This is a genomic window from Cupriavidus sp. 86D6 (genome assembly GCF_057815095.1).
Map to the genome: position 1 here is coordinate 343690 of NZ_JBYPSB010000003.1, position 112702 is coordinate 456391.

At 66.0% G+C, this 112702-nt stretch carries 110 protein-coding genes (2 of these 110 running past the window's edge); 65 read left to right on the forward strand and 45 right to left on the reverse strand.

Annotated features, from left to right (window positions below):
* The 4 genes in view from AC3G88_RS10480 to AC3G88_RS10495 are tightly spaced (at most 14 nt apart) and all read left to right on the forward strand, a layout consistent with a single transcriptional unit that may run on beyond the window.
* Positions 1-193: the end of a PAAR domain-containing protein gene (locus AC3G88_RS10480; protein ID WP_488772572.1), read on the forward strand. It extends 404 nt beyond the left edge of the window; only the last 193 of its 597 coding nucleotides appear in the window; its start codon lies beyond the left edge, outside the window; its stop codon occupies positions 191-193.
* Position 194: 1 nt separating this feature from the next.
* The gene (locus AC3G88_RS10485) at positions 195-1073 is read left to right on the forward strand and encodes a glycine zipper family protein (protein ID WP_488893381.1); all 879 of its coding nucleotides are present in this window, start codon (positions 195-197) and stop codon (positions 1071-1073) included.
* Positions 1070-1792: a hypothetical protein gene (locus AC3G88_RS10490; RefSeq protein WP_488772570.1), complete on the forward strand. Its 723-nt coding sequence runs from the start codon at positions 1070-1072 to the stop codon at positions 1790-1792. Before AC3G88_RS10485 ends, AC3G88_RS10490 begins: the two co-directional genes overlap by 4 nt.
* 14 nt (positions 1793-1806) lie before the next feature.
* Positions 1807-2529 (forward strand): hypothetical protein, encoded by a 723-nt coding sequence (locus AC3G88_RS10495; protein ID WP_488893382.1) that lies wholly within the window; start codon positions 1807-1809, stop codon positions 2527-2529.
* Between the two features lie 75 nt (positions 2530-2604).
* On the opposite strand, the gene lpdA is transcribed toward AC3G88_RS10495, so the two are convergent.
* The 5 genes from lpdA to AC3G88_RS10520 all read right to left on the reverse strand — a co-directional run bounded on the left by lpdA (position 2605) and on the right by AC3G88_RS10520 (position 8441).
* On the reverse strand, positions 2605-4416 hold the full coding sequence (lpdA, locus tag AC3G88_RS10500; protein WP_488772568.1) for a dihydrolipoyl dehydrogenase: 1812 nt from the start codon (positions 4414-4416) through the stop codon (positions 2605-2607).
* 168 nt (positions 4417-4584) lie between these two features.
* Entirely contained in the window at positions 4585-5313 is a 729-nt protein-coding gene (locus tag AC3G88_RS10505; protein WP_153948598.1) for an SDR family NAD(P)-dependent oxidoreductase, read from the reverse strand.
* A gap of 285 nt (positions 5314-5598) precedes the next feature.
* Positions 5599-6771, reverse strand: a complete 1173-nt coding sequence (locus tag AC3G88_RS10510; protein ID WP_488893383.1) for a YbfB/YjiJ family MFS transporter — start codon at positions 6769-6771, stop codon at positions 5599-5601.
* Positions 6772-6918: 147 nt separating this feature from the next.
* Positions 6919-7830 carry a substrate binding domain-containing protein gene (locus tag AC3G88_RS10515; RefSeq protein WP_488772565.1) on the reverse strand — a complete coding sequence of 304 codons (912 nt, stop codon included), beginning with the start codon at positions 7828-7830 and terminating at the stop codon, positions 6919-6921.
* 146 nt (positions 7831-7976) lie between these two features.
* Positions 7977-8441, reverse strand: coding sequence for a Fur family transcriptional regulator (locus AC3G88_RS10520; RefSeq protein ID WP_488772564.1), 465 nt, complete (start codon positions 8439-8441; stop codon positions 7977-7979).
* Between the two features lie 220 nt (positions 8442-8661).
* Between AC3G88_RS10520 and AC3G88_RS10525 the strand changes: the two genes are divergently transcribed.
* The 5 genes from AC3G88_RS10525 to AC3G88_RS10545 all read left to right on the forward strand — a co-directional run bounded on the left by AC3G88_RS10525 (position 8662) and on the right by AC3G88_RS10545 (position 14690).
* Positions 8662-9396 (forward strand): response regulator, encoded by a 735-nt coding sequence (locus AC3G88_RS10525; RefSeq protein ID WP_488772563.1) that lies wholly within the window; start codon positions 8662-8664, stop codon positions 9394-9396.
* On the forward strand, positions 9396-10775 hold the full coding sequence (locus tag AC3G88_RS10530) for an ATP-binding protein (RefSeq protein ID WP_488772562.1): 1380 nt from the start codon (positions 9396-9398) through the stop codon (positions 10773-10775). The genes AC3G88_RS10525 and AC3G88_RS10530 overlap by 1 nt, the downstream gene beginning before the upstream one ends.
* Before the next feature lie 230 nt (positions 10776-11005).
* Positions 11006-13255 (forward strand): TonB-dependent receptor, encoded by a 2250-nt coding sequence (locus AC3G88_RS10535; protein WP_488893384.1) that lies wholly within the window; start codon positions 11006-11008, stop codon positions 13253-13255.
* 75 nt (positions 13256-13330) lie between these two features.
* A complete protein-coding gene (locus AC3G88_RS10540) occupies positions 13331-14017 on the forward strand; it encodes a Fe2+-dependent dioxygenase (RefSeq protein WP_488772559.1) in 687 nt (228 codons plus the stop codon).
* Positions 14018-14210: 193 nt separating this feature from the next.
* Positions 14211-14690, forward strand: a complete 480-nt coding sequence (locus AC3G88_RS10545; RefSeq protein ID WP_488772558.1) for a RidA family protein — start codon at positions 14211-14213, stop codon at positions 14688-14690.
* A gap of 131 nt (positions 14691-14821) precedes the next feature.
* Here AC3G88_RS10545 and AC3G88_RS10550 read toward each other — a convergent pair whose 3' ends face one another.
* The 4 genes from AC3G88_RS10550 to AC3G88_RS10565 form a co-directional block, all read right to left on the reverse strand.
* Complete coding sequence (locus AC3G88_RS10550) at positions 14822-15589, reverse strand: SDR family oxidoreductase (protein ID WP_488772557.1); 768 nt, start codon at positions 15587-15589, stop codon at positions 14822-14824.
* A 65-nt stretch (positions 15590-15654) separates the two neighbouring features.
* On the reverse strand, positions 15655-17193 hold the full coding sequence (locus AC3G88_RS10555) for a DHA2 family efflux MFS transporter permease subunit (protein WP_488772829.1): 1539 nt from the start codon (positions 17191-17193) through the stop codon (positions 15655-15657).
* A gap of 98 nt (positions 17194-17291) precedes the next feature.
* Entirely contained in the window at positions 17292-18446 is a 1155-nt protein-coding gene (locus AC3G88_RS10560) for an HlyD family secretion protein (RefSeq protein ID WP_488772556.1), read from the reverse strand.
* Positions 18443-19015, reverse strand: coding sequence for a winged helix-turn-helix transcriptional regulator (locus AC3G88_RS10565; protein WP_488772555.1), 573 nt, complete (start codon positions 19013-19015; stop codon positions 18443-18445). The genes AC3G88_RS10560 and AC3G88_RS10565 overlap by 4 nt, the downstream gene beginning before the upstream one ends.
* 110 nt (positions 19016-19125) lie before the next feature.
* Between AC3G88_RS10565 and AC3G88_RS10570 the strand changes: the two genes are divergently transcribed.
* Positions 19126-20589 carry an efflux transporter outer membrane subunit gene (locus AC3G88_RS10570; protein ID WP_488772554.1) on the forward strand — a complete coding sequence of 488 codons (1464 nt, stop codon included), beginning with the start codon at positions 19126-19128 and terminating at the stop codon, positions 20587-20589.
* Positions 20590-20649: 60 nt separating this feature from the next.
* Here AC3G88_RS10570 and AC3G88_RS10575 read toward each other — a convergent pair whose 3' ends face one another.
* From AC3G88_RS10575 to AC3G88_RS10635, 13 genes are all read right to left on the reverse strand, one after another.
* A complete protein-coding gene (locus AC3G88_RS10575) occupies positions 20650-22464 on the reverse strand; it encodes a thiamine pyrophosphate-requiring protein (protein WP_488893385.1) in 1815 nt (604 codons plus the stop codon).
* A 153-nt stretch (positions 22465-22617) separates the two neighbouring features.
* Positions 22618-22932, reverse strand: a complete 315-nt coding sequence (locus AC3G88_RS10580; protein WP_488772552.1) for a cytochrome C oxidase subunit IV family protein — start codon at positions 22930-22932, stop codon at positions 22618-22620.
* Positions 22929-23558 (reverse strand): cytochrome c oxidase subunit 3 family protein, encoded by a 630-nt coding sequence (locus AC3G88_RS10585; protein WP_488772551.1) that lies wholly within the window; start codon positions 23556-23558, stop codon positions 22929-22931. The genes AC3G88_RS10580 and AC3G88_RS10585 overlap by 4 nt, the downstream gene beginning before the upstream one ends.
* Positions 23555-25219 carry a cytochrome c oxidase subunit I gene (gene ctaD, locus AC3G88_RS10590; protein WP_488772550.1) on the reverse strand — a complete coding sequence of 555 codons (1665 nt, stop codon included), beginning with the start codon at positions 25217-25219 and terminating at the stop codon, positions 23555-23557. The genes AC3G88_RS10585 and ctaD overlap by 4 nt, the downstream gene beginning before the upstream one ends.
* Complete coding sequence (coxB, locus tag AC3G88_RS10595) at positions 25200-26162, reverse strand: cytochrome c oxidase subunit II (RefSeq protein WP_488772549.1); 963 nt, start codon at positions 26160-26162, stop codon at positions 25200-25202. The genes ctaD and coxB overlap by 20 nt, the downstream gene beginning before the upstream one ends.
* Complete coding sequence (locus AC3G88_RS10600) at positions 26159-26944, reverse strand: SCO family protein (protein WP_488772548.1); 786 nt, start codon at positions 26942-26944, stop codon at positions 26159-26161. The genes coxB and AC3G88_RS10600 overlap by 4 nt, the downstream gene beginning before the upstream one ends.
* Positions 26941-27294, reverse strand: coding sequence for a hypothetical protein (locus tag AC3G88_RS10605; protein WP_488893386.1), 354 nt, complete (start codon positions 27292-27294; stop codon positions 26941-26943). The genes AC3G88_RS10600 and AC3G88_RS10605 overlap by 4 nt, the downstream gene beginning before the upstream one ends.
* Entirely contained in the window at positions 27291-28199 is a 909-nt protein-coding gene (locus AC3G88_RS10610) for a hypothetical protein (RefSeq protein ID WP_488772546.1), read from the reverse strand. Before AC3G88_RS10610 ends, AC3G88_RS10605 begins: the two co-directional genes overlap by 4 nt.
* Entirely contained in the window at positions 28196-28807 is a 612-nt protein-coding gene (locus AC3G88_RS10615) for a c-type cytochrome (protein ID WP_488772545.1), read from the reverse strand. The genes AC3G88_RS10610 and AC3G88_RS10615 overlap by 4 nt, the downstream gene beginning before the upstream one ends.
* Positions 28804-29334 (reverse strand): DUF3341 domain-containing protein, encoded by a 531-nt coding sequence (locus tag AC3G88_RS10620; protein ID WP_488772544.1) that lies wholly within the window; start codon positions 29332-29334, stop codon positions 28804-28806. Before AC3G88_RS10620 ends, AC3G88_RS10615 begins: the two co-directional genes overlap by 4 nt.
* Positions 29331-30716, reverse strand: coding sequence for an NrfD/PsrC family molybdoenzyme membrane anchor subunit (gene nrfD, locus AC3G88_RS10625; RefSeq protein ID WP_488772543.1), 1386 nt, complete (start codon positions 30714-30716; stop codon positions 29331-29333). Before nrfD ends, AC3G88_RS10620 begins: the two co-directional genes overlap by 4 nt.
* A gap of 2 nt (positions 30717-30718) precedes the next feature.
* Complete coding sequence (locus tag AC3G88_RS10630; protein WP_488772542.1) at positions 30719-33595, reverse strand: 4Fe-4S dicluster domain-containing protein; 2877 nt, start codon at positions 33593-33595, stop codon at positions 30719-30721.
* Complete coding sequence (locus AC3G88_RS10635) at positions 33592-34242, reverse strand: cytochrome c3 family protein (protein WP_488893387.1); 651 nt, start codon at positions 34240-34242, stop codon at positions 33592-33594. The genes AC3G88_RS10630 and AC3G88_RS10635 overlap by 4 nt, the downstream gene beginning before the upstream one ends.
* A gap of 259 nt (positions 34243-34501) precedes the next feature.
* Here AC3G88_RS10635 and AC3G88_RS10640 point away from each other — a divergent pair, with 259 nt between their 5' ends.
* Both AC3G88_RS10640 and AC3G88_RS10645 read left to right on the forward strand, forming a co-directional pair.
* Positions 34502-34981 (forward strand): VOC family protein, encoded by a 480-nt coding sequence (locus AC3G88_RS10640; protein WP_487522917.1) that lies wholly within the window; start codon positions 34502-34504, stop codon positions 34979-34981.
* A gap of 51 nt (positions 34982-35032) precedes the next feature.
* Entirely contained in the window at positions 35033-35602 is a 570-nt protein-coding gene (locus tag AC3G88_RS10645) for a cysteine hydrolase family protein (protein WP_488772539.1), read from the forward strand.
* Positions 35603-35607: 5 nt separating this feature from the next.
* Here the strand turns inward: AC3G88_RS10645 and AC3G88_RS10650 are convergent, their stop codons facing one another.
* The 3 genes from AC3G88_RS10650 to AC3G88_RS10660 form a co-directional block, all read right to left on the reverse strand.
* Positions 35608-36327 (reverse strand): hypothetical protein, encoded by a 720-nt coding sequence (locus AC3G88_RS10650; RefSeq protein ID WP_488772538.1) that lies wholly within the window; start codon positions 36325-36327, stop codon positions 35608-35610.
* Between the two features lie 2 nt (positions 36328-36329).
* The gene (locus AC3G88_RS10655; RefSeq protein WP_488772536.1) at positions 36330-38804 is read right to left on the reverse strand and encodes a TonB-dependent siderophore receptor; all 2475 of its coding nucleotides are present in this window, start codon (positions 38802-38804) and stop codon (positions 36330-36332) included.
* A gap of 133 nt (positions 38805-38937) precedes the next feature.
* Positions 38938-39843, reverse strand: a complete 906-nt coding sequence (locus tag AC3G88_RS10660; protein ID WP_488772535.1) for a LysR substrate-binding domain-containing protein — start codon at positions 39841-39843, stop codon at positions 38938-38940.
* A gap of 162 nt (positions 39844-40005) precedes the next feature.
* Here AC3G88_RS10660 and AC3G88_RS10665 point away from each other — a divergent pair, with 162 nt between their 5' ends.
* The 5 genes from AC3G88_RS10665 (at position 40006) to AC3G88_RS10685 (ending at position 44463) form a co-directional block, all read left to right on the forward strand.
* Positions 40006-40848: an EamA family transporter gene (locus AC3G88_RS10665; RefSeq protein ID WP_488772534.1), complete on the forward strand. Its 843-nt coding sequence runs from the start codon at positions 40006-40008 to the stop codon at positions 40846-40848.
* 21 nt (positions 40849-40869) lie between these two features.
* Complete coding sequence (locus AC3G88_RS10670; RefSeq protein WP_488772533.1) at positions 40870-41313, forward strand: GFA family protein; 444 nt, start codon at positions 40870-40872, stop codon at positions 41311-41313.
* A 269-nt stretch (positions 41314-41582) separates the two neighbouring features.
* Entirely contained in the window at positions 41583-42539 is a 957-nt protein-coding gene (locus tag AC3G88_RS10675; RefSeq protein WP_488772532.1) for a Dyp-type peroxidase, read from the forward strand.
* A gap of 196 nt (positions 42540-42735) precedes the next feature.
* Positions 42736-44121, forward strand: a complete 1386-nt coding sequence (locus AC3G88_RS10680; protein ID WP_488772531.1) for a carbohydrate porin — start codon at positions 42736-42738, stop codon at positions 44119-44121.
* 111 nt (positions 44122-44232) lie between these two features.
* The gene (locus AC3G88_RS10685) at positions 44233-44463 is read left to right on the forward strand and encodes a hypothetical protein (protein ID WP_488772530.1); all 231 of its coding nucleotides are present in this window, start codon (positions 44233-44235) and stop codon (positions 44461-44463) included.
* Positions 44464-44971: 508 nt separating this feature from the next.
* Here AC3G88_RS10685 and AC3G88_RS10690 read toward each other — a convergent pair.
* A complete protein-coding gene (locus tag AC3G88_RS10690) occupies positions 44972-45196 on the reverse strand; it encodes a hypothetical protein (RefSeq protein WP_488772529.1) in 225 nt (74 codons plus the stop codon).
* A gap of 202 nt (positions 45197-45398) precedes the next feature.
* Between AC3G88_RS10690 and AC3G88_RS10695 the strand changes: the two genes are divergently transcribed.
* The 3 genes from AC3G88_RS10695 (at position 45399) to AC3G88_RS10705 (ending at position 49571) form a co-directional block, all read left to right on the forward strand.
* The gene (locus AC3G88_RS10695; RefSeq protein ID WP_488772828.1) at positions 45399-47822 is read left to right on the forward strand and encodes a glucose/quinate/shikimate family membrane-bound PQQ-dependent dehydrogenase; all 2424 of its coding nucleotides are present in this window, start codon (positions 45399-45401) and stop codon (positions 47820-47822) included.
* 69 nt (positions 47823-47891) lie between these two features.
* Complete coding sequence (locus tag AC3G88_RS10700; protein WP_488772528.1) at positions 47892-49184, forward strand: carbohydrate porin; 1293 nt, start codon at positions 47892-47894, stop codon at positions 49182-49184.
* A 201-nt stretch (positions 49185-49385) separates the two neighbouring features.
* Complete coding sequence (locus tag AC3G88_RS10705; RefSeq protein ID WP_488772527.1) at positions 49386-49571, forward strand: hypothetical protein; 186 nt, start codon at positions 49386-49388, stop codon at positions 49569-49571.
* Between the two features lie 172 nt (positions 49572-49743).
* Here the strand turns inward: AC3G88_RS10705 and AC3G88_RS10710 are convergent, their stop codons facing one another.
* Both AC3G88_RS10710 and AC3G88_RS10715 read right to left on the reverse strand, forming a co-directional pair.
* The gene (locus tag AC3G88_RS10710; RefSeq protein ID WP_488772827.1) at positions 49744-51408 is read right to left on the reverse strand and encodes an ABC-F family ATP-binding cassette domain-containing protein; all 1665 of its coding nucleotides are present in this window, start codon (positions 51406-51408) and stop codon (positions 49744-49746) included.
* Positions 51409-51521: 113 nt separating this feature from the next.
* Positions 51522-51866: a hypothetical protein gene (locus AC3G88_RS10715; protein ID WP_488772526.1), complete on the reverse strand. Its 345-nt coding sequence runs from the start codon at positions 51864-51866 to the stop codon at positions 51522-51524.
* A 298-nt stretch (positions 51867-52164) separates the two neighbouring features.
* On the opposite strand from AC3G88_RS10715, the gene AC3G88_RS10720 reads away from it, so the two are divergent.
* The 4 genes from AC3G88_RS10720 (at position 52165) to AC3G88_RS10735 (ending at position 53838) form a co-directional block, all read left to right on the forward strand.
* Positions 52165-52605, forward strand: a complete 441-nt coding sequence (locus AC3G88_RS10720) for an Hsp20/alpha crystallin family protein (protein WP_487522930.1) — start codon at positions 52165-52167, stop codon at positions 52603-52605.
* A gap of 16 nt (positions 52606-52621) precedes the next feature.
* Positions 52622-53029 (forward strand): Hsp20/alpha crystallin family protein, encoded by a 408-nt coding sequence (locus tag AC3G88_RS10725; protein ID WP_488772525.1) that lies wholly within the window; start codon positions 52622-52624, stop codon positions 53027-53029.
* A gap of 132 nt (positions 53030-53161) precedes the next feature.
* Entirely contained in the window at positions 53162-53545 is a 384-nt protein-coding gene (locus AC3G88_RS10730) for a hypothetical protein (RefSeq protein ID WP_487522932.1), read from the forward strand.
* 107 nt (positions 53546-53652) lie between these two features.
* Positions 53653-53838, forward strand: coding sequence for a hypothetical protein (locus AC3G88_RS10735; protein ID WP_488772524.1), 186 nt, complete (start codon positions 53653-53655; stop codon positions 53836-53838).
* A gap of 211 nt (positions 53839-54049) precedes the next feature.
* Here AC3G88_RS10735 and AC3G88_RS10740 read toward each other — a convergent pair whose 3' ends face one another.
* The 3 genes from AC3G88_RS10740 to AC3G88_RS10750 form a co-directional block, all read right to left on the reverse strand.
* Positions 54050-54427 carry a DUF427 domain-containing protein gene (locus AC3G88_RS10740; protein ID WP_488772523.1) on the reverse strand — a complete coding sequence of 126 codons (378 nt, stop codon included), beginning with the start codon at positions 54425-54427 and terminating at the stop codon, positions 54050-54052.
* 300 nt (positions 54428-54727) lie between these two features.
* The gene (locus tag AC3G88_RS10745; RefSeq protein WP_029051113.1) at positions 54728-55417 is read right to left on the reverse strand and encodes a GntR family transcriptional regulator; all 690 of its coding nucleotides are present in this window, start codon (positions 55415-55417) and stop codon (positions 54728-54730) included.
* Between the two features lie 62 nt (positions 55418-55479).
* Positions 55480-55992 (reverse strand): Lrp/AsnC family transcriptional regulator, encoded by a 513-nt coding sequence (locus AC3G88_RS10750; protein WP_488772826.1) that lies wholly within the window; start codon positions 55990-55992, stop codon positions 55480-55482.
* A 170-nt stretch (positions 55993-56162) separates the two neighbouring features.
* Between AC3G88_RS10750 and AC3G88_RS10755 the strand changes: the two genes are divergently transcribed.
* The gene (locus tag AC3G88_RS10755; protein WP_488772522.1) at positions 56163-57179 is read left to right on the forward strand and encodes a 1-aminocyclopropane-1-carboxylate deaminase; all 1017 of its coding nucleotides are present in this window, start codon (positions 56163-56165) and stop codon (positions 57177-57179) included.
* A 10-nt stretch (positions 57180-57189) separates the two neighbouring features.
* On the opposite strand, the gene AC3G88_RS10760 is transcribed toward AC3G88_RS10755, so the two are convergent.
* On the reverse strand, positions 57190-58122 hold the full coding sequence (locus AC3G88_RS10760) for a LysR family transcriptional regulator (protein ID WP_488772521.1): 933 nt from the start codon (positions 58120-58122) through the stop codon (positions 57190-57192).
* A 101-nt stretch (positions 58123-58223) separates the two neighbouring features.
* Here AC3G88_RS10760 and AC3G88_RS10765 point away from each other — a divergent pair, with 101 nt between their 5' ends.
* Both AC3G88_RS10765 and AC3G88_RS10770 read left to right on the forward strand, forming a co-directional pair.
* Positions 58224-59411, forward strand: coding sequence for a pyridoxal-phosphate dependent enzyme (locus AC3G88_RS10765; RefSeq protein WP_488772520.1), 1188 nt, complete (start codon positions 58224-58226; stop codon positions 59409-59411).
* A gap of 16 nt (positions 59412-59427) precedes the next feature.
* Positions 59428-60402 carry a tripartite tricarboxylate transporter substrate binding protein gene (locus AC3G88_RS10770; protein WP_488772519.1) on the forward strand — a complete coding sequence of 325 codons (975 nt, stop codon included), beginning with the start codon at positions 59428-59430 and terminating at the stop codon, positions 60400-60402.
* 9 nt (positions 60403-60411) lie between these two features.
* Here AC3G88_RS10770 and AC3G88_RS10775 read toward each other — a convergent pair whose 3' ends face one another.
* The 3 genes from AC3G88_RS10775 to AC3G88_RS10785 form a co-directional block, all read right to left on the reverse strand.
* Entirely contained in the window at positions 60412-61095 is a 684-nt protein-coding gene (locus tag AC3G88_RS10775; protein WP_488772518.1) for a GntR family transcriptional regulator, read from the reverse strand.
* 104 nt (positions 61096-61199) lie between these two features.
* Complete coding sequence (locus AC3G88_RS10780; RefSeq protein ID WP_488772517.1) at positions 61200-62984, reverse strand: IlvD/Edd family dehydratase; 1785 nt, start codon at positions 62982-62984, stop codon at positions 61200-61202.
* 154 nt (positions 62985-63138) lie between these two features.
* Positions 63139-63954 carry a sulfite exporter TauE/SafE family protein gene (locus tag AC3G88_RS10785; protein ID WP_488772516.1) on the reverse strand — a complete coding sequence of 272 codons (816 nt, stop codon included), beginning with the start codon at positions 63952-63954 and terminating at the stop codon, positions 63139-63141.
* A gap of 137 nt (positions 63955-64091) precedes the next feature.
* On the opposite strand from AC3G88_RS10785, the gene AC3G88_RS10790 reads away from it, so the two are divergent.
* Entirely contained in the window at positions 64092-64862 is a 771-nt protein-coding gene (locus AC3G88_RS10790) for an AraC family transcriptional regulator (RefSeq protein ID WP_488772825.1), read from the forward strand.
* A 55-nt stretch (positions 64863-64917) separates the two neighbouring features.
* Here the strand turns inward: AC3G88_RS10790 and ycaC are convergent, their stop codons facing one another.
* A complete protein-coding gene (ycaC, locus tag AC3G88_RS10795; protein ID WP_066741837.1) occupies positions 64918-65541 on the reverse strand; it encodes an isochorismate family cysteine hydrolase YcaC in 624 nt (207 codons plus the stop codon).
* Between the two features lie 173 nt (positions 65542-65714).
* Between ycaC and AC3G88_RS10800 the strand changes: the two genes are divergently transcribed.
* Positions 65715-66608: a LysR substrate-binding domain-containing protein gene (locus tag AC3G88_RS10800; protein WP_488772515.1), complete on the forward strand. Its 894-nt coding sequence runs from the start codon at positions 65715-65717 to the stop codon at positions 66606-66608.
* 27 nt (positions 66609-66635) lie between these two features.
* Here AC3G88_RS10800 and AC3G88_RS10805 read toward each other — a convergent pair whose 3' ends face one another.
* Together AC3G88_RS10805 and AC3G88_RS10810 are read right to left on the reverse strand one after the other, a co-directional pair.
* On the reverse strand, positions 66636-67952 hold the full coding sequence (locus tag AC3G88_RS10805) for an MFS transporter (RefSeq protein ID WP_488772514.1): 1317 nt from the start codon (positions 67950-67952) through the stop codon (positions 66636-66638).
* Positions 67953-68080: 128 nt separating this feature from the next.
* Positions 68081-68842, reverse strand: coding sequence for a TerC family protein (locus AC3G88_RS10810; protein WP_488772513.1), 762 nt, complete (start codon positions 68840-68842; stop codon positions 68081-68083).
* Between the two features lie 234 nt (positions 68843-69076).
* Between AC3G88_RS10810 and AC3G88_RS10815 the strand changes: the two genes are divergently transcribed.
* The 7 genes from AC3G88_RS10815 to AC3G88_RS10845 all read left to right on the forward strand — a co-directional run bounded on the left by AC3G88_RS10815 (position 69077) and on the right by AC3G88_RS10845 (position 77520).
* On the forward strand, positions 69077-70093 hold the full coding sequence (locus AC3G88_RS10815) for a 2-dehydropantoate 2-reductase (RefSeq protein WP_488772512.1): 1017 nt from the start codon (positions 69077-69079) through the stop codon (positions 70091-70093).
* Positions 70094-70319: 226 nt separating this feature from the next.
* On the forward strand, positions 70320-71039 hold the full coding sequence (locus tag AC3G88_RS10820; RefSeq protein WP_400396074.1) for a GntR family transcriptional regulator: 720 nt from the start codon (positions 70320-70322) through the stop codon (positions 71037-71039).
* 337 nt (positions 71040-71376) lie between these two features.
* Positions 71377-72624: a formyl-CoA transferase gene (gene frc / locus AC3G88_RS10825; protein WP_153948532.1), complete on the forward strand. Its 1248-nt coding sequence runs from the start codon at positions 71377-71379 to the stop codon at positions 72622-72624.
* A 110-nt stretch (positions 72625-72734) separates the two neighbouring features.
* Entirely contained in the window at positions 72735-73517 is a 783-nt protein-coding gene (locus tag AC3G88_RS10830; RefSeq protein WP_488772511.1) for a fumarylacetoacetate hydrolase family protein, read from the forward strand.
* A 331-nt stretch (positions 73518-73848) separates the two neighbouring features.
* A complete protein-coding gene (oxc, locus tag AC3G88_RS10835) occupies positions 73849-75582 on the forward strand; it encodes an oxalyl-CoA decarboxylase (RefSeq protein ID WP_488772510.1) in 1734 nt (577 codons plus the stop codon).
* A gap of 48 nt (positions 75583-75630) precedes the next feature.
* Positions 75631-76881: a formyl-CoA transferase gene (frc, locus tag AC3G88_RS10840; RefSeq protein ID WP_249640928.1), complete on the forward strand. Its 1251-nt coding sequence runs from the start codon at positions 75631-75633 to the stop codon at positions 76879-76881.
* 192 nt (positions 76882-77073) lie between these two features.
* Complete coding sequence (locus tag AC3G88_RS10845) at positions 77074-77520, forward strand: PAS domain-containing protein (protein ID WP_488772509.1); 447 nt, start codon at positions 77074-77076, stop codon at positions 77518-77520.
* Positions 77521-77545: 25 nt separating this feature from the next.
* Here the strand turns inward: AC3G88_RS10845 and sucD are convergent, their stop codons facing one another.
* Together sucD and sucC are read right to left on the reverse strand one after the other, a co-directional pair.
* Positions 77546-78451, reverse strand: a complete 906-nt coding sequence (gene sucD / locus AC3G88_RS10850) for a succinate--CoA ligase subunit alpha (RefSeq protein ID WP_488772508.1) — start codon at positions 78449-78451, stop codon at positions 77546-77548.
* 1 nt (position 78452) lies between these two features.
* On the reverse strand, positions 78453-79676 hold the full coding sequence (sucC, locus tag AC3G88_RS10855; protein ID WP_488772507.1) for an ADP-forming succinate--CoA ligase subunit beta: 1224 nt from the start codon (positions 79674-79676) through the stop codon (positions 78453-78455).
* Positions 79677-80030: 354 nt separating this feature from the next.
* On the opposite strand from sucC, the gene frc (AC3G88_RS10860) reads away from it, so the two are divergent.
* Complete coding sequence (frc, locus tag AC3G88_RS10860) at positions 80031-81263, forward strand: formyl-CoA transferase (RefSeq protein WP_488772506.1); 1233 nt, start codon at positions 80031-80033, stop codon at positions 81261-81263.
* Positions 81264-81351: 88 nt separating this feature from the next.
* Here frc (AC3G88_RS10860) and AC3G88_RS10865 read toward each other — a convergent pair whose 3' ends face one another.
* The gene (locus tag AC3G88_RS10865; protein WP_488772505.1) at positions 81352-81669 is read right to left on the reverse strand and encodes a LysR family transcriptional regulator; all 318 of its coding nucleotides are present in this window, start codon (positions 81667-81669) and stop codon (positions 81352-81354) included.
* Between the two features lie 128 nt (positions 81670-81797).
* Complete coding sequence (locus tag AC3G88_RS10870; protein ID WP_153948525.1) at positions 81798-82742, reverse strand: LysR family transcriptional regulator; 945 nt, start codon at positions 82740-82742, stop codon at positions 81798-81800.
* Positions 82743-82956: 214 nt separating this feature from the next.
* Between AC3G88_RS10870 and oxlT (AC3G88_RS10875) the strand changes: the two genes are divergently transcribed.
* The 5 genes from oxlT (AC3G88_RS10875) (at position 82957) to AC3G88_RS10895 (ending at position 88932) form a co-directional block, all read left to right on the forward strand.
* Positions 82957-84306, forward strand: coding sequence for an oxalate/formate MFS antiporter (gene oxlT / locus AC3G88_RS10875; RefSeq protein WP_488772504.1), 1350 nt, complete (start codon positions 82957-82959; stop codon positions 84304-84306).
* 46 nt (positions 84307-84352) lie between these two features.
* Positions 84353-85264 carry a LysR family transcriptional regulator gene (locus tag AC3G88_RS10880; protein WP_488772503.1) on the forward strand — a complete coding sequence of 304 codons (912 nt, stop codon included), beginning with the start codon at positions 84353-84355 and terminating at the stop codon, positions 85262-85264.
* Between the two features lie 247 nt (positions 85265-85511).
* Positions 85512-85727 (forward strand): hypothetical protein, encoded by a 216-nt coding sequence (locus tag AC3G88_RS10885; RefSeq protein ID WP_153948522.1) that lies wholly within the window; start codon positions 85512-85514, stop codon positions 85725-85727.
* Between the two features lie 675 nt (positions 85728-86402).
* Positions 86403-87728, forward strand: a complete 1326-nt coding sequence (gene oxlT / locus AC3G88_RS10890) for an oxalate/formate MFS antiporter (protein ID WP_488772501.1) — start codon at positions 86403-86405, stop codon at positions 87726-87728.
* A 187-nt stretch (positions 87729-87915) separates the two neighbouring features.
* Positions 87916-88932 (forward strand): zinc-binding alcohol dehydrogenase family protein, encoded by a 1017-nt coding sequence (locus AC3G88_RS10895; protein ID WP_488772500.1) that lies wholly within the window; start codon positions 87916-87918, stop codon positions 88930-88932.
* Here AC3G88_RS10895 and AC3G88_RS10900 read toward each other — a convergent pair whose 3' ends face one another.
* Entirely contained in the window at positions 88933-89832 is a 900-nt protein-coding gene (locus tag AC3G88_RS10900; RefSeq protein ID WP_488772824.1) for an alpha/beta fold hydrolase, read from the reverse strand.
* A 330-nt stretch (positions 89833-90162) separates the two neighbouring features.
* A complete protein-coding gene (locus tag AC3G88_RS10905; RefSeq protein ID WP_488772499.1) occupies positions 90163-90783 on the reverse strand; it encodes a TetR/AcrR family transcriptional regulator in 621 nt (206 codons plus the stop codon).
* 283 nt (positions 90784-91066) lie between these two features.
* Here AC3G88_RS10905 and AC3G88_RS10910 point away from each other — a divergent pair, with 283 nt between their 5' ends.
* The 21 genes from AC3G88_RS10910 (at position 91067) to AC3G88_RS11010 (ending at position 110950) form a co-directional block, all read left to right on the forward strand.
* Positions 91067-91453, forward strand: a complete 387-nt coding sequence (locus AC3G88_RS10910; RefSeq protein WP_153948518.1) for a helix-turn-helix domain-containing protein — start codon at positions 91067-91069, stop codon at positions 91451-91453.
* A 426-nt stretch (positions 91454-91879) separates the two neighbouring features.
* Positions 91880-93208: a homogentisate 1,2-dioxygenase gene (gene hmgA / locus AC3G88_RS10915; protein ID WP_488772498.1), complete on the forward strand. Its 1329-nt coding sequence runs from the start codon at positions 91880-91882 to the stop codon at positions 93206-93208.
* A gap of 19 nt (positions 93209-93227) precedes the next feature.
* Positions 93228-94490 (forward strand): fumarylacetoacetase, encoded by a 1263-nt coding sequence (gene fahA, locus AC3G88_RS10920; RefSeq protein WP_488772497.1) that lies wholly within the window; start codon positions 93228-93230, stop codon positions 94488-94490.
* 476 nt (positions 94491-94966) lie between these two features.
* The gene (locus AC3G88_RS10925) at positions 94967-95728 is read left to right on the forward strand and encodes a beta-ketoacyl synthase chain length factor (protein WP_488772496.1); all 762 of its coding nucleotides are present in this window, start codon (positions 94967-94969) and stop codon (positions 95726-95728) included.
* A complete protein-coding gene (locus tag AC3G88_RS10930) occupies positions 95721-96497 on the forward strand; it encodes a lysophospholipid acyltransferase family protein (protein ID WP_153948514.1) in 777 nt (258 codons plus the stop codon). Before AC3G88_RS10925 ends, AC3G88_RS10930 begins: the two co-directional genes overlap by 8 nt.
* Positions 96484-96753, forward strand: coding sequence for a phosphopantetheine-binding protein (locus AC3G88_RS10935; protein WP_249640927.1), 270 nt, complete (start codon positions 96484-96486; stop codon positions 96751-96753). The genes AC3G88_RS10930 and AC3G88_RS10935 overlap by 14 nt, the downstream gene beginning before the upstream one ends.
* A gap of 49 nt (positions 96754-96802) precedes the next feature.
* Positions 96803-97060, forward strand: coding sequence for an acyl carrier protein (locus AC3G88_RS10940; protein WP_029050926.1), 258 nt, complete (start codon positions 96803-96805; stop codon positions 97058-97060).
* Between the two features lie 7 nt (positions 97061-97067).
* On the forward strand, positions 97068-97625 hold the full coding sequence (locus AC3G88_RS10945) for a COG4648 family protein (RefSeq protein WP_488772494.1): 558 nt from the start codon (positions 97068-97070) through the stop codon (positions 97623-97625).
* Complete coding sequence (locus tag AC3G88_RS10950) at positions 97618-99375, forward strand: ApeI family dehydratase (RefSeq protein ID WP_488772492.1); 1758 nt, start codon at positions 97618-97620, stop codon at positions 99373-99375. The genes AC3G88_RS10945 and AC3G88_RS10950 overlap by 8 nt, the downstream gene beginning before the upstream one ends.
* The gene (locus AC3G88_RS10955) at positions 99375-100124 is read left to right on the forward strand and encodes a glycosyltransferase family 2 protein (protein WP_488772491.1); all 750 of its coding nucleotides are present in this window, start codon (positions 99375-99377) and stop codon (positions 100122-100124) included. The genes AC3G88_RS10950 and AC3G88_RS10955 overlap by 1 nt, the downstream gene beginning before the upstream one ends.
* On the forward strand, positions 100121-101119 hold the full coding sequence (locus tag AC3G88_RS10960; protein ID WP_488772490.1) for a lysophospholipid acyltransferase family protein: 999 nt from the start codon (positions 100121-100123) through the stop codon (positions 101117-101119). The genes AC3G88_RS10955 and AC3G88_RS10960 overlap by 4 nt, the downstream gene beginning before the upstream one ends.
* A 31-nt stretch (positions 101120-101150) precedes the next feature.
* On the forward strand, positions 101151-101567 hold the full coding sequence (locus AC3G88_RS10965) for an acyl-CoA thioesterase (protein ID WP_400397366.1): 417 nt from the start codon (positions 101151-101153) through the stop codon (positions 101565-101567).
* Complete coding sequence (locus tag AC3G88_RS10970) at positions 101564-102196, forward strand: LolA family protein (protein ID WP_488772488.1); 633 nt, start codon at positions 101564-101566, stop codon at positions 102194-102196. Before AC3G88_RS10965 ends, AC3G88_RS10970 begins: the two co-directional genes overlap by 4 nt.
* 1 nt (position 102197) lies before the next feature.
* Positions 102198-104549: an MMPL family transporter gene (locus AC3G88_RS10975; RefSeq protein WP_488772823.1), complete on the forward strand. Its 2352-nt coding sequence runs from the start codon at positions 102198-102200 to the stop codon at positions 104547-104549.
* 15 nt (positions 104550-104564) lie between these two features.
* On the forward strand, positions 104565-105794 hold the full coding sequence (locus AC3G88_RS10980) for an NAD(P)/FAD-dependent oxidoreductase (protein WP_488772487.1): 1230 nt from the start codon (positions 104565-104567) through the stop codon (positions 105792-105794).
* A complete protein-coding gene (locus tag AC3G88_RS10985; RefSeq protein WP_488772486.1) occupies positions 105791-106420 on the forward strand; it encodes a DUF3261 domain-containing protein in 630 nt (209 codons plus the stop codon). The genes AC3G88_RS10980 and AC3G88_RS10985 overlap by 4 nt, the downstream gene beginning before the upstream one ends.
* The gene (locus AC3G88_RS10990) at positions 106417-107607 is read left to right on the forward strand and encodes a beta-ketoacyl-ACP synthase (RefSeq protein WP_488893388.1); all 1191 of its coding nucleotides are present in this window, start codon (positions 106417-106419) and stop codon (positions 107605-107607) included. Before AC3G88_RS10985 ends, AC3G88_RS10990 begins: the two co-directional genes overlap by 4 nt.
* Before the next feature lie 2 nt (positions 107608-107609).
* On the forward strand, positions 107610-108092 hold the full coding sequence (locus AC3G88_RS10995) for a hotdog family protein (protein ID WP_488772484.1): 483 nt from the start codon (positions 107610-107612) through the stop codon (positions 108090-108092).
* Positions 108089-108820 carry a 3-oxoacyl-ACP reductase FabG gene (fabG, locus tag AC3G88_RS11000; RefSeq protein WP_488772483.1) on the forward strand — a complete coding sequence of 244 codons (732 nt, stop codon included), beginning with the start codon at positions 108089-108091 and terminating at the stop codon, positions 108818-108820. The genes AC3G88_RS10995 and fabG overlap by 4 nt, the downstream gene beginning before the upstream one ends.
* The gene (locus tag AC3G88_RS11005; RefSeq protein ID WP_488772482.1) at positions 108817-110046 is read left to right on the forward strand and encodes a beta-ketoacyl-ACP synthase; all 1230 of its coding nucleotides are present in this window, start codon (positions 108817-108819) and stop codon (positions 110044-110046) included. The genes fabG and AC3G88_RS11005 overlap by 4 nt, the downstream gene beginning before the upstream one ends.
* A gap of 208 nt (positions 110047-110254) precedes the next feature.
* Positions 110255-110950, forward strand: a complete 696-nt coding sequence (locus AC3G88_RS11010) for a 4'-phosphopantetheinyl transferase family protein (protein ID WP_488772481.1) — start codon at positions 110255-110257, stop codon at positions 110948-110950.
* 15 nt (positions 110951-110965) lie between these two features.
* Here the strand turns inward: AC3G88_RS11010 and AC3G88_RS11015 are convergent, their stop codons facing one another.
* The gene (locus AC3G88_RS11015; protein WP_488772480.1) at positions 110966-111700 is read right to left on the reverse strand and encodes an IclR family transcriptional regulator; all 735 of its coding nucleotides are present in this window, start codon (positions 111698-111700) and stop codon (positions 110966-110968) included.
* A 331-nt stretch (positions 111701-112031) separates the two neighbouring features.
* Between AC3G88_RS11015 and AC3G88_RS11020 the strand changes: the two genes are divergently transcribed.
* Complete coding sequence (locus AC3G88_RS11020) at positions 112032-112430, forward strand: helix-turn-helix domain-containing protein (RefSeq protein WP_488772479.1); 399 nt, start codon at positions 112032-112034, stop codon at positions 112428-112430.
* Positions 112430-112702 carry the 5' end (the start) of a type II toxin-antitoxin system HipA family toxin gene (locus tag AC3G88_RS11025; protein ID WP_488772478.1) on the forward strand. It continues 1050 nt past the right edge of the window, so the window shows 273 of its 1323 coding nt (coding positions 1-273); the start codon lies at positions 112430-112432; the stop codon falls past the right edge of the window. Before AC3G88_RS11020 ends, AC3G88_RS11025 begins: the two co-directional genes overlap by 1 nt.

Below are 112702 nucleotides of genomic sequence, written 5' to 3' on the forward strand. Positions count from 1 at the left end.
CCGCTGCATCGACGAGGATGGCGCGCCCATGCCCGGCGTGCCGTACTTCATATCCGACCAGCAAGGCAATTCCTGGCAAGGCGTCACCGACGAGGCCGGCTTTTGCCCCAGGATCGCGACAGACGGCCCGCAGACACTGTCCGTCTTTTTTGGCCCGCTGGCGCTAGAGCACTGGAAGCGGGAGCGGCGTTGACATGACCACGTACAACGTAGCGGCCAATGCGCGAGAGGGGTCCCGGGTCGAGCTCGAGGCGCCGTTGATGCCGGCGCGAGCGTTTTTCTATGCGGTGGTGGAAGAGGTCGGCCAAAACGGCTTTCTGGTCAGGAAGGTTTATGAGGTGCTGGATGAAGCGACGTTGGAGCAGTCCAGGTTGCCCATAGATGTGCTGAAGAATGAAATGAACCCCGAGCGCAAGGGCATCAACTATCGGGCACCAGACTCGAACATTTCTATTGCGGGGCATGTCAAGGGCAACAAGTTCTCCAAGTACATGTCAGCGACCGATTTTTTCCCAAGTGGTTCGCCTCGACTCGACGGAAGGGTCACGTACGTCGATATTGAAAAGGCGCTTCGTGCGGGCGCAAGAATCGTTTCGCAAGACGCCATTCAACGGGATCTGGACCGCCACCTCCTGAAGTATCCGCACACGAGGATAAAGACGCTGGAGGCGAAGGATTGGGCGAAGATAGATCGTGAAGTTCTGCTCAATGGCAAGCCAGTTCCGGCCAGTGCGATATTCAATCCGGAGACGCTTCCCCAAGCACGGGGCTACGTACGCGTGGGGCGGGTGATTCAGGTCGTGGGGATATTCCTCACCGCCTATGACCTGAAGGTTGCCGCGTCGGAATCGGTGAAACTGCAATCGATCAAGCCAATCTCGCAGGAAGTGCTGAGGCAGGCAGGGGGATGGGCCGGCGCCGTGGCCGGCGCAAAGCTCGGCGCCTCCGTGGGCATGACCTACGGGGTGGTGACCGGGCCAGGGGTGATCGTTACCGGCCTGGTGGGAGGCGTGCTGTTCGGAGCGATGGGATATTTCGGGGCCGACCACTTGACCCAAAGGGCGTTCGAATGACCCGCAATCAGAAGGTATGGAAGCGGGTCCTCGAAATACTCCGCGAACTCTTGCCCATGCGCCCCGAGACGCGGGCTGAGCGACGGCGTCAACGCGAAGTGGAGCAAATCTTGCAGCGTACCTATCGCTCGGTGTGCGGGATGTCTCTCGAAGAAGTACAGGCCATGTTCAGCCGTCCGCTAGACGACGAGGTCTTTCTATCACTCGTAGGTTATCCTCAGTTCCTGGATTTGCGGGACAGGTCAATGGAAGCTGTCAATACTGGCCTGCATTTGCTGCCAGAAAAGATACCGGCATTGCGCGAAGTCGTGACGCGTGGTTATGACCTGATCGGTAAGAATGTCTATGCTCGGCGCGGGGTTCAAGGGGATTTCCTGATCTTTGACGCCTATGAGCAATTTAACGGCATTTGCGCAGATATATCGACCAACGACGTGGAAGTGTGCCGACGCGTGATTGCGATGGGCCTTCAGCCGCCGGAGCCTTGGGTAGCCTTTCCCGAATTGGCGGAAACGGCCTTCGGGTTTTTGCAGGGCAATATCGAGTACTGGTGGTACGTGTACTGGGAGCCTTACTGGGAGTCGCTCGACAAGGACAAGCAGGAGGCGTTTCTGGCGGGCGCCACCGATGCCTGGCAAGCGTGCTTTTGGCGCCATGTCGGCGAAGGCAGGGAGATCTTCGAAGAAATAGCCCGCGAGCGCGCACGGGAGTTCGACTGATGCCGGCGTTTCGAATGAGCGAGATCCGCAAGATCATAGGGAAGGTCCTTGAAACGCTCGCCGATCTCAGACCCATGCATCCCGAAAAGCGGGCGCAACGCCAGCTCCGGCGCGACGTGGAGCGAACCTTGCAGCGGGCCTATCGTTCGGTCTGCGGCATTTCCCTGGAAGAAGCGCAGGCCATGTTCAGCCGTCCACTGGACGACGAGGCCTTCCAGTCGCTGGGCGCCTATCCGTTGTTTCTGGATTTGCGGGACAGGTCAATGGAAGCGGTCAGCACTGGCGTGCATCTGCTGCCTGAGAAGGTGCCGGCATTGCGTGAAGTCGTAACGCAAGGTCATGACCTGATTGGGAAAAACACATACGCAGGGCGTACGGATGCCGGGAACCGCTTGATCTTTCATACCTATGAGCAATTCAATGGGATCTGTGCGGGTATATCCACCAACGACGTGGAAGTGTGCCGACGCGTGATCGCGATGGGCCTTCAGCCGCCGGAGCCCTGGGTGGCCTTCCCCGAATTGGCGGAAACGGCCTTCGGGTTTTTGCAGGGCAATATCGAGTACTGGTGGTACGTGTACTGGGAGCCTTACTGGGAGTCGCTCGACAAGGACAAGCAGGAGGCGTTTCTGGCGGGCGCCACGGACGCCTGGCAAGCGTGTTTCTGGCGCCATGTCGGCGAAGGCAGGGAGATCTTCGAAGAAATGGCCCGCGAGCGCGCACGGGAGTTCGACTGATGCCGGCGTTCGCCGATTGCTGCTTCCGCACACTGGACGGCGTGCGGAAGCAGGTGTTTCCCGGACAGACACCCCTCACATATTCAACGCCCGCTTCTGCACGGCCAGCGCGGCTTCGCGCATGACCTCGGACAGCGACGGGTGCGGGTGGCAGATCATGCCGATGTCTTCGGAGGCGGCCTTGAACTCCATGGCGACCACGCCTTCGGCGATCAGGTCCGAGGCATTGGCGGAGATGATGTGGATGCCCAACAGTTCATCGGTCTTCGCGTCGGCGATCATCTTGATGAAGCCCTCGGGGCGGCCGATGCCCATGGCGCGGCCGTTGGCCTGCATCGGGAATTGGCCGGTGCGATATTCGCGGCCTTCGGCCTTCAGTTGGGCCTCGGTCTTGCCCACCCAGGCAATTTCTGGCTCGGTGTATATCACCCAGGGAATGCAGTTGTAGTCGATGTGCGGCTTTTGGCCGTCGATGATTTCAGCCACCATCACGCCTTCGTCCTCGGCCTTGTGCGCCAGCATCGGGCCGCGCACCACGTCGCCAATGGCATAGATGCCGGCCACCGAGGTGCGACAGTTGTCATCGACCGGGATGAAGCCGCGTGGGTCGGCGGACAGGCCCACGGCGTCGAGGCCCAAATTGTCGGTGTTCGGCACGCGGCCGATCGACACGATCAGGCGATCGGCCTCAAGTTTCTGCTCGGCGCCGGACTCGTCCTTGTAGGCGATGGTCACGCCCTTGGCCTTGGCTTTCACCTCGCCGATGTTGACGCCCAGATGGATGGTCAGCCCCTGCTTCTTGAACACCTTGGCGGCTTCCCTGGCAATGGCTTCGTCAACGGCGCCCAGGAAGGCGGGCAACGCTTCGAGAATGGTCACTTCGGCTCCCAGGCGACGCCATACCGAGCCCAGTTCCAGCCCGATCACGCCCGCGCCGATCACGGCCAGCTTCTTCGGCACGGAATCAAACGAGAGGGCGCCTTCGTTGTCGGACACGATCTTGTTGTCGACGGGCACGCCGGGCAGGTGGCGAGCCTTCGAGCCCGTGGCGATGATGACATTGCGTGCCGTGTAGGGCCTGGTGTCGCCGCCGTCGCTGGCTTCCACGGTGACCACGCCATCGGCCGCGCGGCTCTTGAACTTGCCGTGTCCCTTGATCCAGGTGACCTTGTTCTTGCGAAACAGGAATTCCACGCCGCCGGTGAACTTGTCGACGATGGCGGCCTTGCGGCGGATCATCTGCGGCAGGTCCAGCGACACGCCCTTGATTTGCACGCCGTGGTCGGCCATGCCGTGCTGCGCGTGTTCGAAGTGTTCGGACGACGCCAGCAGCGCCTTGCTGGGGATGCAACCCACGTTCAGGCAGGTGCCGCCCAGGCGTGGCTTGCCCGCATCGTCCTTCCATTCCTCGATGCAGGCCACGGTCTTGCCCAGTTGCGCGGCCCGGATGGCGGCGATATAGCCGCCCGGGCCCGATCCGATCACGATCACGTCGAAGTCGGCCTTGGCCGAAGGGCTGGCGCCGCCGCCCGTCGCCGCTGCCGCCGCGGATGCGGGCGCCGCAGCGGCCGGAGCGGGTGCCGCGGCGGGGGCGGGCGCAGGGGCCGGTGCCGGCGTGGCGGCCGGGGCGGCTGCGGTGGCCTTGGCGTCGGTGTCCACCACGGCGATCACTTCGTCTGCGTGAACAGTGGCGCCATCCGGCTTGACGATCTGCGTCAGGACGCCGTTGTCCGGACAAGGCACTTCCAGCGTGACCTTGTCGGTTTCCAGTTCCACGAGGGTCTCGTCGCGCTGGACGGCTTCGCCGGGCTTCTTCTTCCACTGGAGCAGCGTGGCTTCCGAGACGGATTCGGACAGCTGGGGCACCTTCACTTCAATCGTGGCCATGGTTTTCCCTTCGGGTTCTCGTGTGGCGAAAGCTTCCAGTCTAGGAGAGCACGCCGTCAGTCATGAGATACGCGAATCAGGGTTTACCCGCATCAATGCAAACGGCCCGCCTATAGGGCGGGCCGGTGCCGGGAAAGACCGCGCGGTGTCGGGGCGCGGCCGGAAGGCTTAGTGACCGGCGCTCTGGCCGCCGTCAACGTGCAGGATCTCGCCGGTGATGAACGGAGCGGATTCCAGGAACAGCACGGCTTCGGCGATATCGCGCATTTCGCCCATATGGCCCATCGGGTGAAGCGCGCCAAGGGCTTCATGGGTTTCCGGTGCGTGCATCGGCGACTTGATGATGCCGGGGGACACCGCGTTCACGCGGATGCCTCGGCGCGCGTATTCCACGGCCAGCGACTTGGTGGCGGCGTTGATGCCGCCCTTGGTCAGCGATGCCAGCGCCGACGGCACGCCCTGGATGGCATGGTCGACGAGGCTGGTGGTGATGCTCACCACGTGGCCGCTGCCCTGCTTTTCCATCTGGGCGATGGCCAGTTGCGTGATGTAGAAGAAGCCGGCCAGGTTCACGCCGGTCTTGGTGATGTAGTCCTCGGCCGTATAGCTGGTGAACGGCTTGGCGATGAAGATGCCGGCGTTGTTGACAAGCGCATCGACACGGCCGAACGTCTCGATGGCTTGCGAGACCACCCGGCGGGCGGTGTCGGGATCGGCGATGTCGCCCGGCACGGCCAGGATGTTGGCGTCATCGGGTTGCTGGATGCTGCGTGCCGTCGCCACCACGCGGTAGCCGCGCTGGCGGTAGGCCTTGACCAGCTCGGCGCCGATACCTTGCGAAGCGCCCGTGACGATGGCGACCTTTTGCGTGGCGGGGGTGGTTTGCGTGTTGCTCATGATTTGCCTCATTGATTGGGTTGACCTTGGCATCGCTGCCAATCGAATCGACGTGGTCGATGGCTGGAAATGTAGGTGAGGCAAGCCCGCGATTGAACGGCACCGGCACACAAACAGTTATGCGCGGCGGTAACAAGTAGGGAGCGGAGACCATCGCAATCCCGACACCGAGTGCGAGCGGCACCGGATGTGGCGCATAGCGCGTGGAGCGCGGCGCGCCCGCACTGGCTCAGACGGTGCTGCCGCATTTCCACGGCGCCGCCTCGGCGTGAGCACGGGGGGCGATCAAAGCGCGCAGAGCGCGGCGGCGGTCACCAGGGCCGTGGCGGCCAGGCCCAGCGGTTGCGCGAAACTATTGCCGCCGTGCATCAATGCCGAGGACATCAGCGGGCCAACGATCTGGCCCACGCCATACGCTGCCGTCATCACGGCAAACAGGTTGAACCTGACCTTGTGGGCCAGACGGCGCGCGGCAGGCGCCGCGATGGTAACCGTCCCCATGAAGGTGCCGCCGACCAGTACCGCACTGGCCAGGTAGGCCAGCGCCGTATGGCTCAGTGCGGGCAGCACCACGCCAACGGCCTGCACGCCAAGATTCCATTGCATGGCGCGGCGGGTGCCCAGCCGCGCATGCACGGCATGCCAGAGGAAACAGGACGGTGCCGCGCCCAGGCCGAAGACGGCCCACACGTGGATGGGATCGATCGGCCCCAGCGCGTCGCGCACGAACAGCGGCAGATAGGTGGCGGTGATGATGTAGCCAAAGCCGGCCAGGCCATAGCTGGCAATCAGCGGCGCCGGCCCGAGAGTGCCCTGCGGTGCCGCGGTGACAGATGTGGCGTCGCCGGTGCTGGCCCGCAGGCCCAGCACCCGCCATGCCAGCCCGCTCAGTATCAATGCGCCGATGGCTAGCGCCAGCCATAGCGCCAGGCTGTGCCACTGCGCCAGGTTGCCCATGGCGATCAGTTCGGCGGAAACCACGATGCCGACCCCCACGCCGGAAAACATCAGCGGCGCGCCATCGTGTCGGCCGCGCACATGCAACAGCCACGATGCGGCGCTGACCAGGGCCACTGCGCTGAGCACGCCCGCGACAAGGCGAACGACGATCAGCAGCGGACTGGGCAGCGGCAAGGCCAGCACAGCCAGCGACACTACCGTCCCGCCGAGCGCCACACGCGACCAGAAGCCGGCCTGGGCATGCACGATACGCGCAGCCAGCAGGGCACCCAGAAGGTAGCCGGCGTAATTGGCCGATGCGGCCAGCGACCCCGTCGCCACGCTCATCGTGCCGTCTCGGACCATGAGCGGATACATGCCGGTGAACGCAAAGCGTCCGAAGCCCATCGCCACGGCCAGCGCCAGGGCTGCTGCAATGGCTTCGTACAGCGATTTCCCCGCGGCGGCATCGCGTCGGGTTTGCGGCGAGGCATGGTTGGCGGTCGTGGTGTTCGGCATGATCGGAAGACGCCATCCATTTATTCTCGAAACGAGATGGATGACGATGTAAAAATCTTGATATGGGAATAATAAGGCCAGTCGAACCCCTGGCTTGTTCCGCCATGTATCAAGTGATATTCCGATCACGCAAAAAAGAAGCGGGCCCTATGCGGCGAATTTGTCGACGAGGAAGTCGACTAATGTGCGCACCCGCTGGGACACATGGCGCGCGTGCGGATACAGGAGCACGAAGGGGCGTGTGCTGCCGCCATATTCCTGCAGCACCTGGACGAGCGTGCCGTCACGCAGGTCTTGCTCGACGACAAAGCGATAGGTCTGGAACAGGCCCGCGCCGGCCCGGGCCAGCGTGGCGCCGCCCAGTGCATCCTCGGATGTGGCAATGGCGCCGGTGGTCACCACGTCGATATCCTCGCCGTCCTGGCGGAACGTCCACGGGATGCGTCGACCGCTGCTAGGCCGTTCGAACTGGATGCACTCGTGCGCCAGCAGGTCGTCGAGCGTTTTCGGGGTGCCATGGCGTTTCAGGTAGGCGGGTGTGCCCACCACCACCATTTCCGCATCTTCGAGCTTGCGTGCGATCAGCGTGGAGTCGTCGGGCGCACGGCCGCGCACGGACAGGTCATACGTGTCATCGGCGAAGTCCACATTGCGGTTGCTGATATGGACGTCAATGTCGACCTCGGGATAGCGTTCGCGGAATTCCGGCAGCACCGGCAGCACCCGATAGTGCGCGTACGGGGTGGGCAGGCTGATACGCAGCCGGCCGGCAGGCGTGGCGTGCTGGCCGCTGATCTGCCGCTCGGCATCCACCAGCTGGGCCAGCGCCTGACGGGTTTCCTCGAAGTAGGTGCGGCCTTCGTCCGTCAGCCGGATCTGGCGCGTGGTGCGCACGAACAGCCTGACACCGAGCCGCTCTTCCAGCCTCGACACACTGCGGCTGACCGCCGCCGGGGTCACGCCCGCCGCCACGGCCGCCGCCGTAAAGCTGCTGAGTTCGGCCGCCAGGCAGAACAGTTCGATGCTGCCCAGTTGTAGATCGTCGAATTGGCGCTTCATGGTCCGGTGCGGCGTCGAAGGTGGCAGTACGCAATGATGAGCCACCTGCGGGCGATCGACATCACGGCGGCAGCTTCAATTGCCCGAAGTGTATGCGATGCCACTCATCCGTGTGGCGGCCCGCACCATGCTGCCACGACGCGCCGTCAGTATGGCGCCGCGCTAGTCGCCGGGCGGGGCGCCCGGGATCGTGGCTGGCAATCGGCGCAAAGCCCCGGCAGGGCGAGATCGGCCTTGGCGGGTATCAGCCCGTGTGCCAGAAAGTGCTGGCGTACGGTCTGCTCCAGGGCGGCGTCGAACACTTCGGTCAGGCTGGCGCAGTGGGTGCAATACAAGTGGCGGTGAACCGGCTGGTCGGCCAGTTCGTAAAACGTCACCGACCGGTTTTTCTTGTCCGGTACCACCACGCGCGCCAGCGGCCCCAGATCGGCCAGGTCGTAAATGGCCTTCTTGAACGAGGAAATGGCCTGGCCGTTATTGCGCCTGAACATCGCCGCGCAAAGCTGTTCGGGATTCAGATGGCGCTGTGGCGATGCCAGCAGGATTTCCATCAGCGCAACACGCGCGGCATTGGGCGTGAGACGGTGGGTCTCAAGCAGCTGAATCGACAATGGATGCTTTTCGCCAGGCATTTCCGGAATATCAGGACGCTCGGTTCCGCTGGCCGGCTGCATGGGTGTGCCGGCAGGGTGGCAGAACGACGGGCAGCCTAGCCGACGTTCGTTAGCCGGACATTAATTCGCGGTCGGAGGCAAGCGTGCCGGGTGCCACGCGCGCCAGTTCGGTAGAATGTCGATAATGATTCTTATTTAAAGAAAAACTGAGTTGGACATGGACATACGCCCCCGGATACTGGTCGTCGACGACCACAAGAACATTCGTGATCCGTTGGCAACCTATATGCGTCGTTTCGACTTCGACGTCGAGGCTGTCGGGGACGGCAGGGCCATGCGCCAGCGGCTGGACGAGCGCAGTTTCAACCTGATCGTGCTGGACATCATGCTGCCCGGCGAAAATGGACTGTCGCTGTGCCGCTATGTATCCGAACACGTAGGCACGCCGGTGATCCTGCTGACGGCGGTTACCGAGCAGGCGGACCGTATCGCCGGGCTGGAAATCGGCGCCGACGACTATGTCGTCAAGCCGTTCGATCCGCGCGAACTGGTTGCACGCATCCGCAGCGTGCTGCGGCGCAACCGGGCCCCGATGCCGGCCACCATGCCCGAGCCGTCGGTCCAGCCCGACTGCCGCTTCATCTTCAGCGGCTGGACGTTCGATACCGCCACGCGCGAACTGCGCAATCCCGGCGACGAAGTGGTGCCGCTGAGCACTGCCGAATTCCATCTGTTGCGGGCGTTCGTGGAAAACGCCAATCGCGTGCTGAGCCGCAGCCAGTTGCTGGACCTGACCCAGCGATCCGAAACCGTGGCGTTCGATCGCAGCGTCGACAGCCAGGTGAGCCGCCTGCGCAAGAAGCTGGAACCGGATCCGCGCCGCCCCGGCATGCTCAAGACCGTGCGGGGCGACGGCTATCTGCTGGCCACTCGCGTCACGCTCGAACACTGATGAAGCTGTTTCCGCGAAACCTGTCGGGCCAGCTGGTGGCCCTGTGGCTGCTGGCCATGCTGGCAGCGCATGTGATTGCCGTGCTGGTGCTGTCCTGGTGGCGGGCGGACAACGTCACCATCCACCCGCTGTCCGTCCGCACCATCGAGACCCGTGTGCTTTCCGCTTACCGGGTGGCGGCGCGCGCGGATGACCCCGCCACCTGGCTGGACGACATCAGCCTGCCCGATTCCACATTCGAATTGGCGGCGCGGCCCGTGGCTTTCGCGAACACCATGAACGGGCAGGAGCAGGCATTGGCGCAGCGCCTGCACCGCCTGCTTGGCGTGCCCGAAGGCGCCCCCCTGCATGTGCGGCTGCGCCAGGTGGAACCCGTACCCGGCGCTGCCGCCGAAGACCGCGGCAACTGGCTCGAAAAGGCGTTTCGCGGTACGCAGGCCACGGCGCTCGATGTCGATGTCAGGCTGCCACAGGGCCAGTGGCTGCACAGCCGGCACTGGCCGACGATGCTGCCGGCCCACTGGTCGCGCGTGCTGAGCTTCTCGCTGGTGGTCGGCATGCTGCCGACGGCGCTGATCGCGCTGCTGTTCGGCCGCCGCATCATGGGGCCGCTGCGGCGGCTGACCGAAGCCTCGAAGCGGGTCAGCCGCGGCGAGCAGGTGATCCTGCCCACGCCCGACGGGCTCAGCGGCGTGCGGGAGATCACGAAGGCGTTCAACGACATGCAGCAAAGCCTGGTGCGCTTCGTCAACGGGCGCACGCAGATGATCGCCGCCATCGGGCATGACCTGCGCACGCCGCTGACGTCATTGCGCATCCGCGCCGAGCTGATCGACGACGACGAACTGCGCGACGCCATGGTGCAGACCATCGACGAAATGGGGGTCATGGTCGAAGAAACGCTGCGCTTCGCGCGCGACGAGGCGCTGCATGCGCCCACGCAGGACGTGCAGATCTGCGATCTGGTACGCGAAGTGGTGGACAACCAGACCCTCCAGGGCCGCAGCGTCAGCTGGTCCAGCCAGGTGGACGCAGGGGTGTTCTACCGCTGCCGGCCGGTGCATCTGAAGCGCGCGCTGGGCAATATCATCGACAACGCCGCGCGCCACGGCAATGTCTGCGTGAGGATCGTGGCCGATACCGTGGGCAAGTCGCTGCGCATCGAGATCGAGGACGACGGGCCCGGCATCGACCCCGACCAGCTCGAACGTGTCTTCGAACCGTTCACCCGCCTGGATTCGGCACGCAGCATGGACAGCGGTGGCGTGGGCCTGGGGCTGGCGATTGCCCGCTCGTGCATCCGTGCGCATGGCGGCGAAATCTCGCTGCAGAACCGGCCGGAAGGCGGACTCAGGGCATCGATCGAACTGCCCAACTAACTGGTGCGGCGGAAGACGGCGGTGACCGGTGGCTGTGACGCGATTGCCACAATTCGCCACAATCGAGCAAACCTGCACAACATCAAATAGCAATCATTCTCGTTTTGACGTGATTGCCATGCCTGCCGTACGGCAGGGGCGTTGTGCAACCTCTTTGACGGGGAGTGTTGAAGGTCCAGCCAGGCACGGCAGCACGTCGGGTCCGAAACGCAATCGTGCTGGAGTCTTCCGTGCAGCAAAAGAAAATCCCGAATGCCATCCGCCTGCTGGTCTCAGGCGCTTCCGCGGGCCTGGTCATGGTCCCGTTCGCTGTCCACGCCCAGACGGGGGACAGCGCCGCCACGGCGGGCGGCGGCAACGTGCTGCCGCAGGTAACGGTCATCGGCCGGGGCATCGGCAACGCCAACGACGCGCCGACCGGCATCTCGCGCCTGCCAGAGACGGTCAAGGAAACGCCGAAGACCATCAACGTGGTGCCGCAGGAAGTCATCGAGCAGCAGCACGCCACATCGCTGGAACAAATTCTCAAGAACGTGCCCGGCATCACCATTTCCACGGGCGAGGGCAACGGCGGCCAGAACGGCGACCAGTTCCGCATCCGGGGTTTGTCGGCCAAGGGCGATATCTACGTGGACGGCCTGCGCGACTTTGGCGCGTACAAGCGCGATGCGTTCAACACCGAGAGCGTCGAAGTCATCAAGGGGCCGTCAGGGGAGAGCTTCGGCGTTGGCAACGTGGGCGGGCTGATCAACCAGACCACCAGGAAGGCCAACCTGCACCCCCGTACCAGCATCGACCAGGGCATTGCGTCGGATGCCACGTACCGCACCACGCTGGACAGCAACTTCAAGCTCAACGACGCGTCGGCGCTGCGCATCAACGGGATGTTCCAGAATGGCCGCGTGGCGGACCGCGACCACGTCGATGACGACCGCCGCGGCGTGGCCATCGACTTCGGCACCGGCCTGGGCACCCGTACCGAATGGCACCTGAACTACGCTTACCTGCACCGCAGCGGCGCACCCGACTACGGCGTGTCGGTGGCGCAGGGCGCCGATGGCTTCTACCGGCCGTTGACCGAATACGGCGTGCCGGGTGTGTCGTCGTCCACGTCGTACGTCCGCAATACCGACCGCGACACCACCGACGCCCACATCGTGTCGTCGAACTTCATGACCCGGCTCGACAACGGCATCACGATCAGCAACGACACGCGGTTCAGCTTCTACGAGCGCGATTTCTCGTCCACCAATCCGGCGGCGCTGACTTACGCCAACCTGCAGACGCTGCTGTCGGGCCGCAACCTGGCGCTGCCCTACGCGGCGGGCGGCGGGGTGACATACCTGCAGCGCGGCTGGGGCGTGCAGAACGTGCTCAGTGCCAAGGGCGAGTTCCAGACCGGCAGCCTCCGCCACAAGGCGATGGTGGGCCTGGATACGATCTACCAGCGCGACCACCGCGACCAGGGCTCCTGGACAGGCCGCATGAACAACCAGACCGTGGTCAACCCGGTGTTCTACAACAGCCCCAATGCCACGGTGGCCTATAACGCCACGCGCGACGCCAATGCCACCGATATTGGCGTGTTCATGAGCGACCGCGTGTACCTGAACGACCAGATCTCGCTGCTGGGCAGCCTGCGCTGGGACTACTTCCGCAGTGAGTATTCGACCAGCGCGTCGTCGCTGGGCGGCTCGGCGGACGCGAAGAAGCTGAGCCCGGCCATCAGCGCCATCTGGGAACCGACCAGGGACTACATGTTCTACACGTCGTTCTCGCGCACCTACCGGCCAGTGGGCACCGACATCGCCGTGGCCGTCGGCGGCGTGGCGTCCGAGGTGCCGCAGAATGGCTTCAGCAACGAGCCCGAGCGCGCCGATACCATCGAAGTGGGCGTCAAGCTTGACTTCCTGGACAAGCGCCTGGGCGTGACCGGCGCGCTGTTCCAGACCAAAAAGACCAACGCTTACACGGTAGACCCGGCCACCGGCGACATCACGAACGGCTTTTCCGATTCCGGCGAAGGCCGTCGTATCCGTGGCCTGGAGCTGGGGCTGAGCGGCCGCATCGTCGGCGGCTGGACGGCCAACGTGGCCTATGCCTATCTCGATGGCGAGGTCACGTCGGCCACCACCGCATCCATCGTGGGCAATTCGGCGCCCGGTGTCTCGCGCCACAATGTCACGCTGTGGACGGCCTATGACATTCCCCATACGCTGCTGCCGGTGCCGGGGCAGCTGACCATCGGCGGCGGCCTGCAATACGCCACGGGCTACTGGGCCGATTCGGCGAATACCACGAAGATGCCCGACAACTTCGCGCTGGACGCCATGATCGCGTACAAGCAGGGCAAGTACCGGATCTCCCTGAACGGCTACAACCTGACGAACCACCTGAACTATCAGTCGTCGTTCGGTGCGGTGCGCGCCGTACCCACGTCGCGCCGCACGTTCCTGCTCAACGTCGGCATGACGTTCTGACCCTGCGGCCGTGAGCGCCGCGAGGCCGCTACCATGGCGGTTTCGCGGCCAATTCCGCTGATCCCATTGCATCCCATGCTCGTCCAGATTCCCGATGTCCTGACACCCGAAGAGATCCGCTACTGCCGGCGGCGCCTGGAAGGCGCGGCCTGGGTGGACGGGCGCGTCACGGCCGGCGATCTGGCCGCCCGCGCCAAGCACAACCTGCAGGTGCCGGTGGACAGCCCCGAGGCCCGCGAACTCGGCGAGCTGATCCTGTCGGCCCTGGGCCGCAGCCACACGTACCACTCGGCCGCGCTGCCGCTGCGGGTGTTGCCGCCGATGTTCAATCGCTACGACAGCGCCATGACGTTCGGCACGCACGTCGACAACGCCATCCGCACGGTGCCGGGGACCGGCGGCATGCGCATTCGCGCCGATGTGTCGAGCACACTGTTCCTGTCGGACCCCGACGAGTACGACGGTGGCGAACTGGTCATCAAGGACCTGTACGGCTCGCACACCGTCAAGCTGCCCGCAGGGCATCTGGTGGTCTATCCGGCCTCGTCGCTGCATTCGGTGACGCCGGTCACGCGCGGAGCGCGCTGGGCCTCGTTCTTCTGGGCACAGTCCATGGTCAAGGACGACGGCCAGCGCAGCATGCTGCACGAACTGGACCTGGCGATCATCGACATCCGCCAGCGGCTCGGCGACGACCAGGAAGCCGTGCTGGCCCTGGTGAACCACTACCACAACCTGCTCCGGCGCTGGGCCGAACTCTGATCGGCACCGGCCGACTGGCTCGCGGACACCGCGCCCCGTCCCGCCCCGGGCTGGACGGCGCACTTGTTCCCCGGTGTATCAATTCCTGTTCTGCCGGGTCCGTTTATCGGCACATGGCTGACGCCTATAGTGGTTGCCACGCGAACGGCGCACCGCGCCGATGCAGCAGGAACCCGAGGAAAAAGGAGTCACCATGTCCGTCGAAACAAGACTGGCCGCGCGCGGCCTGACGTTGCCGCCACCCCCGCAGCCGCTGGGCAGCTATACCGCCGTCAGCCGCGCGGGCGATCTGCTGTTCATCTCCGGCCAGTTGCCGCTGCAGGACGGCAAGGTCGTGTGGCAGGGGCAAGTGGGCCGTGACCTGACCGTGGCCGAGGGCAAGCAGGCCGCCCAGTTGGCGGCGCTGAACGTGCTGGCGCAGATCCACGCGCATCTGGGCGGGTTCGAGCGCCTTGACCATATCGTGCGGGTCGAAGGGTTCGTGACCAGCGCCCCGGGCATGCTGGACCAGCCCGCGGTGGTGGACGGCGCCTCGGACCTGTTCGCCGATGTGCTCGGCGACAAGGCTGGCCACGCCCGCGCGGTCTATGCCCAGACTCAGCAGCCGGCCAACGCCGCGGTGATCCTGGTGGTCATCGCGCAGGTCAAGCCCGACCGGGCCGACGACGCCTGATTGCCGCTTCCGTTCGGACAGGGTGGCCCGCCTGTGCGGGGGATAAGTCGTCGATGTCGGCATGGAAGCCCTATCGGCTCACCGACCCGCATACCTGATCGCGCGCGCCGCCGGCACCCAGGCGCCGCTGCCTACCAGCGCTCCATATACGGCCGCAGATCGAGCTCGAATGTCCATGCGTCGCGCGGCTGGGTGTGCAGGTACCAGTAGTTTTCGGCGATATGGTCGGGGTCCAGAATGCCGTCCTGGTCCTTGAGCGCATAGCGTTCCGGGAACGTATCGCGGATAAAGGCGGTGTCGATCGCCCCATCGACCACCACATGGGCCACGTGGATGTTGCGTGGGCCCAGTTCGCGCGCCATGCTCTGGGCCAGCGCGCGCAGCGCGTGCTTGGCACCGGCGAAGGCCGCAAAGTTGGCGGCCCCGCGCAGCGCCGCCGTGGCGCCGGTGAACAGGATGGTCCCGCGTCCGCGCGCCACCATCCGGCGCGCGGCGGCCTGTCCGTTCAGGAAACCGCTGAAGCACGCCATTTCCCAGATCTTGAAGTACTTGCGCGGCGTTTCTTCCAGAATGCTGCTGGGGACATTGGCGCCGATATTGAACACCAGTACCTCGATGGGGCCGTGCTCGGATTCGATCTGCTCGAACAGCTGCGCCACGTCGTCTTCCTTGCGGGCGTCGCTGCTGTAGCCGAATGCCTGGCCGCCGTCGGCGCGGATGCCGTCGACCAGCGGCTGCAGCTTGTCGGCCGTGCGGCGGGTCACGCAGGCGATATAGCCTTCGCGCGCAAAGCGGCGGGCGATGGCACCGCCGGTGGCGTCGCCCGCGCCAATGACCAGGGCAACCTTCGGATGGGACTGGGCGGGCCCGGTAGCTGTTGCAGCGGCTGTAGTGGTCATGCTGTCTCCTGTTGTGCTCGCTAGTGTAGTGGTTGTCGTGCTACCGCGCCGGGCACGCCATGGTGTCAGTGGGCATCGGCGGACGGCGCCTTGGGCGGCATCACCTTGCGCATCAGCGGTACCAGCGGTATCGCCACCACAAAGCACGCCAGGATCACCATGAAGGCATCGGCATACGTCAGCGTATGGGCTTCGCGCATGGTCAGCGCCCAGAGTTGCCGGATGGCGGCGGCGTTGCCGTCGCCCACCTCGTTGCTCAGCGTGGCCAGGCGCGCGGTGGACTGGCCCAGGAATTCGGTCATGGCGTCGTTGCGGATGTTGAGATGCTCGGCCAGCCGCAGGAAGTGCAGGTTGGTGCGGTCGTTCAGGATCGTCGCACAGGCGGCAATGCCAATGGCACCGCCCAGGTTGCGCATCAGGTTGAACAGGCCCGATGCCAGCTTGAGCCGCGCGGGCGGCAGGGCGCCCAGCGTCAGCGTTACCGTGGGTGCCACGGCAAACTGCTGTCCCATGCCGCGCATGGCCTGTGGCAGCAACAGCTCGGCACTGCCCCAGTCATGCGTGATCGGTGCGAAGCTCCACATCGACATCGCGAACAGTGCCAGGCCGAACATCAGCAGCCAGCGCAGGTCCACGCGGTTTGCCAGGAACGCGTAGAGCGGGATCGACATCACCTGGAACAGCCCCGTGGAGAAGATCGCCAGGCCGGTCTGCAGCGCGCTGTAGCCGCGCACCTGACCCAAGAACAGAGGTGTCAGATAGATCGTGGCGAAGATGCCGATCCCCGTGACGAACGAGAAGAAGCAGCCCAGCGCGAAGTTGGGGTCTTTCAGCGCGCGCAGGTCCACCACGGGATTGGCGAACGTCAGGGACCGCCACAGGAAGCCGATGCCGGCGATGCCGGAGATCCAGGCCGTGGTCAGGATGGTCTGGTCGCCAAACCAGTCCCAGCGCGGACCTTCCTCGAGCGTGTATTCCAGGCAGCCCAGGAACAGCGCCAGCATCACGATGCCGGGGTAGTCCGCGCCCTTGAGCAGCGACCAGTCGGGATGATCGATCCTGACCAGCAGCGGCACCACCACCGTGACGAAGATGCCTGGCACCAGGTTGATGAAGAACAGCCAGTGCCAAGAATAGTGATCGGTGATCCAGCCGCCTACCGTCGGCCCCAGCGTGGGCGCCAGCGACGCCAGCCCGCCAATGATGGCGGCGGCCGCCACGCGCTGGCGCCCGGTGAAGAACGCAAACGCCGTGGTGAAGACCATCGGAATCATCGAGCCGCCCAGAAAGCCCTGCGCGGCGCGGAAGGCGATCATGCTCTGGATGTTCCAGGCGATGCCGCACAGCAGGCTGGTCAGCGTAAAGCCGGCGGCCGACGCGGCGAACAGCCAGCGCGTGGACATGACGCGCGACAACCATCCGGACAGCGGAATGACGATGATCTCGGCAATCAGGTAGGCAGTCTGCACCCAGACGGTCTCGTCGGTGCCCGCCGACAAGCCGCCGCCAATGTCGCGCAGCGACGCCGAAACGATCTGGATGTCCAGCAGCGCGATGAACATGCCCACGCACATCGTGCCGAAGGCCAGCACGCGGGTGGCCATCGGCAGGTCGGCCGGCGACGGTAGCGCGGGGGGCGCGGCATGCCCAGAGGCGGCGGGTGCGCTGGCTGGCGCGGCGGGGCTGGTGGAAACGGCTGTATTCATGACTTGCTCGGTGCCTGGTCCGGATGCTGATCCTGGGCTTGCGCAGCCGCCGGCGCCCGCTCTGCATGGGTATCGATCTCGGCCACCACCGACAGGCCGGGGCGCAGCAGGCCGAGTCGCGCGTCGGCATCGTCCAGCACGATGCGCACCGGCACGCGCTGCACGATCTTGGTGAAGTTGCCAGTGGCGTTTTCAGGCGGCAGTACGCTGAACTGGGCGCCCGTAGCGGGCGCCAGGCTTTCCACGCGGCCATGGAACACCTTGCCGGGCATCACGTCGGCCACGATGGTGGCGCGCATGCCAGGCAACATGTGCGCCAGCTGTCCTTCCTTGAAATTGGCATCGATCCACAGGCCCCGCGCGGGCACGATCGACAGCAACTGCCCGCCGCTTTGCGCATAGGCGCCCACGCGCGCACGGCGATTTCCCACCGTGCCGTCCACCGGCGCGCGCAGTTCGGTGTAGCCCAGGTTCAGGCGCGCCAGGTCGCGTTCGGCAATGGCCTGCGCCAGCGCTGCCTCGGCCTGCTGCCGTTGCGTGGCGATGACGTCGAGTTGCCGGCGGGCCGCCTCCACGCTGGCCTTTGCCTTCTGGCCGTTGGCGACCGACTGCTTGAAATCGGCATCGGCCTTCTGGGAACTCTGGATCGATACGGCGGACTTGGCCACCAGGCTTGCGTAGCGCGCCTGATCGTCGCGGGCGCGCACGGTTTCGGCGTCGGTGGCGGCCACGTTGGCGCGGGCTTCGGCGATGACGGCGTCCTGCAGCCGGGCGCGGGCGTCCAGGTTGGCGATCAGGGCCTGCTCCGATGCCACGGCACCTTCGGCCTTGGCCACCGCGGCCCGGTAGTCGCGATTGTCGATGCGCGCCAGCAGGTCGCCCGCGTGCACGGCCTGATTGTCGGTCACCAGCACTTCGGTCAGATACCCAGGCACCTTGGCCGCGATCAGCGTCACGTCGCCGCCCACGTAGGCATCGTCGGTCTCCTGGACGAAGCGGGCGTCGGTCCACCAGTGATAGCCGTAGCCGGCGGCCACCAGCGCAATCAGCGCGCCGCCGGTGCGGATCAGCAAGGCCTTTCTGCCAGGCCGGGCCTTGGTCGGGATGGCATCGGCGGCCGCGCGGTCGGCGCTTGTGGTGCTGCTGGTCATGAAAGGCTCCGTACTGAAAGAGCGCCTGCGACAGGCGCGAGAGTGGGGGTGTCAATGGGATCGGCCAGCGTGGCATCGGCCTGTGCCGTGGCCGAACGTTCGAGGCGCGCCCGCAGGGCCGGGCTGGCCGCCGGGCCGGGGGCAATGTAGTGATGGGTTTCGGTGATGCGCTGGCCGGTGTCGGCGTCGACCAGTGCAAGGCGCACCGGGCGCCCGGTCTGGCGCTCCACCAATTGCACGGTGTCGGCCTGGTCCGCGAAGTGACGCGTGCCCCAGTCCATCAGCATCAGCAGCACAGGCCGGAAGTCGCGGCCGCGCGCGGTCAGCACGTAGTCGTCGCGGGGCGGATGCGCGCTGTAGGGCCGGCGTGCCAGCAGGCCTTCGTCAACAAGCTTGGTCAGGCGCCGCGTCAGCATGTTGGGCGCGATGCCCAGGCGCTTCTGGAAATCGTCGAAACGGGTGGCGCCGTAGAACGCCTCGCGCAGGATCAGGACCGACCACGTGTCGCCAACCCGCTCCACAGCGCGGGCCGTGGGGCAGGCCGATTCCTTGTGTGACTTTCTCTGCATCGCCGTCACCTCCCGAAAAAACATGTTGCTATCAAGATGAAAGTTAGTCTAGGCTAGTAACTAGCATCGTGCAAGTTAATTTGCATGGCAGCCACGGAAAGGAATGCGACATGAAGAAACAGGCACAAGACGGGCAGGTCCGATGGGCAGCGCCGCTGGCGGCATCGGTGGCGGCGGTCTTCGCGTTGGCGGGTTGCGCGGCGGTCGGGCCCGACTATCGCGCCCCGGCGGTGGATACCCCGGCGACGTATCGGCATGCGGCCGATGTGGCACCCGTCAATGACGCGCGCCAGCCGGTGTCGCTGGACACCTGGTGGAACGGATTCAATGACCCGGTGCTGACCACCATCGTCCAGCGCGTGCTGGACCAGAACCTGGACATGGCGGCGTCCGTGGCCCGCGTGGAGCAGGCCCGCGCGGCCGCCAGCTTTGCCGGGGCCGAACTGCTGCCGCAGGGCAGTGCCTATGGCGATGTCGCCAGACAGCGCCAGTCACTCGAAAGCCCGCTGGGCAAGATCGGCAGCAAGTTCCCGGGCTACACGCGCGGGCAGACGCTGTACTCGGTGGGGGCGGCGGCCACATGGGAAATCGATCTGGCCGGCGGACTGCGGCGCGGTGCCGAGGCGGCCAACGCCGAACTGCAGGCGGCCGAGGCGAACCACCTGGGCGTGCGCATCCTGGTGGCGGCGGAGGCCGCCGACGCCTACTTCCGCGTGCGCGCCGCGCAGAGCCGCATCGCCATTGCAGAGCAGCAGGTCACCACCAACCAGCGCCTGCTGGACCTGGTGCGGCTGCGGCTGGCCGATGGCATCGGCGCGGAGCGCGAGCAGGCGCAGGCCGAGGCGCAGCTGGCGCAGACGCGCGTGACCATCCCGCCGCTGCGTATCGAACTGGAAACGCAACTGAACCGGCTCGATGTGCTGATGGGCGCGCAGCCGGGCACCTATGCAGCGGAACTGCGCGATGCCCAGCCCGCGCTGACGGTGCCGCAGGTGGCGCTGGCGCAGGGACCGGCCAATCTGCTGCAGCGCCGGCCCGATGTGATCGCTGCCGAGCGCCGGCTGGCGGCATCGAATGCGCGCATCGGTGTGGCCACGGCCGAGTACTACCCGAAGGTGTCGCTGTCGGCGCTGCTCGGGTTCGAGAGCCTGTCCGCCAGCAAGCTGTTCACGGCGCAGGCGTTCCAGCCAGCCGCCACGGCCGGGCTGCGCTGGCGCCTGTTCGATTTCGGGCGTGTCGATGCCGAAGTGGCCGGCGCAAGGGGTGCCTATGCCGAGGCGCTGGCCAACTATCGCCAGGCGATGCTGCAGGCCACGGCCGATGTCGAGAACGCGCTGGTGTCGCTTACCCAGCTTGACGCGCAGCGGCTGGAGCTGGACAAGGAAGTGGCCGCCCATGAGCGCGCCCGCAATGCGTCCGAGGATGCCTACAAGGGGGGCGCGGTCAGCCTGTTCGAGGTGCTGGACGAAGACCGCCAGTTGCTGGCCGCCCGCGACCAGCAGGCCAAGGTGCGGGCCGACAACGCGCGCGCGGCCGTGTCGGCGTTCCGGGCGCTGGGCGGCGGGTGGTCCTGAATCGCGAGGGACTCATGTCTGAGGGGCGCGGCGCCGCGGACGGACCCGCGGCGGCCGGCGTCACGACGCGCCGTCCTTGTCGGTGTGTCGCTTCGACGGTGCGGTCAGCGACGCCCACACCTGCCGGAACGTGGCGCGCAACGTGCCGCCCGCATCGGTATCGCCGTGCAGCATGGCCGAGATGTAGGAGCGCGCCTGTTTGGCCGAGATATGCGGCGGCAGCGGCGGGACGTCCGGGTCGGTCACCATTTCGAGCACGGTCGGCACGTTCGCGGCCAGCGCGCGGTCCAGCGCGGGGCCGATCGCCTCGGGCTTGTCCACGCGGATGCCTTGCAGGCCCAGCATCTGCGCAAAGGCCGCGTAGCCGAAAACGGGCAAGTCCTGCGACACGGCGAATTTTGGATCGCCTTCCATCACGCGCTGTTCCCAGGTCACCTGGTTCAGGTCGCCGTTGTTCAGCACGATGATGGTCAGCGAGCCGCCGGTCCACCGCTTCCAGTCCCGCGACACGGTGATGAGCGCGCTGATGCCGTTCATCTGCATGGCGCCATCGCCCACCATGGCAATCACCGCGCGGTCCGGATGCGCGTAGCGTGCCGCGATGGCGTATGGCACGGCCGGGCCCATGGTGGCCAGCCCGCCGCTCAGCGACGCCATCATGCCGCGCCGGATCTTCAGGTCGCGGGCATACCAGTTGGCCGCCGATCCGGAATCGCAGGTCAGGATGCAGTTGTCGGGCAATCGCCGGGACAGCTCCATGAACACGCGTTGCGGATTGATCGGATTGGCTTCGGCCGCGGCGCGCTGTTCCAGCACCTGCCACCACTCGGCCACGTTTTTCTCGACTTCCTGCTGCCATTCGAGCGGCTTCTGCTCCAGCATCGGCAGCAGCGCGCGCAGCGTGGCGGCGCTGTCGCCTTCGAGGCAGATTTCCATCGGATAGCGAAGGTTCAGCATGCGGCCATCGATATCGATCTGCACGCCGCGCGCCTTGCCCTCGGCCGGCAGGAATTCCGAATAGGGAAACGCGGAGCCCACCATCAGCAACGTATCGCAGCCATTCATCAGCTCCCAGCTGGGCTTGGTGCCCAGCAGGCCGATGGCGCCGGTGACAAAGGGCAGGTCGTCCGGCACGGCGGCCTTGCCCAGCAGTGCCTTGGCCACACCGGCGCCCAGCCGGCGCGCCACCTCGATGACTTCATCGGTCGCGTGCAATGCGCCCGCACCCACCAGCATCGCGACCTTGCTGCCCGCGTTCAGCACGTCGGCCGCGCGGCGCAGATCCGCCTCTTGCGGTGCCTGGGCCCGCGCCGTGTAGCCGATGCCCGTGTGCACCGTGCCGTGTTCGCGCGGCGGCGCCGGTACGGCAGGCAGGTTCTGTACGTCATTGGGAATGATGATGCAGGTCACGGTGCGGCGTTCGACGGCGATGCGCACGGCGCGATCCACCAGGTGCCGTATCTGCGCCGGGTCCACGGCCATGGCCACGAAGTCGCGCGCGACGTCCTTCATCAGCGTGGTCAGATCCACTTCCTGCTGGTAGTCACCGCCCAGCGCGGCGCGCTTTTGCTGGCCCACGATGGCCACCACCGGCTGGTGGTCCATCCGCGCGTCGTACAGGCCATTGAGCAGGTGAATTGCGCCGGGCCCCGACGTCGCCAGGCACACGCCCGGCTCGCCGGTGAACTTGGCATGGGCGCAAGCCATGAATGCGGCCAGCTCCTCATGGCGCGCCTGGATGAACTCGGGGTCGTTGTCCGCGCGGCCAAAGGCGCCCATCAGGCCGTTGATACCGTCTCCGGGATAGCCGAATACCCGCCGGACGCCCCATTCCCGCAGGCGCTTGAGTACAAAGTCCGAAACCGTCATCGACATCGCTAGCTCCATGAATGTTGCATCGCCATGCATCACGCGTGCCGATGGCCCCGCCCCCCGGCCAAGCGCCGCGAAAGGCCAGCGCGGCGGCCGCTGTCGCGTAGAAAATGCGCGCGCCGGTAAGGATTGCACGCCGGCCCGGGCGCAGCGCAGCTAACGCCCGGCTGGCGCGGCCGGCGTCTGCCACCCGGCAGGCAGGTAGGGACGGCTGGTGTAGTCGCCGTACGTCAGGACGAACAGTATCGTCAGGATCGCCAGCGGCAGCGCTGCTGCGAGCCGCAGCACCGTCGCCGCGCGTATCAGGTGCATGAAGGTGCAGGCAATCAGCAGGGCCTTGAGGGCCGCGATCGCGAGGTTGATGGATGCGTTCCAGGGGCCCAGGTCAAGAAAGGCGGTGCCCACGGTGATGGCCAGCAGCAGCACCAGTAGCAGCCATATGCCGACCAGGCGCCGGGTTCCGGCCGTCATGTCGCGCTCCTGCCTGGCAGATAGAGGATGGGAAACAGGAACAGCCAGATCACGTCGACAAAGTGCCAGTACAGGCCGACGATCTCCAGGCGTGTCAGGTTGGCCGATGCATGGCGCCCGGCGCGAATCGCCATGGCGAAGCCCAGCACCAGCGCGATCCCGACGCAGAGATGCACGGCGTGCAGCCCTGTCATCGCGTAGTAAAGCAGCCGGAACATCTGCCCGGCGTGGCCGCCCGTACCGGCTGCGTTGCCGGGGACAAAGCCCGAGGCGATGTCCTTCGCATACTCGACACCCTTGATGACCAGGAAGGTTGCGCCCAGTGCCGCAACGGCCCAGAGCAGGCGCACGGCGCCCCGCCGGTTGCCGCCCTCTGCCGCCGTGACGGCCAGCGCCATGCACAGGCTGCTGGTCATCAGCACGGCGGTGTTGGCCGTGCCCAGCCAGAGGTCGGTGTGGCGCGCGGCCAGCGTCAGACCGGCGGTGTCGGTGAAGCGGACGAAGTCGTACCCGACGAACAGCGGGCCGAAGAACATCAGCTCGGTGCCGAGGAAGATCCAGATGCCCAGGCGCGCGGCAATGCGCTGCTGGCCGCCGCTGTCGAACGGAAACGGGGGCGTGCTCATTGCGGCGACTCCTGCCCCGTGACGGGATCGTAAGCATAGGCGTCGCGCCTGACCCGTGGCGGCCGGGCAAAGTTGTGCGTGGGCGGCGGTGAGGGGGTCTGCCATTCCAGGCCCGTGGCGTGCCACGGATTCGCCGGCGCGCGCCCGGCCCGGAACAGCGAATGCACCAGGTACACCAACGGCATCAGGTAGCCGATGGCCAGGATCGATCCGCCCGCCGACGACAGGATGTTCAGGACCTGGAATTCCGGCGGATAGGCGTAATAGCGGCGCGGCATGCCTTCGAAGCCCAGCAGGAACTGCGGGAAGAACGTCAGGTTGAAGCCCACGAAGATCACCACGGCCGCGATGCGGGCCCACGTTTCGGGGTAGAGACGGCCGGTGATCTTGGGCCACCAGAAATGCACCCCGCCCAGATAGGCCATGACCGCGCCGCCCACCATGATGTAGTGGAAGTGGGCGATGACGAAGTAGGTGTCGGTCAGGTGCACGTCGAGCGCCAGCGCGGCCAACACGAGCCCGGTGAGGCCGCCGATGGTGAACAGCCCGACAAAGCCCAGCGCGTACAGCATCGGTGCCGTCAGGCGGATGCGGCCCTTGTAGAGCGTGGCGGTCCAGTTGAACACCTTGATGGCCGACGGCACGGCCACCAGAAAGCTAAGCAGCGAAAACGTCAAGCTGGCCCGGTACGACTGCCCGCTGACGAACATGTGGTGGCCCCAGACCAGAAAGCCCAGGCTGGCGATGCCAACAATGGCCCACGCCATGGCGCGATAGCCGAAGACGGGCCGGCGCGCAAAGCACGGGATGATCTCGCTGGCCACGCCCATCGCCGGCAGGATCATGATGTACACGGCCGGGTGCGAATAGAACCAGAACAGGTGCTGGAACAGCAGCGGATCGCCGCCCAGGGCCGGGTCGAAGATGCCGATATGCACCAGGCGTTCCAGCGCCACCAGACACAGCGTCATGGCCAGAACCGGCGTGGCCAGCACGAGGATCAGGCTGGTGCCGTAGCTGGCCCAGACGAACAGCGGCAGGCGCATCCAGGTCATGCCGGGCGCGCGCAGCGTGTGCGTGGTGACGATGATGTTCAGGCCGGTGAGGATCGACGAGAAGCCGGTGACGAACACCCCGGCCAGCGTCAGCACCACGTGGCTGTTGGAGAACATCGTCGAGAAGGGCGTGTAGAACGTCCAGCCCGTATCGACGCCGCCCGCGACCATCGCGCCCAGCGTCAGCGTGCCGCCGGCCACGTACAGGTACCAGCTGGCCAGGTTCAGCCTGGGAAACGCCATGTCGCGCGCGCCGATCATCAGCGGCACCAGGAAGTTGCCCAGCACCGATGGAATCGACGGGATCAGGAACAGCCAGACCATGATCACGCCGTGCGCGGTGAACAGCCGGTTGTAGGTGTCGGCGGCCATCAGGTCGCCCTGTGGCGTGGCCAGTTCCAGCCGGATCAACGTGGCCGCGGCGCCACCGACGAAGAAGAACAGCGTGATCGCCACCATGTACAGCCACGCGATGCGCTTGTGGTCGGTCGATCCCAGCCAGGAACCGAGCGTGGTGCCTTCGCTCAGGTAGCTGGGCTTGCTGGCCTCGTTGGTGAGGTTGGTGTGACTAGTGACGTTGGTGTGTTCAGCGGTCTCGGGTGGCATGGGGGGCTCCCGTCGTGGTGCCGGTGGCGCGCAGATAGGCGATGATCGCCAGGATGTCTCCCTCGTTCACCTGACCCTGGTAGGTGGGCATGATCGGCGCATAGCCGGCGGCGACGTCCTTGCGCGGGTCCAGCATCGCGTCGCGTACGTAGGCGGCGTCGGCGGTGACGGTGCGGCCGTCCTGCAGCGTCACTGTCCGGCCAATCAGCCCGTCCAGCGGCGGCGCGTGAACCGTGCTGCCCGCGTCGTGGCAGGCGGCACACCCGAGCCGCTGAAACAGTGCGCGGCCGCGGGCGGCGGTAGTCTCGGGGCTGGTGCCGGCATCCAGCCATTGGGCAAACGCGGCAGGCGGCATCACGACGATGCGGCCCTGCATGGCGGCGTGGTCGGTGCCGCAGTATTCGGCGCAGAACAGCCGGTATTCGCCGGCCCGGGTGGCCGTGAAGCGCAGCGTCGTGTAGCGGCCGGGCACCACGTCCTGCTTGATGCGGAATGCCGGGACGTAGAAGCTGTGGATCACGTCCTGCGAGGTCATCGTCAGTTCCACGGCCTGACCCAGCGGCACGTGCAGCTCGTTGATCTCGCGCTTGCCGTTGGCGTGTTCGAGCTTCCACATCCATTGTCGCGCCACCACGGTAACGGGCACCGCGCCGGCGGTTTCGCGGGCCAGCAGCGTGTAGTCAAACGCGCCCCAGGCGAAGATGCCCAGGAAGATCAGCAGTGGCGTGACCGCCCAGGCAATCTCCAGCGACGTGCTGGACAGCGGCGGCTGGTGGCGGTCGGCCTGGCGGCGCTCGCGATAGCGGATCACGAACCCGGCCATCACGCACAGCACGGCCAGCGCCACCGCGCAGAGCAGCGCGGTGAGCGACAGCATCAGGGTGTCGTAGCGGCCGGCCGCCAGCGAAGCGCTGTCCGGCAGCAGCTGGAAGGCGCCGTTCATGATGGACGCCTTCGCCACCGGCCGGTCCGCCATAGCCAGCCGATGCCCAGCGCGGCGAACGCAGACAGGAAGAGGATCCGGATGCCATCGAGGATCGTCATCGTGTAACGGCCGGTCTGCGGATCGAAATGAACGCACCGCATCAGCAGCTGCTGTGCCGGGGAGCCGACCCGGCCGGCCGCCGCTTGCTCGATCGCAGTGCGCAACGCCGCCGCATCGAACCTCACGCCATTGAAGGCCCGGGCGATCCGGCCATCGGGCGTCAACACGACCAGGCCGGCCGGATGGGCGATCTGGTCTGCATCGGGCAATGGGGACGCCCGCATGCCGATGGACCGCATCAGGGCGGCGACGGCGCCGGCATCGCCTGTCAGCATGTGCAGATCGCCGCCCGTGGCGGCCAGCAAGGCGGCATAGTGCGGCTTCTTTGCGGCCGCCACCGCCACGGTTTCGCGGCTGTCGATGCTGACGGCGGCCACGCGCCAGGCATCGCGCGGCAGGTGCGCCTGGGCCAGGGATTCCAGCACGCCGTCCATCACGGTGCTGCACAGGTTGGGGCAGCGGTAGTAGCCGGGCACCAGCACCAGCTGTTGGTCGCCCGACAGGTCCTGCAGCGTCACGGGATGCCCATCGTCGTCGCGGAAGACCAGGTCCGCAGGCAACTGCCGGCCGGGGATCGGCGCGAACGCCATGTCGGGTGGCGCTGGCAGGGCCAGCGGGGCCGCTTGCGCGGTCAGCGCCAGCCATGCGACCAGCACGACGGCAGTATCGCGGGCGGTCATGGCGCGGGCTCCTTGCGGTCGTCGGCCATCAGCGCCATGGCGCGTGCCACAGGGATGCGGGCAATGCCAGAACGCTTGTCCACCCACGCCCAGCCGTTGAGGACGCCCAGTTTTTCGGCCTCGTAACGCGCACGTTCGGGCTGAGGCGCGCTGTCCGACAGCGGCAATGCGGCCGGTGCAGAGGCGGCGGGGGCCGCCGGTGCCGCCACGCCCAGAGACCCGGAAGCGTTGAGCCGGCGCCCATAGTGCCAGCCGATGGTGGTTGCCAGCGCGACGACGACCACAAGCGCGGCCGCGCCGAGCGCCACGGCGCGCAGGCTGACGTTGCGGGCCTGGCGCGCGCGGCTCATGTGTGGCCTCCCGTGGAAGGCAGCACCAGCCAGCAGGCTTCCACTGCATGCATGACGAGCGCCATGGCGGCCACCGTCGCCAGCATCGGCGGCGAGCGTTTCACGCGCCGCGACAGCAGGGCCAGCATCGGCAGCGCAAAGTGGCCCAGCGCCAGCCCCCACGCCAACAGCGGCCAGACGCCCGTCCGGCGCACCAGATACCAGCTGATCTCGTGCGGCAGGTCTTCCGACCAGATGATCAGGTACTGCGTAAAGGCCAGATAGGCCCAGGTGATGACGGCGGCCATCAGCAGGTTGCCGAGGTCCAGCAGCACCGGCGGCGGGGCGCCGCGCCGCGCAGCCAGCCATGTGCCGAGCGCCAGGCCGGCGCACGCCTGGCCCGTGGCCAGCAGCAGGCCAAATACGCTGGAGTACCAGAGTGGCATCAGCGACATGATCCAGTCGACCGCCGCCACGCTGACCGTGAGCCCGTAGACGATCAGCGCCGCCGCCGCAAACCGGGGAGAGCGCGCGTGGCGCCCGGACTGGCTCATCGTGGCAAGGACGACCCAGACGACCAGCACTGCCACACCGCGCACGACAAAGCCGGTTCGGCTCAGCCATAGCGACTTGAATGCGGCACTGTGCGCGGGTATGTCGGGCGCCCAGCGTTGCGCGCCGCGTGCGGCATCGGCGGCCCAGGGGTAGAGTGAACCGGCGCCGGCCAGGATCGGTACGAACAGCAGTGCCAGCAGCCAGGTATGGCGCGCCATGCCCAGCAACGGCGCGCGCAGTGGTTCGCCCCACGCGCCGCCGGTCAAGTTGTGGATCCAGACAATGGCCAGGCCACCCATCACCACGCCGATACCGCACCACCAGGCGGTCAGGTACAGGGCCAGCAGCGAGGCGGCGGCGTGCGTGCTCATGGCTGGCCTCCGCCCGGCGTGCTGGCGTCGAGCTGCCGCAGGTCGTCCGCCGTCAGGCGCGCGGCGGGGGCATGCTGGCCAAGCTGCAGGGCGCGCAGATAGCCCACGACGGCCCAGCGGTCCGGCGGCGGCAACTGTGCGGCATAGGCGGCCATCTGCCCGCTGCCGTGGGTGATCACGTCGTACAGCAGCCTATCGGGCGCGGCGCGCAACGCGTCGGTGTGGAACGACGGCGGACGTGGAAAGCCGCGCCGTACCACCATGCCGTCGCCGTCGCCGGTGGGACTGTGGCAGGGCATGCAGTAGATCTCGTAGCGGGACTGACCGCGTTGAAGCTGCTGCAGCGTCAGGGGCGGGCGCGATGCGGTGGCGGCCTCGTCGTGGCTTCGGCCACTGGAGGTGGCGGCGAACGGGCCGCCAGGCGCGGGCACCGTATTGTCGGGCAGTGGGCGGGCGGAGGTACCGTCGCCGAATCGGTCGCTGCGCGCATACGGCTTGTACTTCGGCTGGTCATACATGTCCTGGCGTGCGCGCTCGCACCCGGTCACCAGCGCCAGCGTGCAGGACGCGCACAGCAGCCAGAGGCAGCGCAGCAGCACGGAGTTCATGCCGGCACCTCCGTCACATCGGTCACCTGAAGGGCCTGGGTGGCGGCCAGCATGCGCCGGGCGGCGTCGGCTTGCCCGGCGCCGGACCGCACGCACAGGAAGAACCGATGCCGCGTCGCCTGCTCGAAGTCGGCGGCATCGAACAGCGGGTGCCGCAGGCGCGGCAGCCGGTTGGCGATCAGCATGCCGAACACCGTGGCCAGTGCCGCGCCCAGGATCGTGAGGGAAAACGTCACCGGCACGAACATCTGCCAGCTTCCGGCGGGCCGTCCGCCAACGTTGATGGGATAGTCGATCACGGCCGCGTACCACTGCAGCAGGAAACCGCCCGTGCCGCCAGCCAGCCCGCCAAGCAGGGCCAGCAGCGGCATGCGGTCAGTGTCCATGCCGATGGCGTCGGCCAGGCCTTCCACGGGATATGGCGTGAACGCTTCGAGATCGGTAAATCCGGCGGCGCGAGCATGGCGGGCCGCGGCCAGCAAGGTGTCGCCGGTGCGGTATTCGGCCAGTACGCCATAGGGACTCATGGCTGCCCCTTCGCGCTGGCGTGCACGAGTTCGCGCATCTCGGCGATGGAAATCACCGGCAGGCAGCGGATAAACACCAGGAACAGCCACGCGAACATGGCGATGGAGCCAGCCAGCATGATCCAGTCCCATACGGTGGGGTAGAACATGCCCCACGACGAGGGCAGGAAGTCGCGATGCAGGCTGGATACGACGATCAGGAACCGCTCCATCCACATGCCCGTATTGATGACCAGGCTCAGCGCGAACAGCGCCAGCGGGCTGTGCCGCACGCGTCGCCACCACAGGCACTGCGGCGCCACCACATTGCAGGCCATCATGGCCCAGTACACGCCGGCGTAGGGGCCGCCCCAGCGATTGCGCACCACGAAGATCTCGTAGGGATCGCCGCTGTAGAAGGCGGTGAAGATCTCGCTGGCGTACCCGTAGGCGACGATCACGCTCATCGTCAGCATGATCTTTGCCGCGTTGGCCAGGTGGCGGCCGGTGATGAAGTCCTGCAGGCCGTAGGCGTGCCGCAGCGGAATGGCGATGGTGAGCACCATGGCGAAGCCTGAGAACAGCGCGCCGGCCACGAAGTACGGCGGAAAGATGGTGGAGTGGTAGCCCGGGGTGTTGCCGATCGCGAAATCGAGCGACACGATCGAGTGCACGGCGATCACCAGTGGCGTAGCCAGCCCCGCCAGCAGCTTGTAGGCGCTTTCGTAGCGCGCCCAGTGCCGCGCGTCGCCGCGCCAGCCCAGCGACAGCAGCCCATAGGTCTGCGCCACCCGGCGGCGCCCGCGCAGGCACGCGCGGTCCCGCAGCGTGGCCAGGTCCGGGATCAGCCCGACATACCAGAACAGCAGCGACACGATCAGGTAGGTGCCGATGGCGAACAGGTCCCACACCAGCGGGCTGCGCCATTGCGGCCAGACGTTCATCACGTTGGGGTAGGGCACCAGCCAGTAGAAGAACCACGGGCGCCCCAGGTGCAGGATCGGGAACAGGCCGGCGATGGCAGCGGCGAACAGGGTCATGGCTTCCGCAAACCGGTTCACCGACGTGCGCCATTGCTGCCTGAGCAGCAGCAGGAACGCCGAGATGAAGGTGCCGGCATGCCCAATCCCGATCCACCAGACGAAGTTGCCGATGGCGAAGCCCCACGCCACCGGTATATCGACGCCCCAGATGCCAACGCCCCGGGCGAACAGCCAGGCGGTGCCGCCCATGAAGACGAGCATGCCGGCAAATGTCAGCAGGAAGGCCCCGAGCCAGGGCAGTTGCACTGGCCGTTCCAGTACCAGCCCGGCGATCTTGTCGGACACGCTGGCGTAGCCCCAGCCCTGCCGCAGCACGCCGATGTCCTTGGAAACGGGGGGCGTATCCGGTGGGTCGGCCATGGCTAGGCAAGGTCCTCGTCAGGGTTGGTGACCAGCGCGGCATAGCTGGTGCGGGGCCGCGTGTTCAGTTCGGCCAGCAGGTCGAAGTTGCGCGGTGCCTGCTTGAGCCGGCTCACCTGGCTCTGCGGATCGGCGAGATTGCCGAACGCGATGGCCTGCGTCGGGCAACTGGCCTGGCAGGCGGTCACCACATCGCCATCGCGCAGCGGCTGGCCGAGCTTCTCCGCCTCGATCCGGGCGCGCGTGATGCGCTGCAGGCAGTACGTGCATTTTTCCATCACACCCCGGCTACGCACGGTCACTTCGGGGTTGTAGGCCGGCGGCGGCCGGTCGTCGCCCTGGTTGCTGTACTGCAGGAAGTTGAAGCGCCGCACCTTGTACGGGCAGTTGTTGGAGCAGAAGCGCGTGCCGACGCAGCGGTTGTAGACCTGCACGTTGAGGCCGGCGCTGTCGTGGACCGTGGCGCCCACCGGACACACCAGTTCGCACGGCGCGTCCTCGCAATGCATGCACGGCACGGGCTGGAACACGGTGCGTACCGGGTGGCCTTCGGTGTCATGCCCGTCGTCGTAGCGATCGACGCGTATCCAGTGCATCACGCGCCCGCGCGCCACCTCGGCCTTGCCCACCACTGGAATATTGTTCTCGGCCTGGCAGGCGATGGTGCAGGCATTGCAGCCGATGCAGGCGTTCAGGTCGACCGTCATGCCCCAGCGTTCGTTGGGGTAGGGCCAGCGCGGGTAGAGCGATGGGGCGGCCTGCGGTGCATGGCGCTTCGCGAAATGCGGATGGCGGCGGTACGCGGCGGCCGTGGCGGCCGGGGCCACCTCGCGGCCCGCCATCGACGTCTGCGTCTGCACCACCGCGAACGCATGGGTAGCGCCGGTCGCCTCGACGGCGATGGCGTGCGGCCCGGCGGACGTGCGCAGCGCATAGGCGTCGAAGCCCACGCCGTTGCCGACGCGCCCGGCATGGCGTCGCCCATAGCCGAGCGGCAGCGTGACGACCCCTTCGGCCTGATGCGTCATGACCCATACCGGCGCCTCGACGGCCTCGCCGCGGCCGTCCTCGCGGCGTATCCGCACGATGTCCCCGGTAGCCAGACGGTGCGACCGGGCCGTCAGCGGGCCGATCAGCGCCGCGTTGTCCCAGGTATGCCGCGTCAGCGCGCGCGGCAGTTCCTGCAGCCAGGCGTTGTTGGCCAGTTCGCCGGCATCGGTGGCGGGGTCGGGCGTGAAGCGTGCGACCAGCGGCGCCGCATGGAATGGCGGGGGCGCGATGTGGCGGTGCAAGTCGGGCTGCACGGCCGGGGCTGCCGTCTCTGGGATCACGCCAGTGCGCAGCGCAAGCTGCCAGAAGTCATCGAAGCCGGACGGCTGGCGCGCCTGCCAGTGCGCGCGTACAAGCGCATGACCGGATGCCGGCAGGTCGTCGGTAGCGGCGGACAGCAGTTCATGGGCCGAGCGGCCGCCGTTGAGCGGCGCAATCAGCGGCTGCACGATCGATGCGGTGCCGTCCCAGGCATGGGCGTCGCTCCACCGCTCCAGATCGTGCGTCATCGGGAGATGCCAGGTGGTCAGGCGAGCCGTTTCGTCGCGGTACAGCCCCAGATGGGCCGACCACGGCACGTGGGCCAGCGCGGCACGGAAATCCACGTCGCAAGGCGCGTCATACGCCGGGTTGGCATCGACGACCAGCAGCGCCGATACCTGCCCGGCCTGCATGGCCTGGGTCAGTGCCGCCAGCGAATGGCCGTTTCCCCCGGGGCGTCTCGGCGATCGGGCCACCGTGCGTACCGCCTTGCCGAGATTGCCCAGCCGGGCGTTGATGCGCCAGATCAGCGCCTGCGTGGGCAGCGCGAGGTTGTCGCCCGGAACCAGCAAGGACTGACCCGGCGGGGTTTCGGCCAGACGCCGGGCCAGCACATCAAGCCAGCGGCGCGCCATGGCGTTGTCGGGGGCGGGTGTGTCCGCCGCCGCTTCGGGCATGCCCAGTCTGCGCGCAAGCGACCACGCCAGGCGTTCGATGTCATGCGGTGGCAGTGCCAGGCGGTTGTCGGCGATTTCGCCGGTCAGCGTGGGCGACGATTCGATCGCATGGAGGCGGCGCGCCAGCGCGGGTGCCACGCCGCGGCGGTCGGCCATCAGGTCGTGCGCGTGCCGTACGGCGCCGGGCCCATGGCCAAGCAGATCGCCATCGAAGGTCACCACGAGCCGGGCTGGCGTGATATCGATGACAGGGTCCACCGCATCGCCAAAGGCCAGGTCGATGGCCGGGGTGCCGTCCTGGACCGGATCATGGGCGTGCCAGACGGCCTTCGGATACCGTTCCAGCCAGCGCGCGATCTGTGCCGCCAGCGTAGGCGAGCCGACATTGCCGGTCAGCAGGCGCAGACCCTCGCCATCGCGGTCCCGCCACTGCGTGCGCTGGATGGCCAGTGCTGCGTCGAAAGCCTGCCAGGTCGACATGGCGGCGCCCCGACAGGGTGTCTGGCTGCGGTCGGGGTCCCATAGCTGGAGCACGGCGGCCTGGTCGAATGGATGCGTGGCGCCCAGGCTGGCAGGGTGGCGCGGATTGCCTTCGATCTTGGTCGGGCGGCCCATGTTGCTTTCGACCAGCACGCCGGTGCCATAACCATGGCGCGTCAGCGCGGTGGCGTAGAACAGCGGCCGGCCCGGCACCATGCCCTCGGGCATGTGGACGTAGGGGACGATGGTCTCCTTCGGCGGCCCGCTGCAGGCGCTACCGGCCAGCGCGGCCGAGGCGGCCATCACGCGCAGGAAGTCGCGCCGGGCGCGGCTGTCGGGGGCGTCGGTGGGCCCGGAAGCATCGGCGGCTTCGCGCGCGGGGACGATCGGAATCACGGGCCGGTGCGTCATCGATGACAGGTGGAACAATCGGTGAGGCGTCGCGTGTCCTGCAGGTGATACATCTTCTGCAGCAGGGCCATTTCGTCCGGCGCAAGCGGGGGGCGCTCGCGCATCGCAAAGATGTCGGTCGGCGCGTGCAGGTGGCGGGCAGGGTCGCGGTGGCATGCCAGGCACCACTGCATGTCGAGCGGCGCCACCCGGCGCGTCAGCGGCATCTGGTCCACCCGCCCGTGGCACTCCTGGCAGGCCACGCCCTTGGCCACGTGGATGCCGTGGTCGAAATACACGAAATCGGGCAGGTCATGCACGCGGGTCCACGCCAGCGGGCGGTTGTCGCGCAGGCTGGCATGCAGCGGCGCCAGCATCGGCGCGTCGCGAAACAGCACGCTGTGACAGGTCAGGCATACGCTGGTGGCCGGCATGCCGGCAAAAGCCGACGTCTCCACGGACGCATGGCAATAGCGGCAGTCGATGCCATCGTCCGAGACATGATGCTTGTGGCTGAACGGTATGGGCTGCGCAACGGGATCCTGCATCTCGATCTGTGGGGCCATGGACCAGCGGGCCACCCCTAGGGCGACGGCGACAAGAATCAGCACGCCAAGGGCAAGCAGCTTGAGAACAAAGACTTCCGCGCGGGTGAAGGCCTGCGCCATGACGCGATTTTCTTTCTGGCGAAACATCTGGTCGCTGCAATTGCGATGCCAGGGGCCAGGCTTGTAGGCGCCGACGGGCTGGCGAGAGGCTGCAGGCCGCGTGTGTAGCTCTTACACGGGCGCGCTGCAATTGCCGGGCCTGGGACAGCCGGACGCCACTACGAATTTTCGTAGGATTTGTGGACAGCACGTTTGGGCCAGACTATCCGGGAGGGCGGGGGTAAGATACCGGCGCCGGACATCCAAGAGGAGACACAGCATGAGCAGCAAGAACACGATCTGTTTGTGGTTCGAGCGGGACGCGCTGGACGCGGCCACCTTCTATGCCCAGCACATCCCGGACAGCAAGGTCGGCGCGGTGATGCGGGCGCCCGGCGACTATCCCGACGGCAAGCTTGGCGACGTGCTGACCGTGGAGTTCACGGTGGCCGGCATTCCCTGCGTCGGGCTGAACGGCGGCCCGCACTTCAAGCACAGCGAGGCGTTTTCTTTCCAGATCGCCACCGACGACCAGGCCGAAACCGACCGCCTGTGGAGCGCGATCGTCGACAACGGCGGGAAGGAAAGCGAATGCGGCTGGTGCAAGGACCGCTGGGGGATTTCGTGGCAGATCACGCCGCGTGTGCTGCTGGCCGGGATCTCCGACCCCGACCGCGCGGCGGCCAAGCGTGTGTTCGACGCCATGATGACGATGCGCAAGATCGACATTGCCGCCATCGAGGCGGCGCGGCGTGGCTGAGTGCCGCCGGTGACGAATAGGCCTCAAAACATCCTGGAACCCGGAGCGAGCATGCCGATGCCGACCTGTGTGCCAGCGCAGACGGCGCTGGTGGTCATGCACTATCAGACGGACATCCTGAACCTGTTTCCGGACGTCGCGCCCACCTTGCTGGCCAACACGCGGCGGCTTTGCGACGCGGCCCGGGCGCGGGGCGTCAGCGTCTATTTTGCGAAGATCCACTTCGCGCCCGGTTATCCGGAGATCAGTCCGCTGAACCGGAACGGGCAGGGCATCCGGCAACTGGGCCTGTTTGTCGAGGACCGGATATCGCCAGAGCTGGGCCGCCAGCCCGATGAGCCCATCGTCGTCGCGCATCGGGCCAGCGTGTTCTTCGGCACCGACCTGCAGGTGCGGCTGTCGGCCCAGGGCATCGATACGCTGGTCATGGTGGGGATTGCCTCGACCGGCGTGATGCTGTCGTCCGTTGCGTACGCCAGCGACGCGGACTACCGGCTGCTGACGGTCAAGGATTGCTGCTACGACCCGGACCCGGTCGTCCACGATCACCTGTTTGACACGGCGTTCGCGTCGCGCACCGCCGTGCTGTCGCTGGACGAAGCCTTGTCCTGGCTTGGGTGATCGCGCTACCGGCGCCCGGGCTCTGCCGCCCAGTCGACGACCGCATCGAACAGGCGCAGCCCTTCGGCAGACAGATTGGGGAACGTCTCGTTGTCCAGGAAGATCATGGCGCGCCGCGCCGGGGCGATGGCCTCGTAATCCATCGTCGCGCCTTTCTCGTAGGTGAAGACGGCAGCCTTGTCGGGCTGGCCATAGAGCGTGGCGATGGTGCTGGCGCCCAGGCCCGGCTTGCCCCAGCTCATGGCGGCCTGCTTCTGGTACACGTTCACCACGCCCGCCGGCAGCCCGGCGGCGGCCGGATGCGGCGCGTTGACGAGCCAGACATAGCGTTCGCGCGGTGCTTCGCCAAAGTCAGTGTCGTGCCGCTTGCCGGTCATGGCCAGGTCGTCGAGATAGTCGTTCTCCCACGTCACCAGCGGCGTGCGCAGTTGCCGCCATCCGGCTTGCATCGACTTGGCCGAGACCGTGGACGACAGGATCACGCAATCGGCGTTGGCAACCACGTCGGGCGCCACATCCTGGTCATGGATCGTGACGCGATAGCCGCGCGATTCGAGATGGGTCTTCACCATCCGGTCTGTCGCGGCGCTGGGGCTCGATACCTGCGTCACGAACGCGATGGTGCGATCGGCGGCGAAAGCGGGTGCTGCCCAGAGGGCGCAGGCCGTGCCGAACGCGGCGAGTGCCGTGCGCACCCATCGGCTGGTTTTCGGCGATTCGTGCATGGTCAGAACGCGATGGTGGTGATCAGGGAAACCTGGCGGGCGTCGCCCACGGCCACAAAGTAGCGGTTGGCGCTGGACGGGTAGTACACGCGGTTGAACAGGTTCTTCGCGTTCAGCTGGAAGCGCACCTTCTGGCCGCTGATGCGCGTCTCGTAGGTGGCAAATGCGTCGAACAGCGTGTAGGCGGGCAGCGAAAAGCTGTTGGCCGAATCGCCGGGCCGGTTGCCCACGTAGTGGACCATGCCGCCCAGCCGCAGGCGGTCGCCGCCGAAGATCTGCCCGAAGTCGTAGACGGCGGATAGCGATGCGGTGTGCTGGGCCACGTTCCAGAGCCGGTTGCCGGCGTACAGCGGGTCTTCGGTGGTCTTGGCGTCGATATAGGCGTAGCTGGCGATGACGTTCCAGCGGGTGCCGATCTGCCCCGAGACGTCCAGCTCGGCGCCGCGCGAGCGGGCCTTGCCCGACGTGCGCCAGTCCGTCAGCTTGGTGACGTCGTTGTACTGGGATACCAGTACGTTTTTCTTGTCGATGTTGAACAGCGCGAACGTGCCGGTCAGGCCACCAGCCAGGTCCACTTTGGTGCCCAGTTCCCACGACCTGGCCTCTTCGGGCGCCACCGACGAGTCGATGACCACGCCGGAACTCAGCGGCGCGATGGTCGAGGTCGGCTTGAGCGATTCCGTATAGCTCGCATAGACCGATACCGCCGGCGTGGCCTTGTAGACGATGCCGGCGCGCGGCAGCCACTTGTTGCCCGAGATGTCGGTGTTGGCCGTGAAGGGGCGGCCGCGCCCCGCCACCTGGCTCCACGTCATGAAGCGCACGCCGCCGACCAGGATCCACTTGTCGGTCAGGTACAGGCTGTCCTGCAGGAAGACCGACGTGTTGTGCAGCGAATCGGTCTGGTCGCTGTCGCTGGCCGAGACCGTGGTGGACGGGCTTTCCAGGCCGTAGACCGGATTCAGGTAGCTGAACGTGTATTTGGTGGCCTGGCGCAGCAGGTCCCTGCGATAGATGAGCCGGTACTCGTGGTCCATCCCCAGCTGCACGTTGTGGCGCATGCCGCCGAGCCGGAAGTTGCCGTCGACGTAGGCAATGCCGTAGCTGTCCGTGCTCAACGCACCATGCGTGGCGTCGTTGTTGCGGCTCAGTGTGCCGTTGGTGGTGTTCACGCCGGTCACGCGCAACTGGCCTGCATCGTACGTCTCGCGGTTGTAGCTGTAGCCGAAGTGACCTTTCCAGTCGGCATTGAACTGGTGGTCCACCGATAGCTGCGCCAGATGCGATTCGCCGCCCATCTCGTTGAATGACTCGTCGAGCCGCCGGCGGCTCGGAATGGCCAACGGTTCGTTGGTGCGCGGGTCCAGCGCCGTGCCGCGATCGAACGGATACAGGAATTTGCGGTACTCGTACGACAGCACGGCCTGCGTGTCCTTGCCGTACCACGCCACCGATGGCGCGATCAGCGTTTCGCGGTGGACCCCGAAATTGCGCCAGTACTGCTCGTCGGTGTAGTCCGCCACGAGCCGGTAGGCCAGCGGCGTGTCGCCAACGGCGCCGGTGGTGTCGAGGGTGCCGCCAGCGCCGTTCTTGCCGTGCCCGTACGTGGAGCCGCGCAGCGAAATCTCCGTATGACGCTGGCGTTCCGGCACCTTGCTGACGATGTTGATGACGCCGCCCGGGTCCATGATGCCGTACAGCAGCGACGCCGGCCCCTTGACCACTTCCACGCTTTCGGCAGCCGCGTTGAAACCGCGACCCTGCACCAGTGGCATGCCGTTATGCATGACCGAGCCGTCGCGGTTGCCGCCGAAGCCGCGCTTCATGATGGTGTCCTGCGTGCCGGCGAGCGTGTTGCCCTGTGTGATGCCGCTGACGTTGCCCAGGGCATCGTCCAGATTGCGGGGCCGCTGGTCCCGCAGCACCTGGGCCGGCACGATGTTGACGACCTGCGGCGTGTCCTGGAGCGGCAGGTCGGACCGCAGCGTGGACGGGCTGGGCTGCGGACGATAGCTGTCGGCCGGGCCCGTGGCGCTGACGGTCACCTTGGGCAGGGTTGTCCCGGCCGCGTCGTACGTGGCCGCGGACACCGATTCCCGCCGTACAAGAAGATAGCTCCCGTTATCCCGGGTCACCCCCAGGCCGGTGCCTTCCAGGAGGTGGTCCAGCCCGGCCTGCACCGTGTACGGGCCGCGCAGGCCGCCGGTGGTCAGGTTTGCCGTCTGCTCGGGCGTGAACGCCAGCAGGATGCCGGCCTCGCGTCCGAAGCGGTTCAGCGCGGCCTGCAAGGGGCCGGCGGGGATGTCGTAGGCGTGGACGGCGGCCGCTTGCGCGGGGGCGCCCTGCGCAGAGGCGGGGGTCGCAACGATCAGTCCTGCAGCGTGGAGGGTGGCGGCAAGCAGGGTACGCGGAATCAGTGTCGAGGGACGCAGGGCGTGGCGAAAAGCGGGACGAAAGGCGTGGCGGTCAGAAGGCATACGGAGAACGGACTGCGGAGCATCAGCAAGGAAGGTCTTACTTGCTATGTCACGCGAGAATCCGGAACAGACCACCTTTTCGCGAAATTCCCCAAAAAAATCGTGGACGGGGCCGAAACGGGGCGGCGGCGGGCTAACGGGCGGCGCCTTGGGGTGCCATGCCCTCGCGCTCCAGCCATGCGCAGAATTGCCCGACCAGTTCATCGCCAGACTTGTGGTCCGGCACGTAGGTGCAATAGCTGCGCGATGGCAGGCGCGGCGTGGCGAACGGCTCGACCAGCCGCCCGGTGGCCAGATCGTCGGCCACCAGCGCGAGCGGCCCTATTGCAATGCCGATACCGTCGATCGCGGCCTGCAAGGTCAGATAGAAGTGGTCGAAGTTCAGGGTGGCGGCCGGGATCAGCGTCGGCATCTGCACGCTGGCCAGCCAGTCTGGCCAGAGACGGGGCAGGCTCGAGGTGTGCAGCAACGTGTGTTGGCGCAAGTCGCCTGGCGACTGGAGCGGCAGGCGCTGCAGCAGCGCCCGGCTGCAGACCGGCGCCCGTTCCTCGTGCAGGAAGGAGCGGGTCGCATAGCCGTAGAACGTGTCCGGACCGCCCCGGATGATCACGTCATACCCGTCTCCGAGGCTCTCCAGCGGCGCGTTGGAGGTCTCCACGCTGATCTCCACATCGGGATGCGCCGCCCGAAACGCTGCGAGCCTGGGCACCAGCCAGCGCAAGGTGAAGGTGGCGGATGCGTTCACGGACAAGGTCCGGGCGACTGTATCGGTCACGCCATATCGGGCCGTGGCCAGCGAAAGCTGCTCGAACAGGGGGCCGACCTTGTCCAGATAGGCCTTGGCCGCGGGCGTCAGTGCCACGCGGCGGTGATGCCGTTCGAACAACGGGGCGCCAAGCCATTCTTCGAGCAGGCGCACCTGCTGGCTGACCGCGCCGTGCGTCACATGCAGTTCGACGGCGGCGTCCTTGATGCTGCCGAGCCGGCCAGCGGCCTCGAAGGCCCGCAAGGCATTGAGCGGAGGCAAGACGCGTTTCATTCGAGTGAGATTTTCTAACGTGACCGGCCAATTTATCTCGATTGTCCGGCGCTTACAAGATAGATATCCTGCTTGTCGATGGTTTCTCCCTCTTGTTGACGTGTTCTGACGCGTTTTGACGCGGTCTGACGTGTTTCCCGCTCACTTTCATTCGGCAACCCTATGTTCAGTCTGACCGGCGGCGTCGTGCTATTGGCCGCCTTGCTTCACGCAAGCTGGAACGCGATGCTGCATGGCAATCGGGATCGCTTCCTGTCCATGACGTGGATGAGCATCGCCATCGCGGCGGTGGCCACGGTTATCGTCCTTTCCAGCCCCTTGCCGGCCCCCGCCGCGTGGCCGTACGTGGTGGCATCTGGGCTCGTGCATATCGTCTACAACATGAGCCTGGTGCGGTCGTACCGCCGCAACGACCTGGCGCTGGCCTATCCGGTTGCGCGCGGTTCGTCGCCGCTGCTGGTGACGCTCGGGGCGGCATGGTTCGCGCAGGAGGCCATCGCGCCGCTGCACGTGCTGGGGGTGGCGATGATATCGGGCGGCATCATCGCCATCGCGTTGCAGGGGCGCCGTGTGTCGCGCGCGGGTGCGCTGGCAGCGCTGGCGACTGGCGCGACGATTGCGCTCTATACGGTCATCGACGGCATCGGCGTCAGGCTTTCCGGCGGCCAGGCGCTTTCCTACACCGCGTGGATGTTCCTGTTCTACTGGTTGATGCCGGTGCTGTTCGTTGCGATGCGTGGCGCGGGGGCGCTCTGGATGCCGGTCCGCGCCGCCCCGCTGTCGGTCGGCGTATCGCTGGCGGGCGGGCTGGTGTCGCTGGCCGCGTATGGGATCGTGATCTGGGTGCTGCAGTCGGGTGCGATGGGCGCGGTGTCGGCGTTGCGAGAAACCAGCGTGGTGTTCGCGGTGCTGATCGGACGGGTGTTCCTGGGAGAAACCGTCAGCCGGGCACGCTGGCTTGCCTGCCTGGTCGTCACGGCCGGCACGATTTGCCTGGGACTTTGAACAAGCGGAGAGATTGGCAACATGACAAGCGACATGAATCAGGATCGGTGGACGGGTCAATGCCACTGCGGGGCGGTGCGCTTCGAGGCGACACTCAGCAACGGCCTCGACACGGTACGCCGCTGCAACTGTTCCTACTGCCGGATGCGAGGCGCTGTCGTCGTCGCGGCGGAGATCGGTGGCATCAGGTTTCTGCGCGGCGAGGCGCTACTGAGCAGCTACCGCTTCAACACCGGATTGGCCCAGCACTTCTTCTGTTCGCGCTGCGGCATCCATACGCATCTGCAGCGGCGTTCGAATCCGAATCTGTACGGCGTCAACGTAGCTTGCCTGGACGGCGTCAGCCCGTTCGATTTTGCCGAAGTGCCAGTCATGGATGGCGTCAATCATCCGAACGATACCGGCGGCCCGGCGCGGCAGGCCGGCACGCTCCGGTACGTGCCGGCTGACGCGCCGCTTGGCTGAAGAATCAGCCTCGTTCCCCAGGCGCTGGGCAGCCCTTGCCCGCTACTTCCTTGTCGCCGAACTGCACGCCGCCGCCAGAGGCGCTGACGTTGTCGCCCTGGTGCCGCCGACGTGCCGCCATGCCGATATTGTGCGCAGGGCGGGCGGCGCCTATCATCGCGGGGCCGGCGTCCCGTTTTGCCGCGCCATGGGATCGGTCACATGGGCGGCGATGTGGCGAGCCACCGGACCACTCATTGGGCCCACCACCGTCAAGCGACTGGAAGAACATGAATAACACCCCCATTCCGCAGGCTGTCTACAGCCCCATCACCCGCAGCGCGATCTTTATCGTCGCCACCATTTCGGAAGGCGACGCGCACGCCGACACGGTCAGGTCGATCTGCGGCGACATCGCCGCGCTGGTGCGCTCGGTAGGCAAGCGTGTGCCGGCGGGCAATCTGTCGTGCGTTTGCGGCTTTGCATCGGATGCCTGGAGCCGGCTTTTCGGCAATCCCCGCCCGGCATCGCTGCATCCGTTTCGTGAGTTCGAGGCCGGCAACCGCCGCGCCCCGGCGACGCCTGGCGACCTGCTCCTGCATATCCGCGCCGACCAGATGGACCTGTGCTTCGAGCTGGCCATGCAGCTGATGCGGCGCCTGGGCGACGCCGTGACCGTGGTCGATGAAGTGCAGGGATTCCGGTACTTCGACATGCGCAGCATGGTGGGCTTTGTCGATGGCACGGAGAACCCCGAGGGCGACGACAAGGCCCGTTTCACGATCATCGGCGACGAAGACGCGGCATTCGCGGGCGGCAGCTATGTGCTCGTACAGAAGTACCTGCACAACATGGATGCCTGGAACGACCTGACGGTGGAGGCCCAGGAGCGCATCATCGGGCGGACCAAGCTCGACGACATCGAGCTTGACGATGCGGTCAAGCCGTCTTGCTCGCACAGCACGCTGACGACGCTCGAGGAAAACGGCGAGGAGATCAAGATCCTGCGCGACAACATGCCGTTCGGCCAGCCCGGCAAGGGCGAATTCGGCACGTACTTCATTGGCTACGCCCGCTCGCCGGCACCGATCGAGCAGATGCTCGAAAACATGGTGGTCGGCAAGCCGCCCGGCAACTATGACCGGCTGCTCGATTTCAGCCAGGCGGTGACGGGCGGCCTGTTCTTCGTGCCGTCAGCCGAGCTGCTGGAGTCGCTGTCGGAGCGCGAGCCCGGCACGGCGGGCTGACCGGCCGGCATCAGGCCAAAAGAACGCCCGCCAAGGTATGGGTGGATGGCCACCTTCAGGGAGCAAGTCGTCTGGGGCGGCTTGCGGGCATGTCAGCCAAATCCGCAGCCTGATCTGATGCCTGTCTGACATCGGGGCGCCGAGCGCAATGCTAGATTGATCTTCAGATCAATGGAGGCGCGAGGACATTGCGGCCATGTTCAATGACGGTCTTCGCGCAGCACACTGGGCGCTTCTCCTGGCGTGCCTCGTATTCGGCGGGCCCGCCGCAGCAGCCAACGAGGATCCCACGGCAAGTCTGGAGGAAGTGGCGCCGACCAGCGGCAGCGAGGTGTCGAAACCCGAGGAGACGATAGCGGTACATGCGCAGTCCACTTACGTCTGGCAGTACAAGCCATCGTTCCCGGCCGCCTACACAGGCACCAAGAGCCTGCTGCCGTCGGCGGAACACGGCTACTCATGGTCGGCAACGCTGAGCGTCGGTTTGCGCCTGTGGCATGGCGCCGCTGTCTTTCTGGACCCGGAACTGATCCAGGGTGTCGCATTTTCCGATTCGCAGGGGCTGGGCGGCCTGGCGAACGCGGAACTGGCCAAGGCCGCCGTTGCCAATCCCACGATCTACCGGGCTCGCCTTTTCCTCAGGCAGGAGATTGCAATCGGTAGCGAGACGGAATCGGCGGAATCGGGGTTTCATCAACTTGCCGGCTCACGGGCCAAGCGCCGCGTCGTCATCACGGCTGGGAATCTGTCGGTGCTGGATGTCTTCAACAGCCTTGAGTACGCCCACGATCCGCGCAGCGAGTACCTGAATACGGCCTTTGCCTCGCACGCGTCGTTCGACTATCCCGCCGATGCGCGGGGCTATACCTGGGGCGCGGCGGTCGAGTACATCGATGGCGACTGGGCGGTGCGCATCGGCCGGTTCCTGCAACCCTTGGAGCCAAACGGGCTGCAACTGGACACCCGGATCTTCGAGCATTACGGCGACATGCTGGAAGTGGAGCGGGCCTATACCTTGCTCGGCAACGCTGGGAAAGCGCGCCTGCTGCTGTGGCGCAATCACGCGCATATGGGGGCGTTTTCGGACGCCATCGATCTGGCGTCCCGCAGCGGCGGCCCGCCTGATGTGGCGCAAGTCCGGCGCGAGCATGCGAAAGTGGGGGCAGGCGTGAGCCTGGAGCAGAAGGTTGGCGAATCGCTGGGCCTATATGCCAGGGCCGATTGGGCCGATGACAAGACCGAAAGCTATGCATTTACCGAAGTGGGGCGTAGCGCTTCGGTCGGGGCGATCCTGAAGGGCGGTAGTTGGCATCGCGGCATGGACAGCCTGGGGGTCGCGGTGGCTGTCAACGGACTGTCGAAGCAGCATCAGGAATACCTGGCGAAGGGCGGCCTGGGCGGCTTTCTTGGCGACGGCGCGCTGCGCTATGGCCCCGAGCAGATTTGCGAGGTGTTCTACAGCCTGGCCGTGCAGCGGCATCTCTTCATCAGCCCGGACTTCCAGTACATCCGGCACCCCGGCTACAACCGCGATCGTGGGCCCGCGCGCTTTTACGGTGTGCGCGTACATGCACAATTTTGAGACCGAGGTGTCCGGATAGGACGATATCCGGACAATCCGTCATCGATTTCCATCCCGCCGGCCCTCGATTAATGTAGAAATTACGATTCCGGGGAAAGGGGGGCAATGGTTATGGGACTCGAAGACTTGGGGGACCTGGCGGCGGTCGAGCGATATCTGAAAGACCTCAGCAAGGATGTGGCAAGCCAGACACGGTTGGTCCGCTGGCTGACCCGGGACGGGCGGGATGCCACGATCGAGGCACAGGTGCTGACGAATATGAGAGGCGCCCTCGATGCATTGGAATGGCGCGCAGCCCAGTTGCGCCGTGAGAAAGCCGGTGCTTCGGCGGTCGATAAATGAAGCCGGTCATCCATCACTTCCATTCGAATCCGCCCCGCCACGGCGTGAAATACTATGTGGTCTTCGCCGCCTGCGTATTGGCGGTGGGCGCGGTCTACGCGGCGGTGTCTCTCCTGGTTCGGGCCCTGTAGACGTTGTCCCGCCACCTTGCTGCGCAGGACCCGCCCGACTTCGGCGGCCCGTCTGCGGCTGCCTGCATTCACCATCCGATTTCCGCCATGGTCCGCCCTCAGCGGTTCGCTAGACGCTGACCAGCGCCCGACCGGCAAGGCAGAAGTTTCGTCGGCATTGAAAAATCGAACTACGCAAGTTGCTGAGGCAGGCGCGCCCCTCAGAAAAAAAAGAACCGCGCCAAGCTTACGGCGCGGCCTGAGCGAGTTGCCGGCGGGTGCCGGACGACATCAATGTAGTACGTGGCCGCTTGCGCCGTTGCGTCAGGAATCGACGGGTTTCGTACAGCGTCATCGCGTGCGGATCAGAGGCACACGGCGGGTGAAGGGCGGCCCAGCTACTCCTTTTTTGCAGACGCGCCACCATCGAACGTCCTGTCAACACGCGCTTTCGCGCTTTTGATCGCCGCATCCATCGCCGTTCGCTTGCTGCCGTGAAAGGGGCCATGATCGCTATAGGCTGCCTTGTGGTCGATGGTGTACGTCCAGCACCATTTGCCAAAAACGTGTTCTTCGGCTTTGACCACGATATGGTGGCCGCGATAGAAGAGACTTTCCTCCATGGTTGCTCCTGGCAGGCAGGGGAATGAAGTGGCAAGGGCCGTATCTGCCTGCCGTCGAAGCAGCAACGAACATGCCGGGGTGCCCCGGCGTCGGCGACAGGCTATTCCATGTCGAGAACGCGCTATTTTGGAACAGACGGAAAAGGCCGAACTATCCTGAAGGATTGATTAGATTACCCAGACCAACCGCTTGGAGAAGGGAATGGCACGTCCTGGATCGCTTGGCCTCGTCGGCGTTGTCAGCTTGCTGTTCACGGCGCTCACAGGGTTATATCTGCTGGGAGGCGGCGCATGGCTGGTCTCGCTCGGCGGTTCGGCCTACTACGTCGTGGCCGGCGTCGTCCTGCTTGGGGTGGCGTGGGCCCTCCACCTGCGCAGCCCGGTGGCGCTGGTGCTCTATGCGTTGTTGCTGATCGGCACCGCGATCTGGTCCGTCTGGGAATCGGGAACCGATTTCTGGGCGCTCGCGCCGCGCGCCGGTGTGCTGGTCGTGTTCGGCGTGTGGCTGCTTCTGCTTGTCGGCTGGCGCCTGCCGGGCAGGCCAAGGCTTGGCGTGGGTCTGCTCGCCGGCGCACTCTTGATATGGGCCGGCGTGCTGGTCTACGCGGCTTTCAACGATCCACAGACGGTCCGCGGGGCCTTTGGGACGGCAGCGGTGACGCCGGCCGGCGATCGCGAGGGGATTGCCGGCACCGACTGGCCGGCCTATGGCCGTACGCAGGAAGGCACGCGGTATTCGCCGCTCCAACAGATCACGCCGCAGAATGCCAAGGACCTGAAGGTGGCCTGGACATTCCGTACGGGTGATAGGAAAGGGCCGAAAGATCCGGTGGAAATCACCAATGAAGTGACGCCGATCAAGATCGGCAACCTGCTCTATCTCTGCTCGCCCCACCAGCAACTTTTTGCGCTGGACCCCGCGACTGGCACGCTCAAGTGGAAGTTCGATCCCAAGCTGCAGCCCGATCCGTCATTTCAGCACGTGACCTGCCGGGGCGTGTCGTATGTCGATCTTTCGGCGAGCCCTCCGGTGTCCGGGCCAGTTGCGTCAGCCAGCGACGCCACGGCCGCCGCGCCAGCCGGTGCCGCAACGCCATCCACCGACGCCTGCACCCGGCGGATCATCCTGCCCGTCAACAATGGCCACCTCTATGCGCTCGATGCGTTGACAGGCGAACGTTGCGCCGGCTTTGCGGATCAGGGCGATCTCGATCTCCAGCATGCGATGCCGGTCACCACACCGGGCATGTACGAGCCCACTTCGCCACCGGTCGTCACCAGCAAGGTGATTGTCGTGGCGGGCGCGGTGGAGGACAACTTCTCGACGCGCGAGCCGTCGGGCGTCATCCGTGGGTACGACGTGCGGACGGGCGAACTGCTGTGGGCGTTCGACCCCGGCGCGCCGGACCCGAACAAGATTCCGGGGCCCGGCGCGCACTACACCTGGAATTCGCCGAATTCCTGGGCCCCCGCCGCCTATGACGCGAAGCTCGACATCGTGTATCTGCCGATGGGCGTCAAGACGCCGGATATCTGGGGCGGCGACCGTTCTCCGGACATGGAGCGTTATGCATCGGGCCTGCTCGCGCTGCATGCATCCACCGGCAAGCTTGCGTGGTTCTACCAGACGGTTCACCACGACCTCTGGGACATGGACCTGCCTTCGCAGCCCACGCTTGCCGACATCACGGACAAGGACGGCAAGACGGTGCCTGTCGTGTATGCGCCCGCGAAGACGGGGAACCTGTTCGTGCTGGATCGCCGCACCGGGGCGCTGGTGGTGCCCGCACCCGAAAGGCCCGTGCCGCAGGGCGCCGCGCCAGGGGATCGCGTCTCGCCGACGCAACCTTTCTCTGCGCTGACGTTTCGGCCGCAGAAGCTGCTGACCGACGCGGATATGTGGGGCGCCACAATGTACGACCAGCTCGTCTGCCGGGTGATGTTCCACAAGCTACGCTACGAAGGCACCTTTACGCCGCCTTCGCTGCAGGGCACGCTGGTCTTCCCCGGCAACCTTGGCATGTTCGAATGGGGCGGCATCGCGGTGGACACCGATCGTCAGATTGCTATCGCCAACCCCATCGCGCTGCCGTTCGTCTCGCGTCTGATCCCGCGCGGCCCGGGGAATCCGGTCGAGCCGGTGCAAGGCGCAAGGGGCAGCGGCACGGAGGTGGGCATTCAGTCGCAATACGGTGTCCCTTACGGCGTGACGCTGAATCCGTTCCTGTCTCCGTTCGGCCTGCCGTGCAAACAGCCGGCGTGGGGCTATATCGCGGCAATCGATCTGAAGACCAATGCCATCGTGTGGAAGCACCGTATCGGTACGGTGCGTGACAGCGCGCCAGTCCCGCTGCCTTTCAAGATGGGCATGCCGATGCTGGGCGGCCCGATTGTCACGGCGGGTGGCGTGGTGTTTATCGGCGCCACTGCGGACAACTACCTGCGCGCCTTCGATGTCAATACTGGCGGGCAGCTCTGGCAAGCGCGGCTGCCCGCCGGCGGTCAGGCAACGCCGATGACCTACGCGGTCAACGGCAAGCAGTACGTGGTGATTGCTGCCGGCGGCCACGGTTCATTCGGCACAAAGCTGGGCGACTACGTCATTGCCTATGCGCTACCGCAGTAGCGCCGCAGGGCTGACAACGGGGGCATCGAACCCATGCGGAAGAACGGCAATCCATGCAGCCCGCTCGTCATGCGCCTGGCGCTGCTTTCTTGGGCCGGACTCGGTCTGGCGCCGTGCGGCGTGCAGGCGTACGACGTAAGCAATAGTCCCTATCTGCTCGGGGATTGGAACGGGCAGCGCACGCGTTTGGCCGAGCAGGGTGTGACGTTCGGCGTGAACTACGTCAGCGAGCTGGCGCGCAACCTGAGCGGTGGCACCGAGGACCTGACCCGGTATGCCGATCAATGGGCGTTCAGCACGACGCTTGATATGCAGAAGGTGGCGGGGTGGCGCGGTGCGACCTTTCAGTTCACGATGACCGATCGCAATGGCCGAAATCTGGGGGCGGACGCCGGTATCGGCAACAACATGCTTGTCCAGGAGGTCTACGGGCGTGGCCAGACCTGGCATCTGACGCAACTATGGGTGAATCAGAAGCTGCTGGATGACCGCCTCGAAATCAAGCTGGGACGGTTGACCGTTGGCGAGGACTTTGCCAGCTTTTCCTGTGACTTCCAGAACCTTACCTTCTGTGGCGCACAGCCTGGCAATCTGGTTGGCAGCTACTGGGTCAACTGGCCGACCAGCCAGTGGGCCAGCCGCATCAAGTACCGGACGTCGCAGGAGACTTACGCCCAGGTGGGCATCTATCAGGTCAATCCCAAGTATGTCGACGACAGCTACGCGCGTCATAACGGATGGAAACCGAACAATCCCAGTGGCACGACCGGGGCGCTGTTGCCGCTGGAAGTGGGCTGGCTGCCGGCCTTTGCGGGACGCCCCGGCTCTTACAAGCTCGGGGCCTGGTACAACACGTCCGACGGTAACGACCTGTACTACGACATCAACCATAACCCGCGTGGCGTCACCGGCCTCGATCCGCTCCAGCGCAGCGGGCAGTTTGGGGTCTATATCAATTTCCAGCAACAGGTCACGGGAACCCAGGGCGGCCGTGGCGCGACGGTGTTTCTGAACGTCTCCCAGGCAGATCGCAACACTGCCCAGCTGGACCACCAGATCGCGCTTGGCATCCAGTACGCAGGGCCATTCGAGAGCCGGCTGCGGGATTCCGTGGGCCTGGCCTTCGGTGCCACGCACAACAACGTTCGGTTTGCCAGCTATGTCGCGCAGAACAATGCGCGGACCGGCAGCAACACCGTGGCAGGCAGCGGATATGAGTATGTGACCGAGGTCTATTACGCGTGGTCCCCGGTGTCATCGGTGCTGTTGCGTCCCAACGTGCAGTACGTCCTGCATCCGGGCGGCACGTCCCATCACGGCAACGCTTTCCTGATTGGGTTGAAGTCGAGCGTCACGTTCTGAGGCTATCCCGCCGCTTTTTCTAGATAAAGCGGATAAAGCAGCATTTCTCAGAAAATGGACGCATGATCGACGGAATTGCCGCATTTGGCGCACATGTTGCGCGCTGGCACTACGTACGATTACCTAATGCTGCATTGCGACAATCGGTCTGCTACAATGCGGGAAAACCCCATAAGGGTAATCCCTAGCAGGAAGAACGCCATGAACATCCAATCCGACATCAAGCTGACCGATCAACTGGAACGCGACCTTATCGAACGCGAACTGGGTGCCCAGAGCCTGGGCTTTGCCAACGATGTGAAGCGCGTGATCGCCGCCGTGCAGAACGTTTTCACCCGCCTGCAGGCGGAAGCGCGCAAGGCCAAGGTCGTCTACGCGAACGGCTGATCGGTATCGGCCGGTAGCGGCCGATCGTGAAGGGCGGCGCGCCAGGCGCCGCGAGAATATAAAAACCGGCCCGCCGCACACCTGATCGAGGTGCGCGGCGGGCCGGTTTTTGTTTGCCGCATACAAAAGTCCGCCTTTGAGGGGCGGGCGGCCTGCTTCCGGCGATGTGCCGCTACGCTGCGGCAGCCTGCTCACGCATGCGACGGGCTTCGTCGCGCAAAAACTGCTGGTAATCGTCCAGATCGCCGTCGAACGGTTCGACGCCGCCCTTGGTGACCAGCCAGAACTCGTCACATACAGCGCGCAGCAGTGCGCGATCGTGGCTGACCAGCATCACGGTGCCTTCGAATTCGTTGAGGGCCATACCGAGCGCTTCGCGTGTAGACAAGTCGAGATGGTTGGTCGGCTCGTCGAGCAGCAGCAGGTTCGGGCGCTGCCACACGATCATGCACAACACGAGCCGCGCCTTTTCGCCGCCGCTCATCGTGCTGACCGCCTGATGGACCATGTCGCCGCTGAAGTTGAAGGTGCCAAGGAAAGTACGAAGGGACTGTTCGGTTCCACTCTGGCCGGGGGCGCGCATGTGAGCCGGCGTGTCCTTGGCCAGGCGGATCATGTGTTCCATCGGCGTGTCCAGCGGGCGCAGCACGTCAAGTTCCTGCTGTGCGAAGTAGCCGATATTCAGGCCCTTGCCTTCGCTGATCTCACCGGCAATCGGCGCCAGCGCATGCGCCACCGTCTTCACCAGCGTGGATTTGCCCTGGCCGTTGGCACCGAGAATGCCGATGCGCTGCCCCGCCAGCACGGAACGGTTGATGCCTCGGACGATCACCGTGGGCGGGGTGCCCGGCAGTGCGCCGGTCGGCGGCGGGTAGCCGAAGCTCGTGTCCAGCATCGACAGCAGCGGATTCGGAACGTTTAGCGGCTCCTTGAATTCGAAGCTGAACTCGGCGTCGGCAAGCACCGGGGCGATCTTCTCCATGCGTTCGAGCGCCTTGACACGGCTCTGCGCCTGCTTTGCCTTCGAGGCCTTGGCCTTGAAACGGTCGATGAATTTCTGCAGGTGCGCGATCTTGTCCGCCTGCCTGGCCATCGCAGCCTGCTGCAATACCAGCTGTTCGGCCCGCATGTCTTCAAACTTGCTGTAGTTGCCGCCGTAGCGCACAAGCTGGGCGTTGTCGACGTGCACCGTCACTTGGGTTACCGCGTCGAGAAACTCGCGGTCGTGGCTGATCACCACCAGGGTTCCCTGATAGCGTTTGAGCCAGGCTTCCAGCCAGACCAGCGCGTCGAGGTCGAGGTGATTCGTCGGTTCGTCGAGCAGCAGCAGGTCGGACGGGCACATTAGCGCGCGCGCCAGTTGCAGTCGCATGCGCCAGCCGCCGGAGAAACTGTTGACCGGCTGGGTAAGCTGCGCGGCACTGAAGCCAAGGCCCAGGATCAGGGCCTGGGCACGCGCCGGGGCATCGTGCGCACCCGCGTCGTGCAGGGCCATGTAGGCGTGCGCCATCCGCATGCCGTCGTCGCTGGCCTCGGCGGCGGCCACTTCGGTCTGCGCCGCCAGCAGCACGGTGTCACCCTCCACGACGAAGTCCGTGGCGCTTTGCTCGGTCTCCGGCATCTCCTGCGCGACCTGCCCCATCTTCCATGCCGCGGGAATCGAGAACTCGCCGCTGTCTTCGTGCAGCGTGCCGTTGAGAAGGCCGAAGAACGATGACTTGCCGGCGCCATTGCGGCCCACAAGGCCGATCTTTTCACCGGGGTTGAAGGTGACCGATGCGCGGTCAAGGACGACATTGACGCCACGGCGCAGCGTGACATTACGGACGGAAATCATAGCGAGCCACTTCGGAGAGGACTGGCATGATAGCCGACCGGGCGTGCAGGGTCGGCGCATTTCTGGCCGCGCCTGGATGCCTGAATCCCATACGAAGTCGGTTGGCCATTGGCCTAACTACGATGATTTCTATGCAGTTCGTCGTTCGCGCGTAGCAAATCCGTAGCATTGTTGTCGGCGTCCCGGGCGATTTCCTCCGTGAAGGCCGCCGAAGCGGGCACCTCGAACGCATCCACTACGCCATGCAGGTCCAGCGCACAGAAGCCTTTCTGGAGAATCTGCGCCAGTACCACATGCGTGGGAATCCCAGGAAGCGGCGTATCGATCGTCAGTTCGGTGGTGGTGTGTGTATAGGGCGCGCCCAGCCAGTGGCGCACCCGCGGAGCGCAGTCGATCAGGTCCTTGTCGCGGGGCAGGATCAGTGCGCGATGACCGCGGCGTAGCAGAACGATGTCCATGGCGGCGGAAGACGAACGCAGGGAAGGGCTGCGATTTCATCGTAGCAATGCCGCGGGCACGCGCCAATAACCGGCGCGTACGGGCCACGCGCCAGAGGCGATATCGTGCCCTGAAAGATATGCAATAAGTGATGTATGCGGCTCTTGAAATTGGCATTACCCGTTGCTATTTTTATTTCCGCTCAGGCAGTCGCGATGTCGCGCTGCGTGTTTCTGTTTGTTTGCCGGGGTGTCGGCGAGTGAATGGGAGCGCGTAATGCCCCTCATTCCTCGCTGCGCCCTACAGGAGGACACGACCATGACTGACGCATTCTTTGGAACCGACCTGTTCAGTGACTTCGATCGCCTGCAAAGGCAGATGGCGAGCCTGCTCAGCGGGTTTCCTTCCAGCATCCGCGCCGGGCGCTCCGGCGCCTTTCCTGCCATCAACATCGGGGCAACCGACGACTCGATAGAGATCGTGGCTTTCGCTCCGGGCCTCAAGCAGGACGACATCGAAGTCACCATCGACCGTGGTCTGTTGACGATCAGCGGCGAACGGCGACCGCTCTGGCAGGACGACATGCCGGAGTCACGGCATTACGCGCAGGAACGCTTCGTCGGCGCCTTCAGAAGGGTGATTGAACTGCCCGAGGGCGCAGATCCTGAAAAGGTCCAGGCACGCTATGCCAATGGTTGTCTTTCCGTGAGCGTGGGCAAGCGCCAGGCGTCCAGGCCGCGTGCAATCACCGTTCAGTAACTTGAGGGAGGCTGCCATGAACGCCAACACCCAACTTGCGCAACGTAACGATGGCACTGTGGCCCAACGCCCGGATGAGAAGGGCGCGCGGCAGGTCACGCTGGTCCCTGCGGTGGACATTGTGGAAGACGTCAACGGTGTGACGCTGTGGGCTGACCTGCCAGGCGTGAGCCGTGAGAACCTGCAGGTCAGTGTCAACGACGGTACGCTGCATATCGAAGGACAAGCGATCGTGCCGACGCCGCCGACGCTTCGCGTGCAACACGCGGAAATTCGCCAGCCGCATTTTGCGAGGTCGTTCTCGCTGAGTCCGGATCTGGATGCCGGTCAGATCGGCGCCCAGTTGCAGGACGGCGTGCTGAAACTGACGATCCCTCGACGTGAGGAAGCGAGACCGCGGCGCATTGCCATCAACCTGGAATAGGCGTTTGCCATCATAGGAGAGCATTCGACGTTCGGGGCGCCTCCGGGGCGCCCCCATTTTCGCAGGACCCCTTCGCCGGCTTTACGAAGCCTGGATCGATGGCTTAACGACTACAAGCCCCCCCTTTTTGTCATGGAATTCGATACCGACTGGCTCACAATGGGCCCTCATCGCGTACGGCTACGCTGCGTCCGTGGGTTTCCCACCGAGAAGATGCGCAGTCTTGCAGAGCTGGCTCGCATTGCGATCGAACACAATATGAGCGCCGCGGCGCGGTTGCTTGAAGTCGTTGCGGATCGCTCCAATGCGTATTCGATCAGCATTGGCACGACGTTCCCCAAGGACAAGGATATGGTGCCCGACCTCGAGTTGGCGCTCGCCACCATCTTCGGCCTTAAGGCGGATCAGATCAGGCTGGAGGTCACAGTCGTCAGTCAGGCTGAAGTCGACCTTCATTTTGGCGTGTACGAACGGATGCTTGCGGAGCGGATCGGGATCGTCCCTCTCATACAGTGAAGTAGCGCCTGGGCACTACGCAGAATTACCTAATGCTGCATTGCGACAATCCTTCTGCTACAATTAGGGAAAACCCCAAAAGGGTTATCCCTGAAAGGAAGGACGCCATGAACACCCAATCCGACATCAAGCTGACCGATCAACTGGAACGTGAACTGATCGACCGTGAACTGGGCACGCAACGCCTGGGCTTCGCCAACGATGCCAAGCGCGCAGTTGCCGCTATCCAGAACATCTTTACCCGCCTGCAGGCGGAAGCGCGCAAGGCCAAGGTGGTCTACGCGAACGGCTGATCGAAGCCAGCAGATAGAGAAGGGCGGCGCATCTGGCGCCGCATGCATTGAAAAACCGGCCCGCCGTACACCCATCCAGGTGCACGGTGGGCCGGTTTTTCATTTGTGCTTCAAAAGCAGCCACGCGGCCTTCCGTTTGGCATCCAGCCGAAGCGGGTGGCCGCGTCCCCGAATGGGCCGACTCGGAAGACACTGTTGGCCGAGGTGCCGATCAGCGCCGGATGTCGATGCTGTCGACGCGATCGGGGTAGAACGCGACGTAGCCGGCGATCTGGGCCACGGCGTCGTGCGGATGTTCGTACGTCCAGACCGCGTTGTTGCCGCGGCTTCCGGCTGCGCCGATGCTGAAGTAGGCGGCGTCGCCCTTGTACGGGCAATGGCTGGCGTGCGTGGTCCGGGTCAGCTGCGACATGTCGACATCGTCGCGCGGGATGTACTGCACGGCGGGGTACGACGCTTCCTGCAGGTTCAGGGCGCGCGTGGTATCGGCGATCACGCGGCCGCCGGCCGTGACGACCACGCGGGCGCGCTGTGGCGTGATGGTGATGGGGTGGTCCGGGCCGGGGATCTTGACAGGCTTGTCAGTCATGACGACTCCTTGCCGTGAGGGTTACGGCGGAAAAAGATGAGGCGCGGCAACGGTGCCGCGCCCGCGCCGGCCTGCCGTACGCCTGAGAGTCGTACGGGCCCGCGCCAATCATGAAAAAACCGCCACGGAGGTGACGTAAGGCTGGAAGGGAGAGAAAGCCTGCAGCCTTGCGGCACACAATAACGCGACCCATCGTTGCAAAAAAGCGCAACGGCGGAACACACTTTTCGGGGTTTTAAAATAATGGCCCCGTCTGAGCGGGGCCATGATGGTCGGGCGGCGAACTCGGAGGAGACCCGCTCAGCTGCCCGATTGTTCCTCGATCCATAGCGACAGCCGAACCTTGTAGGCCTGCTGGATATGGCGGCGGGTAATCATTTCGGCCTGCTCGGGGTTGCGGGCTTCCAGCGCCTCGACCAGCGCCATGTGTTCCTCGTACGACCCGCGCGCGCGGCCCGGCACGGCCAGCGTGGACCGGCCCAGCAGCGCCATCGACTCGTGCAGCGACCGCAGCGTCTTGAGCAGGTAGCGGTTGTGCGCGCAGCGGTGCAGGGTTTCGTGGAACAGGCGGTTGTTCATCGCCAGCTTGTCGGGGTCCGCCGCAAACGACAGGTCCCGTTCGACGATATCGCGCAGCAGCGAAATCTCCACGTCGGTGGCATGGCGCGCCGCCAGGGCGGCTGCGGTCGATTCCAGTACCTCGCGCATCACATACAGCTCGCTGACCATGCTCGCATCGAGCCGGGTCACCATCATGCCGCGGTTCGGCTCGTTGACGACCAGCCCTTCGGATTCCAGACGGGACAGCGCCTCGCGCACCGGCGTGCGCGACAGGCCGAGCGTTTCGGCCAGTTCGACTTCACGCAGACGGGTTCCCGGTAGCAGTTGGCCTGCCTGGATGGCGGCACGCAGTTGTTGATAGGCCCGCTCGGAACGCGGCAACGAAGCACTCTGGTCGCCGTCGGCGCCAGCCAGGTCCGTAGGAAGCATGAAAACGTGATGTGGGTAAACAAGACATGAGAGTCTACCCGAGATCGCCGCCGGCACTTTTGTCAAAAGGGGAACTGCGTGGTCGACAGCACCTGTTTGAGCACCATGAACGACCGGATTTGCCTGACGCCGGGCAGGTAGAGCAACTGCTCGGCGTGCAGCCGGTTGAAGCTTTCGCTGTCCCGTGTGCGCACCAGCATGAAGTAGTCGAATTCCCCGGTAACCACATGGCATTCCATGCAGCCCGACACCTTCTGCGCGGCCGACTCGAACTGGGCGAACGATTCCGGGGTGGATCGATCCAGTACCACCCCGATCATCACCAGCATGCCCGCGTCGAGCGCCTTGGGGTCCAGCAACGCCACGATGCCCCGGATCAGGCCCATCTCCTTGAGCCGCTCCACGCGGCGCAGGCAGGCCGGCGGGCTGAGGTTCACCTTGGCCGCCAACGCCACGTTGGAGATCGACGCATCCTGCTGTAGCGCCCGGAGGATGGCCTTGTCGGCGCGGTCCAGGGTGCCAACGTGCGCTGTGGCGGGCTGCGCCGCCGGCGCGGCCGGGGCTGCGGGTGGCACGGATCGGGCGCGAAATTTTGTGTCTTTCACGGGTGATTTTCCGGAATAAACGGAAAGATATTCGGCGGGATATCCATGAATAGTGTGCGCAGGCGCCGTTCTTTGCAAGCACGTTTCGCGGCTTTTTTTCTAGGATGGAGTCCATCGCCATCCACTCCGGAGCAGCCGCCATGAACCTGAAGCGTTTCCCTCGCCATACCCTGACGTTCGGTCCCACCCCGATCCAGCCCATGCAACGCCTGTCCGAGCATCTGGGCGGCAAGGTCGCGCTCTACGCCAAGCGCGAAGACTGCAACAGCGGTCTTGCCTTCGGCGGCAACAAGACCCGCAAGCTCGAATACCTCATTCCTGATGCACTTGCGCAAGGCTGTGACACGCTGGTGTCGATCGGCGGCATCCAGTCCAACCAGACCCGCCAGGTAGCCGCAGTGGCTGCCCACCTGGGGCTGAAATGCGTGCTGGTGCAGGAAAACTGGGTCAACTATGCCGATGCCGTCTACGACCGCGTGGGCAATATCCAGATGTCGCGCATGATGGGTGCCGACGTGAGGCTGGTGGCCGACGGCTTCGACATCGGTATTCGCAAGAGCTGGGAAGAGGCGATGGAAAGCGTGCGCCAGGCCGGCGGCAAGCCGTATCCGATTCCCGCCGGCTGTTCGGAGCATCCGCTCGGCGGTCTCGGCTTTGTCGGGTTTGCCGAGGAAGTGCGCGCGCAGGAGGCCGAACTGGGCTTCAGGTTCGACTACATCGTGGTGTGCTCTGTCACGGGCAGTACGCAGGCCGGCATGGTGGTGGGTTTTGCGGCCGATGGCCGGGCAGACCGCGTGATTGGCATCGACGCATCGGCCAAGCCGGAGCAGACCCGCGCGCAGATCCTGCGCATCGCCAGACATACGGCGGGGCTGGTGGAACTCGATCGCGATATTGCCGATGCCGATGTGGTGCTGGACACGCGCTACGGCGGACCGGAATACGGCCTGCCGTCGGAAGGCACGCTCGAGGCCATCCGCACCTGCGCGCGGTATGAAGGCGTGATGACCGACCCCGTCTACGAAGGCAAGTCGATGCACGGCATGATCGACATGGTACGGCGGGGCGAATTCCCGGCCGGTTCGCGCGTGCTCTACGCCCATCTGGGCGGCGCGCCGGCATTGAGCGCGTACAGCTTCCTGTTCCGCAACGGCTGAGCGGCGCGCCTCAGCGCAGCAGGTCATCCACGCGCTGGCGGCACAGCCGCACAAACTGCTGTGCCGCCGTGGATTGCCCCTGGCCCGGGTGAAACGCCAGGACGGCCCGGAAGCGCACCGCGCCCGCAAACGGCACGCTGCGCAGCCCCAGCGCCGTGTAAGTGCGCGCCACCAGCGGGTTGGTAATGGCCAGCCCGACGCCGGCCAGCACCAGCGCGCATTGCGTATGGCTGTATGGCGTGGTGGCGACGAACCGTGCCATGTGGCCGTGCTCGGCAAAGGCGGATTGCAGTTGCCGCTGGGCCGGGTCGGCCGCATCCAGCCCGATCAGCGGGGCATCGGCCAGGTCTGCCACCCCGATGCGGCCGCGCCCGGCAAACGGATGCGTGGCGGGCACGATGCAGACCGCCGGAATGGCGTAGAACTCCGACGCGGTCAGTCCGCTGGTGTCCACTTCATCGCCCATGAAGGCCAGGTCGAGCTCGCGCTGCAGCAGCCGTTCGCGCAGGCCGCGCGAGCTGTCCACCTCCAGCCGGCAATGGCTGCGCGGATAGCTGTGGGTGAAGTTGGCCACCGCCAGCGGCATCACGCTGGCGGCCATCGCGTGCAGGGCGCCCACGCGCAACACGGTGTCCTCGTGCGAGCGCAGCAGGTCGATCTTGCGCTGCACGGCGTCCAGGCCCACGTAGACGCGCTCGACTTCGTCCATCAGCGCGGCCGCCTCGGCGGTCGGGACCATGCGCCCCTTGCTGCGGTCGAACAGCCTGAGCCGCGCCGATTTTTCAAGCTGCAGCACGATCTGGGTCACCGCTGGCTGGCTGATATGCAGCGCCTCGGCGGCCCGGCGCGCCGAGCCCAGTCGCATGACCATGCGGAACACCTCGATCTGCCGCGCGCTGACGCTCTGCCCGGCGTCCCCGGCATCCCCGGCTGTCTTCCCCATCCTCATCCTATAAGTTTGGCTTATCAAAAACGCCGGATGGCTTGCGTTGCGGGGGCGCGTCTGCCCGTAGACTCGCCGTCATGCCATTCCAGTCCGTCGCCATGTCCCACATCCATCCGCCCGGCGTTGTGCCGACCGTCAATCCCGCATTGCATGCCTTGCGATGCGTGACCTGCGCCGAGGTCTACCCGGTCGCCGACCTGCCCGAAGGCTGCCCGGCCTGCGCCGGCCAGGGCCAGCCGAGCAGCCTCGAAGCGGTCTACGCGGGTGGCGACAGTACCCCGGCGCTCGATTTTGCACCAAAAAGCCAGGGTTATCGCTGGGGACACTGGATGCCGTATCTGGACGGCGTGACGCTGGGCGAGGGTGCCACACCCTGCCTGCCCGTTCCGTCGCTGGCCGCGCTGTCCGGCGTGGCGGCGATGTGGATCAAGAACGAGGGCGCCAACCCGACCGGTTCGCACAAGGACCGCATGTCGGCCCAGGCGGTAAGCCGGGCGCTGGCGTCCGGGGCGCGCGATGTGGTGCTGGCGTCCAGCGGCAACGCGGCGGTGTCCGCCGCGGCCTATTGCGCCGCCGCCGGGCTGGCGTGCGAGGTGGCCACCTATCGCGACCTGCCGGCCGTGTTCGACGTGGCCCTGCGCCACTACGGCGCGCGCCGCGTGATTTGCGAGACCGGACATGCGCGCTGGGAACACGTGCGGCGCCGCGTCCTTGACGACGGGGCCTTCGCGCTGACGAACTACAGCCTGCCGGCCGTCGGCAGTCCCGTGTTTGGCGTGGAAGGCTACCGGGCCGCCGCGCTCGAATGGGTTCACCAGGGTTGCCTGCCCGACCACGTGATGGTACCCACCGCCCGCGGCGACCTGCTGTGGGGCCTCTATAGCGCGCTGCGCGACCTCGTGAGGATGGGGCACCTGGGCCGCGTGCCGAAGCTGTGGGCTGTGGAGCCGTTTCCGCGCCTGGCCCGCGTGCTGGCCGGGGCGTCGCAGCAGGCCGATTTTGCCGGCGCAACGCGGCAGTTTTCCACGGCCGGGTCCACCGTTACCGCCCAGCAGGTGCACGCGGTGACGCGATCGGGCGGCGGCGCGGTGGTGGTGGACGACGACGCCGCACGCGCGGGCACCGGCCAGCTGGCGGCCGCCGGATTCTGGGTCGAGCTTTGCGCCGGGGCGGGGCTGGCTGCCGCCCGGATGCTGCGCGCCGATGGCCGCATCGCGCCATCGGAAACCGTTCTGCTCATGCTGACCGCGCGCGGCGACCGCGACCCGGCACAAATCACAAACTAGCGCCTCGGAGGAACCCATGACATTGCGTTACCTGACCGCCATCTTTTCCGTCGGCCTGGCGGCGGCCCAAGTGCCCGTGGCGCATGCCGCCGGCTATCCCGACAAGCCGGTCCGCCTGATCGTGCCCTGGGCGGCCGGCGGCAGCACCGATGCGCTGGCGCGTGCCGTGGCGCAACGGATGAGCGAATCGATGGGCCAGCCGGTGGTGGTCGAAAACCGCGCGGGCGCCTCGGGTCGCATCGGCGCCGAGGCGGTGGCCAAGGCCGCGCCAGACGGCTACACGCTTGGGGTGATCGAGCTGGCCCATACCGTGGCGCCATCGGTGTTTCGCCAGATGTCCTACGACGTGCTGCGCGATTTCGCGCCGGTCTCGCTGCTGGGCGAATCGCCGCTGGTGCTGTTCGCGGACAGTGCGCGCTACCGGCCCGGCGATATCCAGCGATTCCTGTCCGATGCCCGCCAGTCCGGCAAGCCGATCCAACTGGCCACCAGCGGCAGCGGCACGATCAGCCATCTGGCGGCCAAGATGCTGGAGGCACAGGCGGCCATTCCCGTCGATGCCGTGCCGTATCGCGGATCGGCCCCGGCGCTGACCGATGTCTCGGCCCAACTGGTTTCTGGTCATTTTGCGACGCTGGCCAGCGGCAGCAGTCTGCTTGGCGGCGGCAAGATCACGGCGCTGATGGTGACAGGGCCGTCGCCGCTCGCCGCGCTGCCGAATGTGCCGACATCGACCGAGGCGAAACTGCCGGGCATGCAGGTGGGGCAGTGGTGGGCGTTGGTGGCGCCAGCGCGCACGCCGACGGCGGTGGTGGTACGGCTGAACGACGCAGTGCGGGCGGCGCTGACCAATCCGCAGACCAGGGCGCGCCTGGATAGCCAGGGCATCGACCTCAAGGCATCCACGCCGGCGCAACTGGGCGACCGGCTGCGCGGCGAGGTGGACCGCTGGGGGCAACTGGTGAAACAGGCGGGAATCCAGCCGGAATAGACGAGGGAATCAATTCCGGTACTGCTGCGCGTGCAGGTAGGCGTCACGCGACGGCAGCAGGTGACCGGCGCACAGCGCCACCAGCCCTTCGATATCCCCGGCCTTGAGGGCCTCGATCATCCGCCAGTGTTCCAGGCGGGCGCGTTCGCGGTATTCGGGCGAGACCAGCGAGGCAAAGCGGATGGGATGGGTCTGCCGCGCGAATTCGGCAATGGCCTTCTGCAGCGTCTGGTTGCTGCACAGGCTGAACAGTTCGCGGTGGAAGGCCACGTTGACGCGGAACACCGTGCGCGCGTCGCCAGCTGCCACGGCGGTATCGTGCTGCTGCTGGATGGCGATCAGCGTGTCCAGGTGCGGCGGCACGCGCTGCATGTCGATGCGCCGGGCGGCTTCGGTCTCCAGCATGCCGCGCACTTCGTACAGTTCGGTCACTTCCTGCACCGAGAACGAGCGCACCACCGCGCCGATGTTCTTGCGGCGCTCCACCAGCCCCAGGCGGTCCAGCGCGGCCAGTGCATCCCTGACCACGTGCCGCTTGACCGCGAAGCGCGCCATCAGATCGTCCTCGACCAGGCGCTCGCGGGGATGCAGCCGGCCAAAGACGATGTCTTCCTCGAGCGTGGCTACCATCGCCTCCAGCGGGTCCTGGGCGATGGAGGCAGCGGCGGGGCTAGGCGTGCTGGAACCGGGCATCAGCGGTATCGCACCGGGGCTGGGGCCCGGCGCTTGGTGGCGAGTTGGAACAAAGCCGGCATTCTGACCGATTTTCCTGTCCATGGCGCCTGTCCCGCCGCGGCTCAGGCGCCGTTGCCCGGCACCTTGCCGCGGGTCTCGGCAGCGCGCAGGAAGTCGAAGTCCACCCCCTGGTCCGCCTGGTTGACCGTGGTGAGAAACAGCTTGCGATAGCCTCGGTCGGCGGTGGGTGTCACCACCGGCGTTTCCTGCGCGCGGCGCGCCAGTTCGTCGTCGCCGACATGCAGTGTCAGGTCGCGTCGCGCCACCGACAGGCTGATGCGGTCGCCGTTGCGCACGTAGGCCAGCGGCCCGCCAATCGCCGATTCGGGCGTCACGTGCAGCACGATGGTGCCGAATGCCGTGCCGCTCATGCGGCCATCCGAAATACGCACGATGTCCTTCACGCCAGCGCGGGCCAGCTTGCGCGGAATCGGGATATAGCCTGCCTCGGGCATGCCGGGCGCGCCCTTGGGGCCGATGTTCTTTAGTACCAGGATGTCGTCGGCCGTCACGTCCAGGTCGTCGCTGTCGATGCGGTTGGCCAGGTCGGCGGCGTTCTCGAACACCACGGCGCGTCCCTCGTGTTCCATCAGCTTCGGGTGTGCGGCCGACTGCTTGATGATGGCGCCGCCCGGGGCCAGGTTGCCGCGCAGCACGGCGATGCCGCCCTGCGGGTAGATCGGGTTGCCGCGCGTGCGCACCACGTCCTGCCTGAAGCCGGGGCCGGCGCGCTCGATTTCCTCGCCCAGCGTGCGGCCGGTGACGGTCAGCGCGTCCAGGTGCAGCAGCGGCTTCAGTTCACGCAGCAGCGTGGCCATGCCGCCCGCGTGGTGGAAGTCTTCCATGTAGTGGTCGCCGGACGGCTTCAGGTCCAGCAGCACCGGCGTGTCGCGCCCCATGCGGTCCAGTTCGGCCAGGTCGATGTCATAGCCCATGCGGCCCGCGATGGCGGCCAGGTGGACAATGCCGTTCGTCGAACCGCCAATCGCCAGCAGCACGCGCATGGCGTTCTCGAAGGCCGCAGGCGTCAGGATCTTGTCGATGGTCAGGCGCTCGCGCGCAATGCGCACGGCCTCCGTGCCGGTCTGCTCGGCCACGCGGATGCGGTCGGCAGTCACGGCCGGCGGCGAGGCACCACCGGGCACGGTCATGCCCAGTGCCTCGGCAATGCAGGCCATGGTGCTGGCCGTGCCCATCACGGAGCAGGTGCCCACGCTGGCCACCAGCTGGTTGTTGACGTCGGAAATCTCCTCGGCGTCGATCTCTTCCGCGCGGAACTTGCCCCAGTAGCGGCGGCAGTCGGTGCAGGCGCCCACGCGCTCGCTGCGGTGCGATCCGGTCAGCATCGAACCCGTGATGAGCTGGATGGCCGGGATGCCGGCCGACGCCGCGCCCATCAACTGCGCGGGCACGGTCTTGTCGCAGCCGCCAATCAGGACCACGGCATCCATCGGCTGCGCGCGGATCATTTCCTCGGTGTCCATCGACATGAGGTTGCGCAGGTACATGCTGGTGGGCGCCGAAAAGCTCTCGTGGATCGAGATCGTCGGAAAGTCCATCGGCAGGCCGCCGGCCAGCATGATGCCGCGCTTGACGGCTTCGATCAGCTGCGGCGCGTTGCCGTGGCAGGGGTTGTACGCACTGCCCGTGTTGACGATTCCGACGACTGGGCGGTCGAGCGCGTCGTCGGTATAGCCCGCGCCCTTGATGAACGCCTTGCGCAGGAACAGCGAGAAGCCCCGGTCTCCGTAGTTCGTCAGGCCCTTGGAGATGCCGGCGTCGGCGTCGGCCGGTGCAATGTCGTGGCGCGGGGCGGCGCCTTTCGGGTTCTGGCCGTCGTGGGACATGGTCGGATGCGTTGTGCCGGGGCGCGACGCCCCTCGATGATGTGGGGCCTAAGGATAGTGGAGCCGTGACCGACTGTCGTCGGTATTATCACCTAGATTATTAATAATCGGATCCGCTGGAGTTACGTGGCGCCTGGCCGGGGATAGCGTGCGACTAGACCGCCAGCATGACAGCGAGCACCATGGTCAGCAGCGCGAGATAGGTCACGGCGTGGACGCGGTCGGGGATGCGTCCGATCCAGCGCGCCGCCAGCCGGATGCCTGCCCAGGAACCGCCCGCCAGCACGGCGAAGGCCAGCAGGTCCACATAGCCGGCGTGGCCCGGGCCCAGCGTCGCGCCCTGGCGCCAGGCCAGGGCCACGTAGGTGGCGGTGGCCGCCAGTGCCATCGGCAAGGACAGCGGATTGGCCATGGCCGTGGCCTGCGTCATGGTGGCGCCGCGCCGGCGCATCAGTGGCACGGTCATGACACTGCCGCCGACGCCCAGGAACGCGGCGATGGTGCCGATGCCCAGGCCGAGCGCCGCCGTGGTTGCCGCGCGCATCGGCGCCGATGCCGGGGGGCGCGCATGCATGAAGCCGGGGCGCAGCGCGCTGTCGAGGATGGTCAGGGCCAGATAGGCGACAAAGGCCCAGCGCACCCAGTCGCCGCTGAGCCAGCTGGCGGCGGCCGCGCCCGCGACGGCGCCCGCCGCGATATAGCCGCCCATCGCACGGGCCTGCGGCCAGTCCACATTGCCGGCGCGATGGTGGCGCCAGGTGGCCAGCGAGGCGCCGAAGATCATGACGCACGACGAGGTGGCCACAGCGATCTGCATGGCCGACTGCGCCACGGGGCTGCCGGCGTCGTGCGTCATCGTGAGCAGCGTGTACAGCAGCGGCACCACCACAAAGCCGCCGCCAAAGCCGAACAGCACGGTTGTGACACCGGCCAGAACGCCACAGACCCACAGCATCGCGTACATGGACATCGTCGAAGATTGAATATCGTTGCAGGAATGAAGCGATACGATAGGGCGCGGCTGCTTGGCTGACTTGCGAAGGTCGGTCAATAATCGTCGAAATTCTGCCAACCGCGCGACACCGAGACGTCGCGGCCATGTTTCCGATGCGCAATATTTCGCTCGATAGCGTCGATGCCAGCCCGTGTGCCGCGCTGGCCATCGGCACGGACTACGCCTTTGGCACGCTGCTGGACACGCACAGCCACCGCCGCGCGCAATTCCTGTACGGCATGACGGGCCTGATGGAGGTCGGGACGGAGGAGGGCGCGTGGGTCGTGCCGCCCTACACGGGGGTGTGGATTCCCGCGCGGAAGCCGCATCGGGTCCGCATGAACGGCGTCAGCACGCGCAGCGTCTACGTCCTGCCCGACGCCGCGCCGCGCCGCGGCCCCGCTTGCGAGGTGCTGGTGGTCAGCCCGCTGCTGCATGCGCTGCTGCTGGCCTCGGCCGATGTGCCGGCCCGCTACGCGGCCGACAGCCGCGATGGCGCGCTGATGCAGTTGATCCTGTTCGAACTGGCGCAGGCGCCCACCTTGCCGCTGTTCGCGCCGATCCCGCGCGACCCGGATCTGGCGCGGCTCTGCACCGGACTCCTGGCCCGGCCCGACATCCGGGCGTCGGCCGATGACTGGGCCCGCCAGCTCCACCGCAGCGCGCGCACGTTCGCGCGCTTTTTCCAGCGGCAAACGGGCATGCCATTTGGCGCGTGGCGCCAGCAGGCATGCCTGATGGCCGCGCTGTCCCGGCTGTCCGCCGGCACGCCCGTCACCGAGGTGGCACTCGATCTCGGATATGACAGCCCCAGCGCATTCTCGACGATGTTCCGCAAGGCGCTGGGCGCGCCGCCATCGTCGTTCCTCCACGCAGCGCGCTAACGCCGCACCGGCGAACGGTGCGGCGGGGCGTCTTGTGCGGGATGTTGCGGCCCGCTTACTTCGCCGACATGACCTTGAAGCTGGTCATCAGGTTGCGATAGTCGGGGATGTGGTTGGCGAACAGCGTGCCGAGCCCTTCGATGTCGTTGCGCCAGTCGCGGTGCAGCTCGCACGCCACGCCGAACCACGTCATCATCTGGGCGCCCGCATGGGCCATGCGATGCCACGCCGCGTCGCGCGTGATCGGATCGAACGTGCCCGATGCATCGCCTACGACGAATACGTCGAAGCCTTCGGCCAGGGCCGACAGCGCCGGAAAGGCAACGCAGACCTCGGTGACCACGCCGGCGATGATCAATTGCTTCTTGCCGGTGGCCTTGACCGCCTTCACGAAGTCTTCGTTGTCCCAGGCGTTGATCTGGCCCGGACGCGGAATATATGGCGCTTCCGGAAACTGGGCCTTCAGCTCGGGCACCAGCGGGCCGTTGGGGCCGGTCTCGAAGCTGGTGGTCAGGATGGTCGGCAGCTTGAAGTACTTGGCCAGGTCGGCCAGTGCCAGGACATTATTCTTGAACTTGTCCGGGTCGATGTCGCGCACCAGCGAAAGCAGCCCGGCCTGGTGGTCCACCAGCAGTACGGCTGCATCATTCTTGTCCAGGCGCTTGTAGGACGTTGTCATGGCTATCTCCTTGCACGGATGGGGTCACGCGTCTCGCGGACGCGTTGTTGGAAGCGTCGGCCGCTCCGGCGTCATCGCGATGACGGCACCGGAACGTGGAGCCATCATAGGTTCGCGGAAACCGGCGCAGTAGTGCCGTAAGATGCCGTCTGTGTTCTATGGGAGGAACAGTCATGGACGACCTCAACGACCTCTACTACTTCGTCAAGGTGGTCGACCATGGCGGGTTCACCCAGGCCGGCCTGGCGCTGGGGGCGCCCAAGTCGAAGCTCAGCCGGCGCATCGCGGCGCTGGAGGCCCGATATGGCGTCAGGCTGCTGCAGCGATCGACGCGGCACTTCTCGGTTACCGAAACCGGGCGCGAATTCTACGAACGCTGTATCGGCGTGCTGGTCGAGGCCGAAGCGGCGCGCGAGGTCATGGAGCGCGAGCGTTCCGAGCCGCAGGGCATCGTGCGCATGACCTGCCCGACGACGTTGCTGGAATACCGCGTGGCGGGGCTGGTGGCGCAGTTCATGCTGGCCTATCCGAAGGTGCAGGTGCATCTGGAGGCCACCAACCGCCGCGTGGACGTGATCGGCGAACGCCTGGACCTGGCGCTGCGCGTGCGCTTTCCGCCGTTGGAAAACAGCGACCTGGTCATGCGCGTGCTGTCCGAGAGCCACCAGCGTCTGGTGGCGTGCCCCGCCCTGATGGAAGGCCGCGCACCGCTACGCAATCCCGCCGAGCTGGCAGGCATGCCCAGCCTCGATTGGGGCCCGCCGCGCAGCCACGTCTGGCAGCTGATCGGCCCCGAAGGACAATCGGCCGAAGTCCGGCACCAGCCCCGTTACGTCACCGACGACATGAGCGCGCTGCGCAAGGCAGCGCAGACCGGCGTCGGCATCGTGCAGTTGCCTTGCATGGTGGTGGAGGATGACCTGCGCAACGGCACGCTGATCGACGTGCTGCCCGGCTGGGCGCCGAGAGGCGGCATCATCCACGCGGTATTTCCGTCGCGCCGGGGATTGATGCCGAACGTGCGGCTGCTGATTGACTACTTCGCCACCCACATCTACAAGGAATAGCGGCCACGGCGGATGGCCACCGCCCGCCTAGTCGAGCGCGCGATTGCGCGATTCGACGTTGACGGCGCCGACCGCCAGCGCAGCCGTGGCGAGCATGGCCGAGATCATCGCCAGGGCCAGCGTGAAATGTGTGGACATGACCGGCGCGATGACCGCCGGGGCGAACAGGCCGCCGAAGCGTGCCACGGCGCCCGCCGTGCCCATGCCCGTGGCGCGCAGGTTGGTGGGGTAGACCTCGGGCGTGAACGCGTACAGCGCGCCCCAGGTGCCCAGCAGTGCAAAGCTCATCAGCAGTGTGGACCCGACCACCACCACGGGCGCCGTGCCCAGGCTATACAGCATGCAACCGACGGCGCTGAGCAGCAGGAAGCCGATCAGCGTCGGCTTGCGGCCCCATCGCTCCACGCCATAGGCCGCCAGTGCGTAGCCCGGCAACTGCACAAGCGCCAGGATCACCAGGAAGGCCTGGCCGCGCATGAAGGCAAAGCCGGCACCGCTCAGACGAATCGGCAGGTAGACGAACACCGCGTAGTAGGCCACCGAGATCAGCAGCCAGGCGGCGAACAGCGCCACGGTGCGGCGCCGGAAGGCGGCCGTGAACAGCGTGAACACGGACTGCCGCTCGGTGCGTTCGGATTGCAGCGTGGGGATGGTCACCTTGCGGCCGTTGGTCTGGGCCACGCGTTCCAGCACCTGGCGGGCCTGCTCGGACTTGCCATTACGGTTCAGGAACAGCGGCGATTCCGGCACATACATGCGCGGGATCAGGCCCACCAGCGCGGGGATGCCCGTCGCGAAAAAGATGATGCGCCAGGCGTCGTCGCCATGCGTCGCGGCGGCCAGTGCCAGCAGGGCCAGGCAGATCGTGCCCAGCGCCCAGAACGATTCCAGCAGCACCAGCCAGCGGCCGCGACGGTCGCGGGGCAGGAATTCGGCCAGCATCGTGTAGTCCACCGGCAGCGTGCCGCCGACGCCGATGCCGGTCAGCAGGCGCAGCACCATCAGCCAGCCCAGGCTTGGGGCAAACGCGGAAGCCACGCCGCAGGCCGCGTCGATGACCACGGCCAGCATCAGCGCCGGGCGCCGGCCGACGCGGTCGGCAATGCGGCCAAAGCAGAACGCCCCGATCAGCATGCCGATGAAGAACGTGGTGCCGGTCTGCAGCGCCTGCGGCACCGGCACGCCGAACGTGCTGGCGATGGACGGGGCGCTGAAGCCGATGGACAGCACCTGCATCGCATCGGCCATCCACACCAGCCCGAATATCACGAAGAGCCGGTACTGGAATTTACCGACACCGGCGGTTCGGATGGCGTCTTCAAAGCTGATCTGCAAGGTCGACATGCTGGCAAGGGTCCGTGCGACAAGGGAATGGGGCGGGGTGGCAGGCCGGCGGTCCGGCAGGGCCCGGTACGGCTGCCACGCTGGCGGCCATTCTAACTTGGCGCGGTCATGCCGATGCCCGGCGGCCCTCAGTCGTGCGCGGCCACCTTGCCGCCGGCCTTCGCACGCCGGCGTCGCGCCAGCATGTTCAGCCCTTCCACGGCGGTCGAGAACGCCATCGCCGTATAGATATAGCCCTTGGGCACATGATGGCCCAGCCCGTCGGCAATCAGCGTCATGCCGATCATGATCAGGAAGGCCAGCGCCAGCATCACGATGGTGGGATTGCGATGGATGAAGTTCGCCAGCGGCGTGGCGGCGAACAGCATCACGGTCACGGCGGCAATCACGGCCACGAACATGATCGGAATGTGATCCGTCATGCCTACGGCGGTGATGATGCTGTCGATCGAGAAGACCAGGTCCAGCACCAGAATCTGTCCGATGGCCGCCGCAAAGCCCGGCGCGGCGCGGGCCACGGCCGATTCGTCCGCGTGTTCGGCCTCGGGCGCCACATGCTCGTGGATCTCGCGCGTGGCTTTCCAGACTAGGAAGGCGCCCCCGGCAATCAGGATGATGTCCCGCCAGGAAATACCCTTGCCCAGGACGGTGAAGACCGGCTCGGTCAGCGCCACGATCACGGCAATGGTGGCCAGCAGCCCCAGGCGGAGGATCAGCGCCAGGCCGATACCGATGCGGCGTGCCTTTTCCCGGTTCTGCTCGGGGAGCTTGTTGGTGAGGATGGAAATAAAGATCAGGTTGTCGATGCCCAGCACGATTTCCATGGCGACCAGTGTGGCCAGGGCGGCCCACGCGGACGGGTCGCGTGCCAGTTCGAGCAGTGATTCCATGCGGACTCCAGATCTTCGTGACAGTGGAAGAGGGCCGGGAAGCGGAATGGCGGCCCGCAAGCGGACAACGAGGGACATGGTAGTACACACCCTGCACGCGGCGATACCGGTACAGCGTGCGTGGCGCCACTGAGTGAAAGAAGGGTTGTCGAAAGGCGATTGTGAAATATAGTATGTGATATACCAAGGCATTCGCAGCATCCCATCACAATCACCACAATCAGGAGACAACCGATGAAGATCTGTATCTACGGGGCAGGAGCCATTGGCGGCTACATGGGCGCGCAGCTGGCGCTGGCGGGCGCCGACGTCAGCTTTATCGCCCGGGGTCCGCATCTGGCGGCCATGCAGGCCCATGGCGTGCGCTTGCAGATCGAAGGCGAGGAGCGGGTGGCCAAGGTCCGCTGCACCAGCGACCCGCGAGACCTGGGCCCGCAGGATTACGTTTTCATCACTTTGAAGGCGCACCAGGTGCCAGGCGTGGTGGATTTGATGCAGCCGCTGTTGGGGCCGGAGACGGCGGTGGTGACCGGCGTCAACGGCATTCCCTACTGGTATTTCCACAAGCACGGCGGCGAATTCGCCGGGCGCACGCTGGAAAGCGTGGACCCGGGCGGCAAGCAGTGGCAAGGCCTGGGGGCCGAGCGCGCGATCGGCTGCGTGCTGTACCCGGCGGCCGAAATCGTGGCGCCCGGCGTCGTCAAGCACGTCTATGGCAAGAAGTTTCCGATTGGCGAACCCGACGGCACCCGTTCGGACCGCGTCACGCGACTGTCGGAGATGATGGCCAAGGCGGATCTCGATGCCCCGGTGCGCGACAACATCCGTGACGAAATCTGGCTGAAGCTCTGGGGCAACCTGTGCTTCAACCCCATCAGCGCGCTGACGCATGGCACGCTGGATATCATCACGTCCGACCCTGCCACGCGCGCCTTGTCCAAACAGATGATGCTCGAAGCCAAGGACATCGCCGAGCGGTTCGGCGTTCACTTCCGGGTGGACGTCGAGCGGCGGATCGACGGCGCGGGCGCGGTGGGCGCGCACAAGACATCGATGCTGCAGGACCTGGAGGCGGGCAGGGCCATGGAGATCGACCCGCTGCTAACTGTCGTGCAGGAGATGGGCCGGATGATTGGCCAGCCCACGCCGATGATCGACGCGGTGCTGGGCCTGATCAAGCAGCGCGACCGGATGGCCCAGGCGGCAGTGGCAGGCAGCGCCGAGCCGGTCAGGGTAGCCAAGGCCGCCTGAAGCCGGGCGGTGGAGCGAGGCCAATGACCTTCGGCAGTGCCGTCGATGTGATATACCATATACGAAAGGCCGGACCGTCCCTTGCGTCACAATGTGGTGTCAAGCGCGCCAGATTGATGAGCAAAACGCATGGCGCCATGCCAAACTGGCGCGATAACGTTCACGGAACGGGTGCCACCGGACGCCAGACTGGCGTCCGGGGCACCGGCCACTGACGAGTGCATTCATGTCTGCCCAAAGCCAACCCGAAATCCAGCCGCAAGGGCTGTCCCTCTCGCTGCAACCCATCAATGCCGGTGCCAGCCTGCGCGACCAGGCGTACGCGATGCTGCGCCAGGCCATTGCCGACGCCGATATCTACCAGTCACGCGAGGAAGTCCGGCTCGACGAGCGCGTGCTGTCCGAAGCCCTGGGCGTCAGCCGAACGCCAATCCGCGAGGCCATGACACTGCTGGAGCAGGAAGGCTTCCTGCGCACGGTGCCGCGCCGGGGCATCTATATCACCCGCAAGACCAAGCGCGAGATCGTCGAGATGATCCAGGTCTGGGCCGCGCTGGAGAGCATGGCCGCCCGCCTGGCCACCAAGAATGCCACCGACGAGGAGATCGGCAAGCTGCGCCATATGTTCGACAGCTTCCGCGACTCCACGCCGGCCGAGCATATCGAGGAATATTCCGACGCCAATATCGTGTTCCACCAGGCGATCGTGCAGTTGTCGAAGTCGCAGATCATCATGGACCAGATCAAGAACATCTTTGTCCATGTGCGCGCGATTCGGAAAATGACGATCTCGCAAAGCGACCGCGCGGCGCGCTCGATTGTCGATCACCTGCGGATCATCGAGGCGCTGGAAAAGCGGGACACGGAACTGGCCGAACGGCTCGTGCGCCAACATTCGCTCGACCTGGCCGACTACGTGGAAAAACACTGCGATTTCCTGGACTGACCTGGCTTTGACCTGAGCGGCCGTCGGCCGGGCCGGGCACCTCAGCCGGCCTTCGTCGGAAGCGCCCGATGGCTGTCGGCAGGGCAGGGCCGCTTGGCCCGCTGGCCATGCACGCCGTGTCAGGTTTGCGTGACCTGACCCCATCATCCGAACCCCAACCGCCTCACGGCGTGTTGGGGTTTTTTGTTATGCCGGCCCATCGCAACCGGTGGCGAGATTGCGCCTGCTGCGATGCAGCATCGAAACCTCCTGAATTCGGGTTTAAACCCCCTTGCGTCTTCGTGATATACCACATACTGTATGTCAACAGAGCAAAACACAAATCAGGAGACGCACCATGGCCGACACCCACAACGAACGCAAAGCCCTCGACGGTATTCGCATTCTGGACATGACACACGTGCAGGCCGGTCCCTCGGCCACGCAGTTGATGGCCTGGATGGGTGCCGACGTGATCAAGGTCGAAATGCCGGGCCGCGGCGACATCACGCGCAGCCAGCTGCGCGACGTGCCGAACGCCGACAGCCTGTACTTCACCATGCTGAACAGCAACAAGCGCAGCCTGACGCTCAATATGAAGACGCCCGAAGGCAAGGCGCTGCTCGAAGACCTGATCCAGCAGAGCGACGTGCTGATCGAGAATTTCGGTCCGGGTGTGCTGGCTCGCGCCGGATTCGACTGGGACCATATCCAGGACCTGAATCCGCGCATGATCTACGCGTCGATCAAGGGCTTCGGTCCCGGCCCGTACCAGGATTGCAAGGCGTATGAGAACGTGGCCCAGTGCATGGGCGGGTCCGCATCGACGACCGGCGAGGCCGCCGGCATGCCGACGGTGACTGGCGCGCAAATTGGCGATTCCGGCACGGGCGTGCACTGCGTGGTCGGCATCCTGGCCGCGCTGCTGCAGCGCGAGCATTCGGGACGTGGCCAGCGGGTGGAAGTTGCCATGCAGGACGCCGTGCTGAACCTGTGCCGCGTGAAGCTGCGCGACCAGCAGCGCCTGGATGCCGGTCCGCTGCGCGAGTATCCCAACGAACAGTTCGACGACCACGTGCCGCGTGCCGGCAACGCGTCGGGCGGCGGCCAACCCGGTGCTGCGCTGCGCTGCGCCCCGGGCGGTCCGAACGACTATGTCTACGTCATCATCCAGCCGCAGGGCTGGGAGCCACTGATGCGCCTGTGCCGCCGCGAAGACCTGATCACCGATCCGGAATTCGCCACGCCTGAAGTGCGTCTGAAAAAGCTCACTGCCTGCTTCGGCATCATCGAGCAATGGACGATGGGCCGCACCAAGTTCGAGGTGATGAACGCGCTCAATGAGGTGGACGTGCCGTGTGGCCCGATCCTGTCGATGAAGGACCTGATCGAGGACAAGTCGTTGTACGAGCGCGGCTACCTGGTGGAACTGGAACATCCGACGCGCGGCAAGTACGTGCAGCTTGGCTCGCCGATCACGCTGTCCGATTCGCCGGTGCGCGTCGAGCGTTCGCCGCTGCTGGGCGAGCACACCGACGAGATCCTGGAATGGCTGGGGCGTTCGCCGGCACAGATTGCGGCGCTGCGGGTGGCCGGAGCGGTCTGACCCGAGGCGCCCGCCGCGACGGGCGTCAGTCTCGACGGCCCCGAGAGGGGCTCCGAAGTCCGAACAGAGCGCAGGCGCGGCATTGACCCGCCTGCCGGAGGAACGCTGCCGTGCAAACCTGGATTCGCTTCCGCCGTCCCGACGGCGACACCGCTTACGGCCGCCTCGACGATGGCGATGCCGACCGCGTCATCGAATGCGATGGCCCTGGCTATACCGATCCCCGTCCCACTGGCAACACCTACAGCTACGCGTCGCTGGACCTGCTGGCCCCGTGCGAGCCCGGCAAGATCGTGGCGCTGTGGAACAACTTTCACGCGCTGGCCGCCCGGCTGGAGAAGTCGGTGCCGGTGCATCCGCTGTTCCTGCTGAAGCCGGCCAGTTCGCTGGCTGGCCCCGGCGACGCCATCCGTCGCCCGGCCGGCTACACCGGCAAGATCGCCTACGAAGGCGAACTCGGCATCGTCATCGGCCGCGAATGCCGCAATGTGCCGCTGGGCGAAGCCGCCTCGCACATCTTTGGCTACACCATCGTCAATGACGTCACGGCGGGCGAGCTGCTCAATGCCGATCCGAACTTCCCGCAGTGGACGCGCGCCAAGGGGTCCGACACCTTCGGCTGCATCGGTCCGGCCATCGTCACCGGCTTTGACTGGCGTAGCGCCAGCGTGGTGACGCGGCTGGACGGTGCCGAACGCCAGAACTACCCGCTGTCCGACATCGTTTTTTCGCCAGAGGAGCAGGTCAGCAGGCTGTCGCAGGACATGACGCTGATGCCGGGCGACGTGATCGCCGTCGGCACGTCGATCGGGGTGGGGTCGATGAAGGACGGTTCGGTGGTGGAGGTGTCGATCCGCGGGATCGGCTCGCTCGTCAACCATATGCGCGGCTGACCCGGCTCAAAGTCAGTCGAACCGGCAGGACGGCATGCCCACGCCAGGCGTCGGGGCATATCGGCAGGGATCGGTAATTTCCCTTTATTTGCGTCTAATTTTCACGAAATGCTGCGGTGCACCGACGAAAGTTCGTCGTAACAGTGGGAAATTACTTGCTGATCTTTGATATATCACATACCGTATTTCAGCGTCATCGAGTACAGGGAAGCGCGAGGAAGGAGACACCGCTCCGTTTTATCCGAAGTCACCAGGCGGAACGCGAGCGCGCGCTGAAGACACCCTGAAGAAGAAAGTCCAATCCCGTCAATTTGCATAGAAGGAAGCAATCATGGCAGAAGTCGGAAACGAACTGCAGCGTCACGCTGCAGAAGAACAGCAGGCACAGACCGATGGCTTCCATCTGGTCATCGACGCGCTGAAGCTGAACGGCATCGAGAACATCTACGGCCTGCCTGGCATTCCGGTCACCGATCTGGCCCGCCTGGCGCAGGCCAACGGCATGCGCGTCATCAGCTTCCGCCATGAGCAGAACGCGGGCAACGCCGCGGCGATTGCCGGCTTCCTGACGCAAAAGCCGGGCGTTTGCCTGACCGTGTCGGCGCCGGGCTTCCTGAACGGGCTCACCGCGCTGGCGAACGCCACCACCAACTGCTTCCCGATGATCCTGATCAGTGGGTCGAGCGAGCGCGAGATCGTCGACCTGCAGCAGGGTGACTACGAAGAAATGGACCAGCTGGCGATTGCCCGCCCGCACGCCAAGGCGGCCTTCCGCGTGCTGCACGCCGAAGACATCGGCGTCGGTGTGGCCCGCGCCATCCGCGCCGCCGTGTCGGGGCGCCCGGGCGGTGTGTACCTGGACCTGCCGGCCAAGCTGCTGGCCCAGTCGATGGAAGCCGAGAAGGGTCGCAAGTCGCTGATCAAGGTCGTGGACCCGGCCCCGCGCCAGCTGCCTGCGCCGGATTCGATCGACCGCGCCGTCGAACTGCTCAAGGGCGCCAAGCGTCCGCTGATCCTGCTGGGCAAGGGCGCCGCCTATGCCCGCGCCGATGCCGATATCCGCGCGCTGGTCGAGAAGACCGGCATTCCGTACCTGCCCATGTCGATGGCCAAGGGGCTGATCCCCGATACGCACCCGCAATCGGCGTCGGCCGCGCGTTCGTATGTGCTGGCGGAAGCCGATGTGGTGCTGCTGGTCGGCGCCCGCCTGAACTGGCTGCTGTCGCACGGCAAGGGCAAGACCTGGGGCAAGCCGAAGCAGTTTATCCAGATCGATATCTCGCCGACCGAAATGGACAGCAACGTGGCCATCGCCGCGCCGGTCGTGGGCGACATTGGTTCCTGCGTGTCGGCACTGCTGGGCAAGATCGGCAACGACTTTGCCAAGCCGGGCGCGGAGTGGATTGGCGCGGTGGACGAACGCAAGGAAAAGAACCTGGCGAAGATGGCCGAGACGCTGGCCAGGGAGACCACGCCGATGAACTTCCACGGCGCGCTGCGCGTGCTGAAGGACGTCGTCAAGGCCAACCCGGGCATCTCTTTCGTCAACGAAGGCGCCAACACGCTGGACTACGCCCGCGCCGTGATCGACATGTACGAGCCGCGCAAGCGGCTGGACGTGGGCACCTGGGGCGTGATGGGCGTGGGCATGGGCTACGCGGTGGCGGCGGCGGTGGAAACCGGCAAGCCGGTCCTGGCGGTGTGCGGCGATAGCGCCTTTGGCTTCTCGGGCATGGAAGTCGAGACGATCTGCCGCTACAACCTGCCGATCTGCGTCGTGGTGTTCAACAACAACGGCGTCTACAAGGGCATCGACAAGAACCCGACCGGCGGCGCAGACCCGGCCGTCACGATGTTTGTGCCGGGCGCGCGCTACGACAAGATGATGGAAGCGTTTGGCGGCGTCGGCCACAACGTCACCACACCGGCGGCGCTCGAAGCCGCGGTGAACGAGGCGCTGCGTTCGGGCAAGCCCACGCTGATCAACGCCGTCATCGATCCGGCAGCCGGCACCGAGAGCGGCCGCCTGACCAACCTGAATCCCCAGAGCTCGGCCAGCAAGTAACCCACCCGACCCCCGAATTTCACCCTCTATTCCAATAGGAGAGCGAACGTGAATCTTCCACTGAACGGCATCAAGATCATCGACTTCACGCATGTCCAGGCCGGCCCCGCCTGCACCCAACTTCTCGCATGGTTCGGCGCGGACGTCATCAAGGTGGAGCGCCCGGGCTCGGGCGACGTGACCCGCACGCAGCTGCGCGACCAGCCCGACGCAGACGCGCTGTACTTCACGATGCTCAACAGCAACAAGCGTTCGCTGACGCTGGACACCAAGAAGCCGGAAGGCAAGAAGATCCTGGAGCAGCTGATCCGCGAATCGGACGTGCTGGTCGAGAACTTCGGCCCGGGCGCGCTGGACCGCATGGGCTTCTCGTGGGACCGCATCAGGGAACTGAACCCGATGATGATCGTGGCCTCGGTGAAGGGCTTCAGCGACGGCCACCACTATGAAGACCTGAAGGTCTACGAGAACGTGGCGCAGTGCGCCGGCGGTGCCGCGTCGACGACCGGCTTCTGGGATGGCCCGCCGACCGTGTCGGCCGCTGCCCTGGGCGACTCGAACACCGGCATGCACCTGGCCATTGGCATCCTGACCGCGATCATCGGCCGCCAGCAGACCGGCAAGGGCCAGAAGGTGGCCGTGTCGATGCAGGACGCCGTGCTGAACCTGTGCCGCGTGAAGCTGCGCGACCAGCAGCGCCTGGACGCCCTGGGTTACCTGGAAGAGTATCCCCAGTACCCGCATGGCACGTTCAGCGACGTGGTGCCGCGTGGCGGCAACGCCGGCGGTGGCGGCCAGCCGGGCTGGGTGCTGAAGTGCAAGGGCTGGGAAACCGACCCCAACGCCTATATCTACTTCACCGTCCAGGGCCACGCCTGGGAGCCGATCTGCAAGGCACTGGGCCGGGAAGAGTGGATCGACGATCCGAACTACAACACGGCCAAGGCCCGCCAGCCGCACATCTTCGAGATCTTCAACACCATCGAGGAATGGCTTGCCGACAAGACCAAGTACGAGGCGGTGGACATCCTGCGCAAGTTCGACATTCCGTGCGCGCCGGTGCTGTCGATGAAGGAAATCGCGGCCGATGAATCGCTGCGCAAGAGCGGGTCGATCGTCGAAGTGCCGCACAAGCAGCGTGGTACGTACCTGACCGTGGGCAGCCCGATCAAGTTCTCGGACCTGAAGCCGGAAATCACGGGTTCGCCGCTGCTGGGCGAGCACAGCGAGGAAGTGTTGTCCGGCCTGGGCTACAACGCCGAGGAGATCGCCCGTCTGCGCGAAGCGCAGGTGATCTGAGCAGGACGCCAGCATTGCCAGCGCCCCGATGTTGACAGCGGGCCGGAACAGGCGCGCCGGGGTGCGTGGGTCGGACGACCCCGTACCCCGGCGCGTTTTTATCTGGGGGCGCGCCAGCAGTGCCACAATGAGTGCCCGGGCCGGTACGGCTTGGCAAGGCGAAGGGCCACCCACCATTCCTCAGGAATGACCATGCAGACTGCAATCGACTACGAACAGCTGGTGTCGGCCATCGGCGACGCCGTCATCATTTCCGGCGCCGACGGCGCCATCACCTTGTGGAACCCGGCCGCGGAGTACATGTTCGGCTACACCCAGGAGGAAGCCCTGGGCAAGTCGCTGGACCTGATCATTCCCGAGCGCCTCCGTGCGCGGCATTGGGAAGGCTACGACAAGACCATGGCAACGGGGCAGACCCGCTACGGCCATGACCTGCTCAAGGTGCCGGCGATCAACAAGAAGGGCGACGCGATGTCAATCGCCTTTACCGTGGCGCTGCTGCACGGCGACGGCGGCGAAGTCACCGGCATCGTGGCGATCATCCGCGACGAGACCGTGCGCTTTCAGGAAGAGCGAGCGTTGCGCAAGCGCATTGTGGAACTGGAAGCCAAGGCGGGCGCGGCGGCCGCAGCCGGCTGACAGGCCGCTCCGGAGGCGCCAACCTTTATCCCGGGGGCGCCCCGGTTCCCTGGCGCAAGGCTGCCGCCATGGTCGCGCCCAGCTCCGCGGGCGATGCGGCCATGTGGATGCCGGCCTCGCGCATGGCCTCGATCTTTGCGGCCGCCGTGCCCGCGCCGCCCGAGATGATGGCGCCGGCATGCCCGATGCGGGGTGCCGGCGGCGCCGTCGCGCCGGCGATCCAGCCCACCACGGGCTTGCGCGTCCGCGCATCGTCCAGGAAGCGGGCAGCCTCTTCTTCCGCCGAATCGCCCATCTCGCCAATTTCGCCGATCAGGATGATGCCTTCGGTTTGTGGATCGGCCAGGAACATCTCCAGGCAATCGATGAAGCCAGTACCGTTCACCGGATCGCCGCCAATGCCGATGCAGGTCGATTGTCCGAGCCCGGCCGCCGTGGTCTGGGCCACGGCCTCGTAGAACAGCGTGCCCGAGCGTGACACAACGCCGATCCTGCCCGGGGTGTGGATGTGTCCCGGCATGATGCCGATCATGCACTGGCCGGGCGTGATCACGCCCGGGCTGTTCGGCCCGATCAGGCGGCTGCCGGAGCCCGACAAGGCCCGCTTGACGCGCACCATATCGATCACGGGAATGCCTTCGGTAATGCATACGATCAGCGCAATGCCGGCATCGACTGCCTCCAGGATGGCATCGGCGGCACAGGGCGGCGGCACGTAGATGACCGACGCATCGGCGCCGGTGGCATCGGCCGCCGCAGCCACGGTGTCGAAGACCGGCAGCCCCAGGTGCGACGCACCGCCCTTGCCGGGCGTGACGCCTCCGACCACCTTCGTGCCGTACGCCAGCGCCTGTTCCGAATGGAACGTGCCCTGCGCGCCGGTAAAGCCCTGGCAGATCATGCGCGTGTTCTGGTCGATCAGGACCGCCATGTCACTGTTCTCCGTGTGTCCGGGTGGCCCGCACGGCGGCCACCACTTTTCTGGCCGCGTCGGCAAGCTGGCTGGCGGCGATGATCGGCAGGCCCGAATCGCGCAGGATCTGCCTGCCCGGTTCGACATGGGTGCCTGCCAGCCGCACCACCAGCGGCAGGGTCAGGTCCAGCTCGCGCGCGGCGGCGACCACGCCTTCTGCGATCTCGTCGCAGCGCACGATGCCGCCGAAGATGTTTACGAGGATGCCTTCCACCCTGGGATCGGCCAGGATCAGCCGGAATGCGGTGGTCACCCGTTCGGCCGTGGCGGCGCCGCCTACGTCCAGGAAGTTGGCCGGCTCGGCGCCATGGCGCTGGATGAGGTCCATGGTGGCCATGGCCAGGCCGGCGCCATTGACCATGCAGCCGATATTGCCGCCCATCCGCACGTAGTGCAGCCCGTGGCGCGCGGCCTCGGCTGCGGCCGGATCTTCCTCGCTCTCGTCGCGCATGGCCTCGATCTCGGGATGGCGGAAGAGGGCGTTGTCGTCGAACGCGAACTTGGCGTCCAGCGCCAGCATGTCGCCGCTGCCGGTGATCGCCAGCGGATGGATCTCGACCATCGACGCGTCGAGTTCGGTGAATGCGCGGTAGACAGCGAGGATGAGCCGCGCGGCCGCATCCGCCTGCTTGCCCAGTAGTCCGAGGCCGCTGGCCACCCGGCGTGCGTGAAAAGGCTGGATGCCGCTGGCCGGATCAATCGCTACCTTCAGGATGTTCTCGGGCGTACGGGCGGCAACCGCCTCGATGTCCGTGCCACCCTCGGCGGACGCCACGATGGTGATGCGCGACGTGGCGCGGTCCATCACGATGCCCAGGTATAGCTCGCGCGCGATATCGCAGCCTTTTTCGATGTAGAGGCGCCGCACCGCCCGGCCAGCAGGGCCGGTCTGGCTGGTGACCAGCGTCTTTCCCAGCATCTGCAACGCGTTCGCGTGCACGTCGTCGATCGACGTCACGACGCGCACGCCGCCCTTGCCCGGGCCATCGCCAGCGGCTTGTTCGACGAAACGCCCGGCACCCCGGCCGCCTGCGTGGATCTGCGATTTCACCACCCACACCGGGCCGCCCAGCTTGCGGGCGGCATGGGCAGCCTCGTCTGGCGTAAAGGCTACGCAGCCCTGCGGCACGGGCACGTCATAGCGCCGGAGCAACTCCTTGGCCTGATGTTCGTGGATGTTCAACGTGTCTCCTCATCTGGGATGCGCACGATGGCGCAGGGCGGTGTCCGCTCTTTCTTTTCGCAACCTAAAATATGGTATGTAATATATCAACATAATCGTGCTGCGGGGTGACGAAATGCCTGGTGAAACCGCGCAGCGCAACGACGTGGGCCGCGAGGTTCTGTATCCAAGGTCCAGGCTTGGATTCGATGGGAGTTTGCTGCAACGCAGAACCGAAAGTTGGCCGCCTTCTGCCTTTTCCTCTTGTTGTGTTCTGATATATCACATACCGTGTTTAGAAAGATCGACGCCGCACGGCGCGCCGGCCGGTCGTGCAGACATTGCCTTCACGAGAATCCTCAAGGAGACAACGCCATGAACAACAAGGCACTGGAAGGGGTCCGCATCCTCGACATGACCCATGTGCAGGCTGGCCCGTCGGCCACCCAGCTGATGGCGTGGCTGGGTGCCGATGTGATCAAGGTGGAGCTGCCCGGACGAGGCGACATCACGCGCAGCCAACTGCGCGATGTGCCGAACGCGGACAGCCTCTACTTCACGATGCTGAACTCGAACAAGCGCAGCCTGACCCTCAATATGAAGACGCCCGAGGGCAAGGCCTTGCTGGAAGACCTGGTGCAACGCTGCGACGTACTGGTCGAGAATTTCGGGCCGGGCGTGCTGGATCGCGCCGGCTTCGACTGGGACCGCCTGCGGACGCTGAATCCGCGCCTGATCTACGCGTCGATCAAGGGCTTCGGTCCTGGCCCGTACGTGGACTGCAAGGCGTATGAGAACGTGGCCCAGTGCATGGGCGGGGCGGCCAGCACCACCGGCGAGGAGGACGGCGTCCCCACCGTGACCGGCGCCCAGATCGGCGATTCCGGCACCGGCGTCCATTGCGTGGTGGGCATCCTGGCCGCGCTGCTGCATCGCGAGAAGTCGGGGCGGGGCCAGCGCGTGGAAGTGGCCATGCAGGATGCGGTGTTGAACCTGTGCCGCGTGAAGCTGCGCGACCAGCAGCGCCTGGCGGCCGGCCCGCTTAAGGAATATCCGAACCAGGCATTCGGCGATTTCGTGCCGCGTGCCGGCAATGCGTCGGGCGGCGGCCAGCCCGGGGCCGCGCTGCGCTGTTCGCCGGGCGGGCCCAATGACTACGTGTACGTGATCATCCAGCCGCAAGGCTGGGAGCCGCTGATGCGCCTGTGCGGCCGGGAGGACCTGATCACGCATCCGAACTTCGCCACCCCCGAGGCGCGACTGAAGATCCTGGGCGAATGCTTCGGCGTCATCGAGAAATGGACCAAGACCCGGACCAAGTTTGAAGTCATGGCGGCCCTGAACGAAGTGGACGTGCCGTGCGGCCCGATCCTGTCGATGAAGGACCTGATCGAGGACGGCTCGCTGTACGACCGCGGCTACCTGGTGGAACTGGATCACCCGCAGCGCGGCAAGTACGTGCAACTGGGCTGCCCGATCACGCTGTCCGATTCGCCGGTGGAAGTCGAACGTTCGCCGCTGCTGGGCGAGCACACCGACGAGGTACTGGAATGGCTGGGCCGCACGCCGGCGCAGATTGCCACGCTCAAGGCGGCCGGGGCGGTCTAGCGCCAGCCTCGTTGTCTGCGAAGCACGTCGTAGAAATGCCAAGGGCCCCGTGACGGGGCCCCTTGCTGCGATGGCGGTGCCGCGGAACTTAGTTCGCGCCGGCGCCGGCCATGCCGCGCAGGTATTCGTTCTTCTTGTCGAAGATCAGCTGGCTCAGGAACGGCGCGTCGTACGCGTTCAGCAGGTGGGCATGGTACTGCTCGATATAGCGCGTGACGCGCGCCTTTTCGCAGTCGATGCCGCACAGCCATTCGAACATCGGAGCGTCCCAGCGGAAGCGCAGGCCCAGTTCGGTGAACGCGGCGTTGTAGGCGGCCAGCTGGATCTCACGATCAAGGTGGCGCATCTCGCTGACGGCCGTCGGCATTGCAACGGTGGCGGGCGCGTCGGATTGGAGGTGGTTCATGATCGTCTCCTGTGGTTGCACACGTCTGTGCTGCAGCGTGTGATGTCCGAAGCTTAGACAGCAGGAACGATTTACGATAATTAAAGTTTCATCGAAAAACCATAAGTCATCGCTTATGCAAGAGACGACTAGCCATGATGGGGCCGGATCAGGCCTTCGACGCCCGTGATCTGCTGGATCAGCGTGTGGCCTTCCTCCATCAGGAACTGCTTGAACGCCAGCGCCACCGGGGGCAGGCGCTTGTTCTTGCGATGGACCACATACCAGTTCAGCATCACCGGAAAGCCTTCGATATCGAGCACGGCCAGCTTGCCGGTCTGCAGTTCCAGGCCGACGGTATGTGCCGACAGGAAGGCGATGCCCATGTTGGCGATCACGGCCTGCTTGATGGTCTCGGTGCTCTTGATCTCCATCGCGATGCGCAGGTTCGAGAGCCGGCCGGCAAAACCTTCCTGCATCGAATTCCACGTGTCCGAACCTTTTTCGCGCGCCACGAAGGCCTCCTCCGCCAGGCCCGCCAGCGGGATACGTCGCTGGCCCACCAGCGGATGGTTGGGTGCGGCCACGATGACATAGGGGTGCGGGGCGAACGGTTCCGCGATGGTGTCCATGCCCTCGGGCGGGCGTACCATGACCGCCAGGTCGGTCAGGTTGCCGCTCAACTGGTGCAGCAGTTCCTCGCGGTTGTGCACTGCAAGATTCAAGGTCACCGATTCATGCCGGTTCATGAATTCCGCGAGCAGGCGAGGGAAGAAATAGTCGCCTGCACTGATCACGGCGACGTTCAGGCGGCCCCCGGATATACCCTTAAGCTGCGCCATCGCGTCTTCGGCTTCCCGGAATTGCTGAATGATGCTGCGGCTGTAGTGAAGCATCTCGGTGCCGGCCGGCGTCAGGTAAATGCGCTTGCCAAGCTGCTCGAACAGGGGCAGGCCAACGTGCAGTTCCAGCTGCCGAACCTGTGTAGAAACAGCGGGTTGCGTGAGATGGAGCTCTTCAGCCGCACGGGAAAAGCTCAGGTGGCGGGCCACCGTTTCGAAGACTTTCAGCTGGCGCAGCGTCGCATTCTTCATTGCACGATTTCCCGCAATCTATAAAGGATCGTCAATGATCATAATAAAAAACTTTATGCTGTGCTGATCTAAGTTTGAAGTAGCATCAATCCACGAATACACGTGCCGCAATGTCAGGCGCGCTCATTCAGTAGTGAAAGCGGGCGTCCCCCCAAGGCCAAGCCCACCACGCGCGCCGCAGAGCGCGCATGACACTAATGCAAGGAGACACGACATGGCGCACATCAATGCGGCAGGCCCCGCCATGGGCAATGCAAACGGAGGCTTCCTCCGCAATCGCTGGTTCCAGCTATTCATCGGTGTACTTTGTATGGGTTTGGTGGCGAACCTCCAGTATGGCTGGACGCTGTTCGTTACGCCGATGAACGCCAAGCACCATTGGGGCGACTCTGCAATCCAGGTCGCCTTTTCCATTTTTATCGTCACGGAAACCTGGCTCGTGCCGCTGGAAGGCTGGCTCGTGGACAAGTTCGGGCCGCGCCCGGTAGTGGCAGGCGGCGCCATCTGCGCCGGCCTGGCGTGGGTGATGAATTCGTATGCCACGTCGCTGCCGATGCTTTATACGGCAGCGGTAATCGCCGGCATCGGCGCGGGCGGCGTTTATGGCACCTGCGTGGGTAACGCGCTGAAGTGGTTCCCGGACAAGCGTGGCCTGGCCGCCGGCCTGACCGCCGCCGGCTTTGGCGCGGGGTCGGCGCTGACGGTGATTCCCATCGCCAACATGATCCAGAAGTCGGGCTATGAGCACGCGTTCTTTACGTTCGGCATCATCCAGGGCGTGCTGATCTTTGCCATGGCCTTGCTGCTGGTGAAGCCGCAGCCGCCCAAGGGGCTGGTGGCCAACAAGAAGATCCTGACCAACCCGGTGGAGTTCACGCCTGGCCAGATGGTGCGCACGCCGGTGTTCTGGGTGATCTACATCTCGTTCGTGGCCGTGGCGGCCGGCGGCATCATGGCCACCGCGCAACTGGGCCCCATCGCCAAGGACTTCGGCTTTGCGTCGATGCCGGTGACGATGCTGGGCATGACGCTGCCGCTGCTGACGATGACGCTGTCGATCGACAACCTGTGCAATGGGCTGACGCGTCCGCTGTGCGGCTTCGTCTCGGACCGGATCGGTCGGGAAAACACGATGTTCCTGATCTTCATCGGCGAAGGCCTGTCGCTGATCGGCCTGCTGGAGTTCGGCCACGACCCGTACATGTTCATGCTGTTCGCGGCGCTGACGTTCCTGTTCTGGGGCGAGATCTTCTCGATCTTCCCGGCGCTGTGTGCCGATACGTTCGGCAGCAAGTTCGCCGCGGCCAACGCCGGCACGCTCTATACGGCCAAGGGCACGGCCGCGCTGCTGGTGCCGGTGGCATCGGTGCTGTCGCATACGGGCGGCTGGAACCTCGTGTTCGCCGTGGCGGCCGTGATGACGGTGGCGGCGGGGGTGGCGGCCAAGTTCGTGCTGCAGCCGATGCGCCGGCGCTTTATCACGGGCCATGCCGAGGCACAGCCTGTCCCGGTCAGCGACAACGGCACCTATATGGCAGGTTTCTCCACGGGCAAGGGTGAATAGCCCGCGCCACAACCCGGGCAGTACCCAGCAAGGAAGGAGCGGCACCATGAATGTTTCGCTTCCTCAGTTGAAGGCCTTTGCCGCGGTGGCGCGCCAGAAAAGCTTTACGCGCGCCGCGGCAGAACTGGGTCTTACGCAATCGGCGATCAGCCGTAGCGTGCGCGAACTGGAAGAAGAAATCGACCAGCGGCTGTTCGACCGCACCACGCGCCAGGTAGAGCTGACCGACGCCGGCGAAATGCTGTCGCAACGCATCTGCCATCTGATCGAGGAAGTCGAGCAGACGCTGCGCGACAGCCACGGCACCGGCAAGCCGAGCCAGGGCACCGTGCAGATCGCCACCGACCCCGTGCTGTCGTCGATGTCCGTACCGATGTGGCTGGCGGGCTGCCGCAAGGCGTGGCCCGGCATCGGCATCACGCTGCGCGACCGCTCGCATGAATCGGTGTTGCAGAGCGTGCGCAGCGGCGAGGTGGATTTCGGTATCGCCAGCAATCCGGCACCCTGCGACGACCTCTACTGCGAACCGCTGTGCGTCGACCCGCTACAAGCTGTGCTGCCGGCGGACCATCCGCTGGCATCGCGCGATTCGTTGGGGTGGGGCGAACTGGCCGATGCGTCGGTCCTGTCGCTGGACCAGCATTCCGGGGTCCAGCCTGCGGTCGAGCGCGCATTGTCCACGTATCACGTCAGGCCCGGCTCGCTGCAGTTGCTCGGACATTTCGCGGCCATCTTCGGCATGGTGGCGATGGGGCTGGGCATCGGCGTGGTGCCGTCGCGCGCGCAGGCCAGTGGCTTGGCCCCCGCCGCTGTCCTGCGACCGTTGCGGCCCCAGGTGACCTCCAACGTCATGCTGGTACGGCGCAAGGCGCGCTCGCTAAAGCCCAACGCGGCGGCCGTCTGGGACAACCTGCGTGCGCAGGAGTACGACCACGAGCTTTTGAAGAAAGTGGGGTAGGGCGATGAGCGCGATTTACCTGCCGCGCTGCGGAAAATATTGTTGCGACTTTTTCGGCGCTTATTGTTCGTGATCTGAGCGCCGGCCGTCTTCCGGACTCAGTTGTGAGACCAACAACGCACCCCTTGGGGTGCGTTGTTGTTTTTAGAGCGATTCCACTACAGATATATCACATACCAAATATTTACAGACCTCGCAGTGCAGCATATAATGAATCCACCTTGATCCTTACGACTTAGGAGTTTTCATGAACACCACGCTGCTTACCCTTCTCGCCCTCGGTGTTGTTTCGCTGGGTGTCACCGTGACCTACGTGCTCGCCACCGTTCTGCCGATGGGCCTGCTGACCACCGCCCAGGAACATGGCCGCTTTGCGGGTCTGGGTTCGTCGGAAGAGTCGTCCACCGGCATCGGCAGCTCTGCCTCGGATATGGTGCTCCAGCCGCGCTTCCTGCACGCCTGATCGCCTGTTCGCTATTCGACGATTTTTGCAGTACCTGTAGTGTGCAGTTGGTAGTAGCAGGGAAGTTGTAGCGGCCGGCAACTCCCGCAGTGCGTAGTTTCCGCAGTCCTCCGCGGCCGTCTTTTCAGAATTTCGCAAGCCGTATCGCCATGCCCCTGCGCCCGTGATCTCAGGTCGCGACGCAGCACGGCATATCGCGCGTTCCCTCCCCAAATCCCCCGCCGGATTTCCCCGGTTTTTTCCTTTTCGACCCATGTGCCGTGGTCCTCAACCGCGCCGAATTCGGCTTGCCTGCTGATGATTCGACGTCGCCGGAAGGGTCGGGACTTTCCCTAGATCGGGTTATCCGCCACATGCGCCGCAGCAATTTCCATTGATGCCAGATGCATGCCTAAGTGTCTGATCGGCAAGAGGATCGGCTCGCTGGGTCGGCGGGCTTTCATGCACCCGATGCACCAGTCGGCGGGGCCACACGACTGCGTGCTTTCGAATGTCTGCCTGATAAGTCAGGTAGGCCGCCGAATCGCCTTGACTTGCGTGATATACCACATACTGTATAGCACTAGAGCGGCCAGCCGTTCGACACAAAAACACAAAGCAGCAGCAGTACACACCACAGGCACCAATGCAGATGCCGATCCACAACAGCGGGCCCACCCGCCAGTAGGAGACACCATGGAAAGTCAGCAAAGCGCACGCGCGCAAGCGTCCTGGTATTCATCGCCGTGGACGCAGCTTGTATTCGGCGTGATCTGTATGGCGATGATCGCCAACATGCAGTACGGCTGGACGCTCTTCGTCAACCCGATCGACGACAAGTACCACTGGGGCCGCACGGCGATCCAGGTGGCTTTCACCATCTTTGTGGTGACCGAGACCTGGCTGGTGCCGATCGAAGGTTACCTGGTGGACAAGTACGGTCCCCGCCCGGTGGTGGTCGGCGGTGGCCTGCTGTGCGCGGTGGCCTGGGTGCTGAACTCGATGGCGTCGTCGCTGCCGATGCTCTACGTGGCGGCCGCCATTGGCGGCGTAGGCGCGGGCGCGGTGTATGGCACCTGCGTCGGTAACGCGCTGAAGTGGTTCCCGAATCGCCGGGGGCTGGCAGCGGGCCTGACGGCCGCGGGCTTCGGCGCCGGGTCGGCGGCCACCGTGGTGCCGATCGCCAACATGATCAAGAGCAGCGGCTACGAGGCCACGTTCCTGTACTTCGGTCTGGGGCAGGGCCTCATCGTGATGGTCCTGGGCATGTTGCTGCTGCCGCCATCGGCCAAGATCCTGGCGGACGTCAAGTCGACGCTCAAGGCCGCGACCACCTACAACGCGTCGCCGCGCCAGGTGATGTCGTCGCCGATCTTCTGGGTCATGTACGCGATGTTCGTGATGATGGCCGCGGGCGGGCTGATGGCGACCGCGCAGCTGGGCCCCATCGCCAAGGACTTCGGCCTGCACGATTCGCCCGTGTCGATCTGGGGGCTTACCTTGCCGGCGCTTACCTTCGCCCTGACCATCGACCGCGTGCTGAATGGCCTGACACGCCCGTTCTTCGGCTGGGTGTCGGACAACATCGGTCGGGAAAATACGATGTTCCTGGCGTTCGCGGTGGAGGCGGTGGGCATTCTGCTGCTGGCCAATTACGGCCACAATCCTGTGGCATTCGTGGTCCTGACCGGCATCGTGTTCTTCGCCTGGGGTGAAATCTACAGCCTGTTCCCGGCCACCTGTGGCGATACGTTCGGGCCGAAATTCGCGGCGACCAACGCGGGCATGCTCTACACGGCCAAGGGTACGGCCGCGCTGCTGGTGCCGTTCTCCAGCGTGATCACAGCGGCTACCGGCGACTGGCATGCGGTGTTCATGCTGGCATCGGGCATGGCAGCGCTCTCGGCGCTGATGGCCATCTTCGTACTCAAGCCGATGCGCGAGGCCCACGCAAAAAAGTACGTTCAGGACACCTCGACGACCCCGATGGGCTATCGTCCGGTGCCGGATGACCTCACCTGACCTGACCTGACCTGATCCCTGCGCCTCGGCGCCAGGGCACCGTTGAAAAGCCCGCCTCGCGCGGGCTTTTTGTCTGGTCGCATTTTCCTGAAAAAAGGGAAAGTGATTGCGACACTATCCGGCTAATCAATCGTGTGGGGATTGGCTACGATGCAGGCATCCCGTCATTCTTCGAGAGGACCCTGACATGAAAGCCATTGGCCTGACCCGTTACCTGCCCATTTCCGATCCGCAATCGCTGGTCGATGTGGAAATTCCCAAGCCCGAAGCCACCGGCCGCGACCTGCTGGTCAAGGTGGAAGCCATCGCCGTGAATCCGGTGGACACCAAGGTGCGGGCGCCCAAGGACAAGGTCGAGGATGCCCCGCGCGTGCTGGGCTGGGACGCTGCCGGCACCGTGGTGGCGGTGGGGGCCGAGGTGACGCTGTTCAACGTCGGGGACCCGGTGTTCTACGCGGGCAGCATCACGCGGCCGGGCGCGAACAGCGAATTCCATCTTGTGGATGAACGCATTGCCGGCCACAAGCCCGCATCCCTGGATTTCGCGCAGGCGGCCGCGTTGCCGCTCACGGCGATCACGGCCTGGGAAGCCCTGTTCGACCGCCTGGGCGTTTCGCCAAAAGGCGACGATGCGGGCAAGTCGGTACTGATCATTGGTGGGGCGGGCGGCGTGGGATCGATCGGCATCCAGCTGGCCAAGGTGCTCGCGGGCCTGACCGTGGTGGCGACGGCCTCCCGTCCGGAGTCCGAGGCATGGTGCCGCCGCCTGGGCGCCGATCACACGATCGACCATCGTCAGGACATCCCGAAGCAACTGCGCGCGCTCGGGTTTGCGCACGTCGACTACATCCTTTGCTTCAACGATACGGATCGCCATTTCCATGCGATGGCCGCGGCCATTGCGCCGCAGGGCAAGATCTGCTCGATCGTCGAGAACGCCGGCCCGCTGAGCGTGGGCGAACTCAAGAGCAAGAGCGCCACGTTCGTCTGGGAATTCATGTTCACGCGCGCGATGTTCGAGACGCCCGACATGATCGCGCAGCATCGCCTGCTCAATGAAGTGGCGCGCCTGGTGGATGCCGGCAGGCTGCAGACGACCGTGGGGGACAACCTCGGCGCCATCCGGGCCGACAATCTGCGGCGTGCCCATGCCTTGCTGGAAGGCGGACAGACCATCGGCAAGCTGGTACTGCAAGGGTTCTGATCACTGCGACGCGGAAGCCCTGTACGACATCGGGGGCAGGGCCGGTGCGGCTGCCAGGCCGCACACGAAGCGCGCGAGATGCGCGACGACATCGGCGTCGCGCAGGATGCGCCGATGGCCCAGGCCCTCTGTGGTAATCAGGCGCGAGTCCGGCCACGCGCCGGCAATGGCGGCGCCATCTTCCCAGCGGACTTCCTTGTCGTCGCGGTCATGAATCACCAGTAATGGTGGCACCGGCCGGGTACGGCCGATATCGGGCACATTGAACGTGGACCATCTCGCGCCGAGCCACTGTTCGCTGCGGCGTTGCATGCGGTCCAGCACATGCGGCGCGATGCCAAGCTGCCAGGCCATGGCGGCGCATGCGTCGTACATGTCGGCTGGCGCCCCGATCATTGCCACCCCGCGCGCGGGCAGGCCCTCGCGAATCGCCTGCGCGGCCGCCGCGCCGCCCAGCGAATGCGCCACCACGGCATGCACGGGTCCGACATGCCAGGCCACGGCCAATAGCGATCGCGCCATTTCCAGGATCGACGTCTGCTGCTGTCCCCGTGCGCCCGCATCGGACGCGCCGTGCGACAGGGCGTCGAAGGCCACCACGCGCATGCCCGCCGACAACAGGCCGGCTGCCACGGCATGCCACTGGCCCGCATTGCCGCCCCAGCCGTGCGCCAGCAGCACAACGGGCCCCTTGTTACCCCAGCGATACACGCGCACGCGCCGGCTGGCGCCCTGGCCAGTGACCAGTGCCCATTCCGCGCGCGCCGCGTCCAGCATCCGGCGTCCTTCCGGGCTCTGCTTGCCCCGAGGCGGACTGAACCACAGGCGCTCAAGCGCTGTCGCCGTTGCGGTGGGGAACAACAGACTGCCCGCCTGCCAGCGCAGACGGCGCCATGCCATCGCACTGGCTTCCAGTGCGCCGGCTACCGTACGGGGCGGATAGGAGAGGGCGCCGCCAGTGTCCTGGACGGCGGCGCGTTGGGATGCGGATGACAGCACTTGCGGCACGACGAACACCTCCGACTGATCATTTACCGACTTGGTCAGTGACAAGACGCTATTTGCCTTATCTTTTTTATGCTTTGCGACCGACCAGTCGTGCTATTTTCAGGGCAAGAAAATGCGGCAAAAATGCCGCCTGAACCACCCTCTGCATCGCCACGCCGCTTGCGCTGTGGCGGGTGAAAATCCTGAATTACCGTGCGCCTTGCACAGTGTCCCCTGGGGGGATCAGTGTGTGCCGGCGGTCTCCTTGCTGCGATTCTCTCTGAAGTCATTGACCAGGCGCCCGAACGCGCGGCGCGCCATCACTTCCGCGTCGGCCCGGGCCATCAGCCTGGACGACGACTGGAACGACATGCCGATGCCTGCCATCTCGAAGGCAAACTGCCGGGCGTCGGTGTCGGTGCGCAGGTCGCCTTCGTCCACGGCATCGGTCACCACGCGGACGATGGTGCTGTGCCAGTCCTTGAATGCCTGCACGAGCCTGTCGCGGATGACGCCGGGCCGATTGCGGTATTCCTGCGACAGCGCCATGAACACACAGCCACCCTCGATCACCGCGCCCGCAATCCATGAAAGATAGCCATCGAACAGCGTCTCCAGCCGGGTGACGCCACGGTCCCGGCGCATCGCGGGCTGCACCACGATCTCGGAAAATCGCTCCATGGCGCGGGCCAGCACGGCTTCCTGCAGCGCCTCCTTCGACTTGAAGTGGGCGTACAGGCCGCTCTTCGACATATTAGTGTCGGCGGCCAGCGTGGCGAGCGACAACTGCTCGAACCCGACCTGCGTGGCCGACTGCAGAGCCTGTTCGATGATCGCGGTGCGCGTGAGCTGTCCCTTTTGCATGCGTTCGAGAATAGCACGACCGGACGGTTTGTCAACTTGCCTTATGCCACACGTGGACGATACTGATGTGACGTCAACGCAAAGCGCGCACTACCGTTATGTGGGGGCGGGAGGAGGAAGCTGTGCTTTATCCGCCGTTTGGATGAGAGTCTGGCGGCAGAGATCAAGCCATCATAAGAAATCTGTAAAAGTGTTCCACAACAGACCTTACGGAACGCTTTGCGTGCTCTATACTCGAATGCACGTCCGCGCACTTTTTTTTCACTGGTGACTGGAGACCGACATGAACAGTACAGCCGTGCCAAGAGGCGCTAGCGAACCGTTCCGGCAACTGCGGGCGTTGCGTCGAGCGCGCAAGCTCAAGCAGGAGGACGTCGCCCGTAAGGCCGGGATTTCCCGCGAGGCATATCTTCGTGCCGAATCGGGTCAGGCCGATCCGCGTATGTCCACGTTCCTGGCGGCCTGCGAGGCGCTCGGGCTTGAAGTGGTGCTGGCGCCGCAGCATCTTGCCGCCGATGTCAACGCGTTCATCGCCAGCCGCAATGGCGGCGTGACCGCTGCTTCGATGGCTGGCCAGCCTGCCACGGCGGCAGCACCGGCGACATCGACGCCGTCGTCCGGTGGTTTCGGTTCGGGCCCCACATCGGGGGAGGGCCACAAGCCCGTCTGACCCCTCAGATTCGTGACAGGACAGGCGACACCCCGTCCTGTCACGAATTCCGAATTCCGTTGCGCGCCACGTTCGTTCGCCCCGGCGCAGTCCTGTCTATGCGGCCGCCATGTCCGATGGTGGGCTGATCCGCTGCCTCTTGCAGCGCGCCGTCGTGCGCCGCTGTCTTCGCGCCTCCCCGTTTCTCCCGCGTTTCTTCCATTCCTGTGCCGAGTGGGCCTCTCTGCCCTTGTCGCCGCCTGCCAGGCCGGACGTCTTCGCTCGTCCGCGGCTGACCTATCGTATTTGTGGTTTGACATCGCCCGCGCGCGTGATTACGATTGGGTAAATCAATTTTACTAATCATAATTTGATGGATATGGCGCCGACGCCATACCGATGACAATCGCTGGCGTTCAAGCCGGCGGAGTGTGAGAGGAAGACTCCATGACGCAAACACAACTGCACGTGGCCGAGACGCTAACCGCCGGGTACATGTCCGGCTTCGCCAATGAATTCGCCACCGAGGCGCTGCCAGGCGCCTTGCCCGTGGGCCGCAATTCGCCGCAACGCGCCCCGTACGGCCTGTATGCCGAGCAGATTTCCGGCACGGCCTTTACCGCACCGCGCGCCCACAACCGACGCGCCTGGCTGTACCGGATTCGTCCGGCGGCCATGCACAAGCCGTTCGCGCTGATCGAACAGGATCGCTGGCTGAGCCGCTTCGACGAGGTGCCGCCGTCGCCAAACCAGATGCGCTGGAGCCCGCCGGCAATGCCGTCGGTGCCGACGGACTTTGTCGACGGCATTGTCACGATGGCCGGCAATGGCGGCCCCGAGGCCCAGACTGGCTGCGGCATCCATCTGTATCTGGCCAACCGGTCGATGGAGGACCGCTACTTCTACAACGCCGACGGCGAGATGCTGATCGTGCCGCAGCAGGGCCGCCTGCTGATCGCCACCGAGATGGGGCGCCTGGCCGTCGAGCCGCAGGAGATCGTGGTGATTCCGCGCGGCGTGCGCTTCCGCGTGGCGCTGCCCGATGGCGAGGCGCGCGGCTATATCTGCGAGAACTACGGTGCGCTGTTCAAGCTCCCCGACTTGGGCGTGATCGGCTCCAACGGCCTGGCCAACCCGCGCGATTTCCTGACGCCGGTGGCCAGCTATGAAGACCGCGAGGGCACGTTCGAACTGGTGGCCCGCTTCCAGGGTAACCTGTGGCGTGCCGAGATCGACCACTCGCCGCTGGACGTGGTGGCCTGGCACGGCAACTACGCGCCGTACAAATACGATTTGCGGCACTTCAACACGATCGGTTCGATCAGCTTCGATCATCCCGACCCGTCGATCTTCCTGGTGCTGCAGTCGCCGTCGGACACGCCGGGCGTGGACACCATCGACTTCGTGATCTTCGGTCCGCGCTGGCTGGCCGCGCAGGATACGTTCCGCCCGCCCTGGTTCCATCGCAATATCGCCAGCGAGTTCATGGGCCTGATCGCCGGCGTCTACGATGCCAAGGCCGAGGGCTTTGCCCCTGGCGGCGCCAGTCTGCACAACTGCATGAGCGGCCATGGCCCCGATGCCGAAACGTTCGAACGGGCGTCGGTGTCGGACACCAGCACGCCGCACCACATCACCGACACGATGGCGTTCATGTTCGAAACGCCGGGCGTGATTCGTCCCACCCGCCATGCCGCCGAATCGGCGCTGCTGCAGCATGACTACTACACGTGCTGGCAGGGCCTGAAGAAGCATTTCAATCCGAACGTGCGCTGATTTCCGGAGTTCCAGAACAATGATTGCCCCCAAGACCTGCTGGGTTGCCACGGCCAACGACGGCCAGACCCATTTTCCGCTGCAGAACCTGCCGTATGGCATCTTTTCGATCGGCAACGGCGCACCGCGCGTGGGCGTGGCCATCGGCGACCAGGTGCTGGACCTGTCCGTGCTCGACGATGCCGGCCTGCTGCCCGCCGCCGCGAAGGGCGCCTTTGCCGCGCCGAACCTGAACCGCTTCATCGCACTGGGCAAACCGGTGTGGACCGATACGCGCGCCGCGCTGACGGCCTTGCTGTCCGCCGACAACCAGACGCTTGCCGGCAACGGCGCGCTGCGCGACAAGGCCCTGGTGCCGATGTCGGCGGCGAAGCTGCATCTGCCGGTCGACATCCCGGGCTACACGGATTTCTATTCGTCGCGCGAGCACGCCACCAACGTCGGCCGCATGTTCCGCGATCCGGCCAATGCCTTGCTACCCAACTGGCTGGAAATCCCGATCGGCTACAACGGTCGGGCCAGTTCCGTGGTGGTAAGCGGCACGCCGCTGCATCGCCCCAATGGCCAGATCAAGCTGCCCGACCAGGCGCGCCCGGTGTTCGGCCCGTGCCGCAAGCTCGACTACGAGCTGGAAATGGCGTTTATCGTCGGCAAGCCGTCGAACCTGGGCGAGCCGGTCAGCACGGCCGATGCGCCGGCGCACATGTTCGGCATGGTGATCCTGAACGACTGGAGCGCTCGGGACATCCAGCAATGGGAATATGTGCCGCTTGGGCCGTTCAACAGCAAAGGGTTCGGCACGTCGATCTCGCCATGGGTCGTCACGATGGATGCGCTCGACCCGTTCCGCAGCGAGAACCCGGTCCAATCGCCCGAGCCGCTGGCGTACCTGCAGCAGCCGGCGCGCAACGCCTACGATATCGCCCTCGAAGTCGCACTGCAGCCGCAGGGTGCGGCCAAGGCGACCACGGTCTGCCGCACCAACTTCAAGGCGATGTACTGGACCATGGCGCAACAGCTGGCGCACCACACGGTGTCGGGCTGCAACGTGCGCGTAGGCGACCTGATGGGTTCGGGCACGATCAGCGGCACCACGCCCGATTCGTACGGCAGCCTGCTGGAAACCACGCGCAACGGCGCCGAGCGCGTGACGCTGGCCGATGGCGTGACGCGCGGCTTCCTGGAAGACGGCGATACGGTGACCATGACCGGCTGGTGCCAAGGCGACGGCTATCGCGTCGGTTTTGGTGAAGTCACGGGCACCATCTTGCCGGCGCGCTGATATCCGCCCTACGGGGTAACGGCGTCCAACAGGGCGGGGGTGGCCGGCAGGTTGCTCCCGCCCTGTAACATTTGTCCGAGACCGTTACAGTTTGCGCCATAGCGGGCGCCTTTGTGCGAGAATTCGCCCCTGATAAAAATGCAGGGTCGAAGTTCACTGTGCCGGCACGGTGCCCATCTTCGGAGGGGTACTTCGAGGCCTGGAACGATCCGACACCTATCAAGGCAGTTGCACGGCTACCGGCCTGTCCCGCCTGGTGCGAGAACGGTCGCAAGGCCGTCGCCCAGCCTCCCCAAAAGGTGACGGCGGGAGCACTGCAATTAACACAAAGACGCCGAAATCTGCTGATTTCGACGCTAATTTCAGGGAAAAAAGGAAATGTCCCCGGGGTCGTGCGGGCGGCGCGCGCGTTGCGAACGCCATGGCCAATGCCTCGATGCAGGCTCCGGGCTCACCATCCACCCAATGCGCACGGCATGGCAATGGAATTCGGAATTCGCGCATGGGCGGCCTCGGCGCCGGCATTGCAGACGGCAGATGCCTGGCGGGCATGGAGCCGGGCCCCGTGGTTACCCGAAGGCGGCGACCTCCCCGCGCTCGCGGCCATGGCTCCCATGTTGCGCCGGCGCGTCAATGCGCTCGGCAAGGCGGCTCTGCATCCAGCGTACGGTGTGACGGCCGGCGACGCAGCGCCCGGTTCCGCTTTCCATGGTCCCGCCGTGTTCGCATCGCGCCACGGCGACACCCCGCGTGCGTTCGACATGCTCAGCGAACTGGCGGCGGCGCAGCCGCTTTCGCCCACGGCTTTCGGCCTGTCCGTCCACAATGCCATTGGCGCGATGTTCACGATCGACCGCGGCGATGCGTCGAATCTGCAGGCTGTGGCTGCCGGGCGCGATACCGTTGAGACGGCATTGGTCGAGGCCTGTGCGTTGCTCGGCGATGGTGCGGATGAAGTGCTGTTGGTGTGCTATGACGCGCCGCTGCCCGAAGCGTATGCCGAATTTGCCGACGAACCGGGCTGCCTCTTCGGCTGGGCCTGGCGCATCGGGCGCCCCCGTGCCGGGGAACCGGTCCTGGCGCTGGAGATCGTGGCCCCACGTACCGGGACCGATCCGGCCACCGCGCACCCGCTGTTGCCGCATGCGCTCGATGTGCTGCGCTTCATGCTGGCCGGCGATACCGAACTGCTCCATCGTGGCGAGCGCGCGATCTGGAGATGGCGTCGCCATGGTTGAGCGACTCGATCGCGCGTGGCGTGTGTGCGCCACCGGTTTCTGCTTTTCGAGCTTCGGCATCGGCGGGCTGCTGCTGCGCGTGCTGGTGTTTCCGCTCTTGATGCTGCTGCCCTGGACCGATGCCAGGCGTCAGCGTGTTTGCCGCGCCCTCATTCATCATGCGTTCCGGCTCTTCGTCTGGATCATGCACGTCGTGGGCGTGATCCGCTACGAGGTCCGCCACGCCGAGCGCCTGCAACGCGGCGGCCTGCTGATCGTGGCCAACCACCCGTCGCTGATCGACGTGGTGTTCCTGATGGCGCTGACCCGCCGGGCGGACTGCGTGGTCAAGTCCGCACTGACGCGCAACCCGTTCACGCGGGGCCCGGTGCTGGCCACCGGCTGGGTGCGCAACGACGGCGGTGCCGCCATGGTGGACGACTGTATCGATTCGCTGCGGGCCGGCAACAACCTCATCATCTTTCCCGAAGGCACCCGCACGCGCCCGGGCCAGCCCCTGCAGTTGCAGCGCGGCGCGGCCAATGTGGCGGTGCGTGGTGGTTTCGCGCTGACCCCCGTGGTCATTCATTGCGTGCCGCCCACGCTGACCAAGGGCGAGAAGTGGTATCACGTGCCGGTGCGCCGCCCGCGCTTCGTCATCGATGTACGTCCGGACGTGCCGGTGTCCGAATGGGTGCCTGAGGGCACCGAGGACGCCTTGGCCGTACGGCATCTGACGCAGGCACTTTGCAACTTTTTCTCCAGGGAGATCCGCCGTGACGGCGCTTGAGCAAGAAATCAAGGAACTGATCATCTCGTCGCTGTCCCTCGAGGATGTGGCCGCGGATGATATCGACACCACCGCACCGTTGTTCGTCGACGGCCTGGGCCTCGACTCGATCGACGCGCTGGAATTGGGACTGGCGCTGCAGAAGCGCTATGGCATCACCATGAACGGCGACAAGGAAGAGATCCGCTCGCGCTTCGCCAGCGTCTCGGCGCTGGCTGCGTACGTGGCGTCGCAGGGTAACCGGGCCCCGGCCTGACCCGCGCCGTTACAGATATGGCAAGAGATTGCATCACACGGAACCCGACATGACTCACGACGAAATCTTTGCGCGCGTGGCCGCGGTTCTCGAGGAAACCTTCGAGATCGATCCGGCCCGCATTACGCCCGAGGCGCGGCTGTACGACGATCTGGACATCGACAGCATCGACGCCGTGGACCTGCTGGTGAAGCTCAAGCCGATGCTGAACAAGCCGCTCAAGCCCGAGCAGTTCAAGTCCGTGCGCACCGTGCAGGACGTGGTTCAGGCGCTGGCATTGCTGATCGATTCCCCGGCCACCGCCTGATCCGCCCATGGCCTGGCGAAAGTGGGGGCTGGGGCTTCTCACGCTGTCCTACCCGGTGGTCATCTACCTGGGGCTGCAGCATTTCTCGCCGCGCCTGATGGCGCTGGCGCTGGTGGCGCTCGCGGTGCTGCGTGCCGGCACGAGCCGGCGTGCCGGATGGCGAGCCATGGCGCTGCTGGCGGCCGGACTGGCGCTTGTCGTCATGGTGTCCGGGCATGCGTTGCCGCTGAAGCTTTATCCGGTGCTGGTCAACGTGGCGATGCTTGGTGTGTTCGGCTGGACGCTCAGGCATCCGCCGTCACTGGTGGAGCGTCTGGCCCGTCTGCGTGAGCCCGAACTGCCGCCGAGCGGCGTGGCCTATACGCGCCGCGTCACGCAGGCGTGGTGCCTGTTCTTTGTATGCAACGGCACGATCGCGGCGATCACGGCCTTCGCGGCCAGCGACCGCATCTGGGCGCTCTATAACGGCGCCATTGCCTACGGCCTGATCGGTGCGATGTTTGCCGGGGAATGGCTGTTGCGCCAGCGCGTCATGGCGCGCAGCGCGGAGAATCGTCATGGGTGAAGCATTGCCGGCGTGGACCGGCGTGGGCGGGGTCATGGCGGCGCTGGCGGCGAAGGCGTCGCGGAGCAGCCCGCCGGTGGTGGCGTGTGGCGACGGCACGTGTATGGATGCGCGGCATTTCGTGGCGCGCGCCGCCATGTGGCGCCGCACCCTGGCCAATGCCCCGGGCCGGCGCTGGGGAATCTACTTCGAGCACGACACGGCGGAGTTCGCGGCGGCATTGTTCGGCGCCTGGCATGCGGGCAAGCATGTGGTGCTGCCGGGAGACGCCCGGCCCGAAACCCTGGCGGCCCTGCGCGGACAGACCGATGGCTGGGTCGGGCAGCTGCCCGGCGCCATCCTGCCGGATGCCGGCACTGCGCCTGCCAACGATGGGGGCGGCCTGGATGGCGCTGGCTGGCCGGTGCTGGCCACGTACGACACGTTCGTGACGTTGTTCACGTCCGGTTCCACCGGCGTGCCCAGCGCCATTCACAAGCGGCTGGCGCAACTCGACGCCGAGGTCCACACGCTGCAGCAAGCCTTCGCCGGCCGCTTCGGCGCCGATGTGCGGGTCCTCTGCACGGTATCGCACCAACACATTTACGGGTTGTTGTTTACGGTGCTGTGGCCGCTGGCCGCGGCCCGCCCGATGCCTGCGGGCCGTCTGCAATTTCACGAGGAACTGGTTGCGGCCTGTCGGGCCGATGCCAGCGCGGCCATCCTGGTCAGCAGCCCGGCGCACCTCAAGCGCATGCCAGCTGGGCTCGACTGGCCGGCCGTGCGCGCTGCGCTGCGCGCTGTGTTCTCGTCGGGCGGGCCCTTGCCGCCAGAAGCCGCTGTGGACGCACTGCGCCATATGGGGCAGTCGCCGGTGGAGGTCTTCGGCAGTTCCGAGACCGGCGGCATCGCCTGGCGCCAGCGCGCCGTGCATGCCGACCGCTGGACCGCGCTGCCGGGCATCGCCTGGCAGTTGCAGGACGGTTATCTGGCCGTGCGCTCGCCCCACCTTGCCGACGATGGCTGGCATGTTTGCGCCGACCGCGCTCTTGCCGCGGGCGACGACAGTTTCGTTCTGGCTGGCCGGGCCGACCGTATCGTCAAGATCGAGGAGAAGCGCATCTCGCTCACGCAGATCGAACAATGCCTGACGGCGTCGCCGTGGGTGCGCGAGACGCGCGTGGTGCCGATCGAACTCGATGTCGGCATGCGCGTGGCTGCCGCCGTGGTGCTGAACGACGAAGGCGCAGCGCGGCTGACAGCGGCAGGCCGAGGTGCCATGGGCGCGGCGTTGCGCCGCCATCTGGCCGAGGCCGTCGACCCCGTTGCGCTGCCGCGCCGCTGGGCGTTCCCGCCGGCACTGCCCTGCAATGCGCAAGGCAAGACCACCGAGGTGATGCTGCGTGACCTGTTCCGCCGTACGTTGCCGGCGGTCCGCTGGCTGACGGCGGACGAGGCGTCGGCTACGGCCGAACTTGACGTGGCGGAGGATCTGGCGGTGTTTGACGGACATTTTCCGGGCGCTCCCATCGTGCCCGGCGTCGCGCAGGTGGACTGGGTGATGGCGCTGGCGCCGCTGAAGCTGGCCGTGCCGTCCCGCCAGCGTTTTGCGCGGCTGGATACGCTCAAGTTCCAGTCCGTGATCCAGCCCAATAGCGTGGTGCAGCTTGCGCTGACCTGGCAGCCCGACGCCCATGCGCTTGGCTTCCGTTTCAGTTCCGCTGCCGGCCCGCACGCCAGCGGCAAGATCGTCTTTCACCCCGAAGCCTGATGACCGCCGAATTCCGCCCCGTCGTGCTGGTGCCCGTCTACGACCATGAAGGTGCGATAGGCGCCATGGTGGATGCCATCCTGAAGCATCCGCTGCCGTGCCTGCTGGTTGACGATGGCAGCAGTCCGCCGTGCGAGCAGGCGTTGCGCGCACTGGCCGTCGCCCACCCCGAGCGCGTCCGTCTGGTGCGGTTGCCGCAAAACCAGGGCAAGGGCGGGGCGATCATGGCCGGATTCTCGGTGGCGGCCGAGCTTGGCTATACGCATGCGCTGCAGATCGACGCCGACGGCCAGCACGATGCCGACTGCATTCCGCAGTTCGTGGCGCTGGCCAGGGCCAACCCGGAGGCGATGGTCTGCGGGCATCCGGTGTACGACGAGTCTGTGCCGCGGCACCGGCTGTATGCGCGCTACCTGACCCACATCTGGGTCTGGATCAACACCCTGTCGTTCGACATCCGCGATTCGATGTGCGGGCTGCGGGTCTATCCGCTGGCGCCGGTCATCGATCTGATGCGCGACGTGCGGCTGGGCCGGCGGATGGAATTCGACACCGAGGTGCTGGTGCACCTGGTGTGGCGGGGCGTGCGGATGTTGAACGTGCCCACGCGCGTGACCTATCCGTCCGACGGCGTTTCGCACTTCCAGGCGTGGCGCGACAACGTCCTGATCTCGCGCATGCATACGCGCCTGTTCTTCGGCATGGTATGGCGCATGCCGCGCCTTCTGTGGCGCAAGGTGGCGGCATGACGCCCTCGGCCCCGAACTCCGGCGCCGCGCTGCAGGCGGGCCGCTCCAGGCACTGGAGCACCATCGGCGAAGTCACATGCATGTGGGGCGTCTGGTGCCTGTACTTCCTGTACCGCATCTTCGGCCGGACGCTGTTCCGCCTTGCTGCCTATCCGGTGGTGACCTACTACTGGGCCACGCATCCGCTGGCCCGGCGTTCGTCGCGCGATTTCCTGACGCGCGTGCAGCAGACGGCCGGCACCGTCGGAACCGTACCTGGCTGGCGTCACACGCTGCGGCACCTGTTCTCGTTCGCGGATACGCTGCTCGACAAGCTGCTGGCCATCGGCGGCCGCTATCGCTTTGGCAACGTCACTCGGGAAGGCAACGAGGTGCTGGTCGAACAGATCGCACGCGGACAGGGCGGCATCATCATGACTGCCCATATGGGCTGCCTGGAGCTGTGCCGCGTGCTGGCCAACCAACGCGACGGCATGCGCCTGACGGTGTTGGTGCATACCCGCCACGCCGAACGCTTCAACCGCATCCTGTCGCGCATCGATCCGAAATCCGGCGTGCAGTTGTATCAGGTGGACGATATCTCGCCGGCCACGGCGCTCGATCTGACCGCCAGGGTGCAGGCCGGCGAGTTTGTGGCCATTGCCGGCGACCGCGCGCCCGCGCACGGCGGCCGGGCCGTGCGTGTGCCGTTCATGGGGGCGCCCGCGCGGTTTCCGGTGGGCCCCTACGTGCTGGCGGCGCTGATGCGCTGTCCGTTGTACGCGATGGGGTGCGTGCGGCACGGAGACGGCCACCTGTTGCGCTTCACCGAACTGTCGCACGCCGTGGTGCTGCCCCGGGCCAACCGCGACGCAGCACTGACCGCGCTGGCCACGTCATATGCGGCGTGGCTTCAGGCGCTGGTGGCACAGTCGCCGTACGACTGGTTCAATTTCTACGATTTCTGGGCCGACGATCCCGTGCAGACGGGGCGTCAAGGTATGCCGCGGGCCTGAGGCCCGTGCGTTCCGGCCAACTGGCATCGCCATGTCCAAGGTTATCCATCACTCCATTACGCTGACGCCCGCGTTCCACGACCTTGATCCGATGAACGTGGTCTGGCACGGCAACTACATCCGCTATTTCGAGCTGGCGCGTTGCGCGCTGCTGCGCGAAATCGACTACGACTATCCGCAGATGCGCGATTCGGGGTATGCCTGGCCCGTGGTGGACCTGCGCGTCAAGTACATCCGTCCGCTGGTCTATGGCCAGGCCGTGGAGGTGCACGCGACGATCGTCGAATGGGAGAACCGGCTCAAGATCGAGTACGAGCTTCGCGACGCTGCGTCGGGCCAGCGCCTGACCAAGGGCTACTCGATCCAGGTAGCCGTGGACATGCAGACACAGGAGATGCTCTACGTGTGCCCGCCCGTGCTGTTCCAGAAGCTGGGGGTGGCCTCATGAAACGCCGGCACGTCTTGCACCTGCTGGCCGGCGGGCTGGCCGCGGGGGTGCTTGCCAGCGCCGTGCCCGCCCATGCCGGGGACCTTCTCGGTGACGTGGCCGCGCGGTTGGCCGATGCACCGGTCATTCGGGGCCAGTTCGAGCAGACGCGCCGGCTGGCCGGCTTCAGCAATCCGCTGGTGTCGCGCGGCGATTTCGTGCTGGCGCGCGGCCGAGGCGTGGTCTGGAGTACGCGCGAGCCGTTTCCGTCAAGCCTGCTGGTCACGCCGGACCGGCTGGTGATGCGCGGCGCCGACGGCAAGGTGCAGCAGCAGATGCAGGCCGATAGCCAGCCAGCCATGCGGGTGGTGGGCGAATCGATGATCGCCGTGCTGCGCGGCGACCTGCGCAGCCTGCAGACGCGCTTCGAGGTGACCGGCAAGCTCGTGGGCAAGTCGGGCTGGGCGCTGACGCTGATCCCGGCCGATGCCGGCATGCGGCGCGTGTTTACGCGAATAGAACTGGCCGGTGACCGCTTCGTGCGCAATGTGCGGCTGGAAGAGGGCAGCGGCGACAGTACCGTGGTCCGCATGATCGACCCTTCGGCGGCAACCGGGCTGACCAGCGCCGAGGAGCAGCGTTTTGAATGACATGGCAGGCGGCGTGGCGATGCGTGGCGGACTGACCCGCACGGGGCGCTGGCTGGCCATCGGCTGGCTGTTGCTGGTAGTGGCGCTGGCCGCGCACCAGTTCCAGTTCTGGCGGGCGTCGCGGCTGGATACCGACGTCATGGCGCTGTTGCCGACCAGCGAGCGCACGGCCACGGCCGACCGCGTGCTGCGGCGGCTGGCTGACGGTGTGGCGCAGGAAGTGGTCGTACTGGTAGGCAGCCCGGACTGGACGCGCACCCGCGCCGCCGCGCAGCGATTCCGTGCGGCCACCGGACGGCAGGCGGATCTGCTCAAGCCGGTTGACACGATCGCGGCCTTCGATTTCGATGCGGCCCTGGCGTTCTACCGGCCCTGGCGCGACCGGCTGCTGACCGATGCGCAGCGCCAGCAGTTGCAAGCGGCCGATCCCGACGCGCTGGCCCGGCAGGCGCTCACGCGGCTCTACCAGCTTTCCACGGGCCCGCGCCTGACCGACTGGGCCGCCGATCCGCTGGGGCTGTGGCAGGACTGGTGGCTGTCGCGGGCGGCCGTCACGCGCGTGCATGAGCGCGACGCGATGGCGGCGCTATCAGGGGACGGCCGGGAATGGGCGCTGCTGTCGTACCAGATCACCAAGCCGGCGTTTTCCGTCAGCGGCAATACGGAGTACGGCAACCTGATCCTGGCCGCTGAAGCCGCGGCGCGCCAGGGGGACGATGGCGTGCGTGTGATAGCGGCTGGCATTCCGCTGCACGCCGAAGCTGCCGCTGCGCAGGCCAATCTGGAGATGAATGTCATCGGCTGGGGTTCGCTGGCGGCGGTGCTGCTGCTGGTCTGGCTCGCGTTCCGCTCCTTGCGCCCGATCGTGCTGGTGGGGCTGTCTCTGCTGATCGGCACGGCGGCGGCGATCTCGGCCACGGCCATCGTGTTCGATCGCGTGCATCTGGTGACGCTGGTGTTCGGCGCCAGCCTGGTGGGCGTGGCGGAGGATTTCGGCATCCACTATTTCGTTACCCGCCAGGCCATGCCCGGCGCATCGCCGCCCAAGGTCATGCGGTTCCTGCTGCCGGGCATGGCGCTGGCGCTGTTGACCAGCGTGGTGGCCTACCTGGCGCTGGGCATCGCGCCGTTCCCCGGACTGCGCCAGATGGCGCTGTTTTCGGCAGTGGGGCTGGTGGCGGCCTTCCTTACCGTGGTGGTCTGGTTTCCGCTGCTGGACCGCGGCAACTTGCGGCAGACGAGGCTGTCCACGTGGCTGGCCGATAGCCTGGCGCGCTGGCCGCGCGTGCGCAACGATGCCCGCACGTGGTTGGCGCTGGCCGGGCTGGCCCTGTTCATCGTGCCAGGCGTCTGGCAGGTACGTGTCGTGGACGACGTGCGCCAGCTGCAGAGTTCGCCACCGGCCCTGGTCGAGGCGCAGCGTACGGCGGGCCGGCTGCTCGGCACGCCCAGCCCGGCGCAGTTCGTACTGGTGCGCGGCGCCACGCCGGACGAAGTGTTGTCCCGCGAGGAAGCCGTCAAGGCCCGGCTGGCCGATACCATCGGCCGTGGCGACTTCGCCGGCTTTGTGTCGATTTCGGACTGGGTACCGTCTGCGGCGCGCCAGCGTGCCGATGCGGCGCTGGCCAAACGCCAGGAGCTTGCGGTGCGTCAACGTGTAGCGCATGCGCTCGGTGGCACGATTGCGCCGCCGCCGGCCGCCGAGGGGGATGCGGTGCTGACGCTGACTGCCTGGCTGGCCCATCCGGTGTCGGGCACGCTGCGCCACCTGTGGCTGGGGCGGGAAGGCAGCGGCTATGCCAGCGTGATGCTGTTGCGCGGGCTGGAACGGCCGGCGGCCATGGCGGGCATCGCGCGGGAAGTGAATGCGGTGGGCGGGGCCGAGTGGGTGGACCGCATCGCCGATCTGTCGGGCCTGTTGCATCACTATCGCGTACTCATGAGCTGGCTGCTGCTGGCGGGCGCCGCCGGTGTGGCGCTGCTGCTGGGCTGGCGTTATGGCGCAGCCGGCTGGCGCGCGCTGGTGCCCACGTTGCTGGCGGCGGCGTTCAGCGTGGCTGTGCTGGGCTGGCTGCAGGTGCCGCTGCAGCTGTTCTCGGTGCTGGCGCTGGCGCTGCTGCTGGGAGTGGGCGTGGATTACGGCATCTTCCTGCTCGAACATCCCGGCGATGGGGTGTCATGGACGGCCATCGTCCTGGGCGCGGCCAGCACGCTGCTGGCGTTTGGCCTGCTGGCCTTGTCTTCCACGCCGGCGCTCCATGCGTTCGGCATGACCATGCTTTCGGGCGTGGGCGCGGTCTGGGTGCTGTCGCCATGGTTTCGTCCGGCCGCTCCGCCCATCCAACAACATTGAACAGGGTTGATTCACATGAAGAAGGAACAGGTAGAAGTTCTGATCGTCGGCGCCGGCCCCGCGGGTTCGGTGGCGGCCGGCCTGTTGCGCCGGCGCGGTATCGACGTGCTGGTGATCGAAAAGGAGACCTTCCCGCGTTTCTCCATCGGCGAGAGCCTGCTGCCACAGAGCATGGCGTACATCGAGGAGGCCGGCATGCTGCAGGCCGTGGTGGAAGCCGGCTTCCAGTACAAGAACGGCGCTGCCTTCTCGCATAAGGGGCAGCACACCGCGTTCGACTTCCGCGACAAGTTCTCGCCGGGCTGGGGCACCACGTACCAGGTACAGCGTGCCGACTTCGACAACGTGCTGATCCGCGAGGCCGCGAAGCAAGGCGCCGAAGTGCGCTTCCGGCACGTGGTGGAAGCGGTGGACGTGAGCGGCGCCCGGCCTCTGGTGACGGTGCGCGATCCGGACGGCGACGTCTACACGGTGGAGCCGAAATTCCTGCTCGATGCCTCCGGCTTTGGGCGCATCCTGCCGCGTCTGCTGAAGCTGGAGTCGCCGTCGAACTTCCCCGTGCGCGCGGCCATCTTCACGCACGTGGAAGACCGCGTGCCCGTGGGCGCATTCGACCGCAACAAGATTCTGATCAGCGTACATCCCGAGCACGTGGACGTCTGGTACTGGACCATCCCGTTCTCGAACGGCCGGTGCTCGCAGGGCGTGGTGGCGGAAAAGTCGTTCCTCGACCGCTATGCGGGCGACGACATGGCGAAGCTCAAGACGCTGGTCGGGGAAGAGCCCGGCCTGGCCGGACTGCTCAAGGACGCCAACTGGGATACCCCGGCTCGCCAGATCGTCGGCTATTCGGCCAATGTCAGTTCGCTGTGGGGCAACGGCTACGCGCTGCTGGGCAACGCCGGCGAGTTCCTCGACCCGGTGTTCTCGTCGGGCGTGACGATCGCTTTCAAGTCGGCCAGCCTGGCCGCAGCCTGCGTGGCGCGGCAGATTGCAGGCGAAAAGGTGGACTGGGACGCCGAATACGCCAGGCCGCTGAAGGCCGGCGTGGACTGCTTCCGGACATACGTCGAGGCATGGTACGAAGGCAGCTTCCAGAAGGTGATTTTCCATCCCAAGGGCACGCCCGAGATCCGCAGGATGATCTCGTCGATCCTGGCCGGCTATGCGTGGGACACCAACAACCCTTATGTGGCCGAGTCGCGGCGGCGGCTTGGCGTGCTGGAGCAGCTTTGCTCGGCTTGATCCGTAGCGCAGCCGCCGCTGCCGCATGCGCTGGCGTGCTGGCCCTGGCCGGTTGCGCGACGCAGCCGCCCCGAGACGGCATGGCCGCGGGCGCGGCGGCCGGCACGCGCGCCGAGGGCGCGGTGCCGCTGCTGCGCCTGCCGCCGGGGTCACTGGGCCGCACCCTGAACCTGCAGCAGCAGATCACGGTGCAATACCCGTCGCCGCAGGGCGAGCAGACGCGCGACATGCTGGCGCTGCTGGAAGCCGATGCCGCCCATACCCGGCTGGCCGCCGTGGCGGGCGGCCAGGTGCTGGCGCGCCTGGACTGGGACGGTCATGACCTGCGCGTGAGCAAGGCACCGTGGGCGCCCCCGGAGCTGCTGCCCGAGCGTATCCTCAGTGATCTGCAGTTGTCGCTCTGGCCCGTGGCGGCCATCCAGGCGGCACTGCCGGCGGGCTGGCGCGTCGAAGTGGCGCCCGGCCTTCGCCAGTTGCGGGCGGGCGACGAAGTCGTGGTGGAAATCCGCTATCCCGACGCCCGGACCACGCTGTTCCTGCAGCGGCGCGACGGCTATCGGCTGACGATCCGTACGCTGCAGGATCTCGGCGGGCGGCAGGACACAGGGCAGGGGAGGGCGCAATGACGGTCTACATGAATGCGATGAACGTGATCTGCGCGCTGGGCAGCGGCGGCGATGCCGTCCGCGCGGCGCTGTTCCGGACCGATGGTCCCAGCGGCGGCGAGCTGACGGATCGCTATACGCCGGGCATGCCATTGCACTTGGGCACCGTGCGTGAGCCAGTGGCCGCCACCGATCTGCCCGCCGGCATCGCCCCGGAGCTGTTCAGCCGCAACAATGCGCTGCTGGACCGCACGCTGGCGGCGATCCGTCCTGAAGTGGAGGCCGCCCTGGCACGCGTAGGACCCCAGCGCGTGGCGATTGTGCTCGGCACCAGTACGTCGGGCATCAGCGGCGGGGAGGTCGCGGTGAGCGAACGTGCCCGCACGGGCGCGTGGCCAGCCGGATTCCATTACGGGCAGCAGGAGCTTGGCTCGCCGGCGCAATACCTGGCACTGGCGCTGGGCGTGGCCGGGCCGTCGTACACGATTTCCACCGCTTGCTCGTCGAGCGCCAAGTCCCTGGTCGCCGCGGCGCGCCTGCTGGAACAGGGCATTGCCGACGTAGTCATCGCGGGTGGGGTGGATACGCTGTGCGCGTTCACGATCGCGGGATTCCGCTCGCTGGACAGTGTCAGCGTCGAACGCTGCAATCCGCTGTCCGCGAACCGCCAGGGCATCAATCTGGGCGAAGGTGCGGCGCTGTTCCTGATGTCGCGCGAAGCCGGCCCGGTGCGGCTGGCCGGCTGGGGTGAGACGTCGGACGCGCACCACATGTCGGCGCCGGACCCGGCTGGCGCCGGGGCGCGTGCCGCGATGCAACAGGCGCTGGCGCGCGCCGCCCTGGGCCCGGCGGACATCGACTACCTGAACCTGCACGGCACCGCCACGGAACAGAACGACGCAATGGAGTCGCGCGCGGTGTCGGATCTGCTGGGCCCCGATGTGCCAGTCAGCTCCACCAAACCGCAGACCGGCCATACGCTGGCCGCCGCCGGCGCGGTGGAGGCCGCCCTGATGTACCTGACGCTGCACGGCAATCCGCACGGCAGGCTGCCCGCGCACTGGTGGGACGGCGTGGCCGACGCCGCCTTGCCGGCATTGCACGTGGTGGGGCCCGACGAGTCGCTGGGCCGGCCGGTGCGCCATGTGATGAGCAATTCGTTCGCGTTCGGCGGCAGCAACAGCGTGCTGGTGATGGGACGGGGCTAAAGATGAACACAACCGAACCGATATCGAATCAACTGCAGCTGCCTCCGGTGGCCGAGGTGGTGCCTCACGCGGGCGCGATGCGCCTGATCGACGAACTGGTGCATGTGGATGCCGTCGGGTGCGTGGCGCGTGCCACGGTACGCGCCACGCAGTTGTTCGTGGACGAAGACGGCATGCCGGCCTGGGTGGGCATCGAATACATGGCCCAGACCATTGCCGCATGGGCTGGCGCGCAGGACCGCATGGCCGGGCGGCCGCCCGGCATCGGCTTCCTGCTGGGCTCCCGGCGCTACGCCTGCGACGTGCCCGCATTCCCCGTGGGCAGCGTGCTGACGGTGGCCGCGCGCGTGGAACTGGCCGGCGACAATGGCCTGGGAATGTTTGCCTGCACGCTGTCGCTGGATGGCCGCGAGGTGGCGCGCGCCAATGTTTCGGTATTCCGGCCTGCCGATGCGCAGGCGTTTCTCCAAGGGCAGCAAGCATGACCAACAAGACCGTGCTCGTCACGGGTTCCTCGCGCGGCATTGGCCGCGCCATCGCGTTGCGGCTTGCGCACGATGGCTACGACGTGGTGGTGCATTGCCGCGCGCGGCGCGACGAAGCCGAGGCCGTGGCCGACGCCGTGCGGGCTTTCGGCCGCAATGCGCGCGTGCTGACCTTCGACATCGCCCACCGCGAAGCCACGGCCAACACGCTTCTGGCCGACATCGAGGAACACGGCTGCTACTACGGGGTGGTCTGCAACGCTGGCCTGGCGCGCGACGCGGCGTTTCCGGCCATGACGGGCGACGAATGGGACGAAGTCGTGCATACCAACCTGGATGCGTTCTACAACGTGCTGAACCCGCTGGTCATGCCGATGGTGCAGCGCCGCCGGGCGGGCCGCATCGTCACGCTGTCGTCGGTGTCGGGGCTGGTGGGCAACCGGGGGCAGACCAACTACAGCGCCGCCAAGGCCGGCATCATAGGCGCCACCAAGGCGCTGGCCATCGAACTGGCCAAGCGGCAGATCACGGTCAACTGCGTGGCGCCGGGACTGATCGATACAGAGATGATTGACGAACACGTGCGCGAAGAGGCACTGAAGATGATCCCGGCGCGGCGCATGGGAACACCGGACGAAGTGGCCGCCACGGTGGCCTTCCTGCTTTCGCCAGATGCCGGTTACATTACACGCCAGGTGATTTCGGTGAACGGGGGGATGTTTGGATGAAGCGGGTCGTAGTTACCGGCGCGGGCGCCGTGAGTGCCCTGGGCGACCACTGGCCGACGGTGCGCGAGCGCTTGGCCAGCGGGCGCAACGCCGTGGTGCAAATGCCCGAGTGGGACGATATCCGGGGGCTTAACACCCGGCTGGGGGCGCCCGTGCCGGCGTTCGCGCTGCCGTCGCACTACACGCGCAAGCTGACGAGGTCGATGGGCCGGGTGTCGCTGATGGCGGTGCTGGCCAGCGAAGCCGCGCTGGCCGACGCCGGCCTGGCAGGCGATCCGCTGGTCACCAGCGGACGCATGGGCATTGCCTACGGGTCCTCCACGGGCACGCCGTCGGCCGTGCAGGATTTCGGCCGCATGATGACCGAGCGGTCAACCGAGGACATCAGCGCCACCACGTACATCCGCATGATGCCGCACACCGCGGCGGTCAATATCGGCGTGTTCTTCGGCATCACGGGGCGCATCCTGACCACGTCCAGTGCCTGTACGTCGGGCAGCCAGGGCATTGGCTATGCGTACGAGACCATCCGTATGGGCAAGCAGGTGGCGATGCTGGCGGGCGGCGGGGAAGAACTGGACGCCACCGAGGCGGCGGTGTTCGACACGCTGTTCGCCACCAGCACGCGCAACGATGCCCCGCACACCACGCCGCGCCCGTTCGATGCCGACCGCGACGGCCTGGTGCTGGGGGAGGGGGCGGGCACGCTGGTGCTGGAGGAACTTGAACACGCGCAGGCGCGAGGCGCGCGTATCCTGGCCGAGATCGTCGGCTACGGCACCAACAGCGACGGCGCGCACGTGACGCAGCCACAGGCCGACACCATGGCCGTGGCGATGCGCCTGGCGCTGGAGGAAGCCGGTATTGCCCCCGGGGCAATCGGCTACGTCAACGCGCACGGCACGGCCACCGATCACGGCGATATCGCCGAATCGCATGCCACGCATGCGGTGTTCGGTCCGGACATTCCCATCAGTTCGCTCAAGAGCTTCATGGGTCATACGCTCGGCGCATGCGGCGCGCTGGAGGCGTGGATGACGATCGAGATGATGCGCGACCGCTGGTTCGCGCCCACCGCGAACCTGACCCGGCCGGACCCGCGCTGCGCGCCGCTGGACCACATCATGGGCGAGGGTCGCCGCATCGACACCGACTATGTGATGAGCAACAATTTCGCGTTCGGTGGCATCAATACCGCGCTGATATTCCGCCGCTGGCCCACGTGAAGCCGGTGTCCTGCCGTGCCGCCGTGCGGTAATTCGTCTAACCTGTTCCAACAACGAAAAAGAAAGGAAGGTCAATGAAACTCGAATACGAATGCCACGCGGGAGCCGTGGTGGCGGGCGTGACACTCAAGGGCACGTACGCCAACGTGGCGAACTGATCCATTTCCCTGACACGCCGCGCTGGAAGCTGCCGAAGGAACCTGTCCCCATGCCGATTGCCCTGCGTACCGGATCGGTCATGGCCTTTGCCGCCATGGCGCCACCTGTCAGCCGCTGGATGTCCGCCGAGGAACTGGCGCGGCTGGCGGCCATGCGGGCGCAGCAACGTGCCGAGCAGTTTGCGGCGGGCCGCTGGCTGGCGCGGCGGCTGCTGGCCGTGACCTTCGGCGGCGATGCATCGGAATGGGCGTTGTCGGCGGCCCAGGACGCGCCGCCCCTGGCGACCCATGTGGCCGGCGCGGTCGGTACGCCGGTCTTCGTCTCGATTGCCCACTCGGGCGACCACCTTGCCTGTGCGGTCTCCGACATGCCGGTCGGCGTCGATATCGAGGAACTGCAGCCGCGCCGCCACCTGGATACGCTGATCGAGGCCACCACCACGGAGGCCGAACGCGCGGCGCTGCCCGACCTGCTGGCCGGCGACGAGGATGCCCGCATGCTGGCGTTCTTCCAGCTCTGGACGCTCAAGGAGGCGTGGATCAAGTGCCACGGTGGCAACCTGTTCCAGACCATGATGGGGCAGGTGGTCGAAGCCAGGCCGTCGCCGCTGGCGCAGGCCAACGGGCTGACCTGGCGCCGCAAGAATGCCGTGCTGGCGCTGGCCGCCGCTTCGGGGCTCGAGGATGACCTCGGCCTGCCGCAGGCCACCGGCTGGCGGCTGCACGCGCAGGAAACCGTCGATTAGGCTGGCTGCGGACGCTCAGGTCTGTTCCAGCGAGGCGCACGCCGCGCGCAGGATCGCAGCGTAGTGCTCCAGGTGCGGCTCGATCCGGTACACCGGCCCCGCAATCGAAATCGCATAGCATTCCCCCGACAGCCGCACCGGCCAGGCCAGCGCGCCCACATCGGGCATCGATTCACTGAGATTGACGTAGGCGCCGCGCTCGCGCGACTGGCGCAGGTCGGCCTCCAGCGTAGCGGGCGTGGTCAGCGTGCGGGGTGTAAAGCCCTGGAACGCCAGCCGGGACAGCAGCGCGGCACGTTCGCCATCGTCCATCGCCGCCAGCAGGGCCTTGCCGATGGAGTTGGCGTGCAGGTCCCGCCGTTCGCCAGCCGTGGCGATATAGCGAATCGCATGCGGGGATTCGAGCACGTCCAGATAGACCACGGCCGTGCCTTCATGCAGCTTGCCGATGACGATGGTTTCGCCGGTGGCGTCGCGCAATTCGCTCATCGTGCCGTGTACGCGGTCGAGCACCGGATCGTGCCGGGCAATCTGCTGGGCCATCGCCAGCAGCCGCCCCGTGGGGTAGTAGCCCTGCCGGCGGGCGGTTTCGTAGAGATAGCCGAGCGACGTCAGGGTGCGGATCAGCGCCAGGCAGCTGGATGCCGGCACCGCCAGCAGGCGCGCCAGTTCCGACAGCGACAGCGCCCGCCGTTCACGTGCAAAGGTCTCGATGATCTCGATGACCCGCAGGGCGGTCTTGACGTTCATTGCCGGGGGTTTTGCGGACTCTGGGCGCTCTGGCATGGGGGCTGGGCAGGATCGGACGTGCGCGGATCGTGTTGCGGCCCGGGCTGGGGCCTTCGGGGCGGACTGTAGCACGGCGCCCCGCACGAGGCGACCGCAGGCGCACCCCAAGACGCACCTGGGCATGTACCCGACGCACCCGACGCGCCCTGATACGCACCGGATACAACCTTTACGTTGTAAATCGCCTTTACAACCTATCCGTTGTAACTTGAAAATACAACCTCTACGTAGTAAAACGGCTTTACAACCTTTACGTTGTCAGCCTGAATCCCGACGCGTTCGCGCAGCCCCCATGGCCAACCAATATCCCATCCGAATCCTGACCCAGCTGAATCCGGTATTGCAGGGGTTTCGCCGGTCGCGCGGCCTGACCCAGGCCGATGTGGCGGCGCGCCTCGGTGTGAGCCAGCAAAGCTATGCCCGGCTGGAAGCCAATCCCGGGCGCGCCAGCATGGCGCGCGTGCTGGCGGTGCTGCAGGCGCTGGAAGTCGATCTGGTACTGGCACCGCGCGGCGCGGCAGTGGCCACGGATGCCACGGATGCGGCCGGCGCCCGGGGTGCCCGGCGCGGCAAGGCTGACAAGGCCGGCAAGCCTCGAAAACCCGGCACTGCCCAGGCAAGGTCGCGGGCTGCCGGCACGGTCGCCCGCCGCCCGGCCAAGCCCGACCAGGGCCCGGGAGAGGACTGGTAATGGGCCGGCGTGCGCTCCGGCGCCGGCTTGGCGTCTGGATGAATGGCTGGCTGACGGGTACGTGGGAACGGGGCACCGACGGTGAGTCGTTTGCCTACGATGCCGACTGGATGGAGAGTCCCCAGGGGCGTCCCCTGTCTCTCTCGCTGCCATTCCGCTCCGATGCCGCCCCGTATCGCGGTGGCGTGGTCACCGACTACTTCGACAACCTGCTGCCCGACAGCGATGCCATCCGCCGCCGCCTGGCGCAGCGCCATCGCACCCAGGGCACC

Bases quoted from the DNA above. Each gene is read 5' to 3' on its own strand.
- AC3G88_RS10570 (WP_488772554.1), top strand. From the start codon at position 19,126: ATGAAGAAACAGGCACAAGACGGGCAGGTCCGATGGGCAGCGCCGCTG.
- AC3G88_RS10955 (WP_488772491.1), top strand. From the start codon at position 99,375: ATGACCGCCGAATTCCGCCCCGTCGTGCTGGTGCCCGTCTACGACCAT.
- AC3G88_RS11015 (WP_488772480.1), bottom strand. From the start codon at position 111,700: ATGAACGTCAAGACCGCCCTGCGGGTCATCGAGATCATCGAGACCTTT.
- AC3G88_RS10990 (WP_488893388.1), top strand. From the start codon at position 106,417: ATGACGGTCTACATGAATGCGATGAACGTGATCTGCGCGCTGGGCAGC.
- AC3G88_RS10780 (WP_488772517.1), bottom strand. From the start codon at position 62,984: ATGTCCCACGACGGCCAGAACCCGAAAGGCGCCGCCCCGCGCCACGAC.
- AC3G88_RS10800 (WP_488772515.1), top strand. From the start codon at position 65,715: ATGGACGACCTCAACGACCTCTACTACTTCGTCAAGGTGGTCGACCAT.
- ctaD (WP_488772550.1), bottom strand. From the start codon at position 25,219: ATGCCACCCGAGACCGCTGAACACACCAACGTCACTAGTCACACCAAC.
- ycaC (WP_066741837.1), bottom strand. From the start codon at position 65,541: ATGACAACGTCCTACAAGCGCCTGGACAAGAATGATGCAGCCGTACTG.
- AC3G88_RS10635 (WP_488893387.1), bottom strand. From the start codon at position 34,242: ATGGCGCAGGCCTTCACCCGCGCGGAAGTCTTTGTTCTCAAGCTGCTT.
- AC3G88_RS10605 (WP_488893386.1), bottom strand. From the start codon at position 27,294: ATGAGCCGCGCGCGCCAGGCCCGCAACGTCAGCCTGCGCGCCGTGGCG.
- AC3G88_RS10640 (WP_487522917.1), top strand. From the start codon at position 34,502: ATGAGCAGCAAGAACACGATCTGTTTGTGGTTCGAGCGGGACGCGCTG.
- AC3G88_RS11020 (WP_488772479.1), top strand. From the start codon at position 112,032: ATGGCCAACCAATATCCCATCCGAATCCTGACCCAGCTGAATCCGGTA.
- AC3G88_RS10885 (WP_153948522.1), top strand. From the start codon at position 85,512: ATGAACACCACGCTGCTTACCCTTCTCGCCCTCGGTGTTGTTTCGCTG.
- AC3G88_RS10865 (WP_488772505.1), bottom strand. From the start codon at position 81,669: ATGAACCACCTCCAATCCGACGCGCCCGCCACCGTTGCAATGCCGACG.
- AC3G88_RS10820 (WP_400396074.1), top strand. From the start codon at position 70,320: ATGTCTGCCCAAAGCCAACCCGAAATCCAGCCGCAAGGGCTGTCCCTC.
- AC3G88_RS10735 (WP_488772524.1), top strand. From the start codon at position 53,653: ATGAACACCCAATCCGACATCAAGCTGACCGATCAACTGGAACGTGAA.
- AC3G88_RS10485 (WP_488893381.1), top strand. From the start codon at position 195: ATGACCACGTACAACGTAGCGGCCAATGCGCGAGAGGGGTCCCGGGTC.
- AC3G88_RS10615 (WP_488772545.1), bottom strand. From the start codon at position 28,807: ATGAACTCCGTGCTGCTGCGCTGCCTCTGGCTGCTGTGCGCGTCCTGC.
- AC3G88_RS10950 (WP_488772492.1), top strand. From the start codon at position 97,618: ATGGGTGAAGCATTGCCGGCGTGGACCGGCGTGGGCGGGGTCATGGCG.
- AC3G88_RS10940 (WP_029050926.1), top strand. From the start codon at position 96,803: ATGACTCACGACGAAATCTTTGCGCGCGTGGCCGCGGTTCTCGAGGAA.
- AC3G88_RS10610 (WP_488772546.1), bottom strand. From the start codon at position 28,199: ATGAGCACGCACGCCGCCGCCTCGCTGCTGGCCCTGTACCTGACCGCC.
- AC3G88_RS10655 (WP_488772536.1), bottom strand. From the start codon at position 38,804: ATGCCTTCTGACCGCCACGCCTTTCGTCCCGCTTTTCGCCACGCCCTG.
- AC3G88_RS10620 (WP_488772544.1), bottom strand. From the start codon at position 29,334: ATGAGTCCCTATGGCGTACTGGCCGAATACCGCACCGGCGACACCTTG.
- coxB (WP_488772549.1), bottom strand. From the start codon at position 26,162: ATGAACGGCGCCTTCCAGCTGCTGCCGGACAGCGCTTCGCTGGCGGCC.
- AC3G88_RS10530 (WP_488772562.1), top strand. From the start codon at position 9,396: ATGAAGCTGTTTCCGCGAAACCTGTCGGGCCAGCTGGTGGCCCTGTGG.
- AC3G88_RS10600 (WP_488772548.1), bottom strand. From the start codon at position 26,944: ATGACCGCCCGCGATACTGCCGTCGTGCTGGTCGCATGGCTGGCGCTG.
- AC3G88_RS10575 (WP_488893385.1), bottom strand. From the start codon at position 22,464: ATGTCGATGACGGTTTCGGACTTTGTACTCAAGCGCCTGCGGGAATGG.
- fabG (WP_488772483.1), top strand. From the start codon at position 108,089: ATGACCAACAAGACCGTGCTCGTCACGGGTTCCTCGCGCGGCATTGGC.
- frc (WP_488772506.1), top strand. From the start codon at position 80,031: ATGAACAACAAGGCACTGGAAGGGGTCCGCATCCTCGACATGACCCAT.
- AC3G88_RS10805 (WP_488772514.1), bottom strand. From the start codon at position 67,952: ATGTCGACCTTGCAGATCAGCTTTGAAGACGCCATCCGAACCGCCGGT.
- AC3G88_RS10880 (WP_488772503.1), top strand. From the start codon at position 84,353: ATGAATGTTTCGCTTCCTCAGTTGAAGGCCTTTGCCGCGGTGGCGCGC.
- AC3G88_RS10545 (WP_488772558.1), top strand. From the start codon at position 14,211: ATGTCCGTCGAAACAAGACTGGCCGCGCGCGGCCTGACGTTGCCGCCA.
- AC3G88_RS10675 (WP_488772532.1), top strand. From the start codon at position 41,583: ATGAATAACACCCCCATTCCGCAGGCTGTCTACAGCCCCATCACCCGC.
- AC3G88_RS10715 (WP_488772526.1), bottom strand. From the start codon at position 51,866: ATGGACATCGTTCTGCTACGCCGCGGTCATCGCGCACTGATCCTGCCC.
- AC3G88_RS10665 (WP_488772534.1), top strand. From the start codon at position 40,006: ATGTTCAGTCTGACCGGCGGCGTCGTGCTATTGGCCGCCTTGCTTCAC.
- oxlT (WP_488772501.1), top strand. From the start codon at position 86,403: ATGGAAAGTCAGCAAAGCGCACGCGCGCAAGCGTCCTGGTATTCATCG.
- AC3G88_RS10505 (WP_153948598.1), bottom strand. From the start codon at position 5,313: ATGAGCAACACGCAAACCACCCCCGCCACGCAAAAGGTCGCCATCGTC.
- frc (WP_153948532.1), top strand. From the start codon at position 71,377: ATGGCCGACACCCACAACGAACGCAAAGCCCTCGACGGTATTCGCATT.
- AC3G88_RS10580 (WP_488772552.1), bottom strand. From the start codon at position 22,932: ATGACGGCCGGAACCCGGCGCCTGGTCGGCATATGGCTGCTACTGGTG.
- AC3G88_RS10930 (WP_153948514.1), top strand. From the start codon at position 95,721: ATGGTTGAGCGACTCGATCGCGCGTGGCGTGTGTGCGCCACCGGTTTC.
- AC3G88_RS10515 (WP_488772565.1), bottom strand. From the start codon at position 7,830: ATGAAGCGCCAATTCGACGATCTACAACTGGGCAGCATCGAACTGTTC.
- AC3G88_RS10540 (WP_488772559.1), top strand. From the start codon at position 13,331: ATGCTCGTCCAGATTCCCGATGTCCTGACACCCGAAGAGATCCGCTAC.
- AC3G88_RS10845 (WP_488772509.1), top strand. From the start codon at position 77,074: ATGCAGACTGCAATCGACTACGAACAGCTGGTGTCGGCCATCGGCGAC.
- lpdA (WP_488772568.1), bottom strand. From the start codon at position 4,416: ATGGCCACGATTGAAGTGAAGGTGCCCCAGCTGTCCGAATCCGTCTCG.
- AC3G88_RS10510 (WP_488893383.1), bottom strand. From the start codon at position 6,771: ATGCCGAACACCACGACCGCCAACCATGCCTCGCCGCAAACCCGACGC.
- AC3G88_RS10960 (WP_488772490.1), top strand. From the start codon at position 100,121: ATGACGCCCTCGGCCCCGAACTCCGGCGCCGCGCTGCAGGCGGGCCGC.
- AC3G88_RS10680 (WP_488772531.1), top strand. From the start codon at position 42,736: ATGTTCAATGACGGTCTTCGCGCAGCACACTGGGCGCTTCTCCTGGCG.
- AC3G88_RS10685 (WP_488772530.1), top strand. From the start codon at position 44,233: ATGGGACTCGAAGACTTGGGGGACCTGGCGGCGGTCGAGCGATATCTG.
- AC3G88_RS10755 (WP_488772522.1), top strand. From the start codon at position 56,163: ATGAACCTGAAGCGTTTCCCTCGCCATACCCTGACGTTCGGTCCCACC.
- AC3G88_RS10730 (WP_487522932.1), top strand. From the start codon at position 53,162: ATGGAATTCGATACCGACTGGCTCACAATGGGCCCTCATCGCGTACGG.
- AC3G88_RS10660 (WP_488772535.1), bottom strand. From the start codon at position 39,843: ATGAAACGCGTCTTGCCTCCGCTCAATGCCTTGCGGGCCTTCGAGGCC.
- AC3G88_RS10765 (WP_488772520.1), top strand. From the start codon at position 58,224: ATGTCCCACATCCATCCGCCCGGCGTTGTGCCGACCGTCAATCCCGCA.
- AC3G88_RS10550 (WP_488772557.1), bottom strand. From the start codon at position 15,589: ATGACCACTACAGCCGCTGCAACAGCTACCGGGCCCGCCCAGTCCCAT.
- AC3G88_RS10490 (WP_488772570.1), top strand. From the start codon at position 1,070: ATGACCCGCAATCAGAAGGTATGGAAGCGGGTCCTCGAAATACTCCGC.
- AC3G88_RS10975 (WP_488772823.1), top strand. From the start codon at position 102,198: ATGGCAGGCGGCGTGGCGATGCGTGGCGGACTGACCCGCACGGGGCGC.
- AC3G88_RS10775 (WP_488772518.1), bottom strand. From the start codon at position 61,095: ATGCCCGGTTCCAGCACGCCTAGCCCCGCCGCTGCCTCCATCGCCCAG.
- AC3G88_RS10645 (WP_488772539.1), top strand. From the start codon at position 35,033: ATGCCGATGCCGACCTGTGTGCCAGCGCAGACGGCGCTGGTGGTCATG.
- AC3G88_RS10555 (WP_488772829.1), bottom strand. From the start codon at position 17,193: ATGGCCACCCGCGTGCTGGCCTTCGGCACGATGTGCGTGGGCATGTTC.
- AC3G88_RS10770 (WP_488772519.1), top strand. From the start codon at position 59,428: ATGACATTGCGTTACCTGACCGCCATCTTTTCCGTCGGCCTGGCGGCG.
- AC3G88_RS10525 (WP_488772563.1), top strand. From the start codon at position 8,662: ATGGACATACGCCCCCGGATACTGGTCGTCGACGACCACAAGAACATT.
- oxlT (WP_488772504.1), top strand. From the start codon at position 82,957: ATGGCGCACATCAATGCGGCAGGCCCCGCCATGGGCAATGCAAACGGA.
- AC3G88_RS10910 (WP_153948518.1), top strand. From the start codon at position 91,067: ATGAACAGTACAGCCGTGCCAAGAGGCGCTAGCGAACCGTTCCGGCAA.
- AC3G88_RS10705 (WP_488772527.1), top strand. From the start codon at position 49,386: ATGAACATCCAATCCGACATCAAGCTGACCGATCAACTGGAACGCGAC.
- AC3G88_RS10925 (WP_488772496.1), top strand. From the start codon at position 94,967: ATGGCAATGGAATTCGGAATTCGCGCATGGGCGGCCTCGGCGCCGGCA.
- AC3G88_RS10720 (WP_487522930.1), top strand. From the start codon at position 52,165: ATGACTGACGCATTCTTTGGAACCGACCTGTTCAGTGACTTCGATCGC.
- AC3G88_RS10700 (WP_488772528.1), top strand. From the start codon at position 47,892: ATGCGCCTGGCGCTGCTTTCTTGGGCCGGACTCGGTCTGGCGCCGTGC.
- AC3G88_RS10810 (WP_488772513.1), bottom strand. From the start codon at position 68,842: ATGGAATCACTGCTCGAACTGGCACGCGACCCGTCCGCGTGGGCCGCC.
- AC3G88_RS10900 (WP_488772824.1), bottom strand. From the start codon at position 89,832: ATGGCATGGCGCCGTCTGCGCTGGCAGGCGGGCAGTCTGTTGTTCCCC.
- AC3G88_RS10970 (WP_488772488.1), top strand. From the start codon at position 101,564: ATGAAACGCCGGCACGTCTTGCACCTGCTGGCCGGCGGGCTGGCCGCG.
- AC3G88_RS11010 (WP_488772481.1), top strand. From the start codon at position 110,255: ATGCCGATTGCCCTGCGTACCGGATCGGTCATGGCCTTTGCCGCCATG.
- hmgA (WP_488772498.1), top strand. From the start codon at position 91,880: ATGACGCAAACACAACTGCACGTGGCCGAGACGCTAACCGCCGGGTAC.
- sucD (WP_488772508.1), bottom strand. From the start codon at position 78,451: ATGGCGGTCCTGATCGACCAGAACACGCGCATGATCTGCCAGGGCTTT.
- AC3G88_RS10785 (WP_488772516.1), bottom strand. From the start codon at position 63,954: ATGTCCATGTACGCGATGCTGTGGGTCTGTGGCGTTCTGGCCGGTGTC.
- AC3G88_RS10790 (WP_488772825.1), top strand. From the start codon at position 64,092: ATGCGCAATATTTCGCTCGATAGCGTCGATGCCAGCCCGTGTGCCGCG.
- AC3G88_RS10870 (WP_153948525.1), bottom strand. From the start codon at position 82,742: ATGAAGAATGCGACGCTGCGCCAGCTGAAAGTCTTCGAAACGGTGGCC.
- AC3G88_RS10565 (WP_488772555.1), bottom strand. From the start codon at position 19,015: ATGCAGAGAAAGTCACACAAGGAATCGGCCTGCCCCACGGCCCGCGCT.
- AC3G88_RS10585 (WP_488772551.1), bottom strand. From the start codon at position 23,558: ATGAGCACGCCCCCGTTTCCGTTCGACAGCGGCGGCCAGCAGCGCATT.
- AC3G88_RS10630 (WP_488772542.1), bottom strand. From the start codon at position 33,595: ATGACGCACCGGCCCGTGATTCCGATCGTCCCCGCGCGCGAAGCCGCC.
- AC3G88_RS10650 (WP_488772538.1), bottom strand. From the start codon at position 36,327: ATGCACGAATCGCCGAAAACCAGCCGATGGGTGCGCACGGCACTCGCC.
- AC3G88_RS10740 (WP_488772523.1), bottom strand. From the start codon at position 54,427: ATGACTGACAAGCCTGTCAAGATCCCCGGCCCGGACCACCCCATCACC.
- AC3G88_RS10670 (WP_488772533.1), top strand. From the start codon at position 40,870: ATGACAAGCGACATGAATCAGGATCGGTGGACGGGTCAATGCCACTGC.
- AC3G88_RS11005 (WP_488772482.1), top strand. From the start codon at position 108,817: ATGAAGCGGGTCGTAGTTACCGGCGCGGGCGCCGTGAGTGCCCTGGGC.
- oxc (WP_488772510.1), top strand. From the start codon at position 73,849: ATGGCAGAAGTCGGAAACGAACTGCAGCGTCACGCTGCAGAAGAACAG.
- AC3G88_RS10760 (WP_488772521.1), bottom strand. From the start codon at position 58,122: ATGGGGAAGACAGCCGGGGATGCCGGGGACGCCGGGCAGAGCGTCAGC.
- AC3G88_RS10725 (WP_488772525.1), top strand. From the start codon at position 52,622: ATGAACGCCAACACCCAACTTGCGCAACGTAACGATGGCACTGTGGCC.
- AC3G88_RS10945 (WP_488772494.1), top strand. From the start codon at position 97,068: ATGGCCTGGCGAAAGTGGGGGCTGGGGCTTCTCACGCTGTCCTACCCG.
- AC3G88_RS10495 (WP_488893382.1), top strand. From the start codon at position 1,807: ATGAGCGAGATCCGCAAGATCATAGGGAAGGTCCTTGAAACGCTCGCC.
- AC3G88_RS10980 (WP_488772487.1), top strand. From the start codon at position 104,565: ATGAAGAAGGAACAGGTAGAAGTTCTGATCGTCGGCGCCGGCCCCGCG.
- AC3G88_RS10965 (WP_400397366.1), top strand. From the start codon at position 101,151: ATGTCCAAGGTTATCCATCACTCCATTACGCTGACGCCCGCGTTCCAC.
- AC3G88_RS10695 (WP_488772828.1), top strand. From the start codon at position 45,399: ATGGCACGTCCTGGATCGCTTGGCCTCGTCGGCGTTGTCAGCTTGCTG.
- AC3G88_RS10710 (WP_488772827.1), bottom strand. From the start codon at position 51,408: ATGATTTCCGTCCGTAATGTCACGCTGCGCCGTGGCGTCAATGTCGTC.
- AC3G88_RS10690 (WP_488772529.1), bottom strand. From the start codon at position 45,196: ATGGAGGAAAGTCTCTTCTATCGCGGCCACCATATCGTGGTCAAAGCC.
- nrfD (WP_488772543.1), bottom strand. From the start codon at position 30,716: ATGGCCGACCCACCGGATACGCCCCCCGTTTCCAAGGACATCGGCGTG.
- AC3G88_RS10895 (WP_488772500.1), top strand. From the start codon at position 87,916: ATGAAAGCCATTGGCCTGACCCGTTACCTGCCCATTTCCGATCCGCAA.
- AC3G88_RS10560 (WP_488772556.1), bottom strand. From the start codon at position 18,446: ATGACCAGCAGCACCACAAGCGCCGACCGCGCGGCCGCCGATGCCATC.
- AC3G88_RS10995 (WP_488772484.1), top strand. From the start codon at position 107,610: ATGAACACAACCGAACCGATATCGAATCAACTGCAGCTGCCTCCGGTG.
- AC3G88_RS10815 (WP_488772512.1), top strand. From the start codon at position 69,077: ATGAAGATCTGTATCTACGGGGCAGGAGCCATTGGCGGCTACATGGGC.
- AC3G88_RS10905 (WP_488772499.1), bottom strand. From the start codon at position 90,783: ATGCAAAAGGGACAGCTCACGCGCACCGCGATCATCGAACAGGCTCTG.
- fahA (WP_488772497.1), top strand. From the start codon at position 93,228: ATGATTGCCCCCAAGACCTGCTGGGTTGCCACGGCCAACGACGGCCAG.
- AC3G88_RS10745 (WP_029051113.1), bottom strand. From the start codon at position 55,417: ATGCTTCCTACGGACCTGGCTGGCGCCGACGGCGACCAGAGTGCTTCG.